The 113304-nt window shown below is 69.7% G+C and carries 102 protein-coding genes and 3 pseudogenes (1 of these 105 only partly in view); 59 read left to right on the top strand and 46 right to left on the bottom strand.

All coding sequences use genetic code 11. From position 1 onward, the window contains the following. From ACIQI8_RS00525 to ACIQI8_RS00510, 4 genes are all read right to left on the bottom strand, one after another. Window positions 1–889 carry the 5' portion of a LacI family DNA-binding transcriptional regulator gene (locus tag ACIQI8_RS00525; RefSeq protein ID WP_402342779.1) on the bottom strand. The gene continues 152 nt to the left of window position 1, outside the view, so 889 of the gene's 1041 nt are visible here — the first part of the coding sequence; it begins with the start codon at window positions 887–889; its stop codon lies beyond the left edge, outside the window. 84 nt (window positions 890–973) lie between these two features. Further along, entirely contained in the window at window positions 974–2728 is a 1755-nt protein-coding gene (locus ACIQI8_RS00520; protein WP_402342776.1) for a discoidin domain-containing protein, read from the bottom strand. An 11-nt stretch (window positions 2729–2739) separates the two neighbouring features. After that, a complete protein-coding gene (locus ACIQI8_RS00515) occupies window positions 2740–3834 on the bottom strand; it encodes a DUF1996 domain-containing protein (RefSeq protein WP_402342773.1) in 1095 nt (364 codons plus the stop codon). A 416-nt stretch (window positions 3835–4250) separates the two neighbouring features. Then, on the bottom strand, window positions 4251–4859 hold the full coding sequence (locus tag ACIQI8_RS00510; protein WP_402342770.1) for a helix-turn-helix domain-containing protein: 609 nt from the start codon (window positions 4857–4859) through the stop codon (window positions 4251–4253). Between the two features lie 219 nt (window positions 4860–5078). Here ACIQI8_RS00510 and ACIQI8_RS00505 point away from each other — a divergent pair, with 219 nt between their 5' ends. Continuing rightward, window positions 5079–6674, top strand: coding sequence for an MFS transporter (locus tag ACIQI8_RS00505; RefSeq protein WP_402342767.1), 1596 nt, complete (start codon window positions 5079–5081; stop codon window positions 6672–6674). A gap of 463 nt (window positions 6675–7137) precedes the next feature. Here ACIQI8_RS00505 and ACIQI8_RS00500 read toward each other — a convergent pair whose 3' ends face one another. Further along, a complete protein-coding gene (locus tag ACIQI8_RS00500; protein WP_402342764.1) occupies window positions 7138–7506 on the bottom strand; it encodes a DUF4240 domain-containing protein in 369 nt (122 codons plus the stop codon). A gap of 320 nt (window positions 7507–7826) precedes the next feature. On the opposite strand from ACIQI8_RS00500, the gene ACIQI8_RS00495 reads away from it, so the two are divergent. The 4 genes and pseudogenes from ACIQI8_RS00495 (at window position 7827) to ACIQI8_RS00480 (ending at window position 9248) form a co-directional block, all read left to right on the top strand. Then, window positions 7827–8162 (top strand): hypothetical protein, encoded by a 336-nt coding sequence (locus ACIQI8_RS00495; protein WP_402342761.1) that lies wholly within the window; start codon window positions 7827–7829, stop codon window positions 8160–8162. A 97-nt stretch (window positions 8163–8259) separates the two neighbouring features. Continuing rightward, window positions 8260–8511 (top strand): annotated as a pseudogene (locus ACIQI8_RS00490) (protein-arginine deiminase family protein); the annotation flags it as partial. 37 nt (window positions 8512–8548) lie between these two features. Next, window positions 8549–8800: a hypothetical protein gene (locus ACIQI8_RS00485; RefSeq protein ID WP_402342758.1), complete on the top strand. Its 252-nt coding sequence runs from the start codon at window positions 8549–8551 to the stop codon at window positions 8798–8800. Window positions 8801–8849: 49 nt separating this feature from the next. After that, window positions 8850–9248: a hypothetical protein gene (locus ACIQI8_RS00480; protein ID WP_402342755.1), complete on the top strand. Its 399-nt coding sequence runs from the start codon at window positions 8850–8852 to the stop codon at window positions 9246–9248. Between the two features lie 80 nt (window positions 9249–9328). On the opposite strand, the gene ACIQI8_RS00475 is transcribed toward ACIQI8_RS00480, so the two are convergent. Beyond that, entirely contained in the window at window positions 9329–9781 is a 453-nt protein-coding gene (locus tag ACIQI8_RS00475) for a nitroreductase family deazaflavin-dependent oxidoreductase (protein WP_402342752.1), read from the bottom strand. 107 nt (window positions 9782–9888) lie between these two features. Here ACIQI8_RS00475 and ACIQI8_RS00470 point away from each other — a divergent pair, with 107 nt between their 5' ends. Continuing rightward, on the top strand, window positions 9889–11250 hold the full coding sequence (locus ACIQI8_RS00470) for a sensor domain-containing protein (RefSeq protein ID WP_402342750.1): 1362 nt from the start codon (window positions 9889–9891) through the stop codon (window positions 11248–11250). A gap of 71 nt (window positions 11251–11321) precedes the next feature. Further along, window positions 11322–11975: a response regulator gene (locus tag ACIQI8_RS00465; protein WP_402346595.1), complete on the top strand. Its 654-nt coding sequence runs from the start codon at window positions 11322–11324 to the stop codon at window positions 11973–11975. 16 nt (window positions 11976–11991) lie between these two features. Here the strand turns inward: ACIQI8_RS00465 and ACIQI8_RS00460 are convergent, their stop codons facing one another. Both ACIQI8_RS00460 and ACIQI8_RS00455 read right to left on the bottom strand, forming a co-directional pair. Then, a complete protein-coding gene (locus ACIQI8_RS00460; protein ID WP_402342748.1) occupies window positions 11992–12870 on the bottom strand; it encodes a hypothetical protein in 879 nt (292 codons plus the stop codon). 219 nt (window positions 12871–13089) lie between these two features. After that, on the bottom strand, window positions 13090–13524 hold the full coding sequence (locus tag ACIQI8_RS00455; protein ID WP_402342745.1) for an ankyrin repeat domain-containing protein: 435 nt from the start codon (window positions 13522–13524) through the stop codon (window positions 13090–13092). Between the two features lie 117 nt (window positions 13525–13641). On the opposite strand from ACIQI8_RS00455, the gene ACIQI8_RS00450 reads away from it, so the two are divergent. The 10 genes from ACIQI8_RS00450 (at window position 13642) to ACIQI8_RS00405 (ending at window position 23685) form a co-directional block, all read left to right on the top strand. Further along, on the top strand, window positions 13642–13830 hold the full coding sequence (locus ACIQI8_RS00450) for a streptamidine-related RiPP repeat protein (RefSeq protein ID WP_402342742.1): 189 nt from the start codon (window positions 13642–13644) through the stop codon (window positions 13828–13830). Between the two features lie 70 nt (window positions 13831–13900). Continuing rightward, a complete protein-coding gene (locus tag ACIQI8_RS00445) occupies window positions 13901–14713 on the top strand; it encodes a hypothetical protein (protein WP_402342739.1) in 813 nt (270 codons plus the stop codon). Continuing rightward, window positions 14710–16290, top strand: coding sequence for a CocE/NonD family hydrolase (locus ACIQI8_RS00440; RefSeq protein ID WP_402342736.1), 1581 nt, complete (start codon window positions 14710–14712; stop codon window positions 16288–16290). Before ACIQI8_RS00445 ends, ACIQI8_RS00440 begins: the two co-directional genes overlap by 4 nt. Then, complete coding sequence (locus ACIQI8_RS00435) at window positions 16287–17714, top strand: YcaO-like family protein (protein ID WP_402342733.1); 1428 nt, start codon at window positions 16287–16289, stop codon at window positions 17712–17714. Before ACIQI8_RS00440 ends, ACIQI8_RS00435 begins: the two co-directional genes overlap by 4 nt. 12 nt (window positions 17715–17726) lie before the next feature. Then, entirely contained in the window at window positions 17727–19058 is a 1332-nt protein-coding gene (locus ACIQI8_RS00430; protein WP_402342730.1) for a YcaO-like family protein, read from the top strand. 31 nt (window positions 19059–19089) lie between these two features. Continuing rightward, window positions 19090–20268, top strand: a complete 1179-nt coding sequence (locus ACIQI8_RS00425) for a FecCD family ABC transporter permease (protein ID WP_402342727.1) — start codon at window positions 19090–19092, stop codon at window positions 20266–20268. Further along, window positions 20268–21077, top strand: coding sequence for an ABC transporter ATP-binding protein (locus ACIQI8_RS00420; RefSeq protein WP_402342724.1), 810 nt, complete (start codon window positions 20268–20270; stop codon window positions 21075–21077). Before ACIQI8_RS00425 ends, ACIQI8_RS00420 begins: the two co-directional genes overlap by 1 nt. Continuing rightward, window positions 21074–22081 carry an ABC transporter substrate-binding protein gene (locus ACIQI8_RS00415; protein ID WP_402342721.1) on the top strand — a complete coding sequence of 336 codons (1008 nt, stop codon included), beginning with the start codon at window positions 21074–21076 and terminating at the stop codon, window positions 22079–22081. Before ACIQI8_RS00420 ends, ACIQI8_RS00415 begins: the two co-directional genes overlap by 4 nt. Beyond that, window positions 22081–23340 carry an MFS transporter gene (locus ACIQI8_RS00410; protein ID WP_402342718.1) on the top strand — a complete coding sequence of 420 codons (1260 nt, stop codon included), beginning with the start codon at window positions 22081–22083 and terminating at the stop codon, window positions 23338–23340. The genes ACIQI8_RS00415 and ACIQI8_RS00410 overlap by 1 nt, the downstream gene beginning before the upstream one ends. Before the next feature lie 9 nt (window positions 23341–23349). After that, the gene (locus ACIQI8_RS00405) at window positions 23350–23685 is read left to right on the top strand and encodes a cupin domain-containing protein (RefSeq protein ID WP_402342715.1); all 336 of its coding nucleotides are present in this window, start codon (window positions 23350–23352) and stop codon (window positions 23683–23685) included. An 86-nt stretch (window positions 23686–23771) separates the two neighbouring features. Here the strand turns inward: ACIQI8_RS00405 and ACIQI8_RS00400 are convergent, their stop codons facing one another. The 3 genes from ACIQI8_RS00400 to ACIQI8_RS00390 are packed head-to-tail and all read right to left on the bottom strand — an operon-like array spanning window position 23772 to window position 26280. Next, window positions 23772–24449, bottom strand: coding sequence for a response regulator (locus tag ACIQI8_RS00400; RefSeq protein ID WP_402342712.1), 678 nt, complete (start codon window positions 24447–24449; stop codon window positions 23772–23774). Next, window positions 24446–25867 (bottom strand): histidine kinase, encoded by a 1422-nt coding sequence (locus tag ACIQI8_RS00395; RefSeq protein WP_402342709.1) that lies wholly within the window; start codon window positions 25865–25867, stop codon window positions 24446–24448. The genes ACIQI8_RS00400 and ACIQI8_RS00395 overlap by 4 nt, the downstream gene beginning before the upstream one ends. Then, window positions 25831–26280: a hypothetical protein gene (locus ACIQI8_RS00390; RefSeq protein ID WP_402342706.1), complete on the bottom strand. Its 450-nt coding sequence runs from the start codon at window positions 26278–26280 to the stop codon at window positions 25831–25833. Before ACIQI8_RS00390 ends, ACIQI8_RS00395 begins: the two co-directional genes overlap by 37 nt. A 157-nt stretch (window positions 26281–26437) precedes the next feature. Between ACIQI8_RS00390 and ACIQI8_RS00385 the strand changes: the two genes are divergently transcribed. After that, on the top strand, window positions 26438–28894 hold the full coding sequence (locus ACIQI8_RS00385) for a glycoside hydrolase family 3 C-terminal domain-containing protein (RefSeq protein ID WP_402342703.1): 2457 nt from the start codon (window positions 26438–26440) through the stop codon (window positions 28892–28894). Window positions 28895–28974: 80 nt separating this feature from the next. Here the strand turns inward: ACIQI8_RS00385 and ACIQI8_RS00380 are convergent, their stop codons facing one another. Next, window positions 28975–29910, bottom strand: coding sequence for an SDR family oxidoreductase (locus ACIQI8_RS00380; RefSeq protein ID WP_402342700.1), 936 nt, complete (start codon window positions 29908–29910; stop codon window positions 28975–28977). A gap of 91 nt (window positions 29911–30001) precedes the next feature. Further along, the gene (locus ACIQI8_RS00375) at window positions 30002–30634 is read right to left on the bottom strand and encodes an NADPH-dependent F420 reductase (protein ID WP_402342697.1); all 633 of its coding nucleotides are present in this window, start codon (window positions 30632–30634) and stop codon (window positions 30002–30004) included. Between the two features lie 179 nt (window positions 30635–30813). Between ACIQI8_RS00375 and ACIQI8_RS00370 the strand changes: the two are divergent. Next, a pseudogene (locus ACIQI8_RS00370) lies at window positions 30814–31724 on the top strand (LysR family transcriptional regulator). 132 nt (window positions 31725–31856) lie between these two features. Here ACIQI8_RS00370 and ACIQI8_RS00365 read toward each other — a convergent pair. After that, window positions 31857–32468 carry a TetR/AcrR family transcriptional regulator gene (locus ACIQI8_RS00365; protein ID WP_402342694.1) on the bottom strand — a complete coding sequence of 204 codons (612 nt, stop codon included), beginning with the start codon at window positions 32466–32468 and terminating at the stop codon, window positions 31857–31859. A 142-nt stretch (window positions 32469–32610) separates the two neighbouring features. On the opposite strand from ACIQI8_RS00365, the gene ACIQI8_RS00360 reads away from it, so the two are divergent. The 5 genes from ACIQI8_RS00360 to ACIQI8_RS00340 all read left to right on the top strand — a co-directional run bounded on the left by ACIQI8_RS00360 (window position 32611) and on the right by ACIQI8_RS00340 (window position 36556). Next, complete coding sequence (locus ACIQI8_RS00360; RefSeq protein ID WP_402342691.1) at window positions 32611–33345, top strand: SDR family NAD(P)-dependent oxidoreductase; 735 nt, start codon at window positions 32611–32613, stop codon at window positions 33343–33345. Window positions 33346–33378: 33 nt separating this feature from the next. Further along, the gene (locus ACIQI8_RS00355) at window positions 33379–34002 is read left to right on the top strand and encodes an NADPH-dependent F420 reductase (RefSeq protein ID WP_402342688.1); all 624 of its coding nucleotides are present in this window, start codon (window positions 33379–33381) and stop codon (window positions 34000–34002) included. Window positions 34003–34450: 448 nt separating this feature from the next. Further along, on the top strand, window positions 34451–34876 hold the full coding sequence (locus ACIQI8_RS00350; RefSeq protein WP_402342685.1) for a hypothetical protein: 426 nt from the start codon (window positions 34451–34453) through the stop codon (window positions 34874–34876). 97 nt (window positions 34877–34973) lie between these two features. Then, on the top strand, window positions 34974–35480 hold the full coding sequence (locus tag ACIQI8_RS00345) for a MarR family winged helix-turn-helix transcriptional regulator (RefSeq protein WP_402342682.1): 507 nt from the start codon (window positions 34974–34976) through the stop codon (window positions 35478–35480). A gap of 470 nt (window positions 35481–35950) precedes the next feature. After that, entirely contained in the window at window positions 35951–36556 is a 606-nt protein-coding gene (locus tag ACIQI8_RS00340; RefSeq protein ID WP_402342679.1) for a LuxR C-terminal-related transcriptional regulator, read from the top strand. Between the two features lie 41 nt (window positions 36557–36597). Here ACIQI8_RS00340 and ACIQI8_RS00335 read toward each other — a convergent pair whose 3' ends face one another. The 4 genes from ACIQI8_RS00335 to lanKC form a co-directional block, all read right to left on the bottom strand. After that, window positions 36598–38457, bottom strand: a complete 1860-nt coding sequence (locus tag ACIQI8_RS00335) for an ATP-binding cassette domain-containing protein (RefSeq protein WP_402346593.1) — start codon at window positions 38455–38457, stop codon at window positions 36598–36600. Window positions 38458–38477: 20 nt separating this feature from the next. Continuing rightward, on the bottom strand, window positions 38478–40172 hold the full coding sequence (locus ACIQI8_RS00330; RefSeq protein ID WP_402342676.1) for an ABC transporter ATP-binding protein: 1695 nt from the start codon (window positions 40170–40172) through the stop codon (window positions 38478–38480). 261 nt (window positions 40173–40433) lie between these two features. Further along, entirely contained in the window at window positions 40434–40562 is a 129-nt protein-coding gene (locus ACIQI8_RS00325) for a SapB/AmfS family lanthipeptide (protein WP_149551904.1), read from the bottom strand. Window positions 40563–40597: 35 nt separating this feature from the next. Beyond that, on the bottom strand, window positions 40598–43204 hold the full coding sequence (gene lanKC / locus ACIQI8_RS00320) for a class III lanthionine synthetase LanKC (protein WP_402342672.1): 2607 nt from the start codon (window positions 43202–43204) through the stop codon (window positions 40598–40600). A 403-nt stretch (window positions 43205–43607) separates the two neighbouring features. Here lanKC and ACIQI8_RS00315 point away from each other — a divergent pair, with 403 nt between their 5' ends. Continuing rightward, window positions 43608–45137 (top strand): CoA transferase, encoded by a 1530-nt coding sequence (locus tag ACIQI8_RS00315; RefSeq protein ID WP_402342669.1) that lies wholly within the window; start codon window positions 43608–43610, stop codon window positions 45135–45137. Window positions 45138–45335: 198 nt separating this feature from the next. On the opposite strand, the gene ACIQI8_RS00310 is transcribed toward ACIQI8_RS00315, so the two are convergent. After that, the gene (locus tag ACIQI8_RS00310; RefSeq protein WP_402342666.1) at window positions 45336–45929 is read right to left on the bottom strand and encodes a CGNR zinc finger domain-containing protein; all 594 of its coding nucleotides are present in this window, start codon (window positions 45927–45929) and stop codon (window positions 45336–45338) included. A 75-nt stretch (window positions 45930–46004) separates the two neighbouring features. Here ACIQI8_RS00310 and ACIQI8_RS00305 point away from each other — a divergent pair, with 75 nt between their 5' ends. Further along, window positions 46005–46865 (top strand): alpha/beta fold hydrolase, encoded by an 861-nt coding sequence (locus ACIQI8_RS00305; RefSeq protein WP_402342663.1) that lies wholly within the window; start codon window positions 46005–46007, stop codon window positions 46863–46865. A gap of 836 nt (window positions 46866–47701) precedes the next feature. On the opposite strand, the gene ACIQI8_RS00300 is transcribed toward ACIQI8_RS00305, so the two are convergent. Both ACIQI8_RS00300 and ACIQI8_RS00295 read right to left on the bottom strand, forming a co-directional pair. Continuing rightward, window positions 47702–48106: a PPOX class F420-dependent oxidoreductase gene (locus ACIQI8_RS00300; RefSeq protein WP_402342660.1), complete on the bottom strand. Its 405-nt coding sequence runs from the start codon at window positions 48104–48106 to the stop codon at window positions 47702–47704. Between the two features lie 297 nt (window positions 48107–48403). Continuing rightward, on the bottom strand, window positions 48404–49015 hold the full coding sequence (locus tag ACIQI8_RS00295; RefSeq protein WP_402342657.1) for a TetR/AcrR family transcriptional regulator: 612 nt from the start codon (window positions 49013–49015) through the stop codon (window positions 48404–48406). 172 nt (window positions 49016–49187) lie between these two features. Here ACIQI8_RS00295 and ACIQI8_RS00290 point away from each other — a divergent pair, with 172 nt between their 5' ends. The 4 genes from ACIQI8_RS00290 (at window position 49188) to ACIQI8_RS00275 (ending at window position 53275) form a co-directional block, all read left to right on the top strand. Next, window positions 49188–49310 carry a hypothetical protein gene (locus ACIQI8_RS00290; protein WP_402342654.1) on the top strand — a complete coding sequence of 41 codons (123 nt, stop codon included), beginning with the start codon at window positions 49188–49190 and terminating at the stop codon, window positions 49308–49310. 148 nt (window positions 49311–49458) lie between these two features. Further along, entirely contained in the window at window positions 49459–50436 is a 978-nt protein-coding gene (locus ACIQI8_RS00285; protein WP_402342651.1) for a helix-turn-helix domain-containing protein, read from the top strand. Window positions 50437–50474: 38 nt separating this feature from the next. Further along, window positions 50475–52349, top strand: coding sequence for an amidohydrolase (locus tag ACIQI8_RS00280; RefSeq protein WP_402342649.1), 1875 nt, complete (start codon window positions 50475–50477; stop codon window positions 52347–52349). Window positions 52350–52582: 233 nt separating this feature from the next. After that, on the top strand, window positions 52583–53275 hold the full coding sequence (locus tag ACIQI8_RS00275) for a lysostaphin resistance A-like protein (protein ID WP_402342646.1): 693 nt from the start codon (window positions 52583–52585) through the stop codon (window positions 53273–53275). A 326-nt stretch (window positions 53276–53601) separates the two neighbouring features. Here ACIQI8_RS00275 and ACIQI8_RS00270 read toward each other — a convergent pair whose 3' ends face one another. Beyond that, window positions 53602–53901 carry a hypothetical protein gene (locus ACIQI8_RS00270; protein WP_402342643.1) on the bottom strand — a complete coding sequence of 100 codons (300 nt, stop codon included), beginning with the start codon at window positions 53899–53901 and terminating at the stop codon, window positions 53602–53604. A 62-nt stretch (window positions 53902–53963) separates the two neighbouring features. Between ACIQI8_RS00270 and ACIQI8_RS00265 the strand changes: the two genes are divergently transcribed. Then, window positions 53964–55244 (top strand): MFS transporter, encoded by a 1281-nt coding sequence (locus tag ACIQI8_RS00265; protein WP_402342640.1) that lies wholly within the window; start codon window positions 53964–53966, stop codon window positions 55242–55244. Window positions 55245–55429: 185 nt separating this feature from the next. Here the strand turns inward: ACIQI8_RS00265 and ACIQI8_RS00260 are convergent, their stop codons facing one another. After that, entirely contained in the window at window positions 55430–56413 is a 984-nt protein-coding gene (locus ACIQI8_RS00260) for a LysR family transcriptional regulator (protein WP_402342637.1), read from the bottom strand. Between the two features lie 121 nt (window positions 56414–56534). Between ACIQI8_RS00260 and ACIQI8_RS00255 the strand changes: the two genes are divergently transcribed. The 10 genes and pseudogenes from ACIQI8_RS00255 to ACIQI8_RS00210 form a co-directional block, all read left to right on the top strand. After that, window positions 56535–57518 (top strand): fumarylacetoacetate hydrolase family protein, encoded by a 984-nt coding sequence (locus ACIQI8_RS00255; protein ID WP_402342634.1) that lies wholly within the window; start codon window positions 56535–56537, stop codon window positions 57516–57518. Beyond that, a complete protein-coding gene (locus ACIQI8_RS00250) occupies window positions 57515–58477 on the top strand; it encodes a cyclase family protein (RefSeq protein ID WP_402342631.1) in 963 nt (320 codons plus the stop codon). Before ACIQI8_RS00255 ends, ACIQI8_RS00250 begins: the two co-directional genes overlap by 4 nt. A gap of 153 nt (window positions 58478–58630) precedes the next feature. Then, entirely contained in the window at window positions 58631–59794 is a 1164-nt protein-coding gene (locus ACIQI8_RS00245) for an FAD-dependent oxidoreductase (RefSeq protein ID WP_402342628.1), read from the top strand. Further along, the gene (locus ACIQI8_RS00240) at window positions 59791–60801 is read left to right on the top strand and encodes an amidohydrolase family protein (RefSeq protein WP_402342625.1); all 1011 of its coding nucleotides are present in this window, start codon (window positions 59791–59793) and stop codon (window positions 60799–60801) included. Before ACIQI8_RS00245 ends, ACIQI8_RS00240 begins: the two co-directional genes overlap by 4 nt. A gap of 12 nt (window positions 60802–60813) precedes the next feature. Then, the gene (locus tag ACIQI8_RS00235) at window positions 60814–61752 is read left to right on the top strand and encodes a VOC family protein (protein ID WP_402342622.1); all 939 of its coding nucleotides are present in this window, start codon (window positions 60814–60816) and stop codon (window positions 61750–61752) included. A 114-nt stretch (window positions 61753–61866) separates the two neighbouring features. Then, a complete protein-coding gene (locus ACIQI8_RS00230) occupies window positions 61867–62838 on the top strand; it encodes a fumarylacetoacetate hydrolase family protein (RefSeq protein WP_402342620.1) in 972 nt (323 codons plus the stop codon). After that, complete coding sequence (locus ACIQI8_RS00225; RefSeq protein ID WP_402342617.1) at window positions 62835–63578, top strand: SDR family oxidoreductase; 744 nt, start codon at window positions 62835–62837, stop codon at window positions 63576–63578. The genes ACIQI8_RS00230 and ACIQI8_RS00225 overlap by 4 nt, the downstream gene beginning before the upstream one ends. Before the next feature lie 22 nt (window positions 63579–63600). Beyond that, complete coding sequence (locus ACIQI8_RS00220) at window positions 63601–64356, top strand: CoA transferase subunit A (RefSeq protein WP_402342614.1); 756 nt, start codon at window positions 63601–63603, stop codon at window positions 64354–64356. Further along, window positions 64356–64991: a CoA transferase subunit B gene (locus ACIQI8_RS00215; RefSeq protein WP_402342611.1), complete on the top strand. Its 636-nt coding sequence runs from the start codon at window positions 64356–64358 to the stop codon at window positions 64989–64991. Before ACIQI8_RS00220 ends, ACIQI8_RS00215 begins: the two co-directional genes overlap by 1 nt. A gap of 273 nt (window positions 64992–65264) precedes the next feature. Next, window positions 65265–65579: pseudogene (locus ACIQI8_RS00210) on the top strand (transposase); the annotation flags it as partial. 222 nt (window positions 65580–65801) lie between these two features. Here the strand turns inward: ACIQI8_RS00210 and ACIQI8_RS00205 are convergent. From ACIQI8_RS00205 to ACIQI8_RS00175, 7 genes are all read right to left on the bottom strand, one after another. Beyond that, on the bottom strand, window positions 65802–66419 hold the full coding sequence (locus tag ACIQI8_RS00205) for a dihydrofolate reductase family protein (protein WP_402342608.1): 618 nt from the start codon (window positions 66417–66419) through the stop codon (window positions 65802–65804). Between the two features lie 73 nt (window positions 66420–66492). Next, the gene (locus ACIQI8_RS00200; protein WP_402342605.1) at window positions 66493–67335 is read right to left on the bottom strand and encodes a helix-turn-helix domain-containing protein; all 843 of its coding nucleotides are present in this window, start codon (window positions 67333–67335) and stop codon (window positions 66493–66495) included. A gap of 78 nt (window positions 67336–67413) precedes the next feature. After that, complete coding sequence (locus ACIQI8_RS00195) at window positions 67414–68082, bottom strand: dihydrofolate reductase family protein (RefSeq protein WP_402342602.1); 669 nt, start codon at window positions 68080–68082, stop codon at window positions 67414–67416. Continuing rightward, window positions 68082–68588, bottom strand: coding sequence for an SRPBCC family protein (locus tag ACIQI8_RS00190; protein WP_402342599.1), 507 nt, complete (start codon window positions 68586–68588; stop codon window positions 68082–68084). Before ACIQI8_RS00190 ends, ACIQI8_RS00195 begins: the two co-directional genes overlap by 1 nt. A 3-nt stretch (window positions 68589–68591) precedes the next feature. After that, the gene (locus tag ACIQI8_RS00185; protein WP_402342596.1) at window positions 68592–68933 is read right to left on the bottom strand and encodes an ArsR/SmtB family transcription factor; all 342 of its coding nucleotides are present in this window, start codon (window positions 68931–68933) and stop codon (window positions 68592–68594) included. Between the two features lie 76 nt (window positions 68934–69009). Next, the gene (locus tag ACIQI8_RS00180) at window positions 69010–70017 is read right to left on the bottom strand and encodes an NAD(P)-dependent oxidoreductase (protein WP_402346591.1); all 1008 of its coding nucleotides are present in this window, start codon (window positions 70015–70017) and stop codon (window positions 69010–69012) included. A 53-nt stretch (window positions 70018–70070) separates the two neighbouring features. Then, the gene (locus ACIQI8_RS00175) at window positions 70071–70448 is read right to left on the bottom strand and encodes a nuclear transport factor 2 family protein (protein ID WP_402342593.1); all 378 of its coding nucleotides are present in this window, start codon (window positions 70446–70448) and stop codon (window positions 70071–70073) included. Window positions 70449–70563: 115 nt separating this feature from the next. Here ACIQI8_RS00175 and ACIQI8_RS00170 point away from each other — a divergent pair, with 115 nt between their 5' ends. Continuing rightward, complete coding sequence (locus ACIQI8_RS00170) at window positions 70564–71553, top strand: helix-turn-helix transcriptional regulator (protein WP_402342590.1); 990 nt, start codon at window positions 70564–70566, stop codon at window positions 71551–71553. 88 nt (window positions 71554–71641) lie between these two features. Here the strand turns inward: ACIQI8_RS00170 and ACIQI8_RS00165 are convergent, their stop codons facing one another. After that, window positions 71642–72379: an SDR family NAD(P)-dependent oxidoreductase gene (locus tag ACIQI8_RS00165; RefSeq protein WP_402342587.1), complete on the bottom strand. Its 738-nt coding sequence runs from the start codon at window positions 72377–72379 to the stop codon at window positions 71642–71644. Between the two features lie 88 nt (window positions 72380–72467). Between ACIQI8_RS00165 and ACIQI8_RS00160 the strand changes: the two genes are divergently transcribed. After that, window positions 72468–73142, top strand: a complete 675-nt coding sequence (locus tag ACIQI8_RS00160; protein ID WP_402342584.1) for a GntR family transcriptional regulator — start codon at window positions 72468–72470, stop codon at window positions 73140–73142. A gap of 112 nt (window positions 73143–73254) precedes the next feature. Here the strand turns inward: ACIQI8_RS00160 and ACIQI8_RS00155 are convergent, their stop codons facing one another. Together ACIQI8_RS00155 and ACIQI8_RS00150 are read right to left on the bottom strand one after the other, a co-directional pair. Continuing rightward, window positions 73255–75336 (bottom strand): NPCBM/NEW2 domain-containing protein, encoded by a 2082-nt coding sequence (locus ACIQI8_RS00155; RefSeq protein WP_402342581.1) that lies wholly within the window; start codon window positions 75334–75336, stop codon window positions 73255–73257. 393 nt (window positions 75337–75729) lie between these two features. Next, complete coding sequence (locus tag ACIQI8_RS00150) at window positions 75730–76356, bottom strand: TetR/AcrR family transcriptional regulator (protein ID WP_402342578.1); 627 nt, start codon at window positions 76354–76356, stop codon at window positions 75730–75732. A 112-nt stretch (window positions 76357–76468) separates the two neighbouring features. Between ACIQI8_RS00150 and ACIQI8_RS00145 the strand changes: the two genes are divergently transcribed. The 3 genes from ACIQI8_RS00145 to ACIQI8_RS00135 all read left to right on the top strand — a co-directional run bounded on the left by ACIQI8_RS00145 (window position 76469) and on the right by ACIQI8_RS00135 (window position 78464). Continuing rightward, complete coding sequence (locus ACIQI8_RS00145; protein WP_402342575.1) at window positions 76469–77203, top strand: SDR family NAD(P)-dependent oxidoreductase; 735 nt, start codon at window positions 76469–76471, stop codon at window positions 77201–77203. Between the two features lie 254 nt (window positions 77204–77457). Continuing rightward, window positions 77458–78054, top strand: a complete 597-nt coding sequence (locus ACIQI8_RS00140) for a dihydrofolate reductase family protein (protein WP_402342572.1) — start codon at window positions 77458–77460, stop codon at window positions 78052–78054. Next, window positions 78051–78464, top strand: a complete 414-nt coding sequence (locus ACIQI8_RS00135; RefSeq protein ID WP_402342570.1) for a VOC family protein — start codon at window positions 78051–78053, stop codon at window positions 78462–78464. The genes ACIQI8_RS00140 and ACIQI8_RS00135 overlap by 4 nt, the downstream gene beginning before the upstream one ends. Before the next feature lie 31 nt (window positions 78465–78495). On the opposite strand, the gene ACIQI8_RS00130 is transcribed toward ACIQI8_RS00135, so the two are convergent. Next, on the bottom strand, window positions 78496–79464 hold the full coding sequence (locus ACIQI8_RS00130; RefSeq protein WP_402342567.1) for a helix-turn-helix transcriptional regulator: 969 nt from the start codon (window positions 79462–79464) through the stop codon (window positions 78496–78498). A gap of 63 nt (window positions 79465–79527) precedes the next feature. Here ACIQI8_RS00130 and ACIQI8_RS00125 point away from each other — a divergent pair, with 63 nt between their 5' ends. After that, window positions 79528–80673, top strand: coding sequence for an epoxide hydrolase family protein (locus tag ACIQI8_RS00125; RefSeq protein ID WP_402342564.1), 1146 nt, complete (start codon window positions 79528–79530; stop codon window positions 80671–80673). Between the two features lie 189 nt (window positions 80674–80862). On the opposite strand, the gene ACIQI8_RS00120 is transcribed toward ACIQI8_RS00125, so the two are convergent. Further along, entirely contained in the window at window positions 80863–81489 is a 627-nt protein-coding gene (locus ACIQI8_RS00120; RefSeq protein ID WP_402342561.1) for a TetR/AcrR family transcriptional regulator, read from the bottom strand. Between the two features lie 93 nt (window positions 81490–81582). Here ACIQI8_RS00120 and ACIQI8_RS00115 point away from each other — a divergent pair, with 93 nt between their 5' ends. Further along, window positions 81583–82236, top strand: coding sequence for a CatB-related O-acetyltransferase (locus ACIQI8_RS00115; protein ID WP_402342558.1), 654 nt, complete (start codon window positions 81583–81585; stop codon window positions 82234–82236). A gap of 81 nt (window positions 82237–82317) precedes the next feature. Here the strand turns inward: ACIQI8_RS00115 and ACIQI8_RS00110 are convergent, their stop codons facing one another. Then, entirely contained in the window at window positions 82318–82713 is a 396-nt protein-coding gene (locus ACIQI8_RS00110) for a cupin domain-containing protein (protein WP_402342555.1), read from the bottom strand. 52 nt (window positions 82714–82765) lie between these two features. Between ACIQI8_RS00110 and ACIQI8_RS00105 the strand changes: the two genes are divergently transcribed. Then, a complete protein-coding gene (locus tag ACIQI8_RS00105; RefSeq protein ID WP_402342553.1) occupies window positions 82766–83758 on the top strand; it encodes a helix-turn-helix domain-containing protein in 993 nt (330 codons plus the stop codon). A 120-nt stretch (window positions 83759–83878) separates the two neighbouring features. Here the strand turns inward: ACIQI8_RS00105 and ACIQI8_RS00100 are convergent, their stop codons facing one another. Next, a complete protein-coding gene (locus ACIQI8_RS00100; RefSeq protein WP_402342550.1) occupies window positions 83879–84736 on the bottom strand; it encodes an alpha/beta fold hydrolase in 858 nt (285 codons plus the stop codon). A gap of 100 nt (window positions 84737–84836) precedes the next feature. Between ACIQI8_RS00100 and ACIQI8_RS00095 the strand changes: the two genes are divergently transcribed. Then, the gene (locus ACIQI8_RS00095; protein WP_402342547.1) at window positions 84837–85247 is read left to right on the top strand and encodes a winged helix-turn-helix transcriptional regulator; all 411 of its coding nucleotides are present in this window, start codon (window positions 84837–84839) and stop codon (window positions 85245–85247) included. Window positions 85248–85370: 123 nt separating this feature from the next. On the opposite strand, the gene ACIQI8_RS00090 is transcribed toward ACIQI8_RS00095, so the two are convergent. From ACIQI8_RS00090 to ACIQI8_RS00075, 4 genes are all read right to left on the bottom strand, one after another. Further along, complete coding sequence (locus ACIQI8_RS00090; protein ID WP_402342544.1) at window positions 85371–85550, bottom strand: hypothetical protein; 180 nt, start codon at window positions 85548–85550, stop codon at window positions 85371–85373. 134 nt (window positions 85551–85684) lie between these two features. Then, window positions 85685–86620 (bottom strand): TauD/TfdA family dioxygenase, encoded by a 936-nt coding sequence (locus tag ACIQI8_RS00085; RefSeq protein WP_402342541.1) that lies wholly within the window; start codon window positions 86618–86620, stop codon window positions 85685–85687. Window positions 86621–86675: 55 nt separating this feature from the next. Continuing rightward, window positions 86676–88652, bottom strand: coding sequence for an ABC transporter ATP-binding protein (locus ACIQI8_RS00080; protein WP_402342539.1), 1977 nt, complete (start codon window positions 88650–88652; stop codon window positions 86676–86678). A 128-nt stretch (window positions 88653–88780) separates the two neighbouring features. Further along, a complete protein-coding gene (locus tag ACIQI8_RS00075) occupies window positions 88781–89584 on the bottom strand; it encodes an alpha/beta fold hydrolase (protein ID WP_402342536.1) in 804 nt (267 codons plus the stop codon). Between the two features lie 491 nt (window positions 89585–90075). Here ACIQI8_RS00075 and ACIQI8_RS00070 point away from each other — a divergent pair, with 491 nt between their 5' ends. The 6 genes from ACIQI8_RS00070 (at window position 90076) to dpgC (ending at window position 98457) form a co-directional block, all read left to right on the top strand. Then, window positions 90076–91659: an MBL fold metallo-hydrolase gene (locus ACIQI8_RS00070; RefSeq protein ID WP_402342533.1), complete on the top strand. Its 1584-nt coding sequence runs from the start codon at window positions 90076–90078 to the stop codon at window positions 91657–91659. A gap of 56 nt (window positions 91660–91715) precedes the next feature. Next, on the top strand, window positions 91716–92738 hold the full coding sequence (hppD, locus tag ACIQI8_RS00065; protein ID WP_402342530.1) for a 4-hydroxyphenylpyruvate dioxygenase: 1023 nt from the start codon (window positions 91716–91718) through the stop codon (window positions 92736–92738). Then, on the top strand, window positions 92735–95164 hold the full coding sequence (locus tag ACIQI8_RS00060) for an aminotransferase class I/II-fold pyridoxal phosphate-dependent enzyme (RefSeq protein WP_402342527.1): 2430 nt from the start codon (window positions 92735–92737) through the stop codon (window positions 95162–95164). The genes hppD and ACIQI8_RS00060 overlap by 4 nt, the downstream gene beginning before the upstream one ends. A gap of 64 nt (window positions 95165–95228) precedes the next feature. Then, the gene (dpgA, locus tag ACIQI8_RS00055; protein ID WP_402342524.1) at window positions 95229–96380 is read left to right on the top strand and encodes a 3,5-dihydroxyphenylacetyl-CoA synthase DpgA; all 1152 of its coding nucleotides are present in this window, start codon (window positions 95229–95231) and stop codon (window positions 96378–96380) included. An 11-nt stretch (window positions 96381–96391) separates the two neighbouring features. Beyond that, on the top strand, window positions 96392–97111 hold the full coding sequence (gene dpgB / locus ACIQI8_RS00050; RefSeq protein ID WP_402342521.1) for an enoyl-CoA-hydratase DpgB: 720 nt from the start codon (window positions 96392–96394) through the stop codon (window positions 97109–97111). A 44-nt stretch (window positions 97112–97155) separates the two neighbouring features. Beyond that, entirely contained in the window at window positions 97156–98457 is a 1302-nt protein-coding gene (gene dpgC, locus ACIQI8_RS00045) for a (3,5-dihydroxyphenyl)acetyl-CoA 1,2-dioxygenase DpgC (protein ID WP_402342518.1), read from the top strand. Between the two features lie 171 nt (window positions 98458–98628). On the opposite strand, the gene ACIQI8_RS00040 is transcribed toward dpgC, so the two are convergent. Further along, window positions 98629–99714 (bottom strand): prephenate dehydrogenase, encoded by a 1086-nt coding sequence (locus ACIQI8_RS00040; protein ID WP_402342515.1) that lies wholly within the window; start codon window positions 99712–99714, stop codon window positions 98629–98631. Window positions 99715–100772: 1058 nt separating this feature from the next. On the opposite strand from ACIQI8_RS00040, the gene ACIQI8_RS00035 reads away from it, so the two are divergent. Beyond that, window positions 100773–101651, top strand: coding sequence for a transcriptional regulator (locus ACIQI8_RS00035; protein ID WP_402342512.1), 879 nt, complete (start codon window positions 100773–100775; stop codon window positions 101649–101651). 110 nt (window positions 101652–101761) lie between these two features. On the opposite strand, the gene ACIQI8_RS00030 is transcribed toward ACIQI8_RS00035, so the two are convergent. From ACIQI8_RS00030 to ACIQI8_RS00015, 4 genes are read right to left on the bottom strand one after another with little or no spacing between them, the layout of a single operon-like run. Further along, entirely contained in the window at window positions 101762–102799 is a 1038-nt protein-coding gene (locus ACIQI8_RS00030; protein WP_402342509.1) for a MupA/Atu3671 family FMN-dependent luciferase-like monooxygenase, read from the bottom strand. A 16-nt stretch (window positions 102800–102815) separates the two neighbouring features. Further along, window positions 102816–104054 (bottom strand): beta-ketoacyl-[acyl-carrier-protein] synthase family protein, encoded by a 1239-nt coding sequence (locus ACIQI8_RS00025; RefSeq protein ID WP_402342506.1) that lies wholly within the window; start codon window positions 104052–104054, stop codon window positions 102816–102818. After that, window positions 104051–104287 (bottom strand): acyl carrier protein, encoded by a 237-nt coding sequence (locus tag ACIQI8_RS00020; RefSeq protein WP_402342503.1) that lies wholly within the window; start codon window positions 104285–104287, stop codon window positions 104051–104053. The genes ACIQI8_RS00025 and ACIQI8_RS00020 overlap by 4 nt, the downstream gene beginning before the upstream one ends. Before the next feature lie 18 nt (window positions 104288–104305). After that, complete coding sequence (locus ACIQI8_RS00015) at window positions 104306–105307, bottom strand: beta-ketoacyl-ACP synthase 3 (protein ID WP_402342500.1); 1002 nt, start codon at window positions 105305–105307, stop codon at window positions 104306–104308. A gap of 345 nt (window positions 105308–105652) precedes the next feature. Here ACIQI8_RS00015 and ACIQI8_RS00010 point away from each other — a divergent pair, with 345 nt between their 5' ends. Both ACIQI8_RS00010 and ACIQI8_RS00005 read left to right on the top strand, forming a co-directional pair. After that, entirely contained in the window at window positions 105653–105862 is a 210-nt protein-coding gene (locus tag ACIQI8_RS00010; RefSeq protein WP_280878746.1) for an MbtH family protein, read from the top strand. A gap of 208 nt (window positions 105863–106070) precedes the next feature. Further along, on the top strand, window positions 106071–113304 hold a 7234-nt coding region (locus ACIQI8_RS00005), incomplete at its 3' end, for an amino acid adenylation domain-containing protein (protein WP_402342496.1).

Genomic DNA, 113304 nt, shown 5'->3' with positions numbered 1-113304 from the left:
TCACGGCGATGCTGGAGTCGTCGAAGCCGACCACCGCGACGTCCTCGGGCACCCGGCGCCCGCGCTCCCGCACGACCTGGCAGGCACCCTGTGCCATGAGGTCGTTGGCGGCGAACACGCCGTCCGTCTCGGGGTGGCGGGCGAGCAGGTCCGCCATGGCCGTGAGACCGCTGTCCAGGGTGAACCCGCCCTCGGCGACCGGAACATAGGGGTGGCCGCGGCGGGCGAGCGTGTCACGGAACCCGGCGAGTCTCTCCTGGCTCGCCGCCACGTCCAGGGGGCCGCAGATCGTGACGGGCCGGCGGCAGCCACGGGCGAGGAGGTGCTCGGCGGCGATCCGCCCGCCGTCGTGGTGTGCCAGGTCCACGTAGCTGAGCGGGACCGGACGGGAGGGGCGGGCGAAGAGCACGGCGGGCAGGCGGGCGTCGGCGAGGAGGGCGGGCAGCGGGTCGTCGGAGTGGGTGGAGACGACGAGGGCGCCGTCGGCGCGGCCCTGGCGCAGATAGGTCAGCACCTCCTCCCGTGTCTCGGGCGACTCGGCGAACATCAGGACGGGGTGCATCGAGCGGGGGCGCAGGAAGCCGACGATGCCGCCGACGACCCGGCCGAAGAAGGGATCGGCGAACACCCTTGTGGCGAAGGCGTTCTGGCCGGCGTCCGTGATGTCCCCGGCGCCCGACACAACCAGGGCGACGGTCTCCGCCCGCCGGGTGACCAGGGAACGGGCGGCCCTGTTGGGTGCGTACCCCGTCCGTTCGATGGCCCGGCGGACCACTTCCTGTATCTCCGGATCCACGTTGCGGACGCCGTTGACGACCCGGGACACGGTCGCCCGGGAGACGCCGGCCTCCCGGGCGACATCCTCCAGAGTCGGGCCCTGTCTGCTCATGCAGGCACCCTAATGGACCTGCGGTATCCGGCAATAGAGCGCTCTCCCGGAGCGGGGCCGTGCGCTCCGGGAGAGGTTCCTGGGTCAGGCGTAGACGCCGAACTCGTAGAGCGAGTAGCCCCAACCGGTGCCCCGCGCCGTGCCGTTGACGCGGACGTAGCGGCCGGTTCCGGTGACGTCGAAGTCGTCGATGCCTCCGTTGCCGTCCGAAACGGTGCGCACGGTCTGCCAGTTCTGGCCGTCGTCGGAGGTCTGGATCGTGTAGGCCTTGGCGTACGAGGCCTCCCAGGACAACTGGACGTGCCGGAACGTGGTGCGGGTGCCGAAATCGACCTGGAGCCACTGGGGATCGCTCCAGTCACTCGCCCAGCGCGTGCTCTGGTTGCCGTCCACCGCGTTGGCCGCGGTGCACGGGCAGTCGCCGTAACTCGCCTGGAACGACGAGGCGGTGGCGGGTTTGCCGCGCGCCACGTCGGTGCCCGACGGGGTCGGTGGGACGACCCGGATGGACCGGGTCTCGACGCCGACATTGCCCCGGCCGTCCGTCGCTTTGACGTAGACCTTCCAGACGCCCGGACGGTCGGGCGCGGTGACCCTGAGACGACCGCCACCGAGATTGGTGGAGGGCAGCGATGCCAAGTTCTTGCTCTGGTCGATGTAGTTGCTGTTGTCGAGGACCTCGTACGAGATCGGATCGCCGTCGGGGTCGGTGGCCCGTACGGACAGCACCAGGTCGCGTCCGGCCTGCACCTGGCCCGCGCCGCCCTCCACGGCCAGGTCGGAGATGACGGGTGGGGTGTTGTCATGGCTGGTGTCGCCGCCGTAGGCCCTCTTCACGGCGTAGTACGACAGACGCTTCTGGCCGGCGGGCAGCAGGTTGAACCAGATGCCGCCGAAGTCGTACTCGGTGCCGTAGTGGAACATCGTGGCGCCGAGCGCGACCCCCTGGTGCCCCGTGATGCAGTTCCAGGCGCGGGTGTAGCCGTCGGCCTTGGCCTGGTCGGAGGGCTCCAGCGGAACACCGTTGGCGTCGTCGGGAACCTCCCACTCACCGGCCGGCCCCGTCTCGGTGACGATGTAGGGCTTGGTGTAACCCCCTTGCTGCCAGGCGGACTTGATGTCGCAGACCGCGTTGTAGGAGTTCACGGCGTACAGGTCGAGATCCGGTGCGTTCCTCTTGTAGTAGGGCCAGGCGCCGACCCAGGCGTCGGTGGACGTGACCGGGTGGTTGGGGTCGACGGCGTGGATCTTCTTGGTGATGTCGTTGACGAGGGTCGTGTAGGCGTTGCGCTGTCTCTCCAACTCGTCGCCGCTGTAACAGTTCTGGAGCCCGAGGACCGACTCGTTGCCGACGTCCCACATGAGCACGCCGGGATTGTCCTTGTAGGTCTGCACCCACTTGGGGAACTCGTCGAGCATCTGGTTCTTGTAGGCGGTGTCCGTCAGGTAGTTGACGCAGCCGCCGCTGCCGGGACCGCCGCCCGGCTGGAGCCAGAAGCCGGCGACGACCTTGATGCCGTGGGCGGCCGCGGAGTCGAACAGCGGCTTGCTGCTTGCGTCGGTGCCCCAGGTGCGGATCGTGTTGACCCCCATGGACTTGAGGTCCGGCATGTACCGCTCGGCGTCGGCGACGCTCGGGCCCCAGGTCAGGCCTTTGACCTGGTACGGCTGCCCGTCGACCGTCAGTTGCCAGGCGCCCTGGCCGCCGGCGACCTTGACGACGCTGCCCGCGGCCTGAGCCTGGGCGGCGGGCAGGGCGGCGAGGAGTCCGGCCGCCAGCACGCCGGCGGTGAGGGGTGCCGCGATGCGGCGTGTGCGGGTGCGGGTGCGTGGGGTCATGCGCGAGCTCCTTACGGCAGTCGGTAGTGCTCGTCGAGCGCGGCGCCCGCCTCCGGATGGGTCTCGTCGTAGCCGCGTGCGTCGCACTGCAGCCCGCCGACGACGCAGTGGTCGACCAGGGCCTTGAGCGTGCGGTCGTCCCAGGCGTTGAAGAAGTCGTAGTGGAAGCTGTGGCCCGGTCCGCTGGCCAGCCGCACCTGGGACATGTCGCCGTTGACGGGGAAGGCCATCTTGAACTCGATCATCGGCAGCGCCACCGGGTGGTCGGCGGGGCACATGTTGTCGTTCGTGCCGGGCTTGACCACGGGGTAGGCCATGTGGCTCTTGTGGTCGGGGGTGTCGAGGTACTTGCCGTCCCAGCAACTCGGCGCCTGGAAGCGGATGTTGAGCTGGACGTCCGGGCGGCTCGGGCAGGTCGCGGGGAACTCGGTGTTGAAGAAGCTGTCACCGCACTCCCAGCCCTCGACGAAACCGCGGTGGTTCCGGAACTCGTCGGCGCTCTGCGTGGGACTGCCGACGACGAAGCGCAGGCCTTTGGGGAAGGGCCGGACGCTGGTGTAGTCGGTGACGCCCGTCTTGTAGTAGATGACCTGCGGGCCGACGGGAAGGATCTGCTGGTTGCCGTTGTAGAGCGTGGGCATCCAGTAGCCGGACAGGTCGCCGGGGGCCTTGCACGTGGTGCCGCCGGCCGACAGCGAGGCGGTCGTGCTGTTGGCGTCGGTCGTCGTGTTGCCCATGAAGGTGTGGTCGTGGGACTTGCCCGGCTGCTGCGGGTAGACGATGGGGTCGTCCGGCCTGGTGTGCGTGACCGAACAGTTGGCCTGGAACTCGTGGAAGTAGCGGTGCGGCGGGTTCTGGGTGGACGGCGTCACGCCGGTGACCGGCGGGTTGGCGAGGATGTAGCCGTCGCCGTCCGGATCCTCCGGGGAGTTGGCCGTGGACGCGGCCATCGCGTGACCGGAGTGGGTGGCCGCGAAGGACCGCTCGGCGGCACTGTTCGGTGCGGGCGGCCCGGCGCTCACGGCGATACCGCCGAGCCCGAGCGAGGTCAGTAGGAGCGCGCCGGTGATCAGCGTGGCTGACAGGCCTTTCGATCTCCGTGACATGGAGACCTCCTCCTGAACGGTGGGGGTGTCAGAGGTCGTCGCCCGGCGCCCCCGTGACGTGACGTCAGGTGAGCCGGTCCGAGGAGCGCCGGGAGACTGTGGGAGAGCGCTCTCCCGCCGAGGAGTGTTGAGGGCATGTCATCAAGGTGTCAAGGGATCCGGCGGAAGTGGGTCCGGAGAGATTTCAGCTTCTGAAGGCTTGTGTACGGTCTGACCTCATGAGTTAAATCAAGATGTGAACTAAGAGGTGGGGTGGGGGCCTTGGTCGGCCGGCCGGTCAGCCGGCCAGCCGTTAGGTCGGTCAGCCGTTAGGTGGGTACGTCGGTAGGCAGGTCAGCCGTTAGGCCGCTCAGCAGACCACCTTGCCGACACCGAACTCGCCCGTCCCGACCGGCGCGTGATCGGCTGACGCGTGTTCAGGCGTCAGCGGCCTTCGCGTCGTCGCTGTCGGCACTCTTGCCGTCGCTGTCCCTCTGGTGTCCCCGGCGGGCCTCGCGGTCGAAGATGCCCATGATCTCGCAGGGGCCACCCTCGGCGCCGATGGCGTGCGGGAGCATGGTGGGGAACTCGGCGGCCTGGTTGCTCTCCACGCGGTAGCGGCGGTGGCCGAGCATGAGTGTCGCGGTACCGGAGAGCACGACGAGCCATTCCCGGCCGGGGTGGGCACGCATGCGTGCGGGATTGTCCGGCGGAGGCTCGGTCATCCGCTGGCGCACGACGCTCATGCCCGGGTTGCCCTTGACCGCCCAGCGCATCAGCCCGTGGGCACTGTCGATCATCGGGTTGGTGACGACATCGTCGGTGGCGGTCTCCACCAACTGGTCCAGGGTCGTGTCCAGGGCACGGGCAAGGGTGACCAGCTGGTCCAGTGCGAGCCGGCGCTGACCGTTCTCGATGCGGGAGAGCGTGGACTGGCTGACATGGGCGCGAGTGGCCAGTTCCTCCAGGGACCAGCCCTGCGCGACACGCAGAGCGCGGATCCGCTTGCGTACGAGGCTGTCCAGCTCACCGTCGTTTTGCGTCATGCGCAAGATTGTATGCCCATGGGGCAAATCGGCCTTACGGTTCTGACGAGCGGTCGCACCCAGCTGAACTCTCCCCTTCACGGCTCCACCGCTGCACTGCTCTCCGCTCCACCGCGCCGAGCGCCGTAGGCGACGGCTGTGCCCACGCTCATCCCGACGCGACCGGCGACGCTCCGGCGCCAACTCCGCATGCCCTCCCACCAGGAAGACAAGGAACTCATGAATACGAACAAGGCTCCGCAAGCGGCTCCCGGGAGCGGCGACGGCGCGCCGGACGGGCGTCAGTTGCGCACGATTTTGATCGCGGTCTCGCTGGCGCTGATGGCCGTCGTCGCGTCCGTGTCCGGGCTGAACGTCGCCCAGACCCACCTGGCCGTCGAGTTCGATGCCTCGCAGAGCACGATCCTGTGGATCATCAACATCTACACCCTCGCTCTGGCCGCCCTGCTGCTCCCGCTCGGCGCCATCGGCGACCGGCTCGGCCGCAAGCCCATGCTGGTCGCCGGCCTGGGTGTCTTCGGCGCCGCGAACGTCGCGGCGGGCGTGGCCCCGACCACCGAGGTGATGCTCGCCGCGCGCGTGGCCGGCGGCATCGGCGCCGCGATGATCATGCCCATCACCCTGGCCGTCATCACCTCCACCTTCCCTCAGGAGCAGCGCGGCAAGGCCATCGGCGTGTGGACCGGCGTCGCCGGAGGTGGCGGGATCGTGGGGATGTTCCTCTCGGCCCTCCTCGTCGATGTCGCCGACTGGCGCTGGCTGTTCGTCCTGCCCGTGGTCCTGGTCGTCGTGGCCCTGGCCATGACACTGAAGTCGGTACCCAACTCCCGCGAGCACTCCGCCCACCCCTTCGACACGGTCGGAGCATCGGTGTCCGCCGTCGCCGCGGTCGGCCTCATCTTCGTCCTGCAAGAAGGGCCGGAACACGGCTGGACCGCACCCCTGACACTGCTCGGTCTTGCGGTAGGGCTTGTCGGCGCCTTCGGCTTCGTGGCATGGGAGGCGCACCGCCGCGACGCAGCGCTGCTGGACGTGCGCCTGTTCCGCGAGCGTGGCCTGGCCGGCGGCTCGATCACGCTGCTGGTCGTCTTCGGTGTCCAGGCGGGTATCGCCGTGGTCCTCTTCCCGTTCTTCCAGGCAGTGCTCGGCTGGTCCGGACTGCGGTCCACGCTCGCACTGATGCCCATGGCCGTGATGATGATGATCGCCTCCGGCCTCGCCGCCAAAGCGGCCGCGCGGATCGGCCCCCGCGCGACCATGACGGCGGGCATCGCGCTGACCGCCGCCGGCCTCGCGCTCATGGCCCTCTTCGTCTCCGCCGACGGCGGCTACCCGACCATCCTGCCCGGCATGCTCGCCATGGGTGTCGGCATGGGCCTGTCGATGACCCCCTCCACCGAGGCCATCACCGGGTCCCTTTCCCGTGAGAAGCAGGGCGTCGCCTCCGCGCTCAACGACGTCACCCGTGAGCTCGGCACCGCACTTGGCGTCGCGCTGCTCGGCGCATTGGTGTCAGCCGGCTACCGCGGCGCCATCGACGACAGACTCAACGGCATCCCGCAGGGCGCCGCGGACATCGCGCGAGACGGCATCGCCAACGCCGTCGAAGTAGCGCCCAGTACCGGCACGCATGAGCAAGAGCTGCTCCACGCGGCCCAGCAGTCCTTCATCCAGGGCTGGCAGCAGGCCATGTGGACAGGCGTCGCCGTCTTGAGCGCCCTGCTCGTCTACGTCCTCCTGCGCGGGCCGAAGACCGCCACCCTCGCGACGGACGGCAAGGACACCGAGGTCTCCGAGACGCTCATCGCCGGTTGACGTCCGTACTCCTGGCAGTACTACCGGCACATCTGGCTGTTGCTATCGACAGTCAGTGGGGCAGCTTGCTGGCGATGGGCCTCAAAAGTCGGATGGTGAACGCGACCACAAGCTCCGCCTCCGCCTCGCGTCGCGGTGCCCGGCGACGAAGCGGGCGTTCACCGGTGGTTGAGTTTCATGGCGGTGTGTCTCGGTGTGCTGATGGCCTTCGTCGATGTGTCGTGCGTAGCCTCCGCCTTGGAGGCAGCCTCCTGAGAGATCTCTCCGCAGCGAATCTCCCTCAGCGAAAGCCGTTCCCGCCGCCGTGGCTCATCCCACTTGGTCGTATCCCCCTGGAGCCCGGAAACCCCCGTGTCTGGCCTGGTAGGGAAAGCTCGCGTTCTCAAGGGTTTAGCGTGTGTGGCGTTCTACTCTGTCGGCGACGAGTCCCCGCCCGCGCAGCTGGCCGGCAGCAGCCCGCACATCACCTTGGCAGCGAAGACGTCGCTTCTAATGGTGAAGAACGTATCGTCGGCGTCCCGGTCCACCCGGCAGTATTGGAGTACGACTCGTAGTCGTATCGGGTACTGCGGTCCCACTCGTCTCCGGTGAGGTGCTTGTACACGTTGTCGGGTACGTAGAGCAGTGCCTCGGCCCAGACAAGGTCGTTGGCGTAGGGCCGAAACCGATGTGGGTCTCGAAGTACGCTCTCGTACTCCTCACGGCCAGCTGCGACGACCGCAGCCCGGCTGTAGAGGAACTGATCACTCGACAGTTCATCGCCGTACTCCCGGCGATCCAATCTGTACAGCGCCCAGGAGAGCCGCTCCGCGAATCCGACCACGTCAGACACGGGCCCTTCGCGAGGCTGGCTGTCAAAGCAGCGGCCAGATGATGGCCATCAGGGCCAGGGGTTGCAGGGCTGTCCTCTTCGATGAGCTGCCAGAAGGCGTCCGACGCCTTCGTGAAGGAACTGGACGCCGCGCTGCCCGCCGGGGGTGCCCCTATCTCTTCGGTCAGGTTGTCTGGGCCTCCGTCACCGGTGGCGGCGTCGTCCTGATGTATGCCTAGGTCCAGTTGAGCGAAGCCGTCGGGACAGGGCACGGAGTGTCCTGCGGTGCGATAGTGGGCACCGCCGCAGGCGAATGAAGTGATGAGCCGCAGGGGGTATGAGTGGAACGGATCACTGACGATCAGGTCGCACGGCTGATCGGGTTCGTGTCGGCACGCGTCCCCGAATCGGCTCCGCTTCAAGGCGAAGCCCGCCGCACGGCCGCAGCCCTACGTCTTGCCGCGGACAAGCAGATCGCGGCGGTGATCTTCTACCGAACCTCTCCGGCTGACCACGCGAGGGAGACTGAGCTGCATGCAGCCGCTTCATGGAACTTGCTGGTTGCCTTGGCCGGTATCTGGCATGACCACCCGGAGTTCCCTGCCGACGCTGCTTTAGAGACCTTCGACTTCGACTGCGAGTCTCCCCTCTCGACGAGCGCGCGCTGCGACTCGTGAGCGGTATCAAGCCACTGCGGTAGGTCGGGGTTCGTAGAAGGCTCCACCGGGCAGCCCATGTCGCGTGCGACCGCTAGGGGCAGGGTAGCCGGCTGCGCTGGCGGGCCGTGGTCGCGGACCCCTCGCAGGTCTGACTCTCTTGCATGACGTGCAGTCGAAGGGCGACGGGAGCGGCCGTGTGCCCAGCGGACTGCCCACGCTGGAGTGGCCGTACGACGATCGGATCGACCAGCGCACCGTCGAACAGTTCCTGGCCGACGCCCAGTTCACCGGTACCAATGAGCGAGCCGCCGACCGGATCGACGCCAATCTCGCCGTGCTCCCGTCGAAGACGGGCCTCACGGACGCCGACATCGTGCGCGCCCGCCCTCCACACGGCCCGCTCGATGGACTACGGAATGCTGGAGACCGAGATCCGCGGCATGGACGACAGCCCCGACAAGGACTCCAGGACGCGGCAACGGCAAGGACGACTTCGCCGAGGCCATCGCCGCGGTCTTCCGCAGCACCGGCTCGTCTATCGGGTGACGTACGTCGATGAGCTGATCAGTCCGCATGTCTCCGAGGGCGAGATCCACTGCGCCACCAACACGGTGGGCGACGTCTGCGGCGCCGACGCCCGGTGGTGGCGCGACTGACGGTGACGGGGACTCGGGTCGGTAAGCCGGGAAATCGTAGGATCACGCGGTGAAGATCTGGACGGAACCCCCCTCCACGAGTGACGTCGAAGCGGTCGTCCGCGACTACTTCAGCCTGCTGCGAGCCGGGAGGTTCTCCGAGGCCGAACAGACCATGGATCACAACCCGATGCGGCACGTGCTCACGGCGCTGTGGTCCGGTTCCGTCGAGGCGAACGCCGAGGACGATGAGGACGAGGCGAGCGGCGGTCCTGCTGCCGACGCGTGGAAGCAGGACCTGTCCTGGCTCGGCGAACTCGAACTCGCCGACTTCCACTGGGGCCACACCGGCAGCAACGGCTACGTCGAGATCACCTACCGCGGTCAGACCATCGAGGTGTCCTTGGGCTTCCGGGTCAGGCCCACCGACGCCGGCTGGGTCCTCACGGGACCGGCCACGTACTGGTAGGCCACGCGGGAGAGCAACACCGCGCCGCTGGCGTGGCCGCCTGACGACACGTGGAGTCGGGCTTGTCGTCCAGCCTCGTCTCACGCGGTCAAGTGCTCGGGTTCAAGCACGAAGACGGGGATCACGCGGTCGGTCTTCGCCTGGTACTCGGCGTACGGCGGATACGCGGCGACCGCGCGCTGCCACCACCGGTCCTTCTCGTCGCCGGCGAGCTCACGAGCCGTCATGCCCAGCAGTTTGGGGCCGTCTTGGACATCCACCCGCGGGTCGGCCTTGAGGTTGAAGTACCAGACCGGGTGGCGCGGGAAGCCGCCCTTGGAGGCCACCGCCGCGTATCGCCCCTCGTGCTCCACCCGCATCAGCGGGATCTTGCGGATCCTGCCGCTCTTCGCGCCGCGCATCGTGACGATGACGACCGGCAGTCCCGTGTCCCAGAGCGTTGTGCCCTGCGTGCCGCCCGAACTCTCGTACAGCTCGACCTGTTCGCGAATCCATTGCATCGGACTCGGGTCGTACTCGCCCTCGAGAGGCATCGCATTCACCCCGTCGTCGTGTACGGATCATGTCGGGGTAGTCCACCACAGGCCTCGCGCGAAAGGGAGACCGCCTTGTCCGTGCCCGTCGCGATTAGGCTGGACGCATGGTTGACTCGATGTCTTCCGTGGTCACGGGCGTGGACGTGGGCGTGGCCACGGGCCGGTGGCGGTCGGGCGGCCGGTTCGCGGTGCGCTGGGGACGCCGTACGCTTCTGGACTCGTTGTACCTGCTGACCGCGCCGGCGACTGCCCTCTTCGGCCTGCTGCTGGTGCTCGGCGCCTTGTGTCTCGGCACGGCCGGTCTGCTGCTCCCGAGCGGTTCTCCGGTCAGGACAGCCGCTGCGGAACTGGCGCGGTGGCCCGCCGACTTGGAGCGGTGGCGGATCGCCTTGGTGCGTCGCTTCCGGGGCGGCGAGGTGCAGGGCGCACGTCGGCGCCAGGAGCGGGCAGCCGACCTGTCCGACCCGGGGCTGTGGCTGGACCTGGCACACACGGTGTCGGTGCTCCCCGTCGTCGTGGTCACGTGGGTCGTAACGGCGTTGTGGTGGTTCATCGGGGTGGCGGCCGTCACCTGTCCCGTGCGCAACCCGTACGCGACGCCTGGGTCGATGCGGCCGATGAACCTCTACCTGGGCGGTTCCGAATCCCACATCTCCTTGAGTCTGGGGCTTACTTCGCCGGACGAGCGGGTCGCCTTCGCCGTCGCGTTCGGCCTCTTCATGCTGGCCACCCTGCCGCTGGTGACGTGCGCGTGCGTCGCCGCTCAGGCGGGGCTGGGGAAGGCACTGTTGTCCGACCTGTCGCCACTGCACCGCAGGATCAACGGCCTTGAGCAGGAGCGGGACACCGCCCGCGCACAGACCCTCGCCGCGGTGACGGCCGAGGCGGCGGCCCTGCGCCGGCTCGAACGCGACATTCACGACGGACCCCAGCAGCGTCTGGTCCGCCTGTCGATGGAACTGGGCCGCGCCCAGCACCACTTCGACGCCAGGCCGGACACCGCCAGGGAGGCGCTCGCCGACGCGATCGTCCAGGCCCAGGAGACGCTGGAGGAGCTACGGGCCCTGTCACGCGGCATCGCCCCGCCGATCCTTGCCGACCGAGGCCTGCCAGCGGCGCTCTCCGCGCTGGGCGCCCGCTGTGTCGTACCCGCCGACCTCGACCTCGGCCCCCTGGACCGTCGGCCGGAACCGGCGGTCGAGACGGCCGCGTATTTCGTGGTCGCCGAGGCCCTGACCAACGTGGCGAAACACAGCCACGCCCGCGGGTGCGTCATCGGGATGCGGCACGGGGAGGGAGTCCTGCGGGTCTGGGTGACGGACGACGGCCTGGGCGGTGCGGCTGAGGCCAAAGGGCACGGTCTGCGGGGCCTGGACGACAGACTGCACGCGGTCGGCGGTCGGCTGCGGATAGCCAGCCCGGACGGCGGCCCGACGACGATCACCGGAGAGCTCCCATGTCCCTGACCTCGGACTCGGCCTCAACAGCTCCTGGGACAGCGGCCGAAGCACCACCTGAACACGCCCGTCGCAGGCCGCTGCGGATCGTCCTGGCCGACGACGCGGTCCTGCTGCGTGAAGGCCTGGTCCGCCTGCTCACCGACGACGGCCACCAGGTGGTGGCGGCGGTCGGTGACGGCCCCGCCTTGGTCGAAGCGGTGCTCACCCACCGCCCGGACGTGTCCGTCGTCGACGTACGCATGCCGCCGACCCACACGGACGAGGGCCTGCGCGCGGCGATCAGCGCCCGCGCCCAACTGCCCGGCAGCCCCGTACTGGTGCTCAGCCAGTACGTGGAGGAGTCCTACGCCGCCGAGTTGCTCGCGGACGGCTCCGGCGCGGTCGGCTACCTGCTGAAGGACCGGGTCGCCAAGGTCGAGGAGTTCCTGGACGCCCTGGACCGGGTAGCCCATGGCGCGACGGTGCTGGACCCCCAGGTCGTCTCCCAACTCCTCGCAGGGCAGAGCCGTAAGGCCCCGCTGGCGACACTGACCGCACGCGAGCGGCAGCTGCTGGCTCTGATGGCCGAGGGCCACTCCAACACCGCCATCGCCCGGCAACTGGCGCTCTCCAACAGCGCGGTGGAGAAGCACATCGGCAACGTCTTCGCCAAGCTCGGCCTACCGCCCGACGACACCCAGCACCGCCGGGTCCTCGCCGTCCTCGCCCACCTCGGCTCCCGATCAGACTGACCTGGCACGAGGCGCGTCACCAGCCGCCCTTGTAGAAGTCCAGGAGGGCCGGCGCCGGGTCCGCCGCGGTGCCCGTGTTGGCCACCGCGACGACGATCACCGCCAGCGCCAGCAGGGCCGAGACCACACCGAACCACCGCATGGTGCGCCGCGTTCGCCCGTCGCCCGCACTGCCGCCGGAAGCGCCTGCCGCGGTGAATCCCCTCCACGACATCACGCTCAGGCCGACCAGGACGACCGCCACGAGGAATGCCATCACGGCCAGCACCGCGTGGTAGAGACCGAAGTCGTCGACCATCACCCGAAGGGCGACCGCGTTCTGTCCGCCCGTGCTCGGGTAGTTGGCCAGGCCCTGCCTGATCTGCTCGACCGCACTGGTGAGTTGGCCGCCGGGTGTGCCGAGCGGCAGCATCGAGGTCAGCGAGGAGAAGGGGGCTGTCGCTCCCTGCACGTTCGCCATCACCGCCGCCAGTGACACCAGCGCGAGCACGCTGACGACGACGGCGGCGGAAGCGAGAGCGACCCTGCCTCGGGCTCCGAATCCAATGGACTTCAGGAACGCCTTCCAGAGCAGGACGCCGAGTGCGACCAACACGATCAGCAGGGCCGCGGCGAGTACGGCTTTGACGACGTGGAAGCGGCACCAGTAGTCGACAACTCGCTCCAGGTCCGGGGGGAATGCCCGGTCTCCGGACCTCCAGTACTCGATGAACGCCGGGCGCAGGGCGTCGACCAGGTTGTGCTGTTCGGCGAACCCGCTGTCCGAACCCTTCGCCGCAAGCCTGCCCGGGGCGAGGACGAACGCGGCGCCGAGTGCCACGGCGAGGGTGACGAGCACAGCCAGTGCCCGACCGGGCACCCCCGCCGATTGCGATGGGACCTTGTGAGCGCGCATGGCGAATCCTTCAGCTCGATCGGGCATGGGGCAGCACCCGATCCCCGTGATGGGCGGGCCCTTTGTCATGCCGATTACGATGTCGCGCCGTCGATCCCCAGGTCACTGCGGTACGCCATCCATCTGGGGTGTGGCCAGCCACACCCCACCCGCGCAGAACAGACGAGCCTCGCGCCGCCGCCCGCCACCTACCGTCCGGGGTGATGGTGAACGCCGCTGCTACGTCGCGCGTCCGCCGGTGACGGCGCCGACCGCGGTGAGGACAGCGACAGTTGCTGGGTGGCGGCCACGGTTCGCCCACTCCAAGGGGGACCAGCCGGTGCCGTGATCTTCTCGCGCGTTCGGATCGGCGCCGTACGCCAACAGTTCGCGAACGGTCTCGGTGTGCCCCCAGCACGCGGCTGCGCACAACGGCGTTCCCTCCGCGCCGATTCCGCTGCTCTCGATGTCGGGGGAGGCACCGGCTGCCAGAAGCAGGCGGGCGATCTCCGTCTGACCTTGTACGGATGCGACGTACAGCGGAGTGGTGCCTTCGCCGTCGGCTTGGTCCGGGTCGGCCCCAGCCCGCAGTGCCACCTCCACGGCCGTGGTGTCACCGGCCGGGATCGCGTTGAACAGGCGCCGGAAGAGCTTCTTTCGCTGCCGTTGGTTCATGAGGGCCGAGATTAGCGACCGAGCGCGATCTTGCCGATGGGCCTTGCAGCCGCCCGCGGAGTCCGTCTAGTGTCTCCATCGAAAACGACAACCGTTTTCAAAAAGAAGGAGAAACGCATGCTGTCGCTCGTCTTTGAGGAGCTCAAGTCCGACGGATCGCTCGCCGCGCCGCAGGGCCCGGGCACCAACGCGCTGGTCCACAACCCGTTCGCGTTCGAGGAACTGGAGGCCGACGGGTCCCTGGCCGCGCCGCAGGGTCCGGGGACCAACGCGCTGGTCCACAACCCGTTCGCCTGGACCGCCTGAGCAGTCACCGACGCCGGCCGCCCCGTGACCAGAACACGGGGCGGGCGGCCCCTCACGGAAGGCCCTTCCCATGGATCGCATCGCACCCGGACATCATCTGTACGAAGGTCCCGACGGGAGTTGGCGGCACAGTTCGCCGGACGGACGCTTCACCCGGATCCGCGGTCCGCAGGAACTCCTCACCGCGGCCCAGCGGTTCGCCTACGGGACCGACGGTGAACAGACCGATCCGGCCCTGGACAGTGAACACGGTCGGGCCCTGCTCGACGCACTCGCCGAACGCGGGGCACTGACCACCGCCCAACAGCCTCCGGTTCCGCGGGTGTTGAGTGTCCACATCGAGGGTGACAACCCAATTACCCATGCGGTCGTCGCCCTGCTCCCTCCCACCGCGCGCGTGACCACAGGCCCGGTCGACGAGAACATCGTGCGGACCGCCGACGTCGTGGTCTGCTGTGCCGGATGGCTGCCCGACGCTCACTGGCAGCGGGTGGACGCCTGGTGCGCGCTGCACTCGACGGCCTGGCACCGCTGCCATGCCGAAGGGCTGCGCTTCGTCCTCGGCCCCATGTCCGTCCCCGGACGGACCGTCTCGTACACCGACACCCGTGGCCGTCTCCTGGCCGCCGCCGACCTCCCCGATGAACTGGCCGCGTACTGGGCCCACTTGGCCGAGGACGATCAGCCGCCGGTGCCGTGGCCCGGGGCTGCCACGGCGGCCGTCCTGGCCGGGCTGCTGGTGGAGGACGTACTGCGGTGGCACGAGTCCGGCGCGCCGGCCGGCCGTGACGTGCAGCTCGTCGTGGACGCGTCGACCGCCACTGTCGACCGCCACCGCGTTCTGCCGCTGCCGGTCACCATGCCCGCGGGGGCCGCGCGATGAGCGTGCCGCCCGTGCGGGCCAACGAACGCGTGCCGGGCTGGGACGGCACTCCGCTCGCCGTCGACATCCACCTCCCGCCGCCGCACACCTGGCCGGTACCGGCCGTGGTGACCCGCACACCGTACGGCCGCAGCGGTCACCTCGCCGAGGGCGGTGGCTGGCGGAGGCGGGGTTTCGCCTACGTGGTTCAGGACGTGCGCGGCCGGTACGACTCCGACGGCACGTGGGTGCCGTACCGCAACGAGCGTGGCGACGGCGCCGCTCTCGCCGACTGGCTCCTCAAGCAGCCATGGAGCGACGGACGGCTCGTCACCTACGGCGGCTCCTACGCCGGACACACTGCATGGGCGCTCGCCGCCGAGCGCCCGGACGCGGTGCGGGCGGTGGTGAGCATGGGCCCGTCGATGGCGTTGGGCCGCACCAAGTTCGAGCGCAGCGGGATCCTGCGGCTCGCCGAGCACGCCGCCTGGTGGCTGGAACGTGCCGACGGGCGGACCAGCCGCGAGGGCCTGACCGCCCATGTCTTCAAGGAATGCCCGGACCTGCTCGACCATCTGCCCGTCATGGAACTCTCCGACCGGCTCGGCGCGCACCTTCCAGGCTGGGCCCAGGTCATCAGGGACGGACCCGACCACCGGGCGGAGGGCCCGGAGCTCGCCGAGCTGGAACGGCTGCCGGCGGCGGCCCTGCACATCGGCGGCTGGTACGACCTCCTGGTCGACGAGGTCCTCGAACACTTCCACCGTGCGGGCGCGGCCCTCGATCCGCGTCCCTCGCGCGCGCTGGTCATCGGCCCGTGGGGACACGACCTGGCCTACGCCCCCGGAACCCGGATCGGCGACAGGGAGCACGGCACCGCCTCACGTATCGACCTGGGCGCACTCCAAGTGGGCTGGCTGTCACGGGTGTTGGACGACGGCGGGCGTGGGTCGAGTGAGGCCGAGGTCTTCACTGTCGGCACGAACCGATGGTGGACAGGCCCGTCATGGCCGCCGCCGGCCTCCGATGCCGTCTGGCACGCGCACCCCGACGGCAAACTCGCCCCACGGCCCCCTCTGACCGGTGGCGAGGCCCGGTTCGGCTACGACCCCGCCGACCCCTACCCCTCACGGCAGCCGGGTGTCGACCGGGCGCCGCTGGCCGCGCGAGGTGACGCCGTGCGGTTCACGAGCGCCCCGCTCCACGATCCGATCACGATCGCCGGCAGACCGGTCGTCGTGCTGGATGCCACCACGAGCGCACCGGCCACGGACTGGATCGTCCGCTGGAGCGAGGTCACCGCCGACGGCCGCTGGTTTGAGCTCGCGCACGCAAGCCTCGACACGGGCCGTACGCGAACCCCCGGCCCCCACTCGATCGAACTCGGCCCGGTGGCCGTCACCGTACCCGCCGGGTCCCGGCTCCAACTGGAGGTCACCAGCAGCGACTTCCCCCGGCTGGCCCGCTCGCTCGGCACAGCGGAGGACCGCTGCACGGGCACCGCGTACGCCGTCGCCGAACAGACCGTACGCACCCGCCCGGTCGACGGAACCCGCCTGATCCTGCCCCGCACCACGTACGAGGAGCCGACCGAGTGAGCAGCACAGCAACGGGGAGCGGCGCGGACCTCGGCCGAGGCGCGGCTCCGGCGAGCTACGCGGAATCAGTCCTGCTCGACCCGCGCACCGGGCTCATCACCCGACTGGAACGGCAGCGCCGCCGCCCGGGACTGCCCCGGATGTGGGTCGGCTACGGCGCCAGCGTGGCCCGCACCGATGTCTTCGCGCCGTGGCTCGCCGACCGTTTCGGGTTCGGCGCCTCGGCCGGCGACGAGGAGCGCGCCCGCCGCGCCGCCGTCGGAGAAGCCGTCGAACGCTACTGCGGCAACGCCGTCCCCGTCGCTTCGCGCTGGGGTTCCTACCGCGAACTGACCAGGCTCGGTCTGCGGGCGCTCGATCCGGAGACGCTCGCCCTCTACTCGCCGGCCCAGTACGCCACCTCAGGCTTCCCCTTCACGCCCTTCACCCGTGATCTGCCCGTCGCCTGGACCCCGGGCCGCGATCTGTTCGACGGCACAGAGGTGTTCGTCCCCGCCTCGCTGGTCTGGCTCGACTACTTCCACGGCCCACGTGCCGAAGAACCCGCCACCCACTCCCTCGTCTACTCCGGCATCGCCGCCGGCGAGAACCGTGCCCACGCCGAACGCTTCGCTCTCGAAGAGCTGTTGGAGCGCGATGCCACGACCATCTGGTGGAGTACGGGGGCCGAAGCCGCCGCCATCTCCGACGCGGCAGCCGTCACCGCGCGCCTCGGAGGCCCCGCCCCCGGCGAGGGGCCGGGCCCGTCCGTGCGTCTGCTGCACATCCCGTCCGAGTTCGGCGTACCCGTCGTCGCGGCCTTCCTGGAGGACCGGCAGCGGCGCATGGTCGCCTTCGGCAGCGCCTGCCGGGCCGAGCCCGAACTCGCTGCGGAGAAGGCCCTGGTGGAGGCGTACGGGCTGTACTCGCTCACCCGGCAGCTCGCCGAACCCGGCAGTGAGGTGTGGCAGGCCGTCGCCGCCGGCACGCTGGAGGGCCATGTCTTCCGGCCCTTCCGCGCCGACCGCACCTACCGGGACGCGTTCCGCACCGACTACCGCGACCTGACCGACCTCCCCGCCATCGCGCAGCTCTACCTCGACCCCCGCATGCAGGGACAGCCGCTCGACCGGCTGCGCGGACAGGCGCGTATCGCCTTCCGCGACATCCCGGCCGTCGCCGGGACAGATCCGCGCGAGGTGTATCTCGGGCGGCTCGCGGCCGAAGGACTGCGGGCCTACAGCGTCGACCTCACGACTCCGGATGTCGCGGCGGCCGGACTCTCGGTCGTCCGCGTCGTCGTACCGGGGCTGGTCGGCAACGCCCCTCCCGCCTTCCCGTATCTGGGCGGTGAACGGCTGTACCAAACCCCGTCCCAACTCGGGCTCGCACCCAGTCCGTTGAACGAGAACGAGCTGTACCCCCACCCCCTGCCGCTGGCCTGACGAGGACTCCGCATGCCGTACCCGCTGCTGACCGACCCGCGTACCGGAATCGTGCTCCGCCTGACCCGCCCGCCCATACCCGAGCACTTCCCCGCGGGTTTCCAGCTCATCGCCTCCCGACTGAGCGACACCACCCGCTTCTGCCCCTGGCCCGCCGACTCCGCCGGCGCCGGCTACGCCTTCGCGGATCCCGACGCCGCCCTGGGCGCCGCGCTCGGCGAGGCCGCGGAGCGGTACTGCGGCAACCTGGTGCCCGACCGGCTCGTCCGCGCCTCCTACAGGGAGTTGCGGGGGAGAGGCCTGCGGGCGGTCGACCCCGACTCCCTCGCCCTGTACGGCCCGGAGCAGTACGCGGACCCGGCGTTCCCTCTCACCCCCTTCACACGTGACCTGGTGGTGGAGTGGACCGAGGGCACCGACCTGGCCGACGGCGGCCCCGTGCTCGTCCCCGCGTCCCTGGTCTGGGTCTCGTACGTCTCCGCCGACGTCGAGCCGCGCGGCCCGCGCACCAACCCCGTCATCCAGGCGGGCCTCGCCGCCGGAGCCACCTACGAGAACGCGTGCCTCGGCGCCCTGTGCGAGGTCGTCGAGCGGGACGCCATGACCATCGCCTGGCACGGCCGGGCCGGCCTGCGCACCATCCGGCCACCGGACTGGCTCGACCACCTCGCCCGTGGCCCCCGCGACCGGCTCAACACCCGATTCCTCACCTTCGCCAGCCCGTTCGGGCTCCCGGTCACCGGGGCACTGGTCCACGACACGGTCACCGGCTACCTCACCCTGGGCGTCGCCGCCCGCGCCGACGAGGAGGCCGGCCTCCTCAAGGCCTACGGCGAAGCCCTCCAACTCCAGCTCTTCACCGCCGACTACGACGACCCCGACGGTCCCTACATGCGCGCTGCCGCCGACCCGCGCAGCCCTCTCAAACCCTGGCGCCCCGCACGCGATTACGGCTTCGGCGGCGCCTACCGCACCGACCTTCGCGATGCCGTCGACTACGGCTGCCATCTCCAGCTCCACCTGGACCCGCGCGTCCAGGACGCCTTCGAGCAGGAGCTGGAACTCGCCCTCAAGGAAGGCGCGTTGATGGCCCAGGGCTCGGGTCCGGAATCCGCCCCGGTCACCCTCGACGCACTCGTGTCCCGTATCGGTACGGCAGGGCATCAGGTCGTCGCCGTCGACGTCACGACCCCCGACGTCCGCGAAGCGGGGCTGCATGTCGTCCGGGTCGTCGTCCCGGGCCTGTACTCCAACACGGCGGCCGGGCTGCCCTTCCTGGGCGGCACGCGGCTCGCCGCCGCCCTGGGCGAGGCCCCACGCCGTGCGCTGCCGCTTCCTCACTGAACCGACCATCCTCGCGAAGGAACAACCACCCGTGATCGTCCCGCCACCGGCCGCCGCCGACGGCCCACCGCCGGCACCTGCTCCGGCGCGGTCCGCCCGCCCCGCTCTGCGGGCCGCGCGAGCCACCGCCCCGGAGCGGGAAGGCGCCGCGCGAACGCGAACCGCCCGTCTGATGTCCGCACGGCTGCTTCTGCTCTGCCTGCTGATCGCGCTGCCTGTCGCGGCACTTGCCTCCATCGCCCTCGGCGCGGCTTCGCTCCCGTTCGGAGAGGTGTGGCGCGATGTGGCCTCCCATCTGACCGGCGGCGGCCGCCCGCCCGGGATCAGTGGTATCGACGACGAGATCATCTGGGGGTCGAGGATGCCCCGCATCCTGCTGGCGATGGTCGCGGGAGCGGGGCTCGCCGTCGCGGGGGCGGTGCTGCAGACCGTCGTACGAAATCCACTCGCCGACCCCTACGTACTGGGCGTCACCTCCGGCGCCTCGCTGGCCGCGGTCGCCGTGCTCACGCTCGGGCCCGTCGGAGTGCTCGGCCCGCTGCGGATCGGGGTGCCGGCCGCTGCCTTCGCCGGGGCCTGCGCGACGCTCGCGCTGGTCGTCGCGCTGAGCCGCAGCCGGGGTACGACGGCGCCGGTCCGGCTCGTGCTGGCGGGGGTCGCCCTGTCGTATCTGCTGCAGGGCGTGACCAGTTACCTGCAACTGCGGGCCCGCCCCGACCAACTCTCCGGAGTGCTGTTCTGGCTGCTGGGCTCGGTCGCGGGCGCGCGGTGGCCCGATCTGGGGCTGCCGGCCGCGCTCGTCGTGATCTGCACGGCCTGGCTGCTGTCGCACGGACGGTCGCTGAACGCCCTGGCCATGGGGGAGGAGACGGCGGCCTTCCTCGGTGTACGAGTTCACATGCTGCGCCTTCAACTCCTCGCCGTATCGGCCCTGTTGACGGCGGCGGTCATCTCGGTGGCGGGCGGCATCTCGTTCGTCGGGCTCGTCGTGCCGCACAGCGTGCGGCTGCTGATCGGCTCCGACCACCGGTCGCTGCTGCCGGCGACAGCCCTGGCCGGAGCCCTGTTCCTGCTGCTGGCGGACCTCGCGGCCCGTACCGTCGCCGCCCCGATGGAGCTGCCCCTCGGCATCCTCACCGCGGTGGCCGGGGCCCCGTTCTTCCTGTGGCTGCTGCGACGCGACCGTTCGGTCCCGGGACGGGAGGCCTGATGGACGCCCGCCTCGAAGCGGTCGATCTCGACATCGCCGGCGTACGGATCGTGCGGCAGGCCACTTTGTACGCCGCCCCGGGGGAGATCGTCGGCGTCGTCGGACCCAACGGAAGCGGCAAGTCGACATTGCTGCGGGCTGTTTACCGGTCGATGCGCCCCACGTCCGGGGCCGTCCTGGTCGGCGGGGACGACGTGTGGCGGAGTCTGACACCCCAGGCCGCCGCCCGCCGTACGTCCGTGGTGGCCCAGGAGAACCCGACCGCCTTCGACTTCACCGTCGGCGAGGTCGCCGCGGCCGGACGGACTCCGCACCGGAGGTCATGGTCGGGCGAGAGCGTCGCGGATCGCGCCCTCGTGGCCGACGCGTTGGACCGGGTCGGTATGGCGCACCTGGCCGGCCGGCAGTACGCCTCGCTTTCCGGTGGTGAGAAGCAGCGCGTCCTGCTGGCCCGGGCGCTGGCCCAGCAGGGGCAGTTGCTCGTCCTGGACGAACCCACCAACCATCTGGACATCGGCACCCAGCTGGATCTCATGGAACTGGTACGTGATCTCGGCGTGACCACGCTCGCCGCGCTGCACGACCTCAATCTCGCAGCCGCCTACTGCGACCGCGTCCACGTTCTGCGCGCCGGGCACCTCGTCACCTCCGGCACACCCCACGAAGTGTTCACCCGCGAGCTGCTCGACGAGGTCTTCCAGGTCCACGCCGTGCTCGGCACGCATCCACTCACCGGACGTCCCCAGCTGAGCTTCGCGCCCCTTGCCACCCATGCCCTTCGCCCCAGCGACCACGGAGCAGACCAATGACCCGTCGACACCTCGGAGGCCTGCCGGCTCTCGCCTGCGTGGCCCTCGTCCTCACCGCATGCGGCTCGCCCGCGAGCACGGACGCGACCGGCGCCGCCCACGCCGCCGCCCGCCCATCCGGCGGCACGAACTACCCGGCGGAAGTCACCAACTGCGGCCGTACGGTACGTGTGGAGAAGGCACCCGAGCGCATCGTCTCGTTCTTCCCGTCCAACACCGAACTCCTGCTCGGACTCGGCCTCAAGGACCGGATCGCGGGCCAGACCTGGACCAACCAGTCGCCGCCCAAGCCGGCCTACGCCACCGACTACCGGAAGGTGAACGTGCTCGCGCCCGGCGAGATCGGCCGGGAGGCGCTGCTGGCGGCCCGCCCCGACTTCATCCTCGCCGACGGCGAGTACCAGTTCGACGGCAAGAAGCTGCCCACCATCGCTGAACTCGCCCAACTGGGTGTCCCCGTCTACATCGACAGCGCCTTCTGCCCGAAGACCACCGGCACCGCCACCCTCGCCGCCACGACCACCGACCTCACCGCGCTCGGCACACTTCTCGACGCCCGTCCCGCGGCGCATCGGGCCGCGGCCGAAACCCGGCAACGGCTCGCTTCGGTGGACAAGGCCCTCACCGGACGGCCCACCACCACGGCTGCCATGGTCCAGATCGTCGACAAGCAGCTCTACGCCCTCGCCGGCGGCCTCTACTCCGACGTCGTCCGCCGCGCCGGAGGCCGTAACCTCCTCGACGACGCCGTGCCCAAAGGCAGCAACTTCGCACCGCTGTCCGTCGAGGCCCTGGCCAAGAAGAACCCCGACGTCCTCATCTACCACTACACCGCGGCCGCCGACCGTGCCGCCTCCGCGCACTGGCTGAAGACCCACCTCGCCGCCACCAGCGCGGTACGACACAACCGCCTCATCGCCGTACCCGCCGCCGACTTCTCCGAACTGCGCGCGGTCGACGGCACGGTGACCCTCGCCAAGTCCCTTCACCCTGACGCCTTCTGATGACCGTCCGGACCGGCTTCGGTCTCTTCCTCACCGCGCGCGTGGTGTCCTGGGCCGGTTCCACGGTCACCGCCGTGGCGCTGCCGGTTCTGCTCTACCAGCGCACCGGCAGCGCCTCCCTCAGCGGCCTGCTCACCGCCCTGGAGGCGCTGCCGTACCTCGTGCTCGGTCTGCCGGCCGGCGCACTCGCCGACCGCTGGGACCGGCGCCGCACCATGACCTGGTGCAGCTGGTCCAGCGCGGTCCTCATCGCGGCCATCCCCGCCGCCTCGGCACTCGGCCTGCTGACCACGGCCCAACTGCTGCTGACCGGCCCTGCGGTCTCCGCGGTCTTCGTCTTCTTCGACGCCGCCGCGTTCGGCGCGCTCGCCACCCTGGTCGGCCGCGACGGCCTGGCCCGTGCGACCGGCCGCATGATGAGCGCCAGCACGCTGATCGGCCTGCTCGGGCCGTCCGCCGCGGGAGTGCTCGTCGCCAGCCTCGCCCCGCCCACGGCGATCACGCTCGACGCTCTGAGCTACGCGGCCGCCGCGCTCCTCCTGGCTCAACTCCCTTTGGTGCCAAGGACCCGCGCCAGGACCGGCGCGCCCGTCCGGGACACCTTCGCCGACATTGCGGAAGGCCTCCGGTACATACGCCGGCACCCCCTCATCCGCCCCCTCACCCTTCTGGGCATCGGCAACAGCTTCACCGAAGGAGCCGTCGTCGGGCTGATCGTCGTGACCGCCGTCCGAACCTTCGGCATGGCCCCGGACGACGAACGCATCGGCCTGTTCTGGGCCGCCGCGGCCCTGGGCGCGCTCGCCGCCGCGACCGCCCTGCCGCGCCTGCAGAAGACCGTGCCCCTCGGCTGGATCACCCTCGGCGGCCTCGCCGCCAACACCGTCTTCCTCGCCTGCTGGGCCGCCTCACCGGGACTGGTGACGGGCCTGGCCGCCCTCGCCTGCTGGCAGAGCGCCAACGCCCTGGTCAGCCTCAACGGCATCGTCATCCGCCAACAGATCACCCCCGAGCACCTCCAGGGCCGGGTCAACACCACCGCCCGCATGATCGCCTGGGGCGGCCAGCCTCTCGGCGCGGCCGTCTCAGGCCTGCTCGCCGACGCCGCGGGCGTCCGCACCGCCCTCCTGACGGCCTGCCTCGGGGCGCTCCTCTCACTCTCCGCGGGGCTGGCGACCCCGCTTCGGCGGCGAGAGGTGACCACGGAGCGAGAGGTGAACACGGAGAAGGACAACCACGCCGCCCGAGCCCAGCACTAGGGTCCCGTCATGCAGATCATCAAGGGCGCAGGCGTGTGGGCCCACCCCGGCGAAGCGGGCAATGACTGGATCGAACAGCTGCGGACGTCGGACCTCTCGGTGGGGACGTACTGCATCCCGGCCGGTGGGCGAGATACCCAGAGCCCGCACACCGAGGACGAGATCTATGTCGTCACAGCGGGCCGCGCAAAGATCGAAACACCAAGCCGGACGGACGAGGTGGGTCCCGGGGCGGTGATCTTCGTGCCGGCCGGTGAAGAGCACCGGTTCACAGAAGTGGCCGAAGACCTGGTGCTGCTCGTGGTGTTCGGGCCCGCCTACGGCTCGCGCTCGCCCAAGCGTTAGGGATCAGGAGGGGGTTCTCCTCGGACGTCGCCGACAGCGTGGCCTTGGGGAACACCGAGTGGCGGCAACGGTGTGTCCCGAGTGTCTCATCGGTCGGCGCGTGCGTCGTACGCCAACAACGCCACCTGCGTGCGGTTGTTGAGGCCGAGTTCCCGCAGGAGCCGGGTGACGTGGGCCTTCACTGTGGCGACGCTCATGTGCAGGTTCGCGGCGATCTCCTGGTTGGTGAGGCCGTCGGCGAGGGCTTCGGCGACCTGGCGTTCCCGTGTGGTGAGGGTCGCCAGCGCGGTGCGGGCGCGGGTGCGGCGGGCAGGGGCGGGGTCGTCGGCGACGTAGTCGAACAGGCGGCGGGCGGCGGCCGGGGACAGCACCGGCTCGCCGGCGGCGACGCTGTGCACGCAGGACACGATCCGGTCCGGCGGGGTGTCCTTGAGCAGGAACCCGGCGGCTCCCGCGCGCAGCGCCCGCAGTACCTGCTCGTCGGTGTCGAAGGTGGTGAGCACCAGTACCTGGGGCGGCACGGGCAGCGACCGGAGCCGTTCGGTAGCGGTGATGCCGTCGACGCGGGGCATGCGGATGTCCATCAGGACCACGTCCACGGGCGGTACGGCCCGTTCCACGGCGGTCAGCGCCTCGGCGCCGTCGCCCGCCTCGCCGACGACCTCCAGACCGGGGCCGCCCTCCAGCAGGTTCACGAGGCCGGAGCGGACCAGCGGGTCGTCGTCCACGATCAGCACCCGTACCCGGGTGACGGCGGTGTTCATGGCGCCCACGGTAGCCACGCGGTCAGCCTGAAATCGCCGTCGCGGGTGGGTCCATGGCTCAACCGGCCCCGGGCGAGCGACACGCGTTCGGCCAGGCCCACCAGGCCGGTGCCGCTGCCGGGGACGGGCGTGGTGGCTGTGCTGTCGCCGATGGCCGTCCCCTTGGCAAGTGCTGTCTCTTCGCTGGGGGTTGGTGCGCCACTGAGTACCGCCTCTTCGCTGAGGGCCGCCGCGTTGCCGGAGACGGTCCCTTCGCTGGAGGCCGTGTCCGCGGCGGAGCCCGGTGTGCTGCTGGGGATTGGTGTACCGCGGGAGGCGGGCGCTCCACCGGAGCCCGGCGTCCTGCCGGGAGCCGGCCCGGCGCCGTCGTGGCGCAGTCGGTTCGCCGTTTCGATGGTCAGGCCCTCGCCGGGTCCGCCCCGTAGCTCGAGCCTGACCGTGCCCCGCGCCGGCGCGTGTTTGCGGGCGTTGGTCAGTGCCTCCTGCACGATCCGGTATGCCGTGCGGCCGAGTTGTCCGGGGACCTCCGAGGCCGGGTCCAGCCGGTTCTCGTATGCCAGGGACAGCCCGGCCGTGCGGCTCTCCGCCACGAGCGCGGGCAGGTCGGCGAGCGTGGGCTGCGGACGGTCGCGCTCGATGTCAGGGGCGCGCAGCAGGCCGATGATCTCCCGCAGGTCGTTGAGTGACTGGTGGGCGCCGGACCGGATCACCGCCGCCGTCTCGGCCAGCTTCTCCGACGGCAGACCGCGCCGGTACTCCAGTACGCCCGCGTGCAGGCTCAGCAGGGACAGCCGGTGGGCGAGTACGTCGTGCATCTCGCGGGCGATCCGTTCGCGCTCGGCTCTGCGGACCCGCTCGACCCGTAGCCGCTGTTCGGTCTCGGCCTGTCGGGCCCGATCCGCCCAGGCCAGCATCAGTTGACGGCGGGACCGGACGACCGCGCCCCAGCCGGTCAGCGCCAGACAGAGCGCCGCGGATCCGGCGGAGCCGCCGAGGGTCCCGGCGGGCCCGGCCGTGTTCGGCCACAGCAGGTACTCCAGCGGCGTGGACAGCACCGCGGGCACCGTGACCGCGCCGGCGACCGCGGCCCGGCGGTGCACCGCGACCGTGAACAGGGCGATCGCACTTGCCGCGCCGACGACGGGCAGGACGACGGAGAGGGCGATCAGACCGACCGCCACGGGGACCGGGAACCGCCGCCGCCACAGCAGGGCGGCACTCCCGGCCGCCCCCGCCACGACGTCGACGGCCACGGGTATCCCGTCAGGCGTCGGGGCCTGCCGGAGCCCCACGATGGCGAGGCCTGCCGCCAGCAGCGCGCACAGCGCGTCGACCACGAGGTCGCGCGCGGTGCGCGAGCCGCCGGTCGGCGCGGTGGGGGTCAGCGCCCCGAGGCGGGGGCTTGGGCCGTCAGCCATGCGGTGATGTGTCGTTCCCACTCCCGGTCCCGGGTCGTCTCCATGAACTCCTTGCGATCGATCAGCAGGTAGATCTCGCCGACCGTGGTCGTGTCCAGGATCAACGGTTTGCCCGCGTTCAGCAGACCGCCGATGAAACGTCCGTACAGCTCCGTGAACCGCGTCCCGACCCGCGTGATCTCGTCGCGGCGCAGGATCAGGTCGGTGCCCTCGCTCCATCCGCCCAGCACCAACCGGTCCTGATCGAGGGTGATGATCCCGCGGCGCTGGAAGAGCACCTTCTGGCTGACGCCGGCCGAGATCCGGTCGGCGCCGGTCTTCGCGCGCAACTCGGCCGTGGTGGCACCTACGTACTCGCCCCGGGTCTGCCCCGCTCCCGACGTTCCCGCTCCTGATGTCCGCTCTGTGTTCATGGTCCCAGCCTGCGGGGACGCCCCGCGCATGCGCATCGGCGCAAGGTCTTCGGTGAGTACGACTTTGGTCGATTCCGTCAGCCACCTCCGGCCGTGTCCTGGCGAAGGACGCGGTTCCTACGCTCGCCGGACGAGACCCGCACAGGAGGAGGACGTCATGACCGACACCCCCGAGCCCGCCCGGGGCGCGCTGAGCCGTCGCCGCCTGCTCGGCTCGGCGGTCGTCGCGGCAGGTGCGACCACCGCCGGGCCTGCCCGGACCGCCCAGGCCACCACCAATGCCACCGCCACCACCTCTGCCACCGAGTCCGCTTCCGCCGCCACCGAAGAGTCCCGCTGGCACCCCGGCGTCAGACACCTCCTCCCCCGCATGACCCTTCCCGAGAAGATCGCGCAGCTGAACCTCCCCCAGGTGCTGCCCGCGGGTCTGGTCCCGCCCGACTCCCCGGTCACCAGCGACGAGGACCGGGCCCGTTTCGTCGCGGGGACATGGCGGGACTTCCTCGGCCCGGGCGGCGGCTTCTTCGGGCTCATGAACGAGACCGTGAGCGGCCTGATCCCGGTCGAACACCCCCGCACGCCTCGGCAGCAGGCCCAACTCACCAACCGTCTCCAGGAGATCGCCGCCGCCACCCGCCTCGGTATCCCGCTGCTCCAGATCGCCGAGGGCACCAACGGCTTCAGCGCCCCCGGCGCGACGATCTTCCCCGAGGGCCCCGGCATGGGCGCCACCTGGAACCCCGCCCTCGTACGGGAGGTGTACGCCTGCGTCGCCGCCGAGGCCCGCAGCGTCGGCGTGCACGTGCTGAACACCCTGCCTGCCGAACTGACCCGCGATCCGCGGCTGGGCCGGGTGTGCGAGTTCTTCGGCGAGGACCCCTTCCATGTGGCGAGCCTGGTCGCGGCCGTCGTCCAGGGAGTTCAGGGCGCCGACCCCGCTGGGTCCGACCGGGCCGCCGCCTCCCTCTGCCACTTCCCGGCGCAGACGCCCAACGTCGGTGGCCTGGAGGGCAGTTCGGTCGAGATCGGTGAACGCGCGCTGCGTCAGACGCACTTGCCGCCCTGGCAGGCAGGTTTTGGAGCGCCGGGCGCGCTGATGACGCTCGCCTGCCAGTCGACGATCGACGGCGTCCCGACGCACGGTTCACGGTTCCTGCTCACGGAGGTGCTGCGCGGTGAACTGGGCTTCACCGGTGTCGTGATCGCCGAGGGCGGCGGCCTGACCACCCTGGTGACCGAGGGCCTCGCCGAGAACCAGCGACAGGCCGGGGCGCTGGCCCTGGCCGCCGGCGTGGACGTCGGCATCACCTGGGAGGAGGCCTACCTGGGCGAACTGGCCGCCGCGGTACGGGCAGGCGAGGTCCCGGAGCGACTGGTCGACAGAGCGGTCGGCCGGGTCCTGAACCTCAAGTACCGTCTGGGCCTCTTCGACCGGTCCCGCGTCGACCCGGACCGCGCCGAGGCGACCGTGCGCAGCGCGGCCCACCAGGCGGTGTCGCTGCGGGCCGCGCGCGAGTCGATCGTGCTGCTGAAGAACAGCGGCGACCTGCTGCCGCTGGGCCCGTCGGTGCGCCGGCTCGCGGTGATCGGCCCGAACGCCGACGACGTGGCCGACCTCCTGGGGGACTACACCCCGTGGCCGCCCGGCGCACCCGTGGCGACGGTCCTGGCCGCGCTGCGCGACACCGCGCCGGACGGTGTGACGATCCGCCATGCCAAGGGGTGCGAGGTGACGGGCGACGACCGTGCGGGCATCCCGGCCGCCGTCGCCGCCGCCCGCGCCGCGGACGTCACCGTCCTCGTCCTGGGGGAGCGGTCTACGGCCTTCGCGAGCGCGGACAGTACGGACGGCGAGTCGAGGGACGCGGCGGATCTCGAACTCACCGGCGTGCAGGAGGAGTTGCTGAAGGCTGTCCATGCCACCGGCACGCCTGTCGTGCTCGTTCTCGTCAACGGCCGCGCCCTCGCGGTGAACTGGGCCGCCGAGCATGTGCCGGCGATCGTCGAGGCGTTCCTGCCGGGGGAGTTCGGCGGCCGGGCCGTCGCCGAGGTCCTGTTCGGCGAGGTCAACCCGAGCGGTCGGCTCCCGGTGACCGTGCCGCGCGGAGTGGGTCAACTGCCGCTCACCTACGACCACAAGCGCATGCGGGCCAAGGCCGGCGACTACGTCGGACTCAGCGCCTCACCGCTGTACGAGTTCGGCTTCGGCCTCAGTTACACCACGTTCTCCTACGCCCGCCTGCGGATCTCCCGCCCCCGCATCCGGGCCCACGAGAGCACGGTGGTCCGGGTGGACGTCACCAACACGGGCGTGCGGCGCGGCCAGGAGGTGGTCCAGCTCTACCTGCGCGACCGCCTGGCGTCGGTGTCCCTGCCCGAACGCATGCTGCGCGGCTACGCCAAGGTCGACCTCGCCCCGGGCGAGACGACCACGGTCGCGATGACCCTCTCCCCGCGCGAACTAGCCCTGGTGGACCACCGGATGCGGACCACCGTCGAACCCGGCCTCTTCGACGTGCTCGTGGGCCGCTCCTGCCTCTCTGTCGAACTGACCGGGCAGGTGGAGGTGATGGCCGTCGAGGAGCCGAGGTCGCCCGAACGACCTGCCGGTTGACATGCGGGCGAGAAAAGTTCGTCCCTCGGAGGAACCGAACTTGCAGGTTGCCGGGCTCGTCACGAGCCGGGTCCCCGCCGTCAACCGGCGGGAAAGTAATGGCCGTTGTCCATATCGGCGAGCAGGCCGGGCCGGGCGGGTTCCCAGCCGAGGGTCCGGCGGGTGATGAGGTTGGACGCCGGGTAGCTCTGCGTGACGATATTCGCGAGGAACCCGAAGTACCCCGGCGTCATCAGGGCGTCGTCAGGAACGCTCACGGCGGGCAGGCCCAGGCGGCCGGCGATGGCCTCGGCGATGTCGCGGAACGGGATGCCCTCGTCCCCGACCGCGTGCCAGTAGGTGCCGGCCGGCCCCTTCTCCAGCGCCAGGCGGAACAAGGTGGCCGCATCGCGGATGTGCACGGCGTTCCACAGGTTCGCGCCGTCGCCGTGATAGCCGGCGAACCCCTTTTCCTTCGCGAGCGCGATGAGTGTGGGGAGGAAGCCGGCCCGATCCGTCGTGCTGTGCGCGATGTTGGCGATCCGCACGACCGACGACCGCACCCCCTGCTCGGCGAGGTCGACAACGGCCCTCTCCACGACGTTGCGGACCCGCAGGGTGCCCTTGTGCTCCTCGCCGGCGGGCAGCGCCGGGTCCTCCTCGGTGGCCGGCCGCTCCAGGTTCCCGGGCGAGCCGATGCTGCCGGCCGCGACCAGCGGCTTTCCGGTCCCCGCGAGTGCCTCCCCGTACGCGAGCATGATCGGGAGTTCGGCGGCGGCCACGGCGTCGAGCCCTCCGGAGGGCAGCAGATCCTGCCGGTGCGCGACGTGGATGACGCCGTCGGAGTCCGCAGCTGCCTCCTTGAGCCCGTCGAGATCCTGGAGGTCGCCGCGACGCACCTTCGCGCCGAGCGCGGACACGGCTGCCGCGGCCGCGTCCGACCGGGCCAGGCCGGTGACCTCGTGCCCGGCGGATATGAGTTCGGGGATGATGTACGAACCGGAATGGCCGGTCCCCCCAGCGACGAAAACGCGCATGTAATTTTCCTTGTGAGGGTAGGTGCGGAATATTTTCGTGCGGTAAATGGCCTGGCGTAATGCTGCACGCGAGGTAGTGGTCGGGGTGCGCTCAACCGAGAAGGGTGATACCGAGGGAGAAATTGGTGTGCTTGACGGAATGGTTCATGAGGCCCAACTCCAGCAGGCCGACGTTCTCCAGTGCCCGCGCCATGGGCAGCTCCCCGATGTCCCAGGGGCGCAGCCCCAAGCTCTCGACGAACACTGAAACGCGTGCCTTCGCCTGCGCGTCGTCGCCTGCGATGAACACGTCCAGAGGGCGGCCCTCGGCCGGTCCGGCCGCCAGAACGTGGGAGAACACAGTGTTGAACGCCTTGACGACATGGGCGTCGTCCGGAGCCGCCTTGGCGATCTCCTGTGCGCCGGAACTGTCGGCGGGGACGACGAAGCCCTGCAGGTCGGGGGTGACGGGGTTGGTGATGTCGACGATGACCTTGCCGCGCAGTGCGTCCCCGTACTCGCTCACCACCGCCGCCGCGCCGGCGTACGGAGTGGCGAGGAGAACGATGTCCCCGGCCGGGGCGGCCCCGGCCGTCCCGACTGTGGCGCCGGCGACCGTGGCGGCCAGCTCCTTGGCCTTGGCCGGGTCGCGGCCGATGATCTCGACGGCGTTCCCGCCGGCGAGCGCCCGGCCGGCCACAGCGCGGGCCATGTTTCCCAGTCCGACAATACTGATGCTACTCATCGGTGTTCCTGCTTTCCGGGCTTGGACCCTGCTGTCAAATTCTGATGTCGAATTCTCGGAGTGAATTGGACTTGGCGCCCTCAAGCACCTGCTTTCAGGCTGCCATCGGGAGTGAATGGTGTCCAAGACCTCTTGAAGCTGTGGTGATACCCTGAAGGCATCACCAACTGGGAGACGCCGTGGATCTGGATATGCGCAAACTGCGTTATTTCGTCACCGTGGCCAACCTGCTGCATTTCGGCCGCGCAGCCGATGAGCTCCATATCGCGCAGCCGGTGCTCAGCGGCAGATCCGCGCGCTGGAGCAGGATCTCGGCGTCTCGCTGTTCACCAGGGATCGCCACGGTGTGGAGCTGACGGACGCGGGCCGGCAACTTCTGGCCGATGCCGGTCCGCTGCTCGTCTCCACCCACGCGGTCCGCCGCCGAGCATCCGCGGCCGCCCGCAGCAACCGGCGGCTGATGGTCGGATTCCGGGCCGGCATCGCGGTCACCCCGGCTTCGCGGGCGTTCGAGGCCCTGCACCCGGATGTGGTCGTGGACGTACAGCGGATCGAAGGGGACAACCAGGCCGCGATGCTGCTCGACGGCCGCATCGACGTCGCCTATGTGCGGCTGCCCATCGAGGAGGCGGGCCTGCGCGTCACCCCGCTGTACGCGGAGCCCCGGGTGGCGGTACTGCCCGCTGGACACCGGTTTGCCGGTAAGAAGGAGGTCAGCGAGGCCGACCTGGCCGGCGAACCGCTGGTCTGGCCCGGTGACCCGAGCACGCAGCCCACCAAGCGCCCGCACCCTGACGCCGGGTACCCGGTGCGCGGGGTGGACGAGACGCTCGAGCATGTCGGGGCCGGGCGGGGCATCTCCTTCCTGGCCCGTTCGGCGTCCGTGTTCTACTCGCATCCCGACGTCGTCTACGTGCCCATCCCGGAACTGGCGCCTGAACAGGTGTGCCTCGCGGTGGCGGCATCGCACACCTCGCCGGTAGTGGATGACTTCGTCACGGCGGCTCGGTCGACGGCCGAGACCACGTCAGAGTGCGGCAACTATGAGATGTGGCAGCTCGGCGGAGATGCCGTCACAAGGCCGGCTTGAGCAGTTCGCCACTGACCCCGTAGACCGGCGGCGCGGCGGCGCCCTGGACCGAGGCGACGACCTTGAACTCCCGCAACCTTCGAAGGTCGCCCTTCGCTCAGACGGATCCTGCTGCGGCCGCGATGCGCCACGTCAACTCGACACTTCCTCCCGCTGTCGGTCGTCGCCGACCGTGGCGGGGATGGCGTTGTCGATGAGGACGGTGGCGACGGCGGCGGCGGTGGGGAAGGCGTCGGCGTTGAGGACCCGGGTGCGGGCCGCGGCACCGTCGATGAGCAACGCGAGCTGCTCGCCGAGCTGTTCAGGGTCGGCGGCGCCGGCTTCGCGGGCGGTGTCGGCGAGCCGTGTGGCGACGGCTTTCTTGTAGTCGCGCGCGTACTGGGACGCGGGGTGCTCGGGGTCGTGGAGTTCGACGGCGGCCGCGATGTAGGGGCACAGCGGGGTCGTGGGGGAGACGTCGAAGGCGGCGAGAAGACGTTCGCGGGGCGTGAGGTCGGGGCGGTCGAACACGCCGGACAGAACTGAGGGATCGAACCGGCGCAGGTGCTCGGCGACGAGTTCGTCCTTGCCGCCGAAGTGCTGGTAGGCGGTGCGCTTGGACACCTCGGCCGCCGCGCAGAGCTGGTCCATGCCGGTGCGGTTGATGCCTTGCTCGCGGAACAGCTGCTGGGCCGCGCCGAGGATGCGCTCGCGGGCGCCCCGGCCGCGGCGCCGGCCCGTGGGGCCCTTCTCCAACTCCGTCATGGCCCCATCGTACCCCCCGTCGGGTAACGAGCGGTGTACATAGTTGCGTCCCGGCTGCCCGCCCCATACCGTAAGCACACAGGGCGGTGTACTTAACGTCGCCGCCCAGGTGCACATGGCACCACCGACCCAGGGAGCGACTATGGGAAAGCTCGACGGCAAGGTCGCGGTCATCACCGGCGGCACCACCGGCATGGGACTGGCCGGCGCGAAGCTGTTCGTCGACGAGGGCGCGCACGTCTTCATCACCGGCCGCCGCCAGGACGCCCTGGACGAGGCCGTGAAGCAGATCGGCCGCAACGTCACCGGCGTCCAGGGCGACGCCGCCGACCTGGACGACCTGGACCGCCTGTACGACACCGTCAAGCGGGAAAAGGGAAGCCTTGACGTGCTGTGGGCCAGCGCCGGAGGGGGCGAGCCCGCCCCGCTCGGTGAGATCACCGAGGCCCACTTCGACACCGCGTTCTACCTCAACGCCCGCGGCACCTTGTTCACCGTCCAGAAGGCCCTACCGCTTTTCAATGACGGCGGCTCCATCCTGATGACCGGCTCCAACGCCTCTCTCGGCGCCTTCCCCGGCTGGAGCGTCTACGCCGGCAGCAAGGCCGTCCAGCAGGCCTGGGCCCGCGTCTGGCTCAACGAGCTAAAGGACCGCCGCATCCGCGTCAACGTCCTGACCCCCGGTCAGGTCGCCACCGCCATGCAGGAAGAGCTCTTCGACGAGGCCACCAAGCGCCAGTTCGAGTCCCTCATTCCCCGCGGCCAGATGGGCCACCCCGACGAGATCGCCACCGCCGCGCTCTTCCTCGCCTCCGACGACTCCAGCTACGTCAACGGCATGGAACTGGTCGCCGACGGCGGCACCACCGCCATCTGAACCGAACGACCCTCAATTAGGGCAGGACATCTCATGAGCAACATCAGCATCATCGGCACCGGGAACATGGCCCGCACCATCGGCACGCGGGCGATAGCGGGCGGCAACACCGTCGAGGTCATGGGCCGCGACCAGTCCAAGGCCGCCGACCTGGCCAAGGCACTCGGCGGCGGCGCCACGACGGGAGAATGGGGCACCGCCCCGGCCGGGGACATCGTCATCGTGGCCCTGTTGTACGACGGTGTCGTGCCGGCCGTCACTCAGTACGGGGACGCTCTCGCGGGCAAGGTCATCGTCGACATCAGCAATCCCTTCAACTCGACGTTCGACGGCCTGGCCCACCGCGAGGAGACCTCGATCGCGCAGGAAGTCGCCAAGGTGGCCCCGGCAAGCGCCGGCGTGGTGAAGGCGTTCAACACCGTCTTCCGCCATGTCCTGGAGAAGGGTCGGCCGGACGTCTTCATCGCCGGCGACGATGCGCAGGCCAAGGCGAGTGTGGAGGCGTTCATCGAGACCCTCGGGCTGCGCCCGCTGGACGTCGGCGCCCTGAAAATGGCGCACTGGCTGGAGGGGGCGGGCGTGGTCACGGTGGGCCTCGCCAACCACGGGGTGGGGAACTTGGACTTCGCCCTCAGCGTCACCGAACTTTCCGTCTGAGTTGACGGCAGCGAGGCCCGAGAGGATCACCCTGTTCGGCCTCGCTGTCCGTTCGGGCTTGATAGATGAGCACGGAATGATTCGCCCCCGACCGCGTGTACCGGGCGACGAGTCGACGCAAAACGAACCAGATCTACCAATAGTGGCTGGACTTGGGGAAAAAGCGGCTCTCGGGTCGTAAGCCTCCGTTGACAAGTGAAACGGATTCCACCGAAGGTAAAGTTAGGGCATGTTCATGTAAAGAAAGGTGAATCGGTTCGGTCGGGAGAAGGAGTTTGTTAATCTTCAAACAGTGCCACAGTCGATGAGCTCCAGAGTGCACTCATGACCCGCCGATTTTCCTGTGTCGAACCGCGGACGTCACGGGAGTTGAGAGCTCCGCGGCAGGCCTTTCCGGGAGCGCTCTTTGATACGCCGCCGTCGCCGTGACGCGCCTCGATCGATCCCGATGTACTCAGTCGATCCGGGCGTCATCAATATCAGCATCCGGGAATTAGTCGCCCTCATAGGTGTTCTTGATCATGCCTATACTCAAATCGCCGAGTTGAGTGAATTCGACGACGAGGTGATGGCCCAGTCAAGCGGAGTTGCTCTCATACCATTACTGTATGCACGAGCCGGATTGGCCTTGACGGAAGGTGCTGACGGAATCCCTTTGCTCGCCGCCGAGGTTGGCTTGCTTGAAGCCGCAGTGATCAACCTCGAGTCGTATGAGGGGAATGAGGTGGTGTTGGTCGCTGGGTATGAGCTTTTGGACGCATTTGCCAATCGCCCGAAAAGCCCTCGTGCTCTCCGCCGCGTGCACGGAATTCTGACCTTCGATGGTGGGGCGGGTACTCGGTCAGTGGGTCAGTCACTCCTTCCGTCGGACTGAGCCGTGCTTTGGAAGGTGCTGGTCTCCCGAGTGGGACGTCCGGAGACATCGCGGGCGGCCAGCCCTTCGTAGATGGCTTGACCGATACTGTGTGATCATGCCCACTGGTCCACGCTGGCTGGATGCCGAGGAGCGGCGAGCCTGGCTCGCCTACGTCGAGTTCTCCACTCATCTGTCCGACTACTTGAACCGCCAGCTGCGGCGCGACGCTGGTCTGACGCACGCCGACTACATCCTTCTTGCCCACCTGTCCTCGCTCCCGGACCAGGCTCTGACCATGTCGGAGCTGGCCGAGCGCCTGAGGATCACCCGTAGTCGGCTCACGCACGCGGTGACCCGCCTTCAGCAAGCCGGCTACGTGGATCGGCGCGACGACCCCGCGAACCGGCGCAATCAGCTCGCCGTGCTCACCGACGGAGGACGTCGGCTGCTGGAGCGGGTGGCTCCCGGGCATGTCGAGGCGGTACGGCATGCGATCTTCGACGCGTTGACGCCTGATCAGGTCCGGCAGTTCGCGGAGATCGGCGAAGCGATCAACGCCGCACTCCAGCACGTGGACGCGGCTCAGGACGAGGAAGAGACGCTGCCCTGGCGTCGGCGGTAGGAACGGCTCGACAAGCCGGCGGCCCTAGGGGCGGTCGTCGGAGTCGCCCATCTTGTACAGGCCAGTGGGTCGAGGTGGCGCCGTAGCGGAACGGTTTCGCGCCACATTGGGCAGCGGCGGTTTTCGGCCGTCCCTGAGATCCGCCGAAGTCCTTGTCCGCCCGTCCGGCTTCGCAGGCACGGTCGGCCTCGGGTGACGGGGACCGCCCTCGCCAGGGCCCGTACGGGGAACGGGCGGTCGACGGTCACTGGTCGTCACGGCGCGAGAAGTCCGTGGATTGGTGTCTTATGCGCCCTTCTTCGCTCGGTCGCTCGCCTCCGCCCTCGCCCGACGGGGCGTCGTAGGCGGCGGATTGACTCCGGTGCGGCTCGCCCCCGCGTACGCGTCGTGTTCCGCCGCACCGGTTAGGGGCACTTGGTTCGTTGGCCGCGGGGAGCCGGCTGACGGAATGGGACAGCCGTTGACAGGGGGTGGGGAAGATGGTTCGTACGCTTGTGGTGCACGACGAGAAACTTCTGAGTTCGGCACTGGTGGAGCTGCTGAGATCCGACGACACGCTGGACGTGTCGTCGCTGTGTCCCGACGCCGACGGTCCGGAGCGCGAAGCGCTGTGCGCCGACGTCTGTGTCGTGGACGGCGAGTGTCTGAGGGGACCGGACAAGGGGTGTGGTGAGCGTCTGCGGATCCGGTGCGGGGACCGGCTCGTCGTCCTGACGACGGCCAAGAGACCGGGGGTGCTGCGCCGGGCGTTCGACGAGGGTGCCCTCGGACTGGTCGACAAGAACGCCCCGGCGCATCGGCTGATCACGGCGGTGCACACGGTCGCCAGGGGCGAGCGCTTCCTGGACGAGTCGCTCACCGTAGCTCTGCTGAAGGGCTCGGAGATGCCGCTGACCACCAGGGAACTGGGCGTGCTGGCCCTGGCGTCCCAGGGGGCGCCGATCGCCGAGATCGCGGCGGGCCTGCACCTGTCCCGCGGAACGGTCCGCAACTACATGGCCACGGCGATCCGGAAGGTGGGCGCCCGCAACCGGGTCGACGCGATCCGCATCGTCCAGAACGCCGGCTGGACGTGACGCGGCCTTGGCCGTGATCTCGACACCGCTTGGTTCGGGCCTCACCGCTGTTGAGGCGCGCCTGCCTGCCAGTGGCCCGTCAGGTCGCGATAGAGAGGCGAACCGTCCAGCAGTTCGTCGTGCGTGCCACACACCGCGTGTACGCCGTCCAGCACCAGGATCCGATCGGCGCGGACCGCCGAGGACAGCCGGTGCGCCACCACGAGCAGCGTTCCGGGCCTTGCCGCGAGAGCCCTCTCCGCGCGGGCCTCCGACGCCGGGTCGAGGTGGCAGGTGGCCTCGTCCAGCAGGAGCAAGGGGGCGAGGGACAGATACGCGCGGGCCAGCGTGATCAACTGCCGCTCACCAGGCGACAGTTCGGCGGGTCGCACCGTGCCGTCAAGACCGCCCAGACGCTCGACCAGCAACTCCAGACCGATGATCCGGACGGCGGCTTCGAGTTCGTCCCGCCCCACGTCCGCGCGCAGATACGCGAGGTTGTCGCCCACGGTGCCGGAGAACACGTAGGCCTCCTGCGGGACGAGCACCCGTAGTGCGGAGAGTTCCGTGGCGGCGCGTCCCGTCACCACGCGTCCGGCCACGCGTACTTCGCCGCGGCTCGGCGCGAGTGTGCCCGAGACGAGGCGGGTGAGGGTCGACTTGCCGATGCCGCTCGGACCGACCACGGCAAGGTGTTCCCCCGGGGCGACGCGCAAGTCGAGCGCGTCGAGCACCGGTTCGGCGTGGACACCGTACGAGAAGGTGACGGATCGCAGTTCCACCGCGGGGGCCGCGGGCGCGGGCATGGACAGCGGGCGCGCCACATCGGCCGCCGGTCGTGCAGCGGTGCCGCGACCGTCAACGTCGTCGGTGGTGCCGGTTGGCGAAGTGCCTTTCGGCGGGCCCGTGTCTCTCGGAGGCATGTCCGGTACCGGGCCCAGGACCCGGTCGAGGACGACCAGTAGGCGGGCCCCGGCCGCGCTCAGTGCGGTCATCAGTGTGTGCAGGGCGGGCAGCAGGGACTGTACGAGGTAGGTGAACGCCCCCAGCAGGGCGCCCGTGCTCACTCCTCGCCCGCGCAGCCAGGGCACCGCCATCAGCAGGGTGAGTACGGGCAGGTTGGCCGCGACACCGAGGGCCGCCGTGCGTACGGTCGCCCAGCCGGCGAGGGTCCGGGCCTGCGCGGCGGCGTCCGCGACCAGGTCCGCGCCGCGCTGTTCGGCGTCGGGGCCGGTCCCGCACGCGGTGAGGTCGCGCAGCGCCGCGCGGGACCGTGCCGCGTGGTCGCCCAGGGCCTCGTCGGCCGCCAGGGCGCGGCGTTGGGCCGCTGCCATGGGCCGCAGCGTGCACAGGAAGAGCGCGAGGCCGACCGTCAGGGGCGGCAGGACCACCACGAGCAGGGCGGGGTGCAGGGACAGCAGGCCGAGCAGGGCGCCGACGGCGGTGAAGACGAAGGAGCGAAGGGTGAGCACGAGGCCGGCGAAGCTGTCGCGGGCGATCTCGACCTGGTTCGTCAGCCGTGAGACGGCCGCTCGGTCGGTTCCTCCTGGGCCGCCCCGGGCCGCCTGGGTCATCGAGCGGTCGACCGCATGCCGCACCAGCCCGTCGCGCAGCGGCTCCGTCAACCCGGCGAGCTGTGTGAACACCCCTCGGACGACCGGGGCGCCGGACAGTACGCCGGCCAGAGCGATCGCCAGCCACAGCAGCCCCCGGCGCGGGTCACCGGCGAGGAACCCCTCGTCGACGGAACGGGCGACCCCGTAGCCCACCAGGAACGCCTGCCCCGACTCTGCCAGCGACCAGAGCGCGAGCCGCGCGAGCACACCTTTGCGGCGGGCGAGGAAGTGACGTGCGTGCGGCGCGAGTCGGCTCAGCGCACCGGTTCCGTCCTCTCGGTGCCTGTCGGCGTCCGAGCCCCGCACGCCGCGGTACCCGGCGGATGTCACGGCGGCACCTCCGCGGGTTCGTGACGGCGTACGGGCCCTGCGCCCGGTGTCACGGTGTGCGCCTCGGTTTCGTAGGCGCCGAAGACCGCCCGGTAGTCGGCCGTGTGCCACAGTTCGCGGTGCGTTCCGACGGCGCGCACCCGCCCCTCATCCAGCCAGAGCACCAGGTCCGCCCGGTCGGCGACCGAGGGACGGTGTGCGACCACGAGCCGGGTGCCCCGCCGCACCGAGCGGCGCAGGGCAAAGTTCACCTCGTGCTCCGTGGCGGTGTCCAGACTGGACGTGGCGTCGTCCATGACCAGCAACCGCCCGGCGTGCGCGAACGCCCGCGCCAGTCCGAGGCGTTGGTGTTCCCCGCCCGAGAGCGGCGCCTCCGGCAGCGGGGTGTCGTAACCGTGCGGCAACCGGCGTACGAATCTGTCGGCGCCCGCCGCGCGGGCCGCTTGCCGTACCTCCTGTGGGGCCGGCTGCCGGGGCCCGGTGGCGACCGCTTCGGCGATTGTGCCCTCGCCGAGGACCGGGCGTTCGAAGGCGTAGGCCACTTCGGTGCGCAGGGCCTCGCGTGTGAGTCGGTCGAGTGGGACGCCGTCCAGCAGTACGTGTCCCTCGTCCGGGTCGATCAGCCGTCCCGCGACGGCCGCCAGGACGGACTTGCCCGCCCCGCTGCGGCCGACCACCGCGACCGTGCTGCCGCCCGGCACCCGCAGGCGTTCGGCACACAGCACCTGCCTGCCGTCCCGCACCACGCGCACATCGCGCAGTTCGAGTTGGCCGGGGCCGTTCGGAGGCAGCCGTCGCGATCCGTGGACCAGGGGGGGCATCTTCTCCAGTTCCAGGGTCCGGTGCCGTGCCTCGCGGGCTCGTACGAGTGCGCCGAGCAGCGTCGCGGCACCGCCGACGCCGGCCGTGAGCTGCGCGTACCGGCAGGCGGCGAGCAGGTCGCCCACGCTCAGGTCGCCGGCCGCGAGTCGCAGGCCGCCGACGGCGGTGGCGGCGAGGGTCAGCAGCGGGACCAGGACATTGCTCCTGCCGAGGGCCCGTCCGTGCAGGGCCCACATGTGCCGGCCCTGGGCGGCCAGTTCCGTCAACGGCGCGAGGATGCGGGCGCGTTCGCGGTCGCCGGTCCCCGCGGCGGTGATCGTGGCCGCGCCCTCCAGGGCCTCCAGCAGCCGCGTCGCGATCAGGGACTGCGTCCTTTGGTACGCGGCGACCGAGGTGCCGGTGTCGCGGGCGAAGGACCGCAGCAGCAGCGCCAGCGCGGGCAGACCGGTCAACACGCAGGCGGCCACCCACACGTCGACGAAGGCCAGTGCCACGAGCGCGCCCAAGGGTGTGATCAAGGAGGCTCCCAGCGCCGCGCGGGCAGCCGGGGCGCCGCCGGCGTCCGCGGCGTTGAGAGTCAGTCGGGTTCCGACGTCCCCCGGCGGGTGGGGTCGGACGCTGTCGGGTACGGCGCGCAGCATTCCGAGCAGGGCACGGGAGCGTATGGACGCCGTCCATACGGCGTTGCAGCGGCCGGCGAACAGCGCGGTCAGACTGTCCAGCAGCAGTTCGCCTATGAGCAGCCCGGCGCTCAGCGGGAGCCATCGGCCCGCGTCGCCGTCACGCAGCAGCAGGTCCAACGTGCGGCCGAGTACGAGGGGTTGGGCCACCGTCGCCGCGGCCGCGGCGATCGAGCACAGCAGCACCATCGCTTCCAGTGTGTGTCCGGGCGCCGAACCGGCGGTCCTCTCCCGCGTCTTGGGAGTCCGCCCTCCGCAGGGCCTGCTCGTTCGCACCAGGGCTCACCTCCGTCCGTCCACTGGGGGACACCGGGCGCCGACTCGGCGGATTCGGCAGCCCGCCCGGACGTGGTGACCGCGTGGGCAGGCTTCGGCGCCCCGGGAGTTCACCCGGGGCGCCTGAGCCCGGCGACATGGCTCACCACGTCACCGTGGTCGGCAACTCCGGCGTCAGTTACAGGTGGTGACGCTCAGGCTGCTGTCGCCACAGAGCAGGAGGCTCGCGCGGCTACCGCTCTCGACGTCGCCCATGGCCTCTTCCTTGGGGGTCTCCATGGACTGCAGGTCGAAAAGGTTCATGACATTTCCTCTCGTGGGGGAGTGGATGTGTTTCTTCACGACCCCTGGTGGGGCCGAGTCTGAGGGCCGCCGCTGGGGCGCAGTGGCGGCAGGAACGGCAGGCCGGCGGGCGTGTCGCCGAGGACGGAGGCGACAGCCAGGAGGCATCCGGCCGTTCCGGTGGAGAGGTCCATGGACAGGCGCATCATCTGCTCACCGGGAAAGGCGAGTCGGTCCTTGTAGGACATGGCGTGCCAGGACAGGGCGTCGAGTTGGCGCCGGACGGCCTCCGGGCCCGTGCCGGGTGCGGTGGCCGTGGTGCGGCCGAGGTACAGCACCATGCCGGCCACACCGCGGTAGAGGCCGGGCTGGGCGTAGAACATCGCCTGGGCCGCGGCCACGATCTCCTTCCTGGCCCGCGCGAACTCCACGTCCTCGCGGTGTGCCAGGTAGTCGTCGAGCACCATGCCGATGCCCACGCTGCCGGCGCCGAGGTAGGGCATGGTGCGCCATCCCTCGTCGACCTGCAGCGCGCCGCCCGCGCCGCGGACACAGCGGGCGAGGTCCTGCCGCAGTGAGTCGCGGGCGAGGTCAAGGAGGGCATGGTCAGCGGTGCGTTCGTAGAGCCGGAGGAAGAGGAGTGCGCGTCCTGCGGCGCCGTGCAGCAGCCCCGCGCGAGGGCGGGCGGGTTCGGTGCGGCCGCCCGGCAGGCCGGCGGCGGTGAGATCGGCGCAGCGCAGAGCTGCGGTGTGCAGCGCGGTCTCTCCGGTGGTGGCGGCCAGCGAGTCCAGGGCGAGGCCCAGGCCGGCGGTGCCGCTGTGCAGGTCCGGGGCGAGATGCTCGAAGGGCTGGTCGAGAAGCAGCTCGGTGAGGTCGAGGGCGCGGTCGCGGTGGCCGAGGCGGTCCAGCGTCCAGGCGATTCCGGCGAGTCCGTCGTGGAAGCCGAGCGGCATTCCCGAGGGCGGTTGCTTGGTCCGCTCCAGCAGCCACTGCTCACCCTCCTCGTCCCGTCCCGCCCCGCTCTCGGCCAGGGCGTACAGCACTCCCGCCGCGCCGTGGCCGAAGGCCAGTCCGCCGCCGGCCGTGGCGAACTGCGCGATGTCACCGGGGAAGAGGCGGTCCGTGCGGGTGGGTGTCGCGGAGGCGCGGACGGCCTCGGCCATGGAGTCCCTGCTGCGTGGCCAGTCGTCCGGCCGGACCGGAGCCACGGGCCCGGACGGCCGTTGCGTCGAGGGGGCGCCGTCGACGCGCGTGATCTCCTCGACCGCCGCGTCCAGGAACGCCCGGTCCACCGGGAACCGATCCGCCACCACGTCGGCGAGGTGAGCCGCCTTGCGCCGGTCGACGGCCAGCAGACTCGTCAGCGGGAGGAACAGCGCGAGCCGCAGACACGCCAGCGCGTACCGGTCCACCGCCACGCCCCGCCGGTCGGAAGGCGCCACGAACCCCGGGTTGGCCACGGTCTGACGTCCAGGTTCCTCGACGTGGTGGGCCGCCTCGAAGTCCAGGAGGGCGACGCTGTCGTCGTCCCGGATCATGATGTTGAACAGGTGCAGGTCGTTGAAGACCACGCCTCGGGCGTGCACGTCCTCGACGGCGCGCTCCACGCGTGCGTGGACGTCGAGGGCCCAGGCGGTGTACTCGGCCAGTGTCCGCTCACTCGGGTCGGCCTCGATGAGCGGGTGCCGGCGGGCGAAGAAGGTGTTGAGCGGCTTGCCGTCGATGTACTCCAGGACGAGGAAATGGTGTTCCCCGATCGTGCGGTGGTCGAGCACCTCGGGCGTGCAGTCGAGTCCCGACAACCGTTCCAGCGCCCGGCGTTCACGGTGCAGCCGGGTCACGGCGTCGGCGCCGTCGGCCGCCAGCCCGGCGTGCGGACGGGCCTCCTTGAGGACGACCTGGTCCCCGGTGTGGTTGTCCCGGGCGAGGTAGACGCCACCGCCGTTGGAGAAGTGCAGTGCCGACTCGATGGTGTAGGGGAGATCGGCCACGGTCACCGCGGAACGGGCGTCGAGATGCGGACGCAGGAAGGCAGGCAGGCTCACCCAGTCCGGCACGCGGAAGACGGGGCCCCGCACGTCCGGCACCAGTACGCCGTCAGGACCGGTCACGGCGGGCCGTAACTCCCCGTCCGCGTCGTAGCAGTTGCGGCGGGTGAAGCCGCCGTAACGGACGTGGACGGGGCCGTCGCCGACTCTCAGGTCGCTCAGGATGTGCGGTCCGGGTTCACCGGCCAGCAGGTCGGACAACTCGCTCACGAGCCGTTCCAACTCCGCCTCGTCCGCCGGGTACACGGTGATGAACTTGCCGCTGCCGGCCCGGTCCGCGTACTTGGCGTTGCGCTGATGCAGCAGGTAGCGACTGGGCACGAACTTGAAGGCCGTGCCGCCGTCGACGCAGTGCCGCCACACGCGGTCGAGCACGGACTCCGCGTTGTCGAGGCAGGCGGAGACGTGGATCTTCCAGCCCTGAAGGGGGAGTTCGGCGTCGACCGGGCGCAGAGCGAGCCAGTCCCCGCTCTCGTTGCGCTGCCATCCTTCCGGTACGGGTGAGGATGCCGCGGCGTACCGGGAGCGCCCGGCCCCGGTACGGGAGGACGTACGGTGCGGAGCGTCGTAAAAGTACGGGTCCGCATCGCAGTACACGGCATAACCCTTGTTCATGCCTTCTCCCTCGCACCGGTTGCTGACGAGAACGACGCTGTCACGCGGGCAACCGCCCTGCACAGTTACCGCTGTCACCACTCCGATGTGCGAAACGCACGGGTAACTTCGCGCGGTCGAGAGCACCGGGCGGAAGGGTGATGATTCCGCGGCGCTGGAAGAGCACCTTCCGACCGTGGCGTCTGGCACAGCCGGGCTTTGGGGCATCCCGCGCGGAGAGTTCGCGATGGTAACGAACGATGAGGGGGAGGAGATCGGCCTCGGATGACGTGTCGAGCTGCCGCCATCCGGGACCTATGCAACCTTGACCTAGGCATAACGATAGATTCTTTCGCATGTGGGAATGCGTGGCACAGAGCCACAACGCCCGCACGTCCACCGCGAAGCAGAGGTTGCCGCAATCATGAGCGCCGCCGAACTCACCGCCCGCATCCACGAGGTCATCGCCCATCCGCAGACCGGTGACGCCGACTTCGACATCCACCGGGCTCTGCGTGAGGTCCTCGTCCCGGCCGGCCTGCGCCCCGAGGACAGCGGCGGAAGGATCACGTTCATCGGGAGCGACCCGATCGTCCCCAGCGTCATGCGTCTGGGCGCCGTCTCCGCACTGGGCCTGACCGCCAAGTCCGTCGCCCTGGCCGCGCTGTGGCGGCAGCGCGGCGGCGAGGGCCAGGACATCACGATGGACCTGCGCAAAGCCCCGCACCGGCTCTGCCCCTTCTACGACAAGAAGTGGGAGCTGCTCAACGGCTATCCGGGCGTCAACTCCGCGGATCCGGCCAGCCCTCTCAGCTTCGGTTTCTACCGGACGCGCGACAACCGCTGGGTGATGCCGCTCAACCCCTACCCGAAGATCAGGAACGCCGTCTACAAGCTGCTGCGCACCTGGCCCGAGGAGCAGGCCGTCGCTGACGCAATTGCCCAGTGGGACGCCGCGGACCTGGAGCAGGCCGGCGACGAAGCAGGCGTGGTCATGCCGATGTTGCGCACCACTGAGGAGTTCCTGAGGCATCCGGCGTACGAGTACATCGCCCGGGAGCCACTCATCAGGATCGAGAAGATCGGCGACAGCCGGCCCGAACCCCTTCCCGCCGCCGTCGACCAGCCACTGTCCGGGCTACGCGCCCTGGGCATGGGCCACGTCATCGCCGGCGCCGGCATCGGCCGGGACCTGGCCCAGCACGGCGCCGACGTACTGAACATCTGGCGTCCCGACGAACTGGAGCACGACTCCACCTACAACACCGCCAACGTCGGCGTCCGCTCCGCCACACTCGACCCCTACAGCCCCGACGGACATACGAAGATCCACGACCTGCTGCGCGACGCCGACGTCTTCTACGCCAACCGCCGTCCTGGCTACCTGGAGAAGATCGGCCTGAGCGCAGAGGAGGCCGCGGCCGTCCGCCCCGGCATCATCCACGTCAGCATCACCCTCGCGGGCGAGACCGGCCCCTGGGCCCACCGCGTCGGCTTCGACCAGACCGCCGGAGCACTCACCGGCATCATGCTGATGGAGGGCGAGGACGGCGTCGCCGCCGAGCCGACCAGCACGCCGGCCCTGCCGTACATCAACGTGGTCAACGACTACGTCCTCTCCTGGCTGGCCACCACCGGCGCGCTCGCCGCCCTCATGCGCCGCGCCACCGAGGGTGGCAGCTACCGCGTCACCCTCAACCTCACCCGCATCGCCACCTGGATCCTCAGCCTCGGCCTCTTCGACCGCGCCCACGCCCACCGGACCGCCCTCGACCCGGACCCCGGTTCCCCGCACGCCTACCTCGACCCCGACACCTTCACCGCCGACACCCCCTGCGGCCACTACCAGGGCGTCACCGACCAGGTGGTCCTGTCCAGAACTCCCGGCCGCTTCCGCGACGTCCTGCTCCCCCGCGGCAGCAGCGCCCCCGTCTGGCTCGCCCGGGACAACTGATCGTCCGCGACTCTCTCCCCTCGCTCCTGCCGCGAGTGCCGTCCCGTGCGCATGGTTCACGACATATGGTTAATGGTGTTAACCTCGTTGGAAAGGCCGCGGATGCACTGGCCGCGTCACGTTCGCGATCACGTCCTCCGACGCCGCCGCACAGCATTTCGCGAGCACCATGAGCGCCACAGCCGTGTGAATTCCCCTTCAGCGGTTCAGGTCGCGGGAGCGGGCCTGATGGAGCCGGACCTTGGCGCGGTTCCCGCAGCGGGTCATCGAGCACCAGCGGCGGTTCCGTCCGGGGGAGCGGTCCACGAAGCGCAGGGCGCACCGCTCGGAGCCGCAGATGCGGACGTGTCGGATCTCCGGGGAGAGAAGGAGTTCGATGGCGTCCTGGGCCACGAGAGCGAGCGCGGTGGTGACGTCCTCCGCGTGCCGCGCCGGGGTGCCGGGCTCCAATCGGCCCTCTGAGATGACCAGTTGAGGGGCGGTGTGAGGGGCCTGCCGCGCAGCCTCGTTGATGACGGTGAGGTCGGCCGGGGCCGGCAGTCCGTCGTTGGCCGTGGTCTGTACTGCGCGGTCGACCGCCTCGCGGAGCGTCACCGCGGAAGTCAGCCCGGAGGCAGGGGTACTTCCGGTTCGGGGTCGGCCGACGAGCAGTCCACTGTGGTGCAGCCAGTGGGCCACGTCGTCTGACGTGTGGAGTGTCTCGCGGGGTGTGGTCCATCGGTCGCGCAGGGTGTTGACGAGGTCCAGGGACACCCGACCGCCGTACCAGAGCCACTCGTCGTCCGCCGTCATGCGCCCATTGTCCACCGCGCTGACGCAGACTAACCTGCTGAGACGGTTAGTAATACCGACGGAGAGGGTCCGGGCATGGATGCGGTGGCTGTGACGGCGGGGGTGGCGCAGGTCGACGGGATTCGTCTGCACTACACGCGGGCGGGTTCGGGGCCGCTGCTGGTGCTCCTGCACGGATGGCCGCAGACCAGTCTGTGCTGGCGTCCGGTGCTCGGTGAGCTGGCCGCCACTCACACCGTCGTCACGCCCGATCTGCGAGGTTACGGTCTGAGCGACAAGCCCGCGGCCGGGTACGACAAGCGGCGGATGGCCGCCGACATCGCCGAGCTGGTGGGGCATCTCGGGTTCGAGCGAGCGGCGGTGGTCGGCCACGACCGCGGCGCCCGGGTCGCGCACCGCTGGGCGCTGGACCGCCCCGACCAGGTCGAGCGGCTCGCCGTGCTCGACGTGGTCCCCACCCGTGAGATGTTCCGCCGTCTCGACGCCTCGGTCGCCCCCGGCTACTGGCACTGGCTCTTCCACCTGCAACCGGACCTGCCCGAGCTGCTGGTCGGGAACAACGTCCGCGCGTACCTGGAGTACTTCTTCGAGCGCTGGACCTACAACCGCCACGGCCTGGCGCCCGAAGCCGTCGACGCTTATGTCCGCGCCTTCTCGCGCCCCGGCGCGCTGCGCGCGGGCTTCGACGACTACCGCGCCCTGGAACAGGACCTGGCCCTCGACGAGGAGGACGCGGCCGCGGGCCGCCGACTGACCATGCCCGTCCTGGCTCTGTGGGGCTCGGCCGGCCTGCCCGCCCGGCTGCCCACCGAGGAGATCTGGCGCCAGTACGCCGAGGACGTGACGACCGCCGAGATCCCCGAGTGCGGCCACTTCATCGCCGAGGAGCGCCCCGACGCCCTGCTGGCCCATCTGCGGGGATTCCTCAGCTCCTGAACAGTGCTGGTCAGGAGGCATATCGTGCGTGCGAGCCCTGCCGACGCACCATGTGAGAGGCCGCTGGAAAGCGGCGGACAGCTCCCTTACGTTCCGTGGAAACCGCCCCACGCCGACGTACATCCGGAGTACCCATGGCCTCGCACCGCTGGACCACCGCCAACATGCCCCACCAGGACGGCAGGGGCGCCGTGGTGACGGGGGCCGGCTCCGGTATCGGCTAGGAGACCGCCAAAGCCCTGGCCGCCCAGGGTGCCACGGTCGTAGTCGCGGTCCGCGACACGGACCGGGCAACGCCGGGGTCATGCATGGCGCCCTGCAGACGACCGTGGACGGGTTCGAGCAGCACTTCGGCGTCAATCACCTCGGCCACTTCGCGCTCACCGGCCTGCTGCTCGACCGTATGGTCGACGTACCGGACGCACGGGTGGTGACCGTCAGCAGTGCGGACCCTCGCAGGCGCGGACCCATGTCCCTGGACGACATCGCGACACGCATCCGCAGCTACGACGCGGGCACGGCGTACTCGCGCTCGAAGCCGGCCAACCCGCTGTTCACCTACGAACTCCAGCGCCGGCTCGCCGAGCGGAAGTGCCGGACCCTGGCCGCGCCGGCCGACGCTGCGTGCGGCCACCGATCCGGCGGCCTAGGGCGGGCAGTACTACGGACCCGACAGTTTCCTGTAGAACTCCGGCCACCCCAAGGTCGTCCGGTCCAGCGAGGCGTCGCACGACACGAAGCTCCAGCGCAGGCTGTGGGACCTTTCCGAGAAGCTGACCGGAGTCGACTTCCCGCTGTAGAAGCCGGTGTTGCGGGTCCCGGTGGTGGGCTGGCCTTCAGGACGCGGTGACGGCGACGGCGACCAGCGAGCGCCTGCGGCGGGTCAACACGTCGACGAGGCGTACCAGTCGGTACATGAGGAACCGACGGACCATCATCGCCTCGACCCGCCGAGTTTCCGCCTCGTCGAGCAGTCGGGCCGTCCCCTCCACGGCGGTCGCGTCGGCGGGGACGGCTCCCTGCATGGAGCACGGTTCGATGAGGACCCGGCCGCTGTTGCGGATGCGCTTGGCCTTTCCGCTGTCGGGCGGGGTGAGCGCGTACAGCGTGCCGTCACGAACGAGGCAGCCCACGGGGGTGGGGACGGCCTGCCCGGTCTGGCGGAACGTGGTCAGACTGACGTACTTGCCCCGGCCGATGCGCGACAGAGCCTGGTCGAAGTCGACGGGTGTGGTGGTCATGGCTGCTCCCGGTCCGGCGATCAAGTGAATGGCATTCACCTTGTGGTGAACAGCATTAACCACCGAGATGCGGTCTGCAAAATTCCACGGGTCCCCCTGCGAGATCCGGAGCTCGCTCGACATTCCAGACGAGGGCCGTGTCGCGCCCAACTCCCCGGCGGTAACGGTATTCAGGGCGTGCGGGGGTCAGGCCGGCGGTCGGCGCCGGCCACTCCCGGGCTTTGACGGCGCGCAACGGCCCACGCGATCCACCTCGTGTGATCGGGTCTGCGGCCGTGTGCGGTAGGGGCGATCGGCTCAGCTCGCCGACGTGCGGACCTGGCTGATGACCGCCCGCGCGGTCTCCACGGCGCGCTGCTCGGCGGAGGCCAGCGGCTCGGGCTCGGCGCCGAGTATCCCCTGCTGGAGGAAGACCGACTCGCCGTGCGCGGCCGCGGCCACGCGGACGATCAGGTCGAACGCGGCCGCCTCGTCGTGGGTGATGTCGAGGGCGACCGGCATGAGCAGGTCGCGCAGTGCCGTGCCGGCCTCGGTGAGTTCGGGGTGGCGCTTGGCGTCCACGCCGATCCCGAAGGCGATGTCGAAGAGCGCCTTCTCCTGCGCCGCGAAGCGCACGTACGCCGCGGCGAACGCGGCCAGCCCCGCCGCGGCATCCGGTGTGGAGTCGAGGGCTGCCTCGAAAAGCGCGTGCTGTACGCGGAAGGCGCGCGCCGCGAGAGAGGCGAGCAGGGCGTCGCGGTCGGCGAAGTGCTTGTAGGGGGCCGAGGGGCTGACCCCGGCCCGACGGCATGCCTCGGCGAGGGTGAACCCGTGCGGTCCCCGCTCGCTGACCAGCTCCAGTGCCGCCTGCTCAAGGGCGTTGCGGAGATCGCCGTGGTGCTGGCCGGAGCGGCGTGCCTTGACAGTCATACGCCAAAGGTTAACACCGTTCACTAGGCAAGGTGAATGGTATTCACCTCACTGGTTCTTCCGATGGGCCACCTCCCACCAGGCCTGATCCGTGCGGCCGAGGGCCCCTTCACCGCACTCTGGAGCACGTTCGCCATGACCACAGCCCGCCTACTGGAAGGACGGACGGATCGTGGGCGCGCTGGCGATGGGGATGCCGCCCGGACTGCTGCGCCCATGGCGCACCGCGATCGCGGACGGGACGCCCTTCGGCGACCAGGACCTTCCGGGGGCGACGGCGCGGCTGCCCGCCTGAGAACCGGGCTGCGGCCGCCTCGGCGGCTGTCCACTTCCAGGTTCCGTGCAGCGGACAGCCGCACGGCCGTAGCCTTGCACCGGAGACACGGGCCCGAGCGGGCCGCGACGGCGGCCGGCATGTTCCGGGCGCGCCGAAGGGAGGGGCGATGGACGAGACCGCCCGGGTCACTCTGCGGGTGCCTGCCCGGGAGCGGTTGCGCGTATGGCACGACATCGCCTCCCAGAACGCGACCGAACTGCACATCGCCGCCGGCCCGGACTTCCGCGCGGCTGCTCATCGCATGAACATCGGCGACCTCCGCGTCGTACGGTTCCGCCTCTCCGCCCACGAGGCGGTCCGTACGCCGGCACTGGCGGCGGGAGAGGGCCCCCGTCCCTTCAGCGTTCGTCTGCAGCTCGCCGGCACGAGCCGCCTCGAACAGGGTGGGCGCGAGGCCACGGTCGGGCCGGGCGATGTCGTCCTGTCGGACGCGGCAAGCCCGTTCGCCACCTCCAACACCGATGACGTGCACTTCGTGACCCTGCTGATTCCCGACGGCGTGCGTGTCCCCGGCGACCGCGACGGGCTCCGTGAACTGACCGCCACCCGACTGCCGGCGGGCCAGCCCGGGGTGGATCTGATCGGCTCCCTGCTGCGCAGCGTGGCGCGCTCGTACGGAAAAATGCCGCCGGGGAGCCGGGGCCATGTGGAGCGCGCCCTGCTGAACGCGGTCGAGGCGCTGCTGAGCGAGCATCGAAGCGGTACCTCCGCCGACGGCTCCGACGTGATGCGCGTGCGGGCCCAGCACCACATCGAGCGCAACCTGCGTGATCCCGACCTGGATCCGGCCGCCGTGGCCGGGGCACTCGGCATCTCCGTGCGCTCCCTCCACCTGTACTTCGAGAACTCGGGGACGACGGTCGCGGCCTCCATACGGGAGTCCAGACTTGACCGTGCCCGCACCGACCTGATGAACCCGGCGTTCGCGGATCTGACGGTGTCGGCTGTCGCCCACCGCTGGGGGTTCACCGATCGCTCCCACTTCAGCCGGGCGTTCAGCAGCAGATTCGGGGTGAGTCCCGCTGCCTTGCGCGCAGGGTCACCACCAGCTGCAGGGGAAGTCACCATCGCTGTCCGTAGGTAGTGGAGGTTTGCACCACCTACTGAGACAAGGTGCAAGCCATGACTGAAACTCCTGCCGCCGACAGACCTCGTGTGCCCAGTGGCGTGCGGCGGCGCAGCCTCCTCAAGAGTGCTGTCGTCGGTACCGCCGCCACATCGGTCGCGGCGGCTCTCCCGACGGTCGCGTACGCCGCCCCGGCTTCCGGGAGCGCGGCGGTCCACGCGGATCTGATCCTCCACCGAGGAAAGCTGCTCACACTCGACCCCCGCAATGCCCTGGCGACGGCGATCGCCGTCACGGGCGACCGGATCACGGCCGTGGGGACGGAACGGGACGTCATGCCGTTGCGCGGCCCCGCCACCAGGGTGATCGATCTCGGCGGTCGTACGGCTGTCCCGGGGCTCAACGACTCCCACACCCACCTGCTCCGGGGCGGGCTGAACTTCATGATGGAGCTGCGCTGGGACGGTCTGACCAGCCTGGCCGAAGCGCTGCGGCGACTGAAGGCGCAGGCCGCGCGCACGCCACCGCCCCAGTGGGTGCGTGTGGTGGGTGGATGGTCACGGGACCAGTTCACCGAGCGCAGACTGCCCACGCTGGAGGAGATCAACAAGGCGACCGGCGACACGCCCGCGTTCGTCCTCTTCCAGTACTCCATGGGATTCATCAACCGCGCCGGCCTGCGGGTCCTGGGCTTCGACCGCACCACACCGGACCCGCCCGGCGGAGCGATCGAGCACGACGCCCAGGGCAATCCCACCGGTGTGCTCTTCGCCAAGCCCGATCCGCGGATCCTCTACGGCACCATCGGACGGCTGCCGCGCCTGTCGTTCACGGATCAGCTCAACAGCACGCAGCAGTTCATGCGCGAGGTCAACCGGTTCGGCATCACCAGCGCCATGGACGCGGGCGGCGGCGGTCAGGCCTATCCGTCCGACTACGGAGTCGTCGACGACCTGCACGCCCGCGGCCTCATGACGACGCGTCTGGCGGCGAGCATCTTCCCCCAGACACCGGGCGCGGAGTACCCGGAGCTGGAGCGCTGGACCCGCGAACTCGCCGTCGACAACGGCGACGACGTCTTCCGCATCCACGGCCCCGGCGAGACCCTGGTCTGGAACGGCGTCGACTTCGACAACTTCCTCGAACCGATCCCCGTGTTCCCGCCGGAGATGGAGGCCGACCTCGACCGGGTCGTGCGGACCACCGTTCAGCGGGGGTGGCCCTTCCGCTACCACGCCAGCTACGACCAGTCCATCGACCGGTTCCTCGGCGTCCTGGAGACGATCAACCGCGACGTGCCGGTCGACGGCGTGCGCTGGATCCTGGACCACGCCGAGACCATCAGCGCCCGCAACATCGACCGGGTGGCCGAACTGGGCGGCGGTATAGCCGTACAACACCAGATGGCGTTCCAGGGCGACATCTTCCGCGAGCACTACGGCGACCAGGTCGCGCGGCGCAGCCCTCCGGTCGGCGAGATGCTGCGCGCCGGCGTGCACGTCGGCATGGGCACCGACGCGACCCGGGTCGCGAGCTACAACCCCTGGGTCGGACTCTGGTGGCTCGTCACCGGCCGCACCCTGGCCGGGACGCGGATGCGCGCCGCGGAGAACAACGTCGACCGCCTCACCGCGCTGAAGCTCTACACCCAGGGCAGCGCGTGGATGGAGAGCCGCGAAGGGGACAAGGGCACCCTGGCCGCGGGGCGGCTGGCGGACATCGCCGTGCTGTCCGACGACTACCTGAAGGTCCCGGTGGACCGCATCAAGGAGATCGAATCGGTCCTGACCGTCATGGACGGAAAGATCGTGTACGCCGCCGGAGCTTACGGGAAACTGGCCCCCGCACCGCTGCCGATCAGCCCTGACTGGTCGCCGGTGGGGCGGTTCGGAGGGTATCCGCGGTCGGAGGGCACCGGACATCTCTGCTAGAAGCCTGGAGAGGTCCTCGCACATCTCCTCACCCGGTGTGCGAGGACCTGCCCGGCCGGTTCGTCCGGACCCGAAACAGGCACCAGTGCCCGGCATGCGATCGCCGTTAAAATCGCCCCGTGATGGCACGGTGGAAAAGTCACATCATCCGTCATCCCCTTTGGGGCGCAGGGGAGTTGACCCTCGCGTGGCATGCCCTACTGCTGCTCTTCGCCAAGGTACTGCTGCCTCCGATGGCTCCTTCGTGGTTCCCGGCTCTCGGCGCCACCGTGGTCAACGTGGTGTGTTCCGCAGGGGTGTGGTTCGTCCTGTGGCGATGGGGCTGGCTCCGTGCCTCCACCGTGGCAGCACTCGGCCGCGCGCGCCGCTGGTGGCTGGTCGCACCGATGGTGCTGATCGCCTGCTCCTACGCCGTCGTCGGCGTCGACGGCGGCGCGACCGTAATCGTCAGCTCGCTGATCTCACTGCTGTGGGTGGGCATCAACGAGGAGACCTACAGCCGTGGTCTCGTCCAGCAGACCCTCACCCCGCTCGGACCGATGCGAGCGGCCGTGGGTGTCGCCGTCCTCTTCGGCGTCGGGCACGTCCAGAACTACCTGTTCTTCGGCGCACCGTTGGGAGACACACTCTGGCAGATCCTGTCCGCCGGCCTCTTCGGCTTCGCCTGCGCCGGTCTGCGCTACGCGATCGGCTCGGTCTGGCCGATGATCCTGGTGCACGGACTCGACGACTTCTTCCAGATCCGCTCTCCCGGCTCCGCCCCGGACTGGTGGCAGCTGAGCGTGTACGTCATCAACGCGGTCTACGGCCTGTGGCTCCTCCGCCGCTACGGCGACGAGGCCGTCCCCTCGGACCACGACCCGGCCGCGGTGGAAGGCGGCGAACCATCCGGTGCGCCCTCCGACCGGCGTATCCCCAACCGTTGAAGATCTCTGGAGTGCGTCTGAATAAGCCGGTCAGCGGGCAAGTTGCCTGGTAGCGAGGCAGTGACGCACGTTCGGGGGCTGGGGTGTGCGGCTGCGGACTCGTTTGGGGCTGCCCCTGATGACGGCGGTCAGGTGGCGGTGGCGGACGCCGTTGGAGTAGACGCCGTCCAGGACGGCGCACATGCCCTACAAGGCGCGGGTGGTGCGGTGGGCCGCCCCGCAGGGGGTGCCCACCGACGGCGTACGGGTCGCGGGGGACTCTAGAAATCACCGATCCAGAAATCCAACAACTCGTGGTTCTGGAATCAAGAATCGTGGGATGTGAATCAATTCGTCATCTCTCGGCGGGTGCAGGTCGTGGTGGCGAGTATCGGGGCGTCGAGCGGATCCCTCTGCTCGACCGCTTCGACGACCGTCAGTGCCCCGGCGGCCGCCGCGCTGTCACGCAGGAACGGCCGCGCACGTCTTCCGTCTGCGTGATGGTTGCCCATCTCATCCACCGCATGGATAACCCGGATACGGGATTCGGATTGCGCTGGGGATGGCACCGGCGCCTTGGCGCCCTCATAGTCGTCGCTACCGCACGCCGCTGTCCGGATGCCGCCGGCGTGCGAGTCCCCCAGCATGCCGTGCGTCGTTGGCGCCCGTGAGGCATGCCCGCTCCCTTACGCCGTTCCCTGGAGTCGCCATGCCCGGTTCCGTGCCCCCGCCGCCTCCCGCCGCGATCGATGCCACCGCTCCGTCAGCCGTCGCCGTGTCGGGCCCGGCCCATCTGCTGCGGGTGACCCTTCTGATGGCGGGCAGCTGTCTGCCGATCCTGGGGGCGGTACTGATCGCCCCGGTGCTGCCGAAGATGCAGGACCACTTCGCGTCGGTCGCGGGGGCCAAGGCGCTGGTGCCCCTCGCGCTGACGGTCCCGGCGCTCGCGCTGGCGCTGCTGGCCCCGTTCGCCGGTGTGATCGTGGACCGGGTGGGCCGCAAGCGCCTGCTGGTCGTGGCGACCCTGCTGTACGCCGCGTTCGGCACCGCCCCGCTCTGGCTGGACTCGCTGGGCGGCATCATCGCCAGCCGCGCCTTGGTCGGAGTCGCCGAGGCCGCGATCATGACAGCCTGCACGACTCTGATCGGCGACTACTACAGTGGCCGGCAGCGGGTGAAGTACCTCGCCCTGCAGACCATGTGCGCCTCGGCATCGGCCACCGTCTTCTTCGTGCTCGGCGGCGCCGCCGGATCGGCGGGATGGCGCATGCCCTTCTGGGTGTACGCCGTGAGCCTGGTGCTGGCCCCGCTGATGGCAACCGCCCTGCCCCACCCGGCGGCCCGTGCGGACGGCGACGAGGTCCCGGCCGCGGCTCCGGCCGAGGCGGAGGCTCGCCGCCCGTTCCCCTGGCGGCAGCTGGCGGGCATCTGTGCCCTTACCTTCTTCGGGGCGATGGTCTTCTACACCGTCCCGGTGGAGATGTCGTACCTGCTCGACGACCTTGAGGTGGAGAACACCGGCGTGATCGGACTGGCCACCGCGATCGCCAGTGCCGCCACCGTGGGGGGAGCGGTCACCTTCGCCCGGCTCAAGCGTTCTCCCGACCCGATGCTTCCCGTCGTTCTCGCGGTCTGCGCGGTCGGCTTCGGGGTGATGTTCCTCGCGGGCAACGCCCCGCTGCTGGTCATCGGGGCGGTCGTCAACTGTGTGGGCACCGGCATGCTGCTTCCTGCCCTTCTCACCAGTGCCATGTCCCGTCTGTCGTTCGAGGACCGCGGCCGTGGCACGGGGCTGTGGACGGCGGCCTTCTTCGCCGGTGAGTTCGTCTGCCCGCTGGTGCTGCTCGCCGGGGAGGCTGCCATCGGCAGTCTCCCCGGCGCGGTGGGCGTGCTGGGGCTGGCCGCCGCCTTCGTCGCGGCGGGGCTGTGGGCGACCCGCCGTCGTACGGGTGCCGTCGATCCCCGGTCGTTGCCGGAGCAGTTGGCCTGAGGGGGGCAGGCCGGTGTACGGGCGCTGTCGGTCCTTGGCCGTGGCTGGAGCCGTTGGCCTGAGGGCGCGCGGGCCGGCCGTTGTACGGATGTCGTCCGTTCCCGGCTGTTGCCGGAGCGTTGGCCTGAGGGCAGCAAGGTCCGCCCGCCGACAGCGCCTCGCTCACGGGCTGCCGCTGGGCCCAGTCAGAACCGGCCCGGCGGCGGCCCCGCGCTCCGGTCGACGGTCACGGCCTTCCCTGGGCCCTTGCCGTTGCTGTAGCCGTTGCCCGCCAGCGTCACGCCCACCTCCGCGGCCTTCTGCCGCAGCCAGATGTGGCCCGCGTCCTGCGCGTGCACCGGGTGCCACCACATCGCCTCCCGCACCGGTACCGCCTCGAACGGGCAGGGCAGGACGCGCACCGCGGCGGAGCGGACCGCCTTGCGCGCCAGACGCTCCTGGATCATCGCGATCCGGCGGGTGCCCTCGACCATGTGGGGCAGCAGCTGGAAGGTCTGCACGGACACCTCCACCTGGGGACTGATCCCTATCATGCTGAGCTGGCGCGCGGCCGGGGCGTCGTAGGGACGCTGGTAGACGGCCCAGGGCAGACGCCCCAGCTGGTCCAGGGTGAGTTCGTCACCGATCTCGGGGTGATCATCGGCGACCATGCACAGCCAGCGGTCCTGGTGGAGTTCGACGGCGGGGAAGCCGTCGATGACGCCGTGCGGCATCAGCAGTCCGTCGACGGTGCTCAGCACGGTGGCGGTGTTGTCCACGACGGACGGTGCCGGGTGCTGGAAGGTGAGCCGGATGCCGGGCGCCTCCTGGTGCAGGGCGCGGGCGAGTGCGGCGCCGAAGACGGCCGCTCCGTAGTCGGAGGCGAGCAGCGTGAACTCGCGTGTCTCGGCGGCCGCGTCGAAGTCGGCCTGGCTGGCGAAGACCCGCTCCAGCAGGTCGCACGCGGTGGCGCTGCGGTCCCGCAGGGCGGTGCCGAGCGGGGTGAGCTCGTAGGAGTTGCCGGTGCGGGCGAGCAATTCGTCGTCGAAATGGCGGCGCAGCCGGGACAGCGCCGCGCTCATGGCGGGCTGGCTCAGCCCGATGCGCTCGCCGGCCCGGGTGACATTGCGCTCCTCCAGCAGCGCGCGCAGGGCGAGGACCAGATTGAGGTCGAGTCGGGACAGGTTCACCGGGCAACCACCTAGCAAGCGAGAGGCATCCATGTCATGGATTCGGCGCATCCACAGGATTGATTTCCGTGATTAACCGATCGGGGCCAGAGTAGGCCGCAACCCAGCAGGAGGAAATCAGATGGCAACGCTCGCGCAACCTGCCGGCCCGTTCGCGCTCGGCACGTTCTCCACTCAGGACGGGGAGCCGTTTCCCGGCCTCCTGGCCAAGGGCCGGGTACTCGACTTGCGCAGTGCCCTGGCCTGGGCACCGTCCAGCGTGCGCGCCGTGGTGGAGCGGTGGGAGGAGGCCCTGCCCGTCCTGCGCGTCCTGGCGGACGAGGACGCCCTCGACTGGCGGCCGGCGGAAGGCCTGCGGGTGCACGCCCCCATCGAGCCGCGGCAGATCTTCCAGTCCGGCGCCAACTACCGGCAACACGTGATCGACCTGGAGGTCGCCCACCGCTCCCCGGACGACCCGCGCACGGTCGAGGAGGCCCGCGAGGAGATCGCCGCGGTCATGGACCGCCGTGCCGCCGAGGACCTGCCGTACGTGTTCATCGGTCTGCCGAGCGCGATCACCGGCCCGTTCGACGAGGTGGTCCTGCCCGCCTGGGCCGAAAAGCCGGACTGGGAGCTGGAGTTGGCGGCCGTCATCGCCAAGCCCGCATACCAGGTGACGGTCGAGGAGGCCCTGGAGCACGTCGCCGGGTACACCATCGCCAACGACCTCACCGACCGTGCCACCGTGTTCCGCCGGGACATGAAGGCCATCGGCACCGACTGGCTGCGCAGCAAGAACGCTCCCGGTTTCACGCCGCTCGGCCCGTGGCTCGTACCGGCCGAGTCGATCGCGGACACCGGTGACCTGCGGGTCACGCTCAAGCTCAACGGCGACACCATGCAGGACGAGTCCACCAAGGACATGCTCTTCGGAGTCGCCCGGTTGGTGTCGTACGCCTCGCGGACGGCTCAACTCCTGCCCGGTGACCTGGTGTTGACCGGCAGCCCGGCCGGCAACGGCATCCACTGGGGACGCCTGCTGCGTGACGGCGACGTCATGGAGGGTTCCATCACCGGTCTGGGCGTGCAGCGCACCCGCTGTGTCGCGGAGGGAACGACATGAGCCTGGACCGCCGCGACCCGGAGGACGCGATAGCCGAGGCCGCCAAGGCGTACTCCAACTGGGGGCGTTGGGGTGAGGACGACGTGCTCGGCACACTGAACTTCCTCGACGAGGCCAAGCGGCGCGAGGGCGCGGCGCTCGTGCGCCGCGGCGTCAGCTTCTCGCTGTCGCAGCGGTTCGACATGAACGGCCCGCAGAAGGGCTGGCGCCGGCGGACCAACCCCGTCCACACCATGCTCGACACGGGCACCGACGCGGCGCTGGGCAACCAGGGTTTCCCGCACGGCATCGGCGGCGCCGACGACGTGATCGCCATGCCGCTGCAGTGCTCCACCCAGTGGGACGGACTCGGCCACATCTTCGACCACGGATTCGCCTGGAACGGGCGGCGCGCCGACAAGGTGGTCACCTCCGAAGGCGACCTCGTCACCGGCATCGAGCACATGGCGCCGCACGTCGCCGGACGCGGCGTGCTCCTCGACGTCGGCCAGGTCGTCGGCATGGACGGCGAGCTGCCCGACGGGTTCGCCATCACTGAGGAGCACCTCACCCGGGCCGCCGAGGCCCACGGGGTGACCGCCGGCCGCGGCGACATCGTGCTCGTCCGCACCGGACACCTCGCCCGCGCAAGGCGCGACGGCTGGGGCGACTACGCGGGCGGCGCCGCGCCCGGCCTGTCGTTCACCACCGCCGGCTGGCTGTACGGCAGCGAGATCGCCGCCATCGCCACCGACACCTGGGGCTTCGAGGTCCGTCCCAACGAGTTCGACCACGCCTTCCAGCCGCTGCACCAGGTCGCCATCCCCAACATGGGCCTGCTGATCGGCGAGATGTGGGACCTCGACGCACTCGCCGCCGACTGCGCCGACGACGGCGTGTACGAGTTCTGGCTCACCGCCGCTCCCCTCCCCATCACCGGCGCCGTGGGCTCCCCGGTCAACCCCATCGCCGTCAAGTAACCCGCACAACTGCCGGATGCGCCGTTCCCCGGACAGCAGCGGCGCATCCGGCCCCGCGCCCCCGTCCCCACCCCTGTCCCGCACTCGCACCGAGCGAGCCGCAGCCCCCGCCGCCCGAAGTCGCGCGGCCCAACCCCGGGAGGAATCCCCGACATGGCTGACAGCCGCACTCACCCCCAGCCTCCAGCCGGGGGCACACCCACCGTCCTGGTCATCGGCGGGGGCGCCTCAGGCAACGCCGTCACCATCCTGCTGCGGCGCGCCGGCATGGCCGTCGACCTGATCGAGGCCAGGCCGGACTGGAACGCCACCACCGGCTCCGGTATCACCCTCCAGGGCAACGCCCTGCGGGTCCTGCGCGAACTGGGCGTGTGGGAACAGGTGAAAGCCTCCGGATACGCCTTCGGCTCGCTGGGCGTGACCGCTCCCGACGGAACCGTCCTGTTCGTCGCCGAGGACATCCAGACCGGCGGGGAGGACCTGCCCGCCACCCTCGGCATGCAGCGCCCCCAGCTGCAGCAGATCCTCATCGACACGGTCCGCGCCTCCGGCGCCTACGTTCGTCTCGGCACCACCGCCGAAGCGCTGGAGCAGGACGCCGACGGCGTCTCGGTGTGCTTCAGCGACGGAAGCGAGGCCCGCTATGACCTGGTGATCGGCGCCGACGGACTCAACTCCGCCACCCGTGCCGCCATCGGCATCACGGACAAACCCGAACCGACCGGCATGGCCATCTGGCGTGTCGCCGCCCCGCGGCCCGAGAGCGTGACGCGCACCGACCTCGCCTACGGCGGCCCCGCCTACATCGCCGGCTACTGCCCCACCAGCGAGCACACCCTCTACGCGTACGTCGTCGAAGCCTGCCGCGACCGCGCCTCCATCGACCCGGCCGCCTACGCCGATGAGATGCGCCGCCTGGCGCAGAGCTACGGCGGGGTCTGGCCGGAGATCACCGAGCACATCACCGACCCGAAGAAGGTCAACTACACCTGGTTCGACCACCTGTTGGTCGAGGACTCCTGGCACCGGGGCCGGGTCGTGCTCATCGGCGACGCCGCCCACTGCTGCCCGCCCACTCTGGCCCAGGGCGCTGCGCTGTCCCTGGAGGACGCCCTCGTCCTCGCCGAGCTGCTCACCAGCGGACGGGACTGGGACGACGAGCTGCTCCGGACGTACCACGACCGCCGCATCCCCCGGGTGCGCACCGTCGTCGAGGCGTCCATGCAGATCGGCCAATGGCAGCTGGACGGCGTACGCGACGCCGACATCGCCGGGCTGGTCGGCCGCACCATGGACCTCCTCAAGGAGCTCCCGTGACCACCACCGCCTCCTCCGCGCCGACCATCGACGTCCACGCCCACCTCCTGCTCCCGGAGATCGAGGAGGCCGTCGCGGGTCATCCCGGTCTCGCCGAGGCCCGCGCCCTCGACGCGCGCCGCAACGGCCCGGCGGCCCTGGCAGTGAACGGTCCGATGGTCGGCGCGCGCGTGCCGAAGCTGACGGACGCCGCGGTGCGCCTGACGGCCATGGACGCGCAGGGCGTGGACATCCAGCTGGTCAGTCCCTCGCCGTCCCACTACCACTACTGGGCCGAGCCCCAACTTGCCGACACGGTCTGCCGACTGGCCAACGAGGGCACCGCCGCACACTGTGCGAAGGCTCCCGACCGCCTGCACGGCCTGGGCCTGGTCCCGCTCCAGCATCCCGACCTCGCGGTCGGCTTGCTCGACCACGCCCTGGACCAGGGGCTGAGGGGCGTGGAGATCTCCTCGCACGCGCCCGGTCACGAACTGTCGGACCCGGCCTACGAACGCCTCTGGTCCCGTGCGGAGGAGACGGGCGCCTTCCTCTTCCTCCACCCGTTCGGCTGCACCCTCGACGAGCGTCTGGACCGGTGGTACCTGTCCAACACCGTCGGCCAGCCCACCGAGAACGCGGTCGCCCTCTCCCACATGATCTTCTCCGGCGTTCTGGACCGTCATCCGGGTCTGAGGCTGATCGCGGCGCACGGCGGCGGCTACCTGCCCACCCACATCGGCCGCTCCGACCACGCCTGGCGGGCCCGTCCCGACGCCCGGGGCTGTGAGCGCGAACCGAGCAGCTATCTGAAGCAGCTGTACTTCGACTCCCTCGTCCACGACTCTCAGGCGCTGCGGGAGCTGCTGCGAGCGGTCGGCCCGGAACGGGTCCTGCTCGGCTCCGACTTCCCCTTCGACATGGGCACCGACGACCCGCTCGGCGCGCTGCGCGCCGCAGACCTGCCCGACACCGACTTCCACTCCGTCCGCGGCGGGAACGCCGCCGCTCTGCTCAACCTCGTCTGAGGAGCTCCCCTCATGAGTAACCGCCTGCTCACCCACCTCCGGCACGTCGATCTCGCCGTACCGGACTACGACAAGCAACTCGACTTCTACGCCGGCGTCTGGGGCCTGACCAAGGTCGCCGAGGACTCCGGCATCTCCTTCCTGGCCGCCGAGGGCTCCCCCGAGCAGTATGTCGTCCGGCTGCGTAAGGCCGACGAGAAGCGTCTGGACCTCGTCTCCTACGGCGCCGCGAACACGACCGACGTGGACACCCTCGCCGAACAACTCCTCGCGACCGGTGTGCAGTTGATCTCCCAGCCGGGCAAGGTGGACACCCCCGGGGGCGGGTACGGCTTCCGGTTCTTCGACGTGGACGGGCGCACCATCGAGGTCTCCGCCGACGTCGAGGTGCGCCAGCACCGCAAGATCGAGGAGAAGGAGTCGATCCCGGTCAAGCTGTCGCACGTCGTCCTCAACTCGCCGGATCTGGACAAGACCAAGGCGTGGTACGAGGAGCACCTCGGCTTCCGGCTGTCCGACACGCTCGGCCATCCGCACATCGGCGACGTCATGCACTTCATGCGGATCAGCAACCAGCACCACTCCATGGCCATCGCCAAGGGCCCGCACACCTCGCTGCACCACATCTCCTTCGAGATGCGCGGAATCGACGAGTACATGCGCGGCTCCGGCCGTGTCATCCGCTCCGGCGCCCGCAAGATCTGGGGTCCGGGCCGGCACATGGCGGGCGACAACACCTTCACCTACTTCCTCGACCCGCACGGCAACACGGTCGAGTACACGACGGAGTTGGAGCTGCTGGACGAGGACACCTGGCACCCGCACGTCTACGACTTCTCGAAGCCCGAGGTCACCGACCAGTGGGGCACCGCCAACCCCATGAACGAACTGGTCACCAAGGAGTCCTTCAACGACGTCGACCGCGGCGTCTTCGCCCCCCCGCCGGTCTGATCGGCGAAGCCCTGAGTCCCCGGGGGCGCGGTGACCCTGTCACTGCCCTGACTCCCTGCCGCGCCCCCGGCCTTCGTGCCTATCCCTCACGCCGACAGCCGACAGGAAACTGCCATGCGTTTCGCCACGTACGAGTACCGCAACCGACGCCAGGTGGCCGTTGTCTCAGAGGACGGCACTCTCCACCCCCTGCCCGGCGTCAGCTCGCTGACCGGCCTGCTCGCCGAGGGTGGCGGCCTGCCCGAACTGCTCGACGCGGGCTCCGCGACCCTCGACGTCCCGGCCGGCCCCCACGTCTCCGACGTACGCCTGCTGGCGCCGCTCCAGCCGCCCACCGTGCGGGACTTCGTCACCTTCGAGGAACACGTCGAGGGCGTACGACGGTCCGTGGACGGGGCTGCCGGGGTACCGGAGCGGTGGTACGCGGCCCCGACGTTCTACTTCGGCAACCCCTACGCGATGTACGGGCCGCACGACGACATCCCCGTGCCGCCGGGGTCGAGCGTGCTCGACTTCGAGCTGGAGGTCGCCGCCGTGATCGGAAAGGAGGGCCGCGACCTCACCCCCGAGCAGGCCCGCGACCACATCGTCGGCTACACCGTCTTCAACGACTGGTCGGCCCGCGACCTGCAGTCCGCCGAGATGAAGGTCGGCCTCGGCCCCTGCAAGGGCAAGGACACCGCCACCACCCTCGGGCCGTACCTGGTGACCGCCGACGAGCTGGAGAGGTACCGCGACCCGGACGGCTTCCTGAGGCTCGCGCTCACCGCCTCGGTGAACGGCGAGATCGTCGGCAAGGACCTGCTGTCCAACATGAGCTGGACCTTCGAGGAGATGACCGCCTACGCCTCCCGCGGCACCGTCGTCCGCCCCGGCGACGTCCTCGGTTCCGGGACCTGCGGAAACGGCGGCTGCCTCGCCGAGCTGTGGGGTGTACGGGGTGAGCAGTCCCCGCCTCCCCTGAAGCCCGGCGACACGGTCACCCTCACCGTCGAGGGCATCGGCTCCGTCTCCAACACCGTGGTGGCCGGCCCGGCCCGCATGACCGTTCCCGTCGCCCGGCGCCGCACGAGGCAACGGCCGTGACCGATCTCCATCCCAAAAGGCTCCTCGGCAGGGTCGTCGTGGTCACGGGCGCGGCCGGTGGCCAGGGCGCCGCGGAGGCCGAGGCGCTGACCCGCGAGGGCGCCCGGGTGATCGCCACCGACGTCTCGGAGTCACCCGGCTGCCGCCGTCTCGACGTCACGAGCGAGAAGGACTGGGCGGAACTCGCCGCCGACCTGCGTGAGGCGTATGGGCAGGTGCACGGCCTGGTCAACAACGCGGGCGTCACCTGGCGGGCGCGGATCGACGACGTACGCCCCGAGGACATGGCCCGGGTCCACGCGGTCAATGTCACCGGCCCGCTGCTGGGCATCCAGCACCTGGCGCCGCTGATGCCGCCCGGCTCCTCGATCGTGAACGTCGGCTCGTCCGCGGCGCTCACCGGCCACTACCCGGTCGCCTACACGGCCAGCAAGTGGGCGCTGCGCGGCCTGTCGCGGACCGCTGCCATGGAACTGGGGCCCCGCGGCATCCGCGTGAACACGATCCACCCCGGCTTCATCGAGACGGACATGACCGCCTCCGCGGCGCCCGCCTTTCGCGAGGCGAACATCCGGGAGACACCACTCGGCCGCACCGGCACGGTCGAGGAGGTCGCCCCGCTCATGGTCTTCCTTCTGTCCGACGAGTCGTCCTTCATCACCGGCGCCGAGATCCCGGTCGACGGCGGCCTCACGGCGCACGGCGGCGTCAAGTCGATCTCCGACGCCCTTCACCCGTAGCAGCAGAAAGGCCCTCCCACCCATGGACAAGGTCCGCGTGAGCGCGGCCGCGGCGGTCGCCGACATTCCCGACGGTGCGTCACTGGCCGTTGGCGGCTTCGGACTCAGCGGTGTACCCGAGGCGGCGATCCGGGCCCTGCACGAGCAGGGCGCGACCGGCCTCGAAGTCGTGTCGAACAACTGCGGCGTCGACGGGCGCGGGCTGGGCGTCCTGCTGGCCGCCGGACGTATCGCCCGGGTGACCGGGTCCTACGTCGGTGAGAACAAGGAGTTCGCCCGCCAGTACCTGTCCGGTGAGCTGGAGGTGGAGTTGGTGCCGCAGGGCACCCTCGCCGAACGGCTGCGCGCGGGCGGCGCGGGCATCCCCGCCTTCTACACCCCGGCGCGAGTGGGAACGCAGGTGGCGCGGGGCGGTCTGCCCTTGCGGTACGCCCCCGACGGCTCGGTCGCCGTCGCCTCCCCTCCCAAGGAGGCCCGCGACTTCCACGGCCGCCCGCACGTCCTGGAGCACGGCATCACCACCGACTTCGCCCTCGTACGAGCCTGGCGCGGCGACCGCCACGGCAACCTGGTCTTCCGCCGCGCCGCCGCCAACTTCAACCCCCTCGCCGCGATGGCCGGGCGGACCACCGTCGCCGAGGTCGAAGAGCTGGTCGAGCCCGGTGAGTTGAGCCCCGACGAGGTCCACCTGCCGGGCGTCTTCGTCCAGCGGATCGTGGCCCTCACTCCTGAACAGGCGCCCGACAAGCAGATCGAGAAGAGGACGGTACGACCCTGATGGCCTGGACCCGCGACCAGATGGCCGCCCGCGCAGCCGCCGAACTCACCGACGGCTCGTACGTCAACCTCGGCATCGGCCTGCCCACTTTGATTCCCAGCCATCTGCCGGCCGGCGTGGAGGTCGTGCTGCACTCCGAGAACGGCATCCTGGGCACCGGGCCCTACCCGACCGAGGACGAGGTCGACCCGGACCTGATCAACGCCGGCAAGGAGACCGTCACCGTCCTGCCCGGGGCCTCCTTCTTCGACTCGGCCCTGTCCTTCGGGATGATCCGCGGCGGCCACATCGACACCGCCGTGCTCGGCGCCATGCAGGTGTCGGCCACCGGTGACCTGGCCAACTGGATGATCCCCGGCAAGATGGTCAAGGGCATGGGCGGCGCGATGGACCTCGTCCACGGCGCCCGGCGCGTCATCGTCCTGATGGAGCACACCGCCAAGGACGGAACCCCCAAGATCGTCGAGGAGTGCACCCTGCCGCTGACCGGCGAGCGGTGCGTCCACCGGATCATCACCGACCTCGGCGTACTGGACGTCACACCGGCCGGCCTCGCGCTCGTCGAGACCGCACCCGGGGTCACCGCCGAGGACATCGCCGCCCGCACCGAAGCACATCTGATCCGGAAGCCATGAGCACTGGGGCACCATCCGCTCATGCAGCCCCGCCGCCCGCCAGACCCCAGAGGGCTGCTTGCCACCACGCCATCGCCCGACGGTAGCGACTCAACGTTCCTTGAGGGAGAGCAAGATGACAATCCGGGCGCCGCTCGATCAGCGCGGACCCTCGGCGAGGCGCCCGGGCGGGTCGGACTGTTGCTCGGTTTGAGGATTCTGTAGGCGGGGTTCGGGGATGTTGATGGCCGATTGGATGAGGCCGTCGACGACGCGTCCGAGGGCGGGGGTGTGTTCCGGTCGGAACACACGTTCCGCCTGCTCAAGCAGACCCTCGGCTGGACGCGCCCGCGCCCGCGCTTGCGCGACTCCGCGGCGGCGGACCGCTGGAGCCGGCTGGTGATCGCCGCCCACACCCAGACCGCCTCTCCGGCCAGTGCACCCACACCGACCCGACCCGGCCCCGGGTGACCGCCTGGTTCAAAGAACCGCCCGGCGACCCGGCATGACGTGGGGCGCGTCCTCGCCACCGGCGAGGCCTCCAGCCGCCCAGCTCACCACCAGAAGGGAACCAAACCCAGGCGCAGCACGACTACCCCGGCAACGTGAGCCGCAAGTCGCGTCCGTCAAGGACATCCACCCAGGTGACGACGGAGTGTGAAGGATCAATGCCCAGCATGATGACCACCTCGTCTCCCCGCTCCAACTCCATGACGGACGGGGTGAAAGCGCCCTCTGGAGCGGTTAACACATAGCCACGGCAGAATCCGTGGAAGGGCAGGTCCGCGATCGAGTCTGTACACCCGCTCCGAGGCGACGTTGAACGACAAGTTAGCGGTGGCGGCGCACCTTGAACCGCAGATGCAGCACCCTGTCGCCCTGGATGACCACGTGCGGGTCCTCCAGCAGATGCTGCCCGTCGATGCCGCCGAAGAAGCGAATGCCCGACCCGAACACCACCGGGACCACGTCCATCGCCACCTCGTCCACGAGACCGGCCGCGAGGATCTGGCCGCCCGCTTCGCCGGCGTTCACGGCGACGATCCGGTCCCCGGCGAGTTCCTGGGCCTTGTCGATCGCGGCGCTGACGCCGTCGACGAAGTGGTACGAGGCCTCGGGGTGCCAGCCCTCGGGCTTGGGCCGGTGGGACACCACGACCACGTGATCGCCCGCGGGTGGCTTGCCTTCCCAGCCGTTCATCTGGTCGAACAGATTGCGGCCCATCACGATCGTGCCGATCGACTCCCACACCGACCGGACGTAGTTCGCCGACGCACGCGAGACCTTGATGCCGCTGTCGGTTCCGGAATGGTCGAACTGCTCGCCCTCGCCTACGACGATCGGTACATCCCCGCTGAAGTACCACTCGTGAAGGGACCCGACTTCGCCCTTGTCGTCGGCGATGAAGCCGTCCACCGACACCACGCTCTGCATGATCACCGTGCCCACGGGTCCTCCTCAATGGCTCTGTGCGGGTTCACCGCCATGCTCGCGCGCCGCACGGATCCGGGCATGTAAGAAATCAATCGGCGGGCATCGGTCCCATGTCGTGCGGACCTTCCCCGTTGACGGGGAATCGACGTCGCAGGGCCAGGTACTCGGTCGGGGTGTGGCCGGTGAAGTCCTTGAACTCCCTGCTGAAGTGGGCGTGGTCGAAGTAGCCCGCCGTCTGGGCGAGTTCCGCCCAGTCGACCGGCCCCAGGGTGTCCACGGAAAGGATCAGCCGCGCGAAGCGGTAGATGCGCGCCACCCGCTTCGGGGTGACACCGACATGAGCCTTGAACAGGTTGGCCAGGTGATTGCCGCTCACCCCGGCGGATTCGGCCAGCGCACCGACCGGGATCGCGCCGTGCGAGATCTCCAGCCGCCCGCCTGTGTGCTGGACGAGGTCGAGGCCGCGCGCGGGGGCGTCGGTCAGCCGCGACCGCAGTTCTTCCTCCAGCACCCGCAACATCTCGGCGGCCGACGTGGTGTCGCCGACCCGGTTTCGGATCCGGTCCACGGAGCGTTGCCATACGGCGTCGACCGGCGCCCACCGGTTACGCAGTTCCGCCACCGGCATGCCGACGAACGGCGACATGCCCCAGGGTTTGAAGTGCACCCCGACGAGCCGCACATGCGCGGGGTACTCGAAGAGGAAGCGCCTGGTCCATACGCCCATGAACCAACCGTCCGTGAACACGGCCGGGGGCGTCGAGCGGTCGGAGTCCCACAGGCGGACGGGCCCGTCCAGGTGCAGGAACAAGTGCGCCGACGGCATCGGCGGGACGTTCATCAGCCGGTGGTGCGGTACCCCGGTCAGACAGTAGATGTCGTCGATGAACCGGTCCAGCGGGGGAGCGGGCACCCGGCCGACGTATTCCATGGGTCCAGTGTGACCGCCCGACGGTTCGGCCCGCGAGGGCGGTGCCGGCGGCCATGCCTGGGTGGAGTGGTGACGCGGCTACCGTGTGCGCACGGCGTAGGTCAGGTGCGTCACTCGCGCCGACGGCTGGGAACGGACCGGCTCCAGCGCGATCCTGGACGCGTCCACGCCGTCGAACAGGCGGGTGCCGGCGCCGAAGAGCACCGGTGACAGCGTGATCGAGAATTCGTCGACCAGGCCCGCGTTCACATACTCCAGGATCGTCGTGCCGCCGCCGGCGATGCGGACGTCGCGGTCACCGGCGGCGGCTCGGGCCTGGTCGAGGGCGTGCTCGATGCCGTCGTGGACGAAGTGGAACGTGGTGCCGCCGGGCCGCTCCCACGGGTCGCGCTTGGTGTGCGTCACGACGAAGACCGAGGTGTGGAAGGGGGCCTCCTCCGGCCACGACCGCTCTCCGAGGTCGAACATGCGCTTGCCCATGACGCTCGCGCCGGTGCGCTCGAACGTCTCCCGCGCGATGTCGTTGTCGAGGCCCTCCTCGCCGCCCTCGCCCAGCTTCAGGTTCTCCCGGAAGAACCGGAGCGGGAACACCCATTGCTGCAATTCCGCCCACTGCGCCATCCAGCGCCGGACGTCCGGGTCGTCCTGCCTGTCGGGCGCGAAGAGTTCGTCCTGGGCGGGCACGGGCTCGGGCGCGACGAAGCCGTCCAAGGACATCGACACGCTGAAGAACACCTTGCCCGCCATCAGCCCTCACCACCGTTCCTCGCGAGACCGGTGACGTAGGCCGCAAGGCCGCTCAGGGTCTGCCGGCCGCCCTCGATCGCGTGGTACTTCTCGACCGCCTCGTCGCGCGCTTCCTTGGTGGGGAACACCGTGCGCATCACGATCCGGGTCGCCGTGCCGTCCGGCGCGAAGGTCAGAACCGACTCGAACGCGTTCGGGTCGTCGCGGGATTCACCGTGCAGCAGCGCGATCCGCTCCGGCGGGGCGATCTCGGTCCAGGAGATCCACTCCTGGTAGTCGGTGCCGTCCGGGCCGTGCATCACGAAGTCCCACACCCCGCCGGCGCGGAACTCGAAGGACCGCGTGGTGGTGGTGAACCCCGTCGGACCCCACCACCGCGACAGGTGCCGAACCTCGGTGAACGCCTCGAACACCAGCTCCCGCGGGGCGTCGATGACCCGGGAGATCACGATCTCCCGGTCGGCCGTCACCGGTTCAGCCCCCGTCTCCTGCCCTGTCCCAGCCATGGGTCATTCCTCCTGCCGTGTCTGTTTGAGGTCCTGCACGTAGGTGTCCAGCCGGTCGAAGCTGTCGTTCCAGAACTGCTCGAATCCGCCGACCCACTCGTGGACCGGCCGCAGCCCGCGGGCATCCAGGCCGTAGAGGCGCTGCTTGCCCGCCCCGCGGACCTTCACCAGCCCCACCTCCCGGAGCACCCGCAGGTGCTTGGACGCCCCCGGCTGGGTGATCCCCAGCTCCTGGGCCAGGTCGGTCACCGGTCGTTCACCCCGCCGCAGCAGCGCCAGGATGTCCCGGCGCTGCGGTTCGGCGATCGCGTTGAAGACGTCCGACGTCGTCGCTGCTCGTGCCATGGCAGCGATCATATTCCCATATCGGCATACGTCAAGCCGGTCGGGAGTGGGCCAGCCGAAGGGGATGACGAGCCGCTCAGGGGCGCAGCAGGGTACCGGCGATCTCTTCCAGGAGGGCTACCGCGAGGAGTTCGCCGTCCACGGGTCCGAAGCGTTCCAGGGCCAGGCGGTGGATGCGCAATACCGTGTCGGCCATCGTGTGCGGGGTGCCGAGGGCCTGGGCCTCACCGGTGATCGCCTGGAGCTGGTCGTGGATGCGGTCCAGTCCGTACGAGGGAAGGTAGTCCCCGGCGAACAGGGCCGGCAGGTCCCGGCGGATGAAGTCGCTGCCTGCCGCACTGTCGGCCAGTGTGTCCCGCAGGACGGTGAGGTCGATGCCCGCTCGGCGTCCCAGCAGCAGGGCCTCGGCGGTGGCTGCGGCCTGCCCGAACCAGAGCAGATTGATGAGGAGCTTCGTCGTGTAGCCGGTCCCCGGGCCACCCATGTGACGGATCCGTTCCGCCGTCGTCATGGCCTCAAGCAGGGGCCTGCACCGGTCGAGGACTTCAGGAGAACCGCCCACGAAGAGCCGCAGGCGCCCGTGTTCGGCGTCGTCCGGTCCGCCACCGATGGGCGCTTCGAGGACGTCGACGCCGTGGGCACCGGCGCGTTCGCGCAACGCCCGCGCAGCGGCGGGGGAGTTGCTCGTCATGTCGATCCACACCGCCCCAGGGGCGAGGGCGGCGAACACGGCATCGGGGAGGGCTGCCGCGGCCTCGTCGGGGCCAGGAACGACGGTGATCAGTACGTCCGCCCCGGCTGCGGCCATCGTGACGGACGGCGCCCAGTCCGCGCCCAACATGCGCACGGCTTCTTCGCGTTCGGGGCGCAGATCGGACACGGTCACCGTGTGACGCGCCGAGACGAGGCGTCCGCACAGAGGGGTCCCCATACGACCGGCACCGACGAGGGCTACGCGCGAAGACACGGGATCACCGCCAACGCAGTCGTCGTGTGTCGTTTCCCTCCGCTGTCCCCGAAAGAACGCCGCTGTCCGGTCACAACGGGAGTATGCCTGATCAGCCCGAGTGCGGCTTGAGGGCAGGTGGACGGCCGGCAGCCCGCGTCCGGCGGGGCGCGGGCCGGGGGCGCGCGGTGTCAGCCCTTGGGGGAGGCGCTCGCGTTGATGATCGTCGTGCGGTCGAAGACGCTGACCACTTCGGTGATCCGACCGTCCTTGACGGTCAGGTACTCCATGCCGCGGAAATCCTCGATGAAGGGCAGATCGACGGTGTAGACGGTCGCCGCGTGAGCGTCGTCGCCGGCCAGCACGTCGGTCAACTGCCCGCCGACGAGACGCTCCACGAACGGGGCGAGGAACTCGCGATAGGCGGCCAAGCCCTCAATACGACGGCCGGGTGCCTCGCATACGACATCGTCGGCGACGAAACTCAGTGCCTTCTCGGCGTCGCCGCCGAGCCAGGCACGGGCATACTCCCCGGCGGTGTCCCGGGCGGTTGCGGGGGTGGCAGTCATGGTGGTTGTTCCCTCTCTTTCGGTGAGCGGATCGTGCTCGGTGCGCGACCCATGACTGCATCGTCGCGCCCGTATATGACATCGTCTGTCATATACGGGAGAGAGCTTTGGTGCCATGAAATCCGACCGTCTGCTGTCGATCCTGCTTCTGCTGCAGGCCCACGGGCAGCTGCCGTCCGCAGACCTCGCCGACCGCCTCGGGGTGTCGGTCCGCACGATCATGCGGGATGTGGAGGCCCTGTCCGCGACGGGCGTGCCCGTCTACACCGTCCGCGGCCCACAAGGCGGCATCGCTCTCCTCCCGGGCTACCGCACCGATGTCACCGGTCTGACGGCGGATGAGTCCCGGGCCCTGTTCGTTCTGATGTCGGGCTCCGCCCACACCGACCTGGGCCTCGGACAGGCACTCGGCTCCGCGCTGCGCAAGGTCATGACCGCGCTGCCCGCCGCGCACCGGCCCGACGCGGACCTGATGAGCCGACGCGTCATCATCGACCCCGTCCGCTGGCGCGGTGCACCCGGCCCGCGCCGTCCTGATGCCGGGCTCGCCCCTTTCCAGCAGGCCGTCTTCACAGACCGCCGACTGAGACTGCGCTACCGACGCGGCCGGGACAACCGCGTCAGTGTCTACACCCTGGACCCCTACGGGCTCGTGAACAAGGCCGGAGTCTGGTACCTGGTCGCCGACCACAAAGGGGAACCCCGCCTCTTCCGCACCGACCGAGTACAGGCCGCCACCGTTCTCGACGCACCCGTCCGACGGCGTGCGGACGTCGAACTGTCCGATCTGTGGGAGCAGTTGCGCGAGGGTATCGACGGCGTCCCGGCCCCCCTCGCCGTCACCGCCCGAGTCCGCGACGACACACTGGCGATGTTCCTGCGCGTGCACGTCACCGACCTCGCACCCTCCTGGGAAAGGCCTTCCGACGCGGCCGGCACAGGTGAGGGCTGGACCGAGGTCGAACTGCGTTTCCGATCGCTCCTCGCCGCCACCGCCCTCCTCGCGTTCGGGCCAACCATCGAGGTCCTCGCCCCGGACGACCTACGCGAGGTCATGGCCCAAAAGGCCCGGGAGACCGCCGCGCTCTATCGCGACGAGGGGTGAAGACGCCCAACCCCCCATCCGCGGCCATGCTGCGCCTTCGGCGTCATCACCGCCGGCGACCCGCACGACGGACCGGTTCGACGACCGGTCACCTCGCGGCGTAGGCGCCGCCATTGAGGTGGATCACCTGGCCGGTCAGATGGCCGGAGTCGGGTCGGCCGAGGAAGAAGATCGCCTCCGCGATCTCGTGCGGGGTCCCGGGCCGGCGGTTGAACGCGGTGGACACCCGCTCGGCGATCCACTCCTCGGACACGGTGCCGGCAAAGAACTCCGTGTCCGCGGTGACGCCCGGCGCCACCACGTTGGCGGTGATCCCGCGGGAACCCAACGTCTTCGCCAGGCCGACGTTCCACGCTTCCAGGGCGGACTTGGCCGCGCCGTAGGAGCCGGATCCCTGCTTGGCCGCGATCGACCCGACGGTGACAATGCGCGCTCCGTCCGCCAGCCGTGGCTTGAGCGCCTCGGTGACGAGGACCGCGGTGAGCACGTTGGCCTCGAAGTTGGCCCGCCATGCGTCGGCCACCCCGGCAAGGTCGCCCTCAGTGGCCGGCGGACGGCGCCGGTCGGTGTTGCCGCCGGCGTTGTTGACCAACACGTCGACGGTGGTCGGCAGTTGGTCGAGCGCCGCTTGCACGGCGGCCGGGTCGGCCGCGTCGAACGCGACGTGGGCCACCCCCAACCGCTCGGCGGTGGCGGCCAGTACGTCGTCACGTCGACCGGTGATCGTGACGTCGTGGCCGGTTTTGGCGAACAGTTCCGCGGTGGCGGCGCCGATGCCGGTGCCGCCACCGGTGATGACGACAGTGCGCTTCGTGGTAGAGGTCATGGTCCCGAAGTCTGAGCTCAAGGTGTTCGAGGTGTCAATGAATATTCGAATATCTTGGCCTGTATCGAATCTGTGTATCCTGCTCCCCATGTCCATCAGCGCGAAGACCCGTACGGACGAGGTGCACGCCCGGTTGCGGGCCGACATCCTCGCCGGGCGTTTCGCGCCGGGCGAGCGGCTCAAGTTCACGCCGCTGTGCCAGGCCTACGACGCCAGCGTCGGGCTGATCCGGGAAGTGCTCAGCCGACTGGCCGAGCAAGGACTCGTGCTGGCCAACCCGCAGGTCGGCTTTCAGGTCATGCCGATCTCCGTGGACGACCTGCTCGATCTGACCCGGACGCGGATGGACATCGAGGGTCTGACTCTGCGGCGGGGGATCGAGCGGGGCGACAGGGCGTGGCGAGCCCGGATCGTCGCGACCCATTTCACTCTCGCGGACACACCTCGCCGCGATGCCTCCGCCCCGACCCGCGTCACTCCGGCGTGGGAAGCCGCCCACGCGGACTTCCACGACGCACTGCTCGCCGGGTCCGGCAGCCCGCGGCTCTACGCGATCGCGACGGCACTGCGGAGCAGCGCCTGCCTCTACCGCCGTTGGCAGGAGGCGATCGACCCGTTCGACGCCGCGCGCGACCCGGCACAGGAGCACGCCACCATCTGTCAGCACACGCTCGACGGCGACTCGGACTCCGCCGTTGCCGCGCTGGCGGCCCACATCGAGCTCACCACTACGTTGATCGTGGCCTCGCGCGCCACGTCGTGATCCGCAGCGCGGGCGCTGCGGTGGCGGCCCAGGAACGGCCCAAAGCCATCACAACCCTTCGGCGAACCCGCCGTATCCAGGTGACACCTCACCTGGATACGGCGGAACCGAGTCAACAACTGGCGTTCAAACCGGCCCAGTTGGCGCGGTCGTTGTACCCGCCGTCGCCGGCATCGCCGACCACCAGGTCGAGCACGCGGACGCCGGTCAGGTCGATGTCGGCCTGGCGGACGTCGTCGCGGCTCAGCACACCGCTGTCGAACAACACCTTGCCGTCACCGATGACCTGGAAGGTCGATGTGCCGCCCTCCGGGCCGACGTTGCGCACCGCATCGTCGATGCCGACGGTCGTGGTCAGCCGGGTGCACCGGTCGCCGAGGTAGTAGCGGATCGTGGAGGGCGAGGCGACCCCGATGCCGGTCGGGTACTCCTGGCCGAGCATGCTGATCGGCGTCCAGCCTCCGACGCTCCGGTCGACCGTCGGGGACATCCATCCACTGGTGGCGCTGATCCAGTCGTGGTGGGACAGGACGACGTCGCCGCTCGGCGCCGCCGGTGCCACGACCAACGCCGAGGTCGACTGCTGTCGCAGCCGCCCCTTGCCGGCCACCTCGTACGAGGTGGTGGCGGTCAGGTCGGCGCTGCCTGGCACGGCGGTGGCCGGCAGGGTCACGGTGAAGGCCAGGTTCACGGAGTGGTCGGGCGTCAGCAGCTTCGGTGTGTGGCCGGCCGCACGAACCGTCCACCCTGCGGGCGCCGCCAGCTCGACCCGCGGGGCGAAGACGGGGCGCGTACCGTCGTTGCGTACGTTGACCTCGACCCGGGCCTGGTCGCCGCCGGCGGCCACCGGGGCCACGCCTGCCGCGACCGCGTCGCTGCCGACCTTGGTCACCTGCGGCAACCCGGCCACGACGTGCGGAACACCGGGCTTGCCCGTTGCCCGGCCGACCCGGAGCAGGGCCGCGCCATGAGCCGGGACGGCCGCACTGATGGTTCCGCCGCTCTCGGTGACCTGGTCGGTCCAGGCGTTCTTGAGAGTGAACCGTCCCCCGGAGAGCCCGACCGACTTGGCGCTCGTGGTCAGCGTCGCCGGAGTGTCCCCCCGGTTCAGCAGCACCACGGCCCGGTCCCCGTTGGCCAGCCGCTTCACCCAGGTCTCCGTCGTACCGGCGGAGCCGACGCGGACGGCCTGGACGCCGGCCGAGTCCTGGTTGATCGCGAGGACGTCGCGGTCCTCGAGGATGCCGAGCGAGGTCTTGCTGAGCTTGCGGACGTCGCTGCCGATCACCAGGGGCGCGGCCGCCACCGACCAGAGCGTCATCTGCGTACGGAACTCCTCGTCGCTCATACCGAGTTCGGGCCCGAGGTAGTCCGGGTCGTTGAAGTGCCCCGGTCCGGCGACCTCGGGATGCCGTGCGTTCGCGTCGTAGTTCCGCAGCACGTCCTTGAACTTGATCTCGCCGACGAAGCCGACGTCCGTGTACGTCCGCCAGGACTGCGCGATCGCGGGCGCGTAGGACCAGGAGTGCGTCGACTGCTGCGACTCCGGGTAGTTGCCCCAGTCCGGAGAGGTCACCGGGTTGCAGAGGTTGAAGAGCATGGGGCGTCCGCTGGAGTTGTTCCGCAACGCCTTCGCGAACTCGGTGTAGACGGTCTTGGGGTCGAGGTCCGCGGCGATCCCGCAGAGGTAGTCCACCTTGACGGCGTCGAACTTCCAGGCGGCGAACTGATTCGCGTCGCGCTGGTAGTAACCGTGGCTGCCGAGACCGCACTTGCCCGGAATGTAGGGTCCGGCGTCGGTGTAGATGCCCGCTTTGAGTCCCTTGCTGTGGATGTAGTCGACCAGCGGCTTCAGCCCGTTGGGGAACTGGTCCGGGTTGGGCACCAGATCACCTGCTGCGCTGCGCGGGGTCGGCGCCGCCCAGTTGCCGTCGATCCAGACGTATTGATAGCCGGAGTCGCGCAGACCGCTGCTGACCAGGAAGTCCGCGACCGATCTGACCTCCGCCTCGGTCGGGTCGCCACCCAGCGCGTAGTAGGTGTTCCAGCCCATGTAGGGCGTCTGGCCCAGTGCTTGCTTCGAGGCCGGCGCCGTGGTGTCGGCAGCGCCGGCCGAAGGGGCGGCATGGGCGGGCGCCTGTACGACCAGCAAGGACATCAGGAGGGCAAACAGGACGGTGAGATGTCGTTTCACATCGGATCCTTCACTGTCCGATCACGCGTGCAGGCCCGTCCCGGTCGTGTGCCCGAGGTACCGCTGCCCAACAGGATGTGCGGCGGTAGGTGTGGGAACCAGTCAGCGCCCGATCGTCTTACGGGTTGGTGCCAGGATCTTGCAGCGGTCACCGATGCGCGTCAATAATAATTACTAAATTAGGAGTTAGGGGGGTGAGGGGCGTTCGGTACCCAACCGTCGCGTGTGGGGCGGAATGTGGCTCGGCGAGAGTCGGCGCCCTCACCTGATTGACCGTCAGGAGGCGTTCGAGGCAGCCGACTTGCTCCAGCTGAACGTCCCTGGTGATGGTGTCCCGTAGCGGGCGGTGTTGGCGTCCGGTGCGTCTGGTCCGGTTCTCCGAACGGTCACCCGTCACGCCCGCCTTGTGAGTGCCTCGATATGGTCGAGCATCGCGTCCAGCGCCACCTCAAGGGGCCGGACCTGGCGCTGCAGTTGGGTGAGCAGAAGGCCGCCCTGGAGCGCGGCGAGCGTGGCGAGGGCGAGGTCCTCGGGGTCGGCGTCGAGTTCGCCGCGGTCGTGCATCCTCTGGAGGCCGCCGCGAATTGCTGACTCCCAGCGCAGGAAGCCGCTGGCCGCGGCGAGGCGCGCCTCTGGGTTGGTCTCGGCCACCTCGCTGCCCAGCGAGCCGATCGGGCAGCCGCCGCGGCACTGCAGCCGGAGCTGGTACTCCACCAGGGCGTCCCGCCACTGCCGTAGGCCCTCCATGGTGTCGAGCCCGGCGAAGAGCGGTTTCTGCATGTCCAGTACCGCCTCGGTCTGGAACTCGATCACGGCCAGCAGCAGTTCCTGCTTGTCGGCGAAGTAGTGGTAGATCTGCGAGCCGCTCACGCCGGCGGCCGCCCGCACATCCTCCAGCGTCGCCTCGGTGACGCCCTGCTCGTACATGAGTTGCGCGGCGGCGGCCACGATCCGGCGTCGGGTCTCCTGCCCCTTGCGGGTCAACTTCTTCTCGGCGGGGCGCCGCACCTGGGTACTCATGCTCGCCACGCTAACAGATTCTGGATTGGACAACCCATTTTCTTCTCAGCATTGTGGGTCACCTAACCCATTCCGGTCGCCGTGCGCGGCCGGACCCCCGGAAGGACCCAGCATGGAACTCTCCGACAAGGTCGCCCTCATCACCGGCTCGACCGGCGGCATCGGCGCCGAAACGGCCCGGTTGATGGCCGCGGCCGGCGCCGAGGTGATCGTCTCCGGCCGCAACGCCGAACGCGGGGCCGCAACCGTGCGGTCGATCACGGACGCCGGCGGCAAGGCGCGCTTCGTCGCCGCCAACCTCACCGACCCGGCAGAGCTGCGCCACCTCGCCGAAGAGGCCGGCCCCGTCGACATCCTGGTCAACAACGCCGCGATCTTCCCCGGAGCACCGACCGTGGACCAGGACACCGACACGCTCGACGAGAGCCTTGCGGCGAACATCCGCGCACCGTACCTCCTGACCGCGGCTCTGGTTCCCGCCATGATCGCCAGGGGTTCCGGCAGCATCGTCAACGTCAGCACCATGGCCGCCCGGATCGGCATGCCCGGGCTGTCCGTCTACAGCGCCACCAAGGCCGCGCTGGAGTCGCTGACGCGTACCTGGGCGGCGGAGTTCAGTCCGGCCGGCGTGCGCGTGAACACCGTCGCGCCGGGTCCTACGCGGACCGACATGGTCCTGACCGCCATGGGTGAGGAGGGTGCCGCGCAGGTGGCGAAGACCACCGTGCTCGGCCGGCTCGCAACCCCGCGGGAGATCGCCGAGGTGATTCTCTTCCTCGCCTCGGACCGCGCGAGCTACCTCACCGGCGCCACCCTCGCGGCCGACGCCGGACGCACCGCCGTCTAGCGCTGTGACCGCGTAGGTCAACCGGGCTAGTCGTAGCGCTGGTTGGAAGTGTTGACGCTTCCGCGAGCCAGGACCGGTCCTGCTCCCGCTCGTCGGCAGCAGGGCCGTCGCCCGGCGGACCTCCTCGACCGATCGACTGCTCCCGATGCCGGTCTCGTCCGGTCGATGAGTTTGCCTGCTGCCTGAAGTCTTCCACTGTGATCGTCACGCCCCGGCGGGCGGGACGCGGGTCATCCCCATGTCACGGAGGCGAGATGAAAGCCGGAGTGAGCAATCCGATACGGCTGTACATGTCGATGTCGCTCGACGGCTGCATCGCCGGTCCGGACGATCGACCAGGGCAGGAGCTCGGACGCGGCGGTGGACGTCTCTTCAACTGGCTCGACGACCGGGAGTCCGACGGACCCAGCGGCCAGGTCTATCGCGAGGCGCTGGCGACCGGCGCGGTGATCTCCGGCCGGCGGACCTTCGAACTCGCCGGGCGTTGGCAGGGCGACCACCACGACGGTGTGCCGATCTTCGTCCTCACCCACCGGGTGGACGACGGGGACGTGCCACCGGGCCATGCGCGATTCGTCACCGACGTCGAGGAATGCGCCCGTCAGGCCCGCGCGGCTGCCGGGGACCGCCCGATCATGGTCCACGGTGCGGGCGCGGCCCAAGCGCTCCTGCGCGGCGGCCACATCGACGAGATGGAGATCCACCTGGTCCCCGTCCTGCTGGGCGACGGCCGACGCCTGTTCGATCACCTCGGCGACGGGCACATCGAACTCGACCTCGTCCGACGGCTTGAGGACCGAGACGTCACGCACCTGCGCTACCGGGTGCGCCGACCCGAGGAGACCGCGTGAAGACGCTCTTCGTCAGCTACCGCGTCACCGACCTGGACCGCTCGCTCGCCTTCTACGTCGCCTTGGGCTACGCCGAACTGGGCACGGTCGACCCCGGCGACGGCAGCCGTCTCGTGATCCTCAAGTTCCCCGAGGAACCGGCGGCTTCGCTCGAACTGGTCCACCGACCCACCGGCGGACCCGTTGATGTGGGCAGCGGTTTCGACCACCTCGCGATCCAGGTGGACACACTGTCCGCCGTCCGGGAGCGGCTGACCGGCGCCGGCCTGGAGCCGGGACCCGTCGAGTACCCGGGTGGCCCTCAGGGCCCGAAGACGTCGTGGCTCACCGACCCGGACGGTTACCGGATCGAGTTGGTGGAGTGGCCGCCCGGGCACCCCGACGGCATCACCGCCTCGGACTTCTCCTGAGCGTGCCGGAGTCGAGTGACGAAGCTTCGCCTCAGTCGGCAGGCGGTACGGAGCGGTCGTAACGGTCGGCGAGTCGACGGAGGTAGGTGACCAGTTCCGCGGGCTCGGTGACGGTGAAGTCGGCGTCGAGCATGCCCAGGTAGACGGCGAGGGTCTGTACCGTGTCCGCGCCCGTGACCAGGACGCAGGTGTCGGCGTCGAGCGCTTCGACTGTGCCGACCGCGGGGTTGATCTGTTCGATCACCGCCGCCGCCGGGGCCTGGACGGTCACGCGCGCGTGGTAGCGCCAGGCGACGCTGGACACCCGCTGGGAGACGTACGCCGCGATGTCGCCGCCGGGCGGTCGGCGCGGGGTGAAGCGCGGTCCGGTCGGGGTGCGGGGCTGGATGCGGTCGATCCTGAAGGTCCGCCAGTCCTCGCGCTCGACGTCCCACGCCACCAGGTACCAGCGCCGTCCCCAGTTCACCGCCCGGTACGGCTCCACCACACGGCGGGTGGCCGATCCGGCGTGGTCCAGATAGTCGAAGCGGAGCCGTTCCTGGTCGCGGCAGGCGGAGACCACGGTGGTCAGTACGTCCGCGGAGACGGTCGGCGCCGGACGGTCGGCCGGCACGGCCACGGTGTACGCCTGGAGAGTCCGCACCCGTCGGCGCAGCCGCGAGGGCAGCACCTGCTCCAGCTTGGCCAGCGCCCGCAGTGAGGTCTCCTCGGTGCCGGGGACGGCGCCCTGCGCGGCGGTGCGCAGCGCGATCGTCACCGCGACGGCCTCTTCGTCGTCGAGCAGCAGCGGGGGCATCGCCGCGCCGGCGCCCAGCCGGTAGCCGCCGGTGGTGCCGCGCGTGGCGTCCACGGGATAGCCGAGATCGCGCAGTCGGTCGATGTCGTTGCGGACGGTACGGCCGCTCACTCCCAGGCGCTCGGCCAGTTCGGATCCCGGCCAGGCGCGCGAGTTCTGCAACAGGGAGAGCAGACGCAGCAGACGCGCGGAGGTATCAAGCATGAAGCCCAGTCTGGGATGTCATTAGGAACGTACCTTGCCTATATCGAGAATAGTGTCCTACCCATGGAGAGCAGCAGCAACACCGACGCCCGGATCCACCCCTACCGCATAGCCGTCGAGCAGGACGAGCTCGACTACCTGCGCGACCGGCTGGCGCGTACCCGCTGGGGCAGCGAGATCCCCGGCACCGGCTGGAGCCGGGGTGTGCCCACCGACTACCTCAAACCCCTGGCCGCGTACTGGGCCGACGGTTTCGACTGGCGCAAGGCTGAGGCGGAGCTCAATGAGATTCCGCAGTTCACCACCGAGATCGACGGCCAGAACATCCACTTCCTGCACGCCCGTTCGCAGAACGCGGCGGCCCTCCCGCTCCTCCTGGTGCACGACTGGCCCAGCTCTTTCGTGGAGTTCGTGGAGGTCATCCGCCCGCTGACGCAGGACTTCCACGTCATCGTGACCTCCACGCCCGGCACCGGCTTCTCCGGTCCGCTCGGCGAGGCCGGCTGGAACACCGGCCGTATCGCGGGCGCGTTCGTCGAGCTGATGGACCGGCTCGGCTACGACACCTACGGCGTTCACGGCACGGGCGGCGGTGCGTGGATCGCCGCCGAGATGGGGCGTCAGGCACCCGAGCGGATCGTCGGCATTCACGTCAACGGCCTGGTCACCTTCCCCTCCGGGGACCCCGCCGAACTCGAGGGGCTGACCGGGCCCGAGGCGGAGCGGCTGGCCCGGCTGGAGAACTTCCAGCAGGACAAGATGGGCTTCAACGCCATCCAGTCCACCCGCCCGCAGACCCTCGCCTACGGCCTGCACGACTCGCCGGTCGGCCAACTCGCCTGGATCGCCGAGAAGTTCAAGGAATGGACCGACCCCGCCGCCGAGCTCCCCGAGGACGCCGTGGGCCGCGACCGTCTGCTGACCAACATCAGCGTCTACTGGTTCAGCGGCACGGCCGGCTCCTCGGCGAACCTCTACTACGAGTCGGGCCACGACGCCGGTGCCTGGGCGCCGAAGCCGCGCGGCACCGTTCCCACCGGCGTGGCCGTTGCCTTGCACACCGACATCGCCATCCGCCGCTTCGCCGAGCGGGACCACAACGTCACCTACTGGAGCGAGTTGGAGCAGGGCGGCAACTTCCTCGCTCTCGAGCAGCCGGAGGCGTTCGTCACCGACGTCCGCGCGTTCTTCCGCACACTCGACGCCTGACACCCGCGGTGGGCGACGTCCTGCATCATGCGGGCCGTCGCCCACATGCAGCTGGGGGTCCCGAGCTCGATCGCCGGCCGCTCGGGACCCACCGTGTCCAGGTCGCCGTCCGAGTGCGTGCGGACCCCCGCGTAAGCGAATGTCCGGGGAGCGGTTGCGCGTGAGCAAGGCCGCCCTCCCGCATGGCGATCACCCGCTCTCTTCCCGACTGACGGAGAAGGCGCCCGCGCCGGCCGCCAGTACCGCTGCCTCCGCGGCCCGTTCCGGGAGATCCGGGTCCGGATCGGCTCGCAGGAGCACCAGTTGGTGGTAGACCGGCGCCGTGGCGGCGATCAGCAAACTGCGCGCGTCCGTATGCCGTGCGGGGAGTTCACCGCGCTCGACGGCACGCTCGACGAGAATCTCGCCCTGGGCGTACCGGTCCGCCCACAGCCGCGTCTGGGCCCGCGCGGCCTGTTCGAAGTGGAACGAGGCGGCCATCAGGGCGACCGCGAACGACGGCCGTACGACCAACGATTCCTGGATCTCCTGGTTGAGTGCCGTCAGATCGCCGCGCAGCGAGCCGGTGTCCGGCGGCTGCCAGTCGATCTCGCCGGCGGCATGGATGACGTCGACCAGCAGGCCGCCGACATCGTGCCACCGCCGGTAGACCGTGGCGCGGTGCACTCCGGCCCGCGTCGCGACACCCTCCATCGTGAGTCCTTGATGACCGCCTTCAGCGAGTTCGGCACGCACCGCATCGAGGACCTGGGCGCGGATGCGGGCGGTGCGACCGCCCGGACGGCGGTCAGATGTCGTGTCACGCGGGTCTGTCATCGGCGATCAGTATCCGGTTGATCAGGGTGGCAGGGCCGTGCCAGCATCTTAACGCGACAGTTGTCGCTATAGGACTCCTGGAGAGGAACCGCGATGCCGCCCGTTCCCGCCGACCCCACCGTGCTCCACCCGATGCCCGAGCACCCGAGGGTGGTTCTGCTCAAACCGTTGGTGCGGTCGCCGCTGATCGAGGTCGGTGCCTTCTCCTACTACGACGATCCGGACGACCCGACCGCGTTCGAGACCCGCAACGTCCTGTACCACTACGGTCCCGAGCGGCTCGTCATCGGCAAGTACTGCGCGCTGGGGACGGGCACCCGGTTCATCATGAACGGCGCCAACCACCGCATGGACGGTCCGTCCACCTTCCCGTTCCCCACCATGGGGGGCTCCTGGGCGGAGCACTTCGACCTGATCACCGGCCTGCCCGGCAAGGGCGACACGGTGGTCGGCAACGACGTGTGGTTCGGCCACGGCGCCACGGTCATGCCCGGCGTACGCATCGGTCACGGCGCGATCATCGCCGCCGGCGCCGTGGTCACCGCCGACGTCCCCGACTACGGCATCGCCGGCGGCAACCCCGCGCGGCTCATCCGTACCCGATACGACGCTGCGGACATCGCCCGGCTCCTGGCCGTGGCGTGGTGGGACTGGCCCCTGCGGCACATCACGAAGCATGTACGGACGATCATGTCGGGGACGGTGGACGAACTGGAGGGTGCCGCCGCGCAGATCGCTGTGCAATAGCGGTCAGGGTGGCTGAACCCCGACGATCAAGACCGCCGCCTTGGTGGCGACACCCTCGGCGCAGGTGCCTACCGCTCTCGGTCAGGTCTGCAGAACGTGCCCGGTCGTTGCGTCCACGTGGTCCGGGATCTCATCGTGGCGATCGCCCACGGTCGGTGTCCCGGTGGGCTCGAACATCAGGATTGCCGCGCCGGACGGGGCGTACGGCTTGTGCTCCGTGCCTCGGGGAACGGTGAAGACCGCCCCCTGTGGGAGCAGCACCGTGCGCTCGCCGTCGGGCTCCCGCAAGGAGATGCGCAGCTCTCCGTCGATCACCAGGAAGAACTCATCGGTGTCGTCGTGGACGTGCCAGATGTGTTCGCCCTCGACTTTGGCGATGCGGACGTCGTAGTCGTTGACGCGCGTGACGATGCGGGGGCTCCACAGGGCATCGAAGGAGGCCAGAGCCTTGCTGAGGGGGATGGGTTCGCTGTTCATGGGCTCATCCTGAGCCGTTTCGCACAGGCGGCGTGAGTGCTAGGAATTGCACATGGCGAAAGAATCCTCGCATGCGGCACACGCGGCGGGCACGCACCGGATCGTCGTGATCGTGGACGAGAACTCGAACCCGTTCGAGCTCGGCTGCGCGACCGAGATCTTCGGGCTGCGCAGACCGGAGATCGGACGTGATCTCTACGACTTCAGGCTCTGCTCCCCGCAGCCCCGCACTCTGATGCGAGACGGGTTCTTCACGCTCACAGGTGTCACAGATCTGGAAGCGGCCGACGAGGCGGACACCTTGATCGTCCCCAACCGCCCGGACATCGAGGTGCCCCGCCGTCCGGCCGTGCTCGATGCCGTCCGGCGGGCGCACACGCGCGGTGCGCGACTGATCGGCTTCTGCAGCGGTGCCTTCACACTGGCCGAGGCCGGAGTCCTCGACGGGCGCCGGGCCACCGCGCACTGGCAGTGGGCGGACTCGTTCCGAGCCCGCTTCCCCTCTGTGCACCTCGAACCCGACGTTCTGTTCGTGGACGACGGCGACATCCTCACCGCGGCGGGGAGCGCGGCCGCGCTCGATCTCGGGCTGCATGTGGTCCGTCGCGATCATGGCGCCGAGATCGCCAACTCTGTGAGCCGGCGACTGGTCTTCTCGGCTCACCGGGACGGTGGGCAGCGGCAGTTCGTGGAGCGCCCCATGCCCGACCTGCCGGACGAGTCCCTGGCGCCTCTCCTTGCCTGGGCCCGGGAACGGTTGGACTCACCGCTCGCCGTGTCCGACCTGGCGGCGCGGGCGGCGGTCAGTCCGGCGACGCTGCATCGCCGCTTCCAGGCGCAATTGGGGACGACCCCGTGGACTTGGCTCACTGGAGAACGACTTGCTCTGGCTTGCCGGTTGATCGAGCGAGGCGAGTCCCGCTTCGAGGTGGTCGCGCGGCGCAGCGGGCTTGGTACCGCTGCCAATCTGCGCGCACTGATGCGCCGCGAGACCGGCATCACTCCGTCGGCGTACAAGCGCCGGTTCGGGCCGCAGGCGAATTGAGGGTGGCCACCACGCCGGCGCACCACGAGAGCGTGACTCACCGCCGTACGACATCTTCTGGCCTTGATCGGGCCGGCGTATTCCCGAACCGTCGGCCGTGATTCTTCGGTCCGGCTCCGTTCACTCCGGCAGGTCGGCGGAGAGGAAGGGGACGAGGAGCGCGAGCAGGGCGTCGGGGTGGTCGAGGGGGATGATGTGGCCGCAGTCCTGGAGGTGGTGTCCGACCAGGTCATCGGCGATGGGACCGAGTTGGCGTTCGAGCCCGGTGCCGACGGGGTGAGACCCGACGGCCATGGTGGGCATCGTCAGCCGTGCCGTCGCGATGGAGTCCTGTATCTGCTGAGCGCTGGTGGGCAGGGCTCGGTAATAGGAGAACGCGCAGCGCAGGGCCTCGCTCCCGGTGTACGCGTCGATGAAGGCCGTACGGATGTCGTCGGGTACTCCTCGCCCGAGCGTTCCGGAGTCGAGGAACCAGTCGATGTACGCGGCCTCGTTGCCGGCCAGGACGGTCTCGGCGAGGCCGGGGACGGCGTGGAAGCCGAACCACCACGGCGCGCCGCCCGCTATGACGTGTTCCGCTCCGGGCAGGCGCCCCGGCAGTGCCTCCATCACGACCAGGCGTCGGACGAGGCCGGGGCGGCGCAGCGCGAGCAGGACGGCGGGGGCGGCGCCCGCGTCGATGCCCACCACTGCTGCCGAGGGCTCGCCGAGTGCGTCGAGCAGCCCTTCGGCGTCATCGGCGAGGGTGCCTGCGTCGTAACCCTCGACGGCTCGTGTACTGGCACCGAAGCCTCGCAGGTCCGGGGCGATGACCCGGTACTGTCCGGCCAGTCGGCCCATGATGCCGCTCCAGAGTTGCCAGGTGTGCGGGAAGCCGTGCAGCAGGAGAACCGCAGGTCCGTCCCCGGCGATCGCGACGTTGAGGTGGACGCCGTTCGTCGCGACGCGGCGGAGTTGGTGTGCGGTGGGGGCGGACATGACGGCTCCTCCGGATGGTTACCATTGGTGACCACGAAACGATAAGTAACTCTCCGCCCGCTGCCCAGACGGCACTTTCAGGGAACGTGGTGAGCCTCAGGTGACCACCCAAGAAGACCGGACCGCCGGTCGCGGGGTGCGCGGCGATCTTTTCGATCCCCAGTGCCCGACGCGGCAGTTGCTGGACCGCATCGGTACGAAGTGGACGTCCATGGCCGTCAAGACGCTCGCCGATGCCGCACCGGACGAGGTGCGCTTCGCGGAGCTGAAGCGCCGGATGCCCGGCGTCTCGCAGAAGATGCTGTCCGTGACGCTGCGGAACCTGACCCGCGACGGGCTGGTGTCGCGCCGGGTCGAACCGACCGTACCGCCGCGCGTCTTCTACCGACTCACCGGACTCGGACTGTCTCTGGAAGTCGCCCTTGCGGGGCTGCGGACCTGGGCGGAGGAGCACATGGCCGAGATCGACCGCGCCAACGAAAGCGCCGACCAGGGGGTCGATGAGGGATAGGCAGGCCGGTTCCGCACTCGGAACTGGGTGCGCGGCATCCAGGGCGGGGGAGAGTCATCAGAGCCACTCGACGAATTGACCGTGGCTGCACTCGCGTTGGCGTGCAGGTCCGGGAGCTTGGGCTCAGCTCGCGGTCGACTCCTTGGTCAGCGCGTCCATGCCTTCCTGCGGCCGATGCGTGAGCAGGGCGGAGGCCCGATCATCCAGATCTCCAGCATGGGCGGGCAGATCGGCATCCCCACCCACAGCTCGTATCACCGCGCTCGAAACCCAGAAGGAGCTGACCGAATCCGTCGCCTTCACCCACTGATCCGCCCCCCCGGCAGGACACGTCAGGGAATCTCGCCGCCGTCCCGCTGCGAGGATCCGGACCGGTCGGCGGAATCCTCAACAACTAACGCGCAGGTCAGACAGTTGACCAGTGGAGAACCGGCCAGTCAGTCGGACATGGCGACGAGGACACGGCGTGCCCCTGTGAACGGGCGTCGGCCGTGACCCACCAACACGTTGTCGATGAGGAGCAGATCGCCCGGCGCCCACTCGACGTCGACCGCCAGGGCCAGTCCCGTCTCCTGGATGTGAGTGATGTACTCGGCGGGAATGGGGCTCCCGTCGGCGAACGTCACGGCTTGCGGCAGCTCGTCCTCGGACATCAACTCCTGCACGGCCGCAGCGTGTTCGCCCAGGCCGGCATGGTGGAACTGGTCCGCCTGGTTGAACCACACCTCGGTGCCGGTGACGGGATGCCGGGTGGTGGCGGGCCGGAGATGGCTGATGCGCAGGGTGCCGTCCGGGGTCCACGTCCACTCCGCGCCCGTGCCGGTCAGGAAACTCTCCACCGCGGACGGGTCGTCGGTCTCGAAGGTGTTCTGCCAGCTCTTGCCGAATCCGTAGCCGTCATGAAGGTTCTGGACGTAGCGGACGCCCGGCGCGAACGCTGCCCGGACTTCGGGGTCGAGCGTCGACAGCCAGAGCCGCCCGTCGACGACGGGGGTCGCGCCACCGCTCTGCGGGGCCTGCTCGCAGAAGAACAGCAGCCGTGACGGCCAGGTGTGCGAGTACGACATCTCGTTGTGCATCGAGATGACGAACTCGGCCGGGTATTCGGTGGACGTGTAGACGTTGTCCCCCACCTTTGTACGCGGGGAGTTCCCGTGCACATAGGCCAGGCGCCGGGGCAGGAGTGCGTCGACGGCCGTGCCGTGGGTCTCGGGCGTGATGCCGAACCCCCGGAGGACCAGGGCCTTCTCGTCCGCCAGCAGGGCGCCGACGTCGAGCCGACCCAGGAGCTCCAGGAGCCCCTGCACGCTCGCCCCCACGCCTGCGCCGTCCGGAGTCAGCTCCCGCGGCTGCCAGTCCAGAGTTGTCGACATGAGTTTCTTCTCTCCACGGTCGGTTGTCGGTTCGGGCGCGGGGGACGGGAGGAGGTCACGCCCCGTCGTGCGAGGGGATCGGCTGCGGGCCGACCTGAAGGTTTCCGGAACCGGCGCTCATGCTGTCCGGGGCCTGGTGGGCGAACTGGGTGTGGTAGAGATCGGCGTAGAGTCCGCCCGCCGCGAGCAACTCCTCGTGGGTACCGCTCTCGCGGATCCGGCCGGATTCGACAACCAGGATCTGGTCGGCCTCGCGGATGGTCGACAACCGGTGCGCGATCACCAAAGAGGTACGGCCGGCCAGGGCCGTCTTGAGCGCACGCTGGATCGCCGCCTCCGACTCGGAGTCGAGGTGGGCCGTCGCCTCGTCGAGGACGACGATCGGCGGGGCCTTGAGGAGCAGCCTGGCCAGGGCGATCCGCTGCTTCTCGCCGCCGGACAGCCGGTACCCGCGATCACCGACCACGGTGTCGAGACCGTCCGGGAACGCGTCGATGGTGTTCCAGATCAGGGCCGCCCGGCAGGCGTCGACCAGCTCCTGCTCACTCGCCTCCGGCCGGGCGTACAACAGGTTGGCGCGCAGGGTGTCGTGGAAGAGGTGCGCGTCCTGGGTGACGACCCCGACGGTGTCGCGCAGCGACTGCAGGGTCAGCTCGCGGATGTCGTGCCCACCGATCCGTACGCTGCCCGACGACGGGTCGTACAGACGCGGCACCAGATGAGTGATGGTGGTCTTGCCCGCACCGGAGGGACCGACCAGCGCGGTGAGCTTGCCCGACGGGGCGCGGAAGGACAGGTTCTCCAGCGTCAGCGCTTCACTGGTGCGTTCGGGCTTGCGTATCGCGATCGACTCCAGTGAGGCGAGCGACACCTCGCGGGCGGTCGGATAGCGGAAGGAGACCTCGGCGAATTCGATGTCCGGCGCGAGTGCTCGCTCACCTTCGGGGGTGTCCCGCTCCGCGGTGACGTCCTTGGTGAGGTCCACGGCACGGGCGTCGGGGCGTTCCTCGATGAGCGGCTTGAGGTCCAGGACCTCGAAGACCCGGTCGAAGCTCACCAGGGCGACCATGGCGGTCGACTGAAGGCTGGACAACTGGTTGACCGGCCCGTAGAGCCGCATCAGCAGGGTCACCATGGCCACCAGCGTGCCGAATTGCAGGGTGCCGTCGATGGTGAGGCTGCCGCCCAGGCCGTACACCAGCGCCGTCGTGCACGCGGTGAGCACGGACACGATGATGGGCAGCAGCCGTCCCCAGGTGACCGCCTGCGCCGCCACGTCGCGCACCCGGCCGGCCTTGCCCGCGAACAGCGACGACTCCTCGTCGGTCCGGCCGTACAGCTTGGCCAGCATCGCCCCGGAGACGTTGAAGCGCTCGTTCATCATCGAGCTCATCTCCGCGTCCAGTTGCATCGTCTCGCGGGTGAGGCGCTGAAGTCTGCGCGCGATCAGTCGCGCGGGGACCAGGAAGAGGGGGATCATCACCAGCGCCGCCACGGTGATCTGCCACGACAGGTACACCATGGCGCCGAGCACGAGAAGCAGCGTCAGGACCGTGGAGACCGCCTGGGACAGCATGGTGGTCACGGCCTGCCTGGCGCCGATGACATCGGAGTTGAGCCTGCTGACCAGCGCACCCGTCTGAGCGCGGGTGAAGAACGCGAGGGACTGTTCCTGCACATGGGAGAAGACCTTGGTGCGCAGCTCGTAGACGAGCCCCTCACCGATCCGTCCCGAGCACCAGTTCTGGACGAACATCGACGCCGCGTCGACCAGGGAGAGGCCTGCCAGCAGTACGCAGAGCCACACCACCACCCCGAGGTCCTTGGGAAGGATCCCGTCGTCGATGACCTTCTTGAGGACCAGCGGCCCCGCAGCAGTGATGGCCGCGCTCACGCTCGTCGCGAACACCAGCAGGGCCACCTGCCAGCGGTACTTACGCGCGTACGGAAGGATGCGGCGCACCGTGCCCGGTTTGATCCGTTGCCGCGTCAGTGATTCCTCGCCCTGCCGTACCCGCATCGGCACGCTCATGCCCGGTCCGCCCATACCCGGCCCGCCCATCATGGCCACGGAATTTCGCCTCGCTCTCTTGTTCTCTCGCATGGAACGGCGAATGGCCGCAGGTGGACGCCCGGAAACGAGCGGAGAAAATCGCTCTGTCAGTACTTGTCGAGAAATTCGATGATGGCCGAGTTGACCATCTCCGGCTGCTCCAGATACCCGAGATGACCGCAGTCGGGAATCTGCACGAGATCGCAGTTCGGAATGGCATCGGCCACTTCCGCGACGAGATGCGGAGGGCAGATCAGGTCATCGGCGAACGCGATTGCACGGCACGGTACCGTGATGCCGCGCAATTGCGCCCGGCGGTCGCCGAGTTCGTCCACGGCCGCTGACTGTCCGGAGACGGTGTCGCCGCCGCCGGAGACCTCGAAGAGCTCCAGCCACGAGGCGACAGCGCCCTCGTCGTTCAGGGTCTTCGGCGAGAGCATCTCGATCACCGTCTTGGCGGCGGTGTACCGGGGCGGCAGCCGCACCCCGCTGTCCCGCAGGGCGCGGTCGGCGGCCGACTGCGCCCGCCGCAGGACGTCCGACCGTGCCCGGCCGGCGATCAGGACCGCCGAACGCACCAGATGCGGCTGGTCGAGAGCCAGCTCCTGGGCGATCATGGCACCCATCGACGTGCCCACCACGCGGCACGGACCGAGCTCCAACTCCTCGATCACTCCACGGGTGTCGGCGACCAGATCGGCGAACGAGTAGTCGCCGTCCGGTGCGTCGGAGGGTGCGATGCCCCGGTTGTCGAGGACGACCGTCTCATAGCCCGCCTGGTGCAGCGCGGGCGTCTGGTGCACGGTCCACACCCGTCCGGCGGCGGACGACCCCATGATCAGGAGGACCGGCTCGCCTCGGCCCGAGCGCTGGTAGGACAGCCGGATGCCGTTGGTGCTGACGAAGGGCATGGCGGTCTCGCTCATTCCCGGCCGGCGACGCGGTGGAACCCTGCGCGCCGCGCGTCGGCGGAATCACCTCGGGTATCGGTTCTCGTCTTGGGCAAGGCCCTCTCCTCGTGGTGCGGCAGGGGTGTTCGGCCGGCTGCGCCTCACGATGGCACCGCGCGGCCGGACCAATCAACAAGGGTTCATGACGGCCGGCCCGTGGCCCCTCACCCGTTCAACTGACGCCGGAGCGCAGTTAAACACCCGTCGAGAGAACCGGTCGGGCGAGGTTCGCTGAAAAGCCGTTCCAAAATGCGAGGGAGAGGACGGGTGGGGAACCGCCAGGAGTTCTCCGTGCTCATCGGGGAGTGACGCTGACGAGTATTGATCCACAGCCTGCAGACGGGGCATCCTGCTGAAGCGAGAGACGCAATAGGCGCCTTGAACTTCGGGTGCTCCACGTATGCATTGAGAGAAGCAGTTGGTGCGAATTTCTCCCGGAAGGAGGGGCGTAGATGACTGACCAGAAGCTGTTCCTGCGGTCCAACGTCATTGTTGAGCCACTGATAGACAGGTTCTTCGCCTGGCCGTACACATTGGCGCCGGTTCAGTCCGCGATGAATCTCGCGTTCCTCCAGGTACCTTTGCTCGAGTCCTATCTGCAGTCCCCGCAGGTGCACGTCGCGGCCAGCAACAACCCGGAGCTGCGCGGCGGTTACTTCATCAACATCGCCGAGGAGCGCGCCGACGAGGTGCGTGATCTCCTCGCCGGCATCAAGCGCGACCGGGCGGCGATCCTGCGCTTCGCCGATGCGATAGTCGCCGGCCAGGAGCTGCTGCGGGCGAACGCGACGGGATTCGACCTGACCCCGCTGTACCCGAAGCTGCCGCCGGAACTCGGGGGACTGGTCGAGCTGGCCTACGACACCGACAACCAGGCCCAGATGCGGTTCATGGAGCCGATCGTCTACACCAGCGACGTCTACCAGGAGTCGCGGCAGTCGGTGCAGATCTCCTACGAGACCGGCATCGAGCGTCCCTTCATCCTGAGCACGCCGCGACTGACCTCGCCGGACGTGCTGGAGCTGGACGTGCCGTTCAAGCACCCGGGACTGGAAGAGCTGTTCAAGGCACGCGTACGCCCCACCACGCTGAGCCACGTCGCCGACGGGCTCGGACTGGCCGGCAGCCAGGTGGATCAGCTCGCCGGAATGTTCGACGAGCAGCCCAGTCTCGCGGAGGACCGGCACATCCAGGAAGGCGGGCGCATCCGCTACTTCGGTCACGCCTGTCTCGTCCTGCAGACGCCGCAGGCCGCCATCGTGACCGACCCGTTCATCAGCGCCGACAACTCCGTCGGCGACCGCTACACCCTGGACGATCTGCCGGACTTCATCGACCTCGTGCTGATCACCCACGGCCACCAGGACCACATCGTCCTGGAGACCCTGCTGCAACTGCGCGGCAGGCTGGGCGCGATCGTGATGCCGCGCTCCTCGCGCGGCAACCTGGCCGACCCGTCGATGGCCCTGATGCTCAAGAACCAGGGCTTCCCGGTGATCGAGGTCGACGACTTCGACGAGGTCGAGTTCCCCGGCGGCAAGGTCACCGCGACCCCCTTCCTGGGCGAGCACTGTGACCTGGACATCCGCGCCAAGTCCACCTACTGGGCGGAACTGGCGGGCAAGAAGATCTTCATCGGCGCCGACTCCTCCGGCATCGATCCGATGCTCTACCGCTACATCAAGCAGCACCTGGGCACGGCCGACTTCGCCTACCTCGGCATGGAGTGCGACGGAGCACCGCTGACCTGGCTCTACCAGGCCCTGCTGACCATCCCGGTCACCAAGAAGATGAGCAACTCGCGCAAGCTCTCGGGGTCCAACGCGGAGCAGGCCGCCGCGATCATGACCGAGCTGGGGGCCAAGGAGGCGTACGTCTACGCCATGGGCGAGGAGCCCTGGCTCGGCCACGTCATGGCCACCACGTACAACGAGGACACCTACCAGATCAAGCAGATCGACGAGTTCATGACCTGGTGCAAGGACCGCGGCATCAAGGCCGGGCACCTGTACGGCCAGCAGGAATGGCGCTGGTAATCCCACCGGGCGGGCCAAGCACCCGCTCTTGACCCGCACGTCAGGAGGGCACCTCCATGCCTGCGCACGACATAGCGCACGTCGAGATGTACACGCGAGACAAAGCGGCCACGGCCGACTACTTCGTCTCGGCCATGGGCTTCACCCGGGTCGCCGACTGCGTGGAGGTCGACCGGAGTTCCGTTCTGCTCAGACAGGGGGACCTCCACCTGGTGGTCACCTCCGGTCCGGGGGTCTGGAAGTTTCTCGACAGACACGGGGACGGAATCGCCACCATCGCCCTCACGTGCGACGACGTGGCCGCCACCCATGACGCGGCGGTGGCGGCCGGCGCCCGGTCCGTCGGCACGCCGAACGGCAGCCCCGTGGTGACCGGTTTCGGCGACGTCACCCACCCGCTCCTGCCGGTCACCGCCCGGTCGGCCCCGTATCTGCCCCCGGGCCGCCGGTGGACGGCCGCTCCGGAGGCCTCCGCACGCCCCGAAGGCCCGATCCGGCTGCTCGACCACGTCGCCGTCTGCGTCGAGGGCGGCAGCCTGGACCGCCACGCGGACTTCTACCAGGACGCCTTCGGTTTCACCCGCTTCTCCTCCGAGTACGTGGCCGTCGGGGGACAGGCGATGGATTCGCTCGTCGTGCGCAGCGCGTCGGAGCGGGTCATCTTCACCCTCGTCGCTCCCGACCCGGCGAAGGAGCCCGGCCAGCTCGACGCCTTCCTCCAGCGCAACGCCGGTGAGGGCGTGCAGCATCTCGCCTTCCTGGTCGACGACATCATCCCCGCCGTACGTGCCTGCCGGGACCGAGGCGTGGAGTTCCTGAGCACACCGGACACCTACTACGAGATGCTCGCCGACCGCCTCACAGGCCTCAACGAGGAGATCGCCGGGCTGCGGGACGCCCAGGTACTCGCGGACAGCGACGAATGGGGCTACCTGCTCCAGCTGTTCACCCGCTCCCCCTACGAGCGCAACACCCTCTTCTTCGAACTCATCCAGCGCCAGGGCTCCCGCGGATTCGGCAGCGCCAACATCCGCGCCCTGTACGAAGCGGTGGAGCGCGACCGGCTGACCGCCTCGTGAGCGGCCCGGACGCCGGAACCGAAACCGCGAGCCCGCTCACCCTCACCGACTACGCCACCCTGGCGCGGGCGGGGATGAACCCCGCCGTCTGGGACTTCCTGGAAGGCGGTGCGGGACAGGAACGGACCCTCGCTGACAACCTGAGGGCATTCGACCGTGTACGGCTGAACCCGCGCGTCCTCACCGGTGCCGGCCGCCCCGACACCGGGATCACGCTCCTCGGCCGCCGCTGGGTGGCGCCGATCGCCGTCGCGCCCGTGGCCTACCACACCCTCGCTCACCCGGCCGGGGAGGTCGCCACGGCGCGGGCCGCCGGACAAGCCGGCGTACCCCTCGTCGTGAGCACCTTCGCGGGGCGGACCTTCGAGGACATCGCCGCCGCCGCGGCCCCGCTGTGGCTCCAGGTGTACTGCTTCCGCGACCGCGACGCGACGCGCCACCTCGTCGAACGCGCCGAGCGAGCGGGCTTCGAGGCTCTGGTGCTCACCGCCGATGCCCCGCAACTGGGCCGACGGCCACGCGATCTGCGCAACGACTTCACCCTGCCCGCCGGGATCGAGCCGGCGAATCTGACCACGGACGGCTTCGCCGCGCCCGCCGCCCACGCACTGGCCCAGTTCGATCCGTCCCTCGACTGGTCGGTCGTCGCGTGGCTGCGCTCCATCAGCTCCCTGCCCGTCCTGGTCAAGGGCATCCTGACCGCCGCCGACGCCACGCGGGCGATCGCGGCGGGGGCACAGGGCATCGTCGTGTCGAACCACGGTGGCCGGCAGCTGGACGGCGCGCCCGCCACCCTCGACGTACTGCCCGAGATCGCGGCAGCGGTCGCGGGCGCCTGCCCCGTCCTCCTCGACGGCGGGGTACGCCGCGGCGCCGACGTCCTGGCGGCCCTGGCACTGGGCGCAGACGCCGTACTGCTGGGCCGCCCCGTACTGCACGGCCTGGCGGCGGCCGAGGAGGAAGGCATACGCCACGTCCTGAGCATCGTCATCGACGAGCTGAGGGAGGCGATGACCCTCACCGGCATCCGCACGGTCGCGGACGCGGGCCCGGAGCTGGTGCGCGCACCGAGCAGCACCCCAACTGCGCAGTCGGTACGCCCCGTTGGGCGGACGAGCGGCCCGGGGCTGCGCAAGGCCGAGCTGCACGGCAGCCTCGGCGACCCGGTGCTGGACACCATGAACTTCCTCAACGAGATCACTCACCGTTACCCCGAGGCGATCTCCTTCGCGCCCGGCCGCCCCTACGACGGCTTCTTCGAGACCGAGCAGATCTTCACGTACCTGCGCCGCTACCTCGACCACCTGGAGGAGAGCGGATCCTCGCCCGACCAGGTCCGCTCGGCGCTCTTCCAGTACGGCCCGACGAGCGGCCAGATCCGCGAACTGATCGCGGACTGGCTGCGTCTGGACGAGAACATCGACGTCTCCCCGGACTCGATCGTGGTCACCGTCGGCTGCCAGGAGGCGATGCTTCTCGCCGTACGGGCCCTCATCGCCGGGCCGCGGGACGTACTGCTGGTCTCCAGCCCCTGCTACGTGGGAATCACCGGAGCGGCGCGGCTGCTCGACGCCGAGCTGACGGCGGTGGCGGAGGACCCCGGCGGATTCCGCTGCGCCGACCTGACGGCGGCGATCCGTGCCGAGCGGGCCCGCGGACGCAACCCCCGAGCCTTCTACGTGATCCCGGACCACGCGAATCCCTCCGGAACCACCATGCCTCTGGAGACCCGCCGGGAACTGCTCGAGCTGGCCGCCCGTGAGGACGTCCTGCTGCTGGAGGACAGCCCCTACCGGCTGGTCAGCCCCGGCACCCAGCTTCCGACCCTCAAGGCCCTGGACCGGGACCGACGCGTGGTCCATCTGGGCTCCTTCTCGAAGACCCTCTTCCCCGGCGCGCGCGTAGGCTTCGTCGTCGCGGACCAGGACGTCCACGACGACGTGGGCGGCACCGGGCTGCTGGCGGACGAACTCACCAAGATCAAGAGCATGGTCACCGTGAACACGTCGCCGGTCGCCCAGGCCGTCGTCGCCGGCATGCTCCTCGCCGCCGACAAACGCGCCTCGGAGCTCAACTCCAAGACCGCCGCGTACTACGGCGACGCGATGCGCGTCACCCTGCGGCAGCTCGAGGAGACCTTCCCCGAGGACGAGCGGGCAGCGCTCGGCATCCGCTGGAACGAACCAAGCGGCGGCTTCTTCCTGGCGGTCAACGTCGCCTTCCGCGCGGACAACGCCGCGCTGCGCCACTCCGCGGAGGAATTCGGTGTCATCTGGACCCCGATGTCCTACTTCTATCCCGAGGGCGGCGGCGAGCACGGCCTGCGCCTGTCCGTCAGCTACCTGACCCATGACGAGATCGCCGACGGGATCGCACGACTGGCGCGGTTCATCAGGTCTCGGACCACCAGCTCACCGGAAGGGTGATCGACGTGCTGACAGCAGTGAGCACCATCCGCAGCAAGACCCGGATGTGGGGGTGGACCTACCGATGACCATCACCACGGACCGTCCGAGCACCGACCTCACCACCGAACTCGGCGCCCACCACGGCAAGAACACCGGCGCCGCCGCCATCGTGGGTATCGGAACGGCGACCTCCGGAGTCTCCTACACCCAGCGTGAACTCCTCGACCTCTTCCGGATCACCGACCCCCGGGTCCGCTCCGTCTTCCTCAACAGTGCCATCGAACGGCGCCACCTCACCGTGCCGCCCCTGGACGCCGACGGCGTCTGCCTCCCCGAACCGCAGGGCGAGCTGCTCGCCAAACACAAACGGCTCGCCCTGGACATGGGGGCGAGAGCGGTGCGGAGCTGCCTGGACGACTCGGGCCTCGACGTCTCGGACATCGACTACCTGTGCTGCGTCACCACCACCGGCTTCCTCACCCCGGGACTGAGCGCCCTGCTCATCCGGGAGATGGGAATCCTCCCCAGGACCAGCCGGGTCGACGTGGTCGGCATGGGATGCAACGCCGGACTCAACGCCCTCAACGCCGTCGCGGGCTGGGCGGTCGCCAACCCCGGCAAGGTGGCGGTCCTGCTGTGCGTGGAAGCCTGCTCGGCCGCCTACGTCATCGACTCGTCGATGCGCACCGCGGTGGTGAACAGTCTGTTCGGCGACGGCGCCGCGGCGATCGCCCTGGTCGCCGACACCCCCGACACCGCCTACGGTCCGGCCGACCTGCCGGCGGTCCCCGGCAGCCCGCGCCTCATCGGCTTCGCCAGCCACCTCATCACCGACGCGATCGACGCGATGCGGTACGACTGGGACGACGACCAGGCGAAGTTCAGCTTCTATCTCGACCCCGAGATCCCCTACGTGGTCGGTGCCAACGCGGAACAGGTCGTCGACCGGCTGCTGTCCGGTGCCGGACTGCGGCGCAGCGAGATCAGCCATTGGCTCGTGCACTCGGGCGGTAAGAAAGTCATCGACGCCGTACGGGTCAACCTCGGGCTCACCCGCCACGACCTCCGGCACACGACAGGAGTCCTGCGCGACCAGGGCAATGTGTCGAGCGGCTCCTTCCTCTTCTCCTACGAACGGCTGCTCCGGGAGCGGGTCACCCAAGCCGGTGACTACGGCGTCCTGATGACGATGGGCCCCGGTTCGACCATCGAAACGGCGTTGGCGCAATGGTGAGGGAAGGCCAGATGAACACCAGCGAGAGCATGCCGCAGACCGAAGGGCTCCCCGACGGAGCCGACGAACTGGTGCTGCGGATCGACGGACGCCAGGCGCTGTCGGCCGAGTGGATCGGCGCGGTGAGCGCGGCCTGCGACAGCGCCGAGGACCGCGGCGGCCGGAGCAAGGTCGTCGTCCACGTGTCCGGCGCCCCCCAGGACCCCTGGGCGGGACATCCGACGGTGTCCCTGGTGAGCAAGTGGGAACGCGCGCTGCGCCGCCTGGAGCGCCTGCCGGCCGCGACCGTCGCCGTCGTCGCCGGCGACTGCGGCGGGCTGGCACTGGACGCGCTGCTGGCCACCGACTACCGCATCGCCACCCACTCCGTACGACTGCTGCTGCCGGCCGGGGAGGGCGGCACCTGGCCCGGCATGGCGCTGTACAGGCTCGGCCGGCACGGTGCGAGCGGCTCAGTGATCCGCCGTGCGCTGCTCTTCGGCACCCCCGTCGACGCGTCCGAGGCACTGGCACTGCACCTCCTCGACGAACTGTCGGACGACCCGGCCCGCGCCCTGGCCCTCGCGGGGGAACGGCTCGCGACCGTCTCGGGCACCGAACTGGCGATACGTCGGCAGCTGATGCTCGACGCCTCCACCACCGGATTCGAGGAGGCGCTCGGCGCCCATCTGGCCGCCTGCGACCGCACCTTGCGGCGGGCGGCGGTGGCGGCGGGCGAAGTCGCGTCGTGAGCGCCGCCGACGACCAGATCTCGCGGGGAGGCCAACTAGTCTCCGTGACAGCCGAATTGACGCACGCCCGGGCCGCGCTCGCCGAGTCCGCCGCACAAACCGACGAACTCCTGGACGCCCTGCCGGGGCCGCAGGAGCGGTCACCGCGACAGCGCGACCGCGCCGCGGCGACGCTCGACGCCACCCGGACTCTGCGTGCCGCCTTCATGGACGCGCACACCGACGCGGTCTACGACGAACTCACCGCCGGCCGCACCCGCCGCCCAAGGCTCGCCGAACTCGCCGAGGCCGCCGCGACGGCGTTCCCCGGACTGGTGCCCACGGCCGACCGGCTCAAGGCCGAACGCGCCCTGCCGCAGGCGGGAAAGGAAGGACACGAGATCGATCAGGGCATCTTCTTCAGCCGGGTGTTGCGCTCGTCGCAGGCAGGCCCGCACCTGATCGACACCCTTCTCACCCCGACCCCGCGCGCGCTCGCCCTGCTGGCGGAGTTCAGCAGGACGGGCACGGCGGACCTGGGCTCCGTACGGCTGGAACGTGACGCCGCGGTGGCCCGCCTGACCATGTGCCGCGACGACTGTCTCAACGCCGAGGACAACCAGCAGATCGACGACATGGAGACGGCCGTCGACCTCGCGCTTCTGGACACCGGGACGGAGGTCTGTCTGCTGCGCGGCGGTGAGATGACACATCCCCGCTACCGGGGGCGGCGTGTGTTCAGCGCGGGCATCAACCTCAAGTCCCTGCACGGCGGCGGCATTTCACTGGTCGACTTCCTCCTGCGGCGCGAACTGGGATACCTCCACAAAATCCTGCGCGGCATCCGCGTCGAGGACGGTGCGGGCTGGCGGGGTGCGACGGTCGAGAAGCCCTGGGTCGCCGCGGTGGACACCTTCGCCATCGGCGGTGGCGCGCAGCTGTTGTTCGTGTTCGACCACGTCCTCGCCGCGTCGGACGCGTTCCTCAGCCTGCCTGCCGCCAAGGAGGGCATCATCCCCGGGGCCTCGGCGCTTCGGCTGAGCCGGGCCGCCGGCACTCGCCTGTCCCGCCAGGTGATCCTCGAAGGGCGCCGCATCCGGGCGACGGAACCGGCGGCCCGGCTGCTCGTGGACGAAGTGCACGAGAGCGAAGAACTGGACCTCGCGGTGGAGCGGAGCGTCGAACGCCTCCGAGGACCGGCCGTCGTCGCCAACCGACGGATGCTGAACCTCGCCGAGGAACCGGTGGACGCCTTTCGCCTGTACATGGCCGAGTTCGCCCTTCAGCAGGTACTGCGCCTGTACAGCTCCGACGTCCTCGACAAGGTCGGCCGCTTCTCCGCGGCGAGGCCGGCGAGCCCGCGGTGAGCGACGCGGGGAGCCCCGCGTCGCGTACGGGAGAGGAACGGCCCGTCAGTTCCCCCTGAAGACTACGACGGGGTAGCCGCTGACGGGCCGCCGTACGAGGGGGAGCGGCGGCGCAGGCACGGCGAGGACGGCGTCGAGGGCCGCCGGCCTTCGCGGAGCGCCGTGTGCCCCTCAGAGCGAAGCGGACCAGCCGCCGGCGCCCAGCAGCCGGGACAGCTCCGGAGCCGCGGTCCGCCGTACGAGAAGTTCGACGAGGCCCTGTCCATGGCCCGGCGAGTGTTCGATACGGACGTCCTCGATGTTGACGCCGATCTCGCCGACGGCGGCGAACACTTGGGCGAGCGAATTCGGCTGATCCGGGATCGTGACGGTGACCGCGGCCAGGTCGGCCAGTGACGTGCCCGGTTTGTGCTCGATAAGGGCTCGCCCTGCGCAGCCCTGTTCGAGCAGTCGCTCCACGTCCTCCGCCGCGCGCTTGCGAGCCACCGGATCGGCGCTGGTCAGGTCGCGCAGCGCGGCGATGACCAGGCCGAGATCGGCCGCGTAGGCGTCGAGAATCTCCGCCACCGCCTCCGCGTTGGCATGGAGGACGTCCTGCCAGAGCGCCGGATTGCCGGCCGCGATGCGGGTGACGTCCCGCAACCCCTGCCCCGAGACCCGGATGCTCCCCTCCGGGGCGCCCCCGAGCCGGGCCGCCATGAGGGAGGAGACGAGGTGTGGCGCGTGCGAGGTGAGGGCGACGGCCCGGTCGTGCGCGGTGGCGTCCATGATCACCGGGGTGGCGGCGCACAGCGCGACCAGCTCCAGCGCGCGGTTGAGGACGGCCTCCTCGGTGTGCGCCGACGGGGTGAGGACCCAAGGGCGGCCCTCGAACAGGTCGGCTCGCCCGGCCAGCGGTCCCGAGCGCTCGGTGCCGGCCAGCGGATGACCGCCGACGTAGCTGGCGGCGTCGGCGCTCTGGCTGTGCAGGTCGCGGTGCGGCCCCGCCTTCACGCTGGCGACGTCGGTGTAGGCACGGGCGAGGCCGGCGCGCTGGACGCGCGCGAGTTCGGTGGCGATGTGGGCGGGCGGTACGGCGAGCACCGCGAGGTCGACCGGTTCCTGGGGCGTCTGGAGCGAGCCCGCCCCCATCGCCTCGGCTGTCCTGGCCGCTGTGCTGTTCACGTCCTGAAGATGCACCGCCACGCCGTTGCGCGTCAGGGCGAGGGCGACCGATGTACCGATGGCGCCGGTTCCGATGACCGTGGCACTTCTCATCGGTGGCCGCCCGTCGTCCGGGGTGTCCGGAGCCGTGGGCACACTGCCCGAATGGTGGCGGCCGCATCGTCGGTGGTGCCTGCGCACATGAGGGATTCCTTTCAAAGGTCTGGACGCATTCGAAAGACAGTGACGCAACCGGCGGCCGCGGCCGAAGAATTGACGTGCGGCGGCATGTGCGGAGAGAGGTCGCCCAGGACGCATGCCCGTGCGCGGCGAGGATGTCTCGATGATTCCGAACCATTGGCCAACGGGAGCTTTCACCTGGACATATGCGCCCATTGGGTTGTTTTTTCGTGCCCCTGTCCCAGCGTACTGCGCGGTGTCGTCCGAGACGATTGACCGCGGTGCGCGGTTGCCGTGTCCGTATTGTTTATGAAAGTAGTCTTCGATTCCATCTCGCGACGCCTGTCGGCCGGTGTCGTCATCGATCGACGCGAAGCGGAATATCAGCGACCGCACAGAAATTCCGGCGGCTGAAGCGGAGCCCCGAACGGTCGTGCGGGTGAGACCCCTGCGGCGGCCCGGTCCGCCGGCCCAACCGCCAGCCCCTGGCGCGCCGTTCAACCGATGCGATGCCGCAGTTGAACGAGGGATTGACCTTGCGCATGCCTGGAGGGCTCTGTACCCAAACCGTGACCTCTGATGTATGTTCGAACGAGACTTCTGGGGCTCGTGGGGAACGGCCAGGTGTAGTACCGAAGCCGTTACCGGATCGTCGATGGTGCTTCTCGTTCCACGTACATGGGCCGCATGTATGGAACGGGGAGGGAGAGTCGGTGCTCGCCTTCTCCCACATTCCCTGAAATCTCTGCACAAGCTGGTGTGACCAGTGGAAGGCATCGAGAAAAATCGATTCTTACCGTGCGGCAATGGGGGAGATCAGTTTGAAGAGCGAGATTGTCCAATTACGACGACGGGAACCCGCAAAAAAGTCAGTCGATCTAATCAGAGCCGCCAGCCATCCGAGAGCTCCGAAACGAACCGCCGTTTCCATTTCCATCGCCTCACTCCTCCCCGCCGACTCTCCGCGTCTGGAAGGACAGGACGCGGAGCACGTGGGCCGGCTGTTGGAGATCGACGAACCGCTTCCGCCGATCCTTGTGGAGCGGCGCAGCATGCGGGTGATCGACGGGATGCACCGTCTCACGGCGGCCCTCCTCAGGGGCGACGAGTCGATCCTCGTCGAGTTCTTCGACGGCACCGCTGAAGAGGCCTTCCTGCGGGCCGTCGAAGCGAATGTCACGCATGGCCTTCCGCTCTCCAAGGAAGACCGGCGAGCAGCGACCGAGCGCATCATCTCGTCCCATCCCGAGATGTCGGACCGGGCGATCGCACGGGCCACCGGGCTGGGCGCCAAGACGGTGGCAGCGGTCCGGCGCAGCGTCTTCGACGCCGCTGCGCGGACGAGCGCACGCATCGGGAGGGACGGCAAACTGCGGCCCCTCAACAGCGCGGAGGGACGGGAGCGGGCCGCGGCACTCATCGCCGAGCACCCGGACGCCTCACTGCGCGAACTGGCACGACTCGCCGGAATCTCTCCGGCGACCGTGAGCGATGTCCGCAAACGGATCATGTCCGGCGAGCCGCCGGTGCCGGAGCCGAGGCCGGACGAGTCCGCCGCCGACGACGAGCCGCAGGAGACCCCACAACCCGGCCGGGCCGGCGAGCGCCGAACCGCACGCAAAGCGCGGCTGGGCCCGCCGGATCCGGTGCCCCTGCTGGAGAAACTGCTGCGTGATCCGTCACTGCGGCACAAGGAGGCAGGAAGGCGTCTGCTGCGGGTGCTGCAGCAGAACGCCTTGGGAGAACAGGACTGGTCCAAGCTGGCCGACGCGGTGCCGTCGCACTGCGGGGACCTGGTGGTCGACCTGGCACGCCAGTACGCGGAGACCTGGACGGAGTTCGCGAAGGAACTGGACGAGCGCACGCAGTGAGAGGGGGCCCGCACCCCTAGGGACTCCCATCGGTGAGCACCCCGACGCACAGTACCTGCGTCGGGGTGCTCACCCGATTCCGCGGCCTGAAGGAGCAGCGGCAGCCGTGGCTACGCGGCCGTGGCCTCGCCCTCCTGCACCCGCCGCCGTACCTCGTCGAGGTGGGGGAGCGCGGCGAGCACCTTCTGACCGTCGACTCCGAAATCGACGAGCGAGGCGATCTCGTCCACTCCGGCCGCCCCGAGGGTGCGTGCGAAGGCGGTGCACTTGTCGACCGATCCGAACAGGGCCGCGGCGTGGAAGTAGCGTTGGAAGGCCAGCTGGGCCAACCGTTCGGGAGCGGCCTGCTGAAGCTCGCTCCACTGCCTCTTCCACAGATCGATGGACGAAAGCAGATACTCGCCGAACGGGCCACGTACCGTGTCGCGCACCGCGCGGTCGGTCTCTCCCACGAACGTGTGCAGCATGAGGGTCACCGTGCCCGCCGCGGGGTCGTGGCCGTGCTCCTCGCGGGCGGCACGATAACGCTTGATCTTCTCGGTCAGTTCGTCCGTGCTCTGGAACAGCAGCGCCGTCAGGACGTTGAGTCCCCGCGCCCCGGCCTGGGCGAACGACTCGGGACTCGACGTGCAGGTGAGCCAGATGTCCGGCTCCGGCTGGACGGGCCGCGGATACGTCAGTGTTTCGACCAGCTCGCCCTCGCCGTTGCGCCGCGACAGCCGCTTGCCGGCCCACAGGCTCTTGATCTCCTCGATCGTGTCCAGCGTGTACTGCCGGCGGTCCGCGTACCGGTCGGGAGCCAGCACGAAGTCGTTGGGGTTCCACCCGGTGGCCATCGCGAGATCGACCCGCCCGTAGGAGAGGTTGTCCACGAACGACCAGTCCTCGACCACGGTCAGCGGGTCGCGCAGCGGAAGCACGACGCTGCCCGCCCGGAGCCGGATGCGCCGGGTCCTGGTGGCGAGCGCCGCCGCGGCGAGCGCCGGATTCGGATACGCGCCGCCGAAGGGATGGAAGTGCCGCTCCGGAATCCAGAGAGCCTTGAAGTCGTGCTCGTCGGCGAATCGGGCTGTTTCCAGCAGCAGTTCGTACTCCTGCGGTGGGTCTACGACCTCACGGTTGGCGAAATACAGAAGGCTGAAATCCACGGAGACCCCATCTCGCTCAGACTGTGCCGAGGACGACGACCGCGTTGTGGCCGCCGAAACCGAAGGAATTGCTGACGGCCGCCCCTACGGGCGTATGTCTGGGCGCACCGTGCACGAGGTCGATCTCGGGAGTGCCGGGATCCCGCTCGCCGAAGTTCGCGGTGGGCGGGATGATTCCCTGTTCGACCGAGAGAGCGGTGAACGCGGCTTCGACGGCTCCCGCGGCCCCCAGCATGTGTCCGGTCACGCCCTTGACGGAGGTGACCGGTGTGCCGCTCCCGAAGACCTGCTCGATGAGCCGCGCTTCGATGGCGTCGCCCTGGGGTGTGCTGGTCGCGTGAGCGTTGATGAAGGCGATGTCCGACGGACCGAGCTCCGCGTCCTGCAGGGCCTGCCGCAACGCGAGTTGAGCGCCCAGCCCGTCGGGATGCGGTGCCGTGAGGTGGTGCGCGTCCGAGGATTCGCCGTAGCCGAGGAGCCTGGCGTAGGCGTGCCGGCCGCGCGCCCTCACGTCCGCGGCGCGCTCCAGTACGAGAACGGCGGCGCCCTCTCCCAGTACGAAACCGTCGCGCTGCCGGTCGAACGGCCGGGACGCGACAGCGGGTTCGTCACGACGCCGGGACAGCGCCTTGAGCCGATCGAACCCGGTGGACATGAGCGGCGAGACGCCGGCTTCGGTGCCGCCCGCCAGGACGACGTCGCAGCGGTCGGCGCGCAGCAGGTCGAGGGCGAACCCCAGCGCAGTGGTGCCCGACGCACACGCGGTGGACAGGCTCAGAGCGGGGCCGTGCAGACCGAGTTCCATGGCCACGTTGGCCGCGGCGATATTGCCGATGCCCTTCGGCACGGTCAGCGGATTGACCGCACGCGGCCCCCTGTCCCGCAACCGCGCTCCCTGCTCCTGCCAGGTGGCGTGCCCACCGAGCGCCGTGCCCATGAGCACGCCGACCCTGGCCGGATCCCAGTCCCCGGCCGCCGGTGCGGCGTCGGAGACGGCCTCGCGGGCCGCGGCCGTCGCGTACTGCGTGAAGGGATCCATTCGGCGCGCCTCGACACCCAGCAATCCGTCCGCGTCGAACTCCCGCACGGCGCAACTGAAATCGACGGCCATGCCCTCGAGCCGCGGATCCGCGGCGGCCGTCGGCAGCCCGGCGCAGACCGTCTTCCAGGCCAGGCTCGTACCGACCCCGGCCGGCGTGACCATCCCGATCCCGGTGATCACCACCTCCGGGCGCCGAAGTCCCCTGGCTTTCATGCGGGGATGACCGCGCCTCGGGATTCCAGGAGGTCGGCCAGCCCGGAGACGGTTGTGACGGCGCTGAGGTCCTCCTCGTCGACCGTCACACCCAGCTCCTCCTCAAGCTGCGCTCCGAGCTCCGCGAGAGAGAGGGAATCCACCGCCAGTTCCATGAACGACCTCTCCGGGTCGATGGGGCCGGGAACCTTGTAGACGGTGTTCAGGATGGTGGTGAGGTACGTGACATACATGCTGCATTCCCTTCTCACTCAGATCTCCGAATGGACAGCTGTCAGCCGGGGCCAGACCAGCGCGGCCGACGCCCAGGTGAGGCCGCCGCCGAAGGCGGTCAGTACGGTCCGGTCACCGGGCTCGAGTTCATGGGCGGCCGTCGCCTCGGCCAGGGCCAGCGGAATGGAGGCGGCCGCCGTGTTGCCCACCTCGGCGAGCGCGCAGAGCGCGCGCTCGGGTGGCAGGCCGAGCCGCTTCGCCACCGCCTCGACGATGCGGGCGTTCGCCTGATGCGGTACGAGCAGGTCGAGCGTCTCGGGACTCCAGGAGCAGTCCTTCATCACCCGCAGGGCCGAGTTCGTCATCTGCTCGACCGCCTGGAGATACACCTTCCGTCCCGCCATCGAGAACCAGCGCTCGCCGGTCGGCTGTTCACGGGCGCCGGGAACACGGATGAGCTCCGCACCGGAGCCGTCGCTGCCGAGGTCGAACGCGAGCAACGCGCCCTGCTCGCCTGCGGAGCCGCGGCGCAGCAGCACAGCCCCCGCACCGTCTCCGAAGAGCACCGCCGTGGACCGGTCGAAGGGGTCGACAATGCGGGAATAGGTTTCGGCCGCGACCACCAGAACACTGTCCACGATGCCGGCTGTGATCAGACCTCCGGCCGCCGCGGCGGCATACAGGAATCCACTGCAGACAGCTGACACGTCGAATGCGGGAATCCTTCCCTGCCCCATGCGGTACGCGATCTCGGGTGCGGCAGGCGGACAAGGACGTTCCGGTGTCGTGGTGGCGAGAATGAGGGCCCCTACCGTGCCGGTCCCCGCCGAACTCATCGCATTGGCGGCGGCCGCACAGGCCAGATCGTTCACGGAGACATCAGGGGCGGTGCGACGGCGCGAGGATATTCCCGTCCTGGTGCGAATCCATTCGTCACTGGTGTCCAGGTGATCCGGCAGTGACGCGTTGTCAACCTTTGTGGAAGGTAAACAGGTGCCCAATCCGGCGACCACGGCCGCGCTGACGCCCGGTACCTGCATCTTGCCGCTCCTTTGAGTACCGCCTGTCGGCACAGCAGACGCCATCGCATTCCTCATGAATTCTTCGTCCGGCGACCGTATCCAGGTCGAGAACACGGCACAACCGCGGCCGACTTCGGGCATCCGCAGGCGGAGCGCCCCGCCGGCACCGCACCTCACGGCAGGCGTGAACTGCCCTTCACCGGACCCGGCCCGCACCGGAGCCCTGTTCAACTGGTGCGGCGACGCAGTTGAACGGCGGGTGTGGTGATCGCCGGGATTTGATTAGCCTCAGGGCGCGGACCATCGTTCATCGGGGCAGACCCATGGCTGCCCGATTCAATTCACCCAGGAAGGGACGGCGTCGTGACTAATCCGTTCGACGACCCGGATGGCATCTACTTGGTCCTGGTCAACGACGAAGGACAGCACTCGCTCTGGCCGGTCTTCGTCGATGTACCCGACGGCTGGAAGACCGTATTCGGCGAGGCCGGACGGCAGGAGTGCCTCGACTACATCGAGAAGTCCTGGACCGACATGCGACCCAAGAGCCTGATCGAGGCCATGGGGAAGTGAACCGCTGCCGCTCGGCGATCCCTCGTTCGGGTCCGCCGAGCGGCAGCGATCCTGCTTGACAGACTGCCGGGGCGCTGTCCGCGCTCCACGGACTTCCAATTGCCAAGGCGCGGTTCCCTCAGCGGGACTGGGCGCCTTTCAGCATGCCTGAACGGCGGCTGACCTCTGTTTGTCAATAGGCGTGCCGGAATACTTGGGGTGGACGGGAATGGCTGCTATCGACCGCGAAATCCAGCATCTGATGGCTGGCCAGTTGGAGATCTGGCAGGCGCAGCAACTCGCGCCCGAAAACCCGATCTACAACGTCGCCGAGTATCTGGAGATCAACGGCGACCTGAACGTCGAGCTCTTCGTGGAGGCCCTGCGGCGCACCGTCGACGAGGCGGACAGCCTCCGGCTGCGCTTCCGGGTGATCGACGGCACCCCCATGCAGTACGTCGCTGGCCCGCACGAGGGCTACCCGGTCCATGTCATCGACGTCAGCGCCGAGCCGGACCCGGACGCGGCCGCCCAGGAATGGATGCGGGCGGAGTTCCGCCGCCCCGCCCCTCTCACGGACGGGCCGCTGTTCGCCTTCGCCCTGCTCAAGCTCGGCCCCGAGCACCACTTCTGGTACCAGCGCTACCACCACCTCATCGTCGACGGCCCGGCCGCGGCCCCCATCGCCACCCGGGTCGGCCGGCTCTACGACGCACTCCTGACCGGCCGAGCCCCGGAGGGCCGGCCCCTGGAGCCCTTGTCCGTACTGCTTGCGGCGGACCGCGCTTACCAGGACTCACCCGACTTCGCCCGCGACCGCGCGTACTGGCTCGACACCCTGTCCGACCTCGCGGACACGGACGCGGGCGGCGGCCTGACGGGGGGAGGCCTGCCCGACACGCTGGTGCGCCACCGGGACCGTATCGAAGCCGAACAGGTCACCGAACTCGAGTCCGTCGCACGGCGGTTGAGGACCAGTCTCGCCGGCCTGGTGATCACCGCGGCGGCCATCCACCAGCACCGCGTCACCGGAGACCAGGACGTCGCCATCGGCCTCCCGGTGGCCGGCCGGCTCGGCGAGCGAGCCCTCGGCATTCCCGGCATGACCGCGAACAACATGCCGGTACGCGTCCGGTTCGACCGGAAGACCACCCTCGCCGACGTCGTCCGACAGGCCACCGGCGCCATCCGCGAGGGCTGGCGTCAGCAGCGGTACCGCTACGAGAACACCCTCCGGGACCTGAAGCGCGTGAAGGGCGACACGCTGTGCGGTCTGCACGTCAACGTCATGTCCTTCGACTATCCCGAACGGTTCGGTGACTGCCGGATCACCTGCCACAACCTCTCCACCGGCCCGATCGACAACGCCCGCATCGACATCTACAGCAGGCTCGGCGAACCCGGCGTGCAGCTCGACGTGGACGTCAACCTCGACGTCCACGAGCCCGCCGCGGCCACGGACATCGCCCGCCGCTTCCTGCGCATCCTGAACTGGATCGTCACCGCCGCCCCCACCGATCCGGTCGGCCGCGTGGACCTCCTGGAACACGACGAGCGCCTGCGCGCGCTGGTCGAATGGAACGGGACCGGGACCGGCACCGACATCGAGGCCACCACCGTCCCCGCACTCTTCGCCGCCCAGGCGGCGCGGACACCGGACGCCGTGGCCGTGGCATCCGACGAACTCCGGCTGTCGTACGCACAACTCGACGAGCGGGCCAACCGCCTCGCACACCACCTCAAGGCCCACGGCGTCGGCCCGGAGTCCGTGGTCGCGGTCGCCATGGACCGCGGCGTGGACCTGGTGGTCTCCCTGGTCGCGGTCCTCAAAGCCGGCGCGGCCTACCTGCCGATCGACACCTCGCTGCCCGCCGAACGCATCGGCTTCATGCTCGCCGACAGCCGCGCCGCGATGCTGCTCGGCAAGGAGGAACTCCTCGACGACCTCCCGGTCAGGCGCGTCCTGACACTCGCCGTGGACTCCACCCCCGTACAGGCCGCCCTCGCGTCCGCACCCGTCACCGCGCCCCAAGCAGCCCTGAAGCCGGACGGCTTGGCCTACGTCATCTACACCTCGGGATCCACGGGCACACCGAAGGCGGTCATGCTCACCCACGCCGGCGCGGTGAACCTCGCCGCGGTACAGGCCCGGCGATGCGGCGTCGACGAGAGTGCCAGGGTGCTGCAGTTCGCGTCGGTCGGCTTCGACGCCGCCACCTGGGAACTGCTGATGGCACTGGGCACCGGCGCGCGACTGGTGGTGGCCCCCGCCGAGGAACTGCTGCCCGGATCAGGCCTGGTGGAGGTGCTCAGCCGGCACGGCGTCACCCACGCGACTCTGCCCCCGGCCGTCCTCGCGGTGCTCGCTCCCGAAGACCTGCCCTCCGTGACCACCGTGATCTCCGCGGGCGAGGCACTCGGCAAGGACCTGCTGGCACGCTGGGCTCCGGGCCGGACGTTCATCAACGCCTACGGCCCCACCGAGGTGACGGTCTGCGCCACCATGACCGGCGCCCTGCACGCCCACGACGAGCCGCTCATCGGCACACCCAACCCCAACACCCGGGTGTACGTACTGGACCAGGCGCTGCTTCCGGTCCCGGCCGGAGTCGTCGGAGACCTGTACGTCGGCGGAACCGGAGTGGCCCGGGGCTACCTCGGACGGCAGGCACTGAGCGGACAACGCTTCGTCGCCGACCCGTTCGCCGCGGACGGCACCCGCATGTACCAGACCGGAGACCGCGTCAATTGGACCGACGAGGGCCAACTGGCCTTCGTCGGCCGGGCCGACGACCAGGTGAAGATCCGGGGCTACCGGATCGAACCCGGCGAGGTGCAGTCCGTGGTGACCGCACACCCCGACGTCGAACAAGCCATCGTGGTGGTCGACGAGGAACCCACCGGAGACAAGCGCCTGGTGGCGTACGTCGTCGCGGCCGACGGCGCCCGCATCGCCGAACTGCCCAACACCGTGCGCACGTTCGCGTCGGGACGGCTCCCCGAGTACATGGTGCCGAGCGCCGTCGTCGTACTGGGTGGCTTCCCCCTGACAAGCAACGGCAAGATCGACCGCAGGGCGCTCCCACGGCCCACCTACCCGACCGGCACGCGCCGGGCACCGGCCACGGAGCAGGCGGAGATCCTCTGCGCAGCCTTCGCCGAGGTCCTCGGACTGGAGCGCGTCGGGGTCGACGACGACTTCTTCGACCTGGGCGGCCACTCCCTGCTGGCGACCCGCCTGGTGAGCCGGGTCAGGGCCCTGCTGGGTGTCGAAGTTCAGATCGCCGACGTGTTCGAGGCCCCCACCGTCGCCGCCTTGGCCGCCCGGCTCGCGGACGCCGAGGGATCCCGCCCCGCGCTGGTCGCCGGCCCGCGCCCCGAGCGCATACCCCTGTCCTTCGCACAGCGGCGCCTGTGGTTCCTCGGCCAGTTGGAGGGACCCAACGCCACGTACAACGCCCCGCTCGTACTGGGCCTCTCCGGACGCCTGGACCGGGACGCGCTCGAGTCCGCCCTGCGGGATGTCCTGGAGCGGCACGAGGCCTTGCGCACGGTGTTCCCGGTCGAGGACGGCGAGCCCTACCAGCGGGTGCTCGACCTCGACGAACTGTCCTGGGACCTGACGGTCACCGAGGCCGTGAAGACCCAGGAGACGTACGACCGCCTCCAGGCCCTCACCGACCTGTCGGGTTCGGCGTCGGGCCCCACACCGGACGCGACACGGGAGACCGAGGGCCCGGCGGACCTGGCCGAAGAAGTGGTCAAGGCTGCTGGGTATGCGTTTGATCTTGCGGTTGAGGTGCCGGTGCGGGCGTGGTTGTTCGTGGTGGGTCCGGATGAGCATGTGTTGGTGTTGGTGGTGCATCACATTGCGGGTGATGGGTGGTCGATGGGTCCGTTGGCGGGGGATCTGTCGGTGGCGTATGGGGCGCGGGTTGGGGGTGGGTTGCCGGGTTGGGGTGTGTTGCCGGTTCAGTATGCGGATTATGCGTTGTGGCAGCGGGAGTTGTTGGGTGGGGAGGGTGATGTTGGGAGTTTGATGTCGCGTCAGGTGGCGTATTGGCGTGGTGTGTTGGCGGGTGTGCCGGAGGAGTTGGGGTTGCCGTTTGATCGGGTGCGGCCGTCTGTGGCGTCGCATCGTGGTTTTTCGGCGGGGTTTGAGGTGCCGGCGGGGGTGCATGCGCGGTTGGTGGGTTTGGCGCGTGCTGAGGGTGTGACGGTGTTCATGGTGTTGCAGGCGGCTTTGGCTGTGACGTTGAGTCGTTTGGGTGCGGGGACGGATATTCCGATTGGGTCGGCGATTGCGGGGCGGACGGATGAGGCTCTGGATGATCTGGTGGGGTGCTTCGTCAATACGTTGGTGATCCGGACTGATCTGTCGGGTGATCCTTCGTTCCGTGAGGTGTTGGGGCGGGTGCGGGAGGCGGGTCTTGGTGCGTATGCGCATCAGGATGTGCCGTTCGAGCGGTTGGTGGAGGAGTTGGCTCCGTCCCGTTCGCTGGCCCGACACCCCCTCTTCCAAGTCGTCCTCACCAAGCTGAACACCGTCGATTCGCAGCGTGACCCCAACGCCCCGGTGCTTGAACTCCCCGGTCTCGACGTGGAGTTGCTGTCCACGGCTCGTCCTGCGGCGAAGTTCGACCTGGACGTGATGGTCGGAGAGACCTTCGACGACGAGGGGGTGCCCGCGGGAGTGCGGGGTGCGGTGACGGTGGCTGCGGACCTGTTCGACGAGGAGGCCGCGGCGGGGATCGCGGGTCGGTGGGTACGGGTGCTGTCGGCGTTGGTCGAGGATCCGCAGATGCGGGTCGGGGCCGTCGATGTCCTGGATCCCGTTGAGCGTCGTCGGGTTCTTGAGGTGTGGAATGAGACGGCTGGCGGGGTGGCGCCTGTTGGGGTTGTTGAGTTGTTCGGTGGGCAGGTGGTGCGGGCGCCGGATGCCATCGCGGTGGTGTCGGGTGGTGTGTCGGTGTCGTATGGGGAGTTGGATGCGCGGGCGAATCGGTTGGCGCATTTCTTGCGGGCGCAGGGTGTGGGTGCGGAGTCGGTGGTGGGGTTGTGCCTGCCGCGGGGTGTGGACATGGTTGCGGCGATTGTGGGTGTGTGGCGGGCGGGGGCTGCGTATTTGCCGTTGGATCCGGGTCAGCCGGCGGAGCGGATCGCGTTCATGCTGGCCGACAGCGGTGCTGTCCTGACGTTGACCTCTGAGGAGGTGTTGGAGGATCTTCCGGCGGGCCGGCAGCGGCTGGTGGCGGTGGATGGTCCCCTGGTGTCGATGCAGCTGGCGGCGCTTCCTGTCACGGCTCCGGAGATCCCGGGTGTGGTGCCTGGGCAGGTGGCGTATGTGATCTATACGTCGGGTTCGACGGGGCGGCCGAAGGGTGTCGCGGTCACCCACGGCGGACTGGCCAACTACGTGGCGTCGGTGCCGGGGCGGGTGGGCTTCGAGGGGCCGGGCCGGTTCGCGGTGTTGCAGGCGCAGGCCACAGACCTGGGCAACACGGTGGTGTTCGCCGCTCTGGCCTCCGGCGGCGAACTTCACATTCTGGACGAGAACGCGGTCACCGATCCGGCGGTCGTGGCCTCCTATCTGGCCGAGCATCGGATCGATTTCCTCAAGGCCGTCCCGTCCCATGTCGCGGCACTCGGTGCGGCTGCGGTACTGCCTGCCAAATCCCTTGTCCTGGGTGGTGAGGCGGCTTCCGCGCAGTTGGTGGGTGAATTGCTGGCGGGCGCGGGTGATCGGGGGGTGTTCAATCATTACGGTCCTACCGAGGCGACGATCGGTGTGGCGACGACTCGTCTGACGGCGGAGATGGCCGCTTCCGGGGTGGTTCCGGTGGGTTCTCCGGTGGCCAACACCCGGTTCTACGTCCTGGACGAGGGTTTGCAGCCGGTCGCGCCGGGTGTGGTGGGCGAACTCTACGTCGCGGGCGCGCAGTTGGCGCGGGGCTATGTGGGCAGGCCCGGATTGACGGCGGAGCGGTTCGTGGCCTGCCCCTATGGCGGCGTGGGTGAGCGGATGTACCGGACGGGCGACCGCGCCCGGTGGACTGCGGACGGTCAGGTCGTCTTCGCCGGCCGTGTCGATGAGCAGGTGAAGATCCGCGGGTATCGGGTCGAGCCGGGCGAGGTGCAGACCGTCCTGGCCGCGCATCCGCTGGTGGCCCAGGCGGCGGTCGTGGCTCGTGAAGACGTGCCGGGTGATGTGCGCCTCGTCGCCTACGTGGTGGCGACGGATGACGACGTCGATCGTGCTCAGCTGGCGCGGGAACTACGCGAGTACGTCGGTACGCGGTTGCCCGAGCACATGGTGCCTTCGGCTGTCGTGGTGATGGAGGGTCTTCCGCTGACCGGTAACGGGAAGCTGGATCGGGGGGCTCTGCCTGCTCCGGATCGTGCGGCGGTGTCGGGCACCGGGCGGGGGCCGGCCAGTGTGCAGGAGGAGATCCTGTGCCAGGCCTTCGCCGAGGTTCTCGGGCTGCCGTCGGTGGGTGTGGAGGATGACTTTTTTGATTTGGGTGGGCATTCGTTGTTGGCGACTCGGTTGGTGAGTCGGGTGCGTGCGGTGCTGGGTGTGGAGGTGGAGATTCGGGAGTTGTTTGAGTCTCCGACGGTGGCGGGGTTGGCTGGTCGTTTGGGTGGTGGGGGTGTGGTTCGGCCTGCGTTGGTGGCGGGGGTGCGTCCGGAGCGGGTGCCGTTGTCGTATGCGCAGCGGCGGTTGTGGTTCATCGGTCAGTTGGAGGGGCCGAGTTCGACGTACAACAGTCCGGTGGTGTTGCGGTTGTCGGGGGCGTTGGACCGTGATGCGCTGTCGGGGGCGTTGCGGGATGTGATCGGGCGTCATGAGTCACTGCGCACGGTGTTCCCGGTGGCCGACGGCGAGCCGTATCAGCACGTCCTCGACCTGGACGAACTCCAATGGGATCTGACTGTCACCACCGTGGTCGGGGATGCCGAGCCTGACCAGACGAGAGCGCAACTGCTCGATCTCGACGCGCTGTCGTGGGATCTGCCCGTAATGGACCTGCCGGTGACCGAGCCGAACCAGGAGCTGCCGGCGGCCGAACTCGCCTCCGGGGAGCTGGCGGGTGCGGTGGCACGGGCTGCTGGGTATGCGTTTGATCTTGCGGTTGAGGTGCCGGTGCGGGCGTGGTTGTTCGTGGTGGGTCCGGATGAGCATGTGTTGGTGTTGGTGGTGCATCACATTGCGGGTGATGGGTGGTCGATGGGTCCGTTGGCGGGGGATCTGTCGGTGGCGTATGGGGCGGGGGTTGGGGGTGGGTTGCCGGGTTGGGGTGTGTTGCCGGTTCAGTATGCGGATTATGCGTTGTGGCAGCGGGAGTTGTTGGGTGGGGAGGGTGATGTTGGGAGTTTGATGTCGCGTCAGGTGGCGTATTGGCGTGGTGTGTTGGCGGGTGTGCCGGAGGAGTTGGGGTTGCCGTTTGATCGGGTGCGGCCGT

The organism is Streptomyces sp. NPDC092369, from assembly GCF_044755245.1.
GTDB lineage: Bacteria > Actinomycetota > Actinomycetes > Streptomycetales > Streptomycetaceae > Streptomyces.
Note: the sequence above shows the minus strand (reverse complement) of the source record. Positions and strands in the feature narration are given on the sequence as shown.

Bases quoted from the DNA above. Each gene is read 5' to 3' on its own strand.
- ACIQI8_RS00105 (WP_402342553.1), top strand. From the start codon at position 82,766: ATGGCGAAAGAATCCTCGCATGCGGCACACGCGGCGGGCACGCACCGG.
- ACIQI8_RS00085 (WP_402342541.1), bottom strand. From the start codon at position 86,620: ATGTCGACAACTCTGGACTGGCAGCCGCGGGAGCTGACTCCGGACGGC.
- ACIQI8_RS00145 (WP_402342575.1), top strand. From the start codon at position 76,469: ATGGAACTCTCCGACAAGGTCGCCCTCATCACCGGCTCGACCGGCGGC.
- ACIQI8_RS00255 (WP_402342634.1), top strand. From the start codon at position 56,535: ATGGCAACGCTCGCGCAACCTGCCGGCCCGTTCGCGCTCGGCACGTTC.
- ACIQI8_RS00445 (WP_402342739.1), top strand. From the start codon at position 13,901: ATGGATCGCATCGCACCCGGACATCATCTGTACGAAGGTCCCGACGGG.
- ACIQI8_RS00455 (WP_402342745.1), bottom strand. From the start codon at position 13,524: ATGAACCAACGGCAGCGAAAGAAGCTCTTCCGGCGCCTGTTCAACGCG.
- ACIQI8_RS00200 (WP_402342605.1), bottom strand. From the start codon at position 67,335: ATGGAATACGTCGGCCGGGTGCCCGCTCCCCCGCTGGACCGGTTCATC.
- ACIQI8_RS00330 (WP_402342676.1), bottom strand. From the start codon at position 40,172: ATGGTGCTGCTGTGCTCGATCGCCGCGGCCGCGGCGACGGTGGCCCAA.
- ACIQI8_RS00215 (WP_402342611.1), top strand. From the start codon at position 64,356: ATGGCCTGGACCCGCGACCAGATGGCCGCCCGCGCAGCCGCCGAACTC.
- ACIQI8_RS00295 (WP_402342657.1), bottom strand. From the start codon at position 49,015: ATGACTGTCAAGGCACGCCGCTCCGGCCAGCACCACGGCGATCTCCGC.
- ACIQI8_RS00190 (WP_402342599.1), bottom strand. From the start codon at position 68,588: ATGGCTGGGACAGGGCAGGAGACGGGGGCTGAACCGGTGACGGCCGAC.
- ACIQI8_RS00280 (WP_402342649.1), top strand. From the start codon at position 50,475: ATGACTGAAACTCCTGCCGCCGACAGACCTCGTGTGCCCAGTGGCGTG.
- ACIQI8_RS00450 (WP_402342742.1), top strand. From the start codon at position 13,642: ATGCTGTCGCTCGTCTTTGAGGAGCTCAAGTCCGACGGATCGCTCGCC.
- ACIQI8_RS00440 (WP_402342736.1), top strand. From the start codon at position 14,710: ATGAGCGTGCCGCCCGTGCGGGCCAACGAACGCGTGCCGGGCTGGGAC.
- ACIQI8_RS00375 (WP_402342697.1), bottom strand. From the start codon at position 30,634: ATGAGTAGCATCAGTATTGTCGGACTGGGAAACATGGCCCGCGCTGTG.
- ACIQI8_RS00015 (WP_402342500.1), bottom strand. From the start codon at position 105,307: ATGCAGGTACCGGGCGTCAGCGCGGCCGTGGTCGCCGGATTGGGCACC.
- ACIQI8_RS00505 (WP_402342767.1), top strand. From the start codon at position 5,079: ATGAATACGAACAAGGCTCCGCAAGCGGCTCCCGGGAGCGGCGACGGC.
- ACIQI8_RS00405 (WP_402342715.1), top strand. From the start codon at position 23,350: ATGCAGATCATCAAGGGCGCAGGCGTGTGGGCCCACCCCGGCGAAGCG.
- ACIQI8_RS00220 (WP_402342614.1), top strand. From the start codon at position 63,601: ATGGACAAGGTCCGCGTGAGCGCGGCCGCGGCGGTCGCCGACATTCCC.
- ACIQI8_RS00120 (WP_402342561.1), bottom strand. From the start codon at position 81,489: ATGACAGACCCGCGTGACACGACATCTGACCGCCGTCCGGGCGGTCGC.
- ACIQI8_RS00470 (WP_402342750.1), top strand. From the start codon at position 9,889: ATGGTTGACTCGATGTCTTCCGTGGTCACGGGCGTGGACGTGGGCGTG.
- ACIQI8_RS00025 (WP_402342506.1), bottom strand. From the start codon at position 104,054: ATGAAAGCCAGGGGACTTCGGCGCCCGGAGGTGGTGATCACCGGGATC.
- ACIQI8_RS00300 (WP_402342660.1), bottom strand. From the start codon at position 48,106: ATGACCACCACACCCGTCGACTTCGACCAGGCTCTGTCGCGCATCGGC.
- ACIQI8_RS00360 (WP_402342691.1), top strand. From the start codon at position 32,611: ATGGGAAAGCTCGACGGCAAGGTCGCGGTCATCACCGGCGGCACCACC.
- ACIQI8_RS00170 (WP_402342590.1), top strand. From the start codon at position 70,564: ATGAAATCCGACCGTCTGCTGTCGATCCTGCTTCTGCTGCAGGCCCAC.
- ACIQI8_RS00395 (WP_402342709.1), bottom strand. From the start codon at position 25,867: ATGGCTGACGGCCCAAGCCCCCGCCTCGGGGCGCTGACCCCCACCGCG.
- ACIQI8_RS00115 (WP_402342558.1), top strand. From the start codon at position 81,583: ATGCCGCCCGTTCCCGCCGACCCCACCGTGCTCCACCCGATGCCCGAG.
- dpgA (WP_402342524.1), top strand. From the start codon at position 95,229: ATGACCATCACCACGGACCGTCCGAGCACCGACCTCACCACCGAACTC.
- ACIQI8_RS00305 (WP_402342663.1), top strand. From the start codon at position 46,005: ATGGATGCGGTGGCTGTGACGGCGGGGGTGGCGCAGGTCGACGGGATT.
- ACIQI8_RS00515 (WP_402342773.1), bottom strand. From the start codon at position 3,834: ATGTCACGGAGATCGAAAGGCCTGTCAGCCACGCTGATCACCGGCGCG.
- ACIQI8_RS00245 (WP_402342628.1), top strand. From the start codon at position 58,631: ATGGCTGACAGCCGCACTCACCCCCAGCCTCCAGCCGGGGGCACACCC.
- ACIQI8_RS00110 (WP_402342555.1), bottom strand. From the start codon at position 82,713: ATGAACAGCGAACCCATCCCCCTCAGCAAGGCTCTGGCCTCCTTCGAT.
- ACIQI8_RS00175 (WP_402342593.1), bottom strand. From the start codon at position 70,448: ATGACTGCCACCCCCGCAACCGCCCGGGACACCGCCGGGGAGTATGCC.
- ACIQI8_RS00130 (WP_402342567.1), bottom strand. From the start codon at position 79,464: ATGCTTGATACCTCCGCGCGTCTGCTGCGTCTGCTCTCCCTGTTGCAG.
- ACIQI8_RS00100 (WP_402342550.1), bottom strand. From the start codon at position 84,736: ATGTCCGCCCCCACCGCACACCAACTCCGCCGCGTCGCGACGAACGGC.
- ACIQI8_RS00265 (WP_402342640.1), top strand. From the start codon at position 53,964: ATGCCCGGTTCCGTGCCCCCGCCGCCTCCCGCCGCGATCGATGCCACC.
- ACIQI8_RS00415 (WP_402342721.1), top strand. From the start codon at position 21,074: ATGACCCGTCGACACCTCGGAGGCCTGCCGGCTCTCGCCTGCGTGGCC.
- ACIQI8_RS00390 (WP_402342706.1), bottom strand. From the start codon at position 26,280: ATGAACACAGAGCGGACATCAGGAGCGGGAACGTCGGGAGCGGGGCAG.
- ACIQI8_RS00165 (WP_402342587.1), bottom strand. From the start codon at position 72,379: ATGACCTCTACCACGAAGCGCACTGTCGTCATCACCGGTGGCGGCACC.
- ACIQI8_RS00510 (WP_402342770.1), bottom strand. From the start codon at position 4,859: ATGACGCAAAACGACGGTGAGCTGGACAGCCTCGTACGCAAGCGGATC.
- ACIQI8_RS00075 (WP_402342536.1), bottom strand. From the start codon at position 89,584: ATGCCCTTCGTCAGCACCAACGGCATCCGGCTGTCCTACCAGCGCTCG.
- ACIQI8_RS00380 (WP_402342700.1), bottom strand. From the start codon at position 29,910: ATGCGCGTTTTCGTCGCTGGGGGGACCGGCCATTCCGGTTCGTACATC.
- ACIQI8_RS00385 (WP_402342703.1), top strand. From the start codon at position 26,438: ATGACCGACACCCCCGAGCCCGCCCGGGGCGCGCTGAGCCGTCGCCGC.
- ACIQI8_RS00020 (WP_402342503.1), bottom strand. From the start codon at position 104,287: ATGTATGTCACGTACCTCACCACCATCCTGAACACCGTCTACAAGGTT.
- ACIQI8_RS00520 (WP_402342776.1), bottom strand. From the start codon at position 2,728: ATGACCCCACGCACCCGCACCCGCACACGCCGCATCGCGGCACCCCTC.
- ACIQI8_RS00275 (WP_402342646.1), top strand. From the start codon at position 52,583: ATGGCTCCTTCGTGGTTCCCGGCTCTCGGCGCCACCGTGGTCAACGTG.
- ACIQI8_RS00140 (WP_402342572.1), top strand. From the start codon at position 77,458: ATGAAAGCCGGAGTGAGCAATCCGATACGGCTGTACATGTCGATGTCG.
- ACIQI8_RS00070 (WP_402342533.1), top strand. From the start codon at position 90,076: ATGACTGACCAGAAGCTGTTCCTGCGGTCCAACGTCATTGTTGAGCCA.
- ACIQI8_RS00235 (WP_402342622.1), top strand. From the start codon at position 60,814: ATGAGTAACCGCCTGCTCACCCACCTCCGGCACGTCGATCTCGCCGTA.
- ACIQI8_RS00355 (WP_402342688.1), top strand. From the start codon at position 33,379: ATGAGCAACATCAGCATCATCGGCACCGGGAACATGGCCCGCACCATC.
- ACIQI8_RS00080 (WP_402342539.1), bottom strand. From the start codon at position 88,652: ATGAGCGTGCCGATGCGGGTACGGCAGGGCGAGGAATCACTGACGCGG.
- ACIQI8_RS00315 (WP_402342669.1), top strand. From the start codon at position 43,608: ATGAGCGCCGCCGAACTCACCGCCCGCATCCACGAGGTCATCGCCCAT.
- ACIQI8_RS00350 (WP_402342685.1), top strand. From the start codon at position 34,451: ATGTACTCAGTCGATCCGGGCGTCATCAATATCAGCATCCGGGAATTA.
- ACIQI8_RS00365 (WP_402342694.1), bottom strand. From the start codon at position 32,468: ATGACGGAGTTGGAGAAGGGCCCCACGGGCCGGCGCCGCGGCCGGGGC.
- ACIQI8_RS00310 (WP_402342666.1), bottom strand. From the start codon at position 45,929: ATGACGGCGGACGACGAGTGGCTCTGGTACGGCGGTCGGGTGTCCCTG.
- ACIQI8_RS00485 (WP_402342758.1), top strand. From the start codon at position 8,549: ATGGACTACGGAATGCTGGAGACCGAGATCCGCGGCATGGACGACAGC.
- ACIQI8_RS00460 (WP_402342748.1), bottom strand. From the start codon at position 12,870: ATGCGCGCTCACAAGGTCCCATCGCAATCGGCGGGGGTGCCCGGTCGG.
- ACIQI8_RS00150 (WP_402342578.1), bottom strand. From the start codon at position 76,356: ATGAGTACCCAGGTGCGGCGCCCCGCCGAGAAGAAGTTGACCCGCAAG.
- ACIQI8_RS00420 (WP_402342724.1), top strand. From the start codon at position 20,268: ATGGACGCCCGCCTCGAAGCGGTCGATCTCGACATCGCCGGCGTACGG.
- ACIQI8_RS00125 (WP_402342564.1), top strand. From the start codon at position 79,528: ATGGAGAGCAGCAGCAACACCGACGCCCGGATCCACCCCTACCGCATA.
- lanKC (WP_402342672.1), bottom strand. From the start codon at position 43,204: ATGAACAAGGGTTATGCCGTGTACTGCGATGCGGACCCGTACTTTTAC.
- ACIQI8_RS00475 (WP_402342752.1), bottom strand. From the start codon at position 9,781: ATGCCTCTCGAGGGCGAGTACGACCCGAGTCCGATGCAATGGATTCGC.
- ACIQI8_RS00345 (WP_402342682.1), top strand. From the start codon at position 34,974: ATGCCCACTGGTCCACGCTGGCTGGATGCCGAGGAGCGGCGAGCCTGG.
- ACIQI8_RS00325 (WP_149551904.1), bottom strand. From the start codon at position 40,562: ATGAACCTTTTCGACCTGCAGTCCATGGAGACCCCCAAGGAAGAGGCC.
- ACIQI8_RS00040 (WP_402342515.1), bottom strand. From the start codon at position 99,714: ATGAGAAGTGCCACGGTCATCGGAACCGGCGCCATCGGTACATCGGTC.
- ACIQI8_RS00410 (WP_402342718.1), top strand. From the start codon at position 22,081: ATGACCGTCCGGACCGGCTTCGGTCTCTTCCTCACCGCGCGCGTGGTG.
- ACIQI8_RS00185 (WP_402342596.1), bottom strand. From the start codon at position 68,933: ATGGCACGAGCAGCGACGACGTCGGACGTCTTCAACGCGATCGCCGAA.
- dpgB (WP_402342521.1), top strand. From the start codon at position 96,392: ATGAACACCAGCGAGAGCATGCCGCAGACCGAAGGGCTCCCCGACGGA.
- ACIQI8_RS00430 (WP_402342730.1), top strand. From the start codon at position 17,727: ATGCCGTACCCGCTGCTGACCGACCCGCGTACCGGAATCGTGCTCCGC.
- ACIQI8_RS00270 (WP_402342643.1), bottom strand. From the start codon at position 53,901: ATGCTGGGGGACTCGCACGCCGGCGGCATCCGGACAGCGGCGTGCGGT.
- ACIQI8_RS00160 (WP_402342584.1), top strand. From the start codon at position 72,468: ATGTCCATCAGCGCGAAGACCCGTACGGACGAGGTGCACGCCCGGTTG.
- ACIQI8_RS00285 (WP_402342651.1), top strand. From the start codon at position 49,459: ATGGACGAGACCGCCCGGGTCACTCTGCGGGTGCCTGCCCGGGAGCGG.
- ACIQI8_RS00400 (WP_402342712.1), bottom strand. From the start codon at position 24,449: ATGAACACCGCCGTCACCCGGGTACGGGTGCTGATCGTGGACGACGAC.
- hppD (WP_402342530.1), top strand. From the start codon at position 91,716: ATGCCTGCGCACGACATAGCGCACGTCGAGATGTACACGCGAGACAAA.
- ACIQI8_RS00250 (WP_402342631.1), top strand. From the start codon at position 57,515: ATGAGCCTGGACCGCCGCGACCCGGAGGACGCGATAGCCGAGGCCGCC.
- ACIQI8_RS00195 (WP_402342602.1), bottom strand. From the start codon at position 68,082: ATGGCGGGCAAGGTGTTCTTCAGCGTGTCGATGTCCTTGGACGGCTTC.
- ACIQI8_RS00230 (WP_402342620.1), top strand. From the start codon at position 61,867: ATGCGTTTCGCCACGTACGAGTACCGCAACCGACGCCAGGTGGCCGTT.